This is a genomic window from Bacillota bacterium (assembly GCA_013178415.1).
Classification (GTDB): Bacteria; Bacillota; SHA-98; order Ch115; family Ch115; genus Ch115.
On sequence record JABLXA010000008.1, the window covers coordinates 1 to 115,343 of the forward strand.

General features: G+C 50.8%; 107 protein-coding genes and 2 tRNA genes (1 of these 109 running past the window's edge). 73 read left to right on the forward strand and 36 right to left on the reverse strand.

The annotated features are described in order from the left end of the window. The coding region (locus HPY52_08100; protein NPV80224.1) for an SIS domain-containing protein at positions 1–731 on the forward strand (731 nt) is incomplete at its 5' end. Positions 732–898: 167 nt separating this feature from the next. Here the strand turns inward: HPY52_08100 and HPY52_08105 are convergent. The 3 genes from HPY52_08105 to HPY52_08115 form a co-directional block, all read right to left on the reverse strand. After that, a complete protein-coding gene (locus HPY52_08105; GenBank protein ID NPV80225.1) occupies positions 899–2,836 on the reverse strand; it encodes an MBL fold metallo-hydrolase in 1,938 nt (645 codons plus the stop codon). Positions 2,837–2,857: 21 nt separating this feature from the next. Beyond that, complete coding sequence (locus tag HPY52_08110; GenBank protein ID NPV80226.1) at positions 2,858–4,483, reverse strand: dihydroxy-acid dehydratase; 1,626 nt, start codon at positions 4,481–4,483, stop codon at positions 2,858–2,860. A 146-nt stretch (positions 4,484–4,629) separates the two neighbouring features. Further along, positions 4,630–6,135: a gluconokinase gene (locus tag HPY52_08115; GenBank protein ID NPV80227.1), complete on the reverse strand. Its 1,506-nt coding sequence runs from the start codon at positions 6,133–6,135 to the stop codon at positions 4,630–4,632. 956 nt (positions 6,136–7,091) lie between these two features. Here HPY52_08115 and HPY52_08120 point away from each other — a divergent pair. The 8 genes from HPY52_08120 (at position 7,092) to HPY52_08155 (ending at position 13,709) form a co-directional block, all read left to right on the forward strand. After that, positions 7,092–8,015, forward strand: a complete 924-nt coding sequence (locus HPY52_08120; protein ID NPV80228.1) for a slipin family protein — start codon at positions 7,092–7,094, stop codon at positions 8,013–8,015. A gap of 356 nt (positions 8,016–8,371) precedes the next feature. After that, positions 8,372–9,145, forward strand: a complete 774-nt coding sequence (locus HPY52_08125) for a DeoR/GlpR transcriptional regulator (protein ID NPV80229.1) — start codon at positions 8,372–8,374, stop codon at positions 9,143–9,145. 23 nt (positions 9,146–9,168) lie between these two features. Next, complete coding sequence (locus tag HPY52_08130; protein NPV80230.1) at positions 9,169–10,197, forward strand: hypothetical protein; 1,029 nt, start codon at positions 9,169–9,171, stop codon at positions 10,195–10,197. Between the two features lie 4 nt (positions 10,198–10,201). Then, positions 10,202–10,885, forward strand: a complete 684-nt coding sequence (locus tag HPY52_08135) for an N-acetylmannosamine-6-phosphate 2-epimerase (GenBank protein ID NPV80231.1) — start codon at positions 10,202–10,204, stop codon at positions 10,883–10,885. 85 nt (positions 10,886–10,970) lie between these two features. After that, positions 10,971–11,702, forward strand: a complete 732-nt coding sequence (locus HPY52_08140; GenBank protein NPV80232.1) for a sugar isomerase domain-containing protein — start codon at positions 10,971–10,973, stop codon at positions 11,700–11,702. Between the two features lie 306 nt (positions 11,703–12,008). Next, on the forward strand, positions 12,009–13,118 hold the full coding sequence (locus tag HPY52_08145) for a DUF4855 domain-containing protein (protein ID NPV80233.1): 1,110 nt from the start codon (positions 12,009–12,011) through the stop codon (positions 13,116–13,118). 45 nt (positions 13,119–13,163) lie between these two features. Further along, positions 13,164–13,430, forward strand: coding sequence for a sugar ABC transporter permease (locus tag HPY52_08150; GenBank protein NPV80234.1), 267 nt, complete (start codon positions 13,164–13,166; stop codon positions 13,428–13,430). 81 nt (positions 13,431–13,511) lie between these two features. Continuing rightward, entirely contained in the window at positions 13,512–13,709 is a 198-nt protein-coding gene (locus tag HPY52_08155) for a hypothetical protein (protein NPV80235.1), read from the forward strand. A 47-nt stretch (positions 13,710–13,756) separates the two neighbouring features. Here the strand turns inward: HPY52_08155 and HPY52_08160 are convergent, their stop codons facing one another. From HPY52_08160 to HPY52_08170, 3 genes are read right to left on the reverse strand one after another with little or no spacing between them, the layout of a single operon-like run. Then, positions 13,757–14,677 carry a nucleoside hydrolase gene (locus HPY52_08160; protein NPV80236.1) on the reverse strand — a complete coding sequence of 307 codons (921 nt, stop codon included), beginning with the start codon at positions 14,675–14,677 and terminating at the stop codon, positions 13,757–13,759. Between the two features lie 24 nt (positions 14,678–14,701). After that, complete coding sequence (locus HPY52_08165; GenBank protein ID NPV80237.1) at positions 14,702–15,151, reverse strand: VOC family protein; 450 nt, start codon at positions 15,149–15,151, stop codon at positions 14,702–14,704. Between the two features lie 57 nt (positions 15,152–15,208). Further along, positions 15,209–15,397 carry a hypothetical protein gene (locus HPY52_08170; GenBank protein NPV80238.1) on the reverse strand — a complete coding sequence of 63 codons (189 nt, stop codon included), beginning with the start codon at positions 15,395–15,397 and terminating at the stop codon, positions 15,209–15,211. 360 nt (positions 15,398–15,757) lie between these two features. Between HPY52_08170 and sfsA the strand changes: the two genes are divergently transcribed. The 4 genes from sfsA (at position 15,758) to HPY52_08190 (ending at position 19,472) form a co-directional block, all read left to right on the forward strand. Continuing rightward, a complete protein-coding gene (sfsA, locus tag HPY52_08175) occupies positions 15,758–16,528 on the forward strand; it encodes a DNA/RNA nuclease SfsA (GenBank protein NPV80239.1) in 771 nt (256 codons plus the stop codon). Between the two features lie 64 nt (positions 16,529–16,592). Beyond that, positions 16,593–17,189: a hypothetical protein gene (locus tag HPY52_08180; protein ID NPV80240.1), complete on the forward strand. Its 597-nt coding sequence runs from the start codon at positions 16,593–16,595 to the stop codon at positions 17,187–17,189. Positions 17,190–17,388: 199 nt separating this feature from the next. Further along, entirely contained in the window at positions 17,389–18,405 is a 1,017-nt protein-coding gene (locus tag HPY52_08185; protein NPV80241.1) for an NAD(P)-dependent oxidoreductase, read from the forward strand. A 2-nt stretch (positions 18,406–18,407) separates the two neighbouring features. Continuing rightward, positions 18,408–19,472 (forward strand): dihydrodipicolinate synthase family protein, encoded by a 1,065-nt coding sequence (locus HPY52_08190; protein NPV80242.1) that lies wholly within the window; start codon positions 18,408–18,410, stop codon positions 19,470–19,472. A gap of 63 nt (positions 19,473–19,535) precedes the next feature. Here the strand turns inward: HPY52_08190 and HPY52_08195 are convergent, their stop codons facing one another. Continuing rightward, complete coding sequence (locus tag HPY52_08195) at positions 19,536–20,009, reverse strand: DUF134 domain-containing protein (protein NPV80243.1); 474 nt, start codon at positions 20,007–20,009, stop codon at positions 19,536–19,538. Positions 20,010–20,673: 664 nt separating this feature from the next. Between HPY52_08195 and HPY52_08200 the strand changes: the two genes are divergently transcribed. Both HPY52_08200 and HPY52_08205 read left to right on the forward strand, forming a co-directional pair. Then, positions 20,674–20,940 carry an extracellular solute-binding protein gene (locus HPY52_08200; protein ID NPV80244.1) on the forward strand — a complete coding sequence of 89 codons (267 nt, stop codon included), beginning with the start codon at positions 20,674–20,676 and terminating at the stop codon, positions 20,938–20,940. Positions 20,941–21,050: 110 nt separating this feature from the next. Next, positions 21,051–21,233 (forward strand): hypothetical protein, encoded by a 183-nt coding sequence (locus HPY52_08205; protein ID NPV80245.1) that lies wholly within the window; start codon positions 21,051–21,053, stop codon positions 21,231–21,233. A gap of 9 nt (positions 21,234–21,242) precedes the next feature. On the opposite strand, the gene HPY52_08210 is transcribed toward HPY52_08205, so the two are convergent. Beyond that, entirely contained in the window at positions 21,243–21,842 is a 600-nt protein-coding gene (locus tag HPY52_08210) for an isoprenylcysteine carboxylmethyltransferase family protein (GenBank protein NPV80246.1), read from the reverse strand. Between the two features lie 477 nt (positions 21,843–22,319). On the opposite strand from HPY52_08210, the gene HPY52_08215 reads away from it, so the two are divergent. Genes HPY52_08215 through HPY52_08225 form a run of 3 tightly spaced genes read left to right on the forward strand, consistent with a single transcriptional unit; the run spans position 22,320 to position 23,027 of the window. After that, positions 22,320–22,586, forward strand: coding sequence for a HEPN domain-containing protein (locus HPY52_08215; GenBank protein NPV80247.1), 267 nt, complete (start codon positions 22,320–22,322; stop codon positions 22,584–22,586). Beyond that, the gene (locus tag HPY52_08220) at positions 22,567–22,725 is read left to right on the forward strand and encodes a hypothetical protein (protein NPV80248.1); all 159 of its coding nucleotides are present in this window, start codon (positions 22,567–22,569) and stop codon (positions 22,723–22,725) included. The genes HPY52_08215 and HPY52_08220 overlap by 20 nt, the downstream gene beginning before the upstream one ends. Continuing rightward, a complete protein-coding gene (locus HPY52_08225; GenBank protein NPV80249.1) occupies positions 22,722–23,027 on the forward strand; it encodes a nucleotidyltransferase domain-containing protein in 306 nt (101 codons plus the stop codon). Before HPY52_08220 ends, HPY52_08225 begins: the two co-directional genes overlap by 4 nt. A gap of 94 nt (positions 23,028–23,121) precedes the next feature. On the opposite strand, the gene HPY52_08230 is transcribed toward HPY52_08225, so the two are convergent. Next, complete coding sequence (locus tag HPY52_08230; protein ID NPV80250.1) at positions 23,122–23,619, reverse strand: NUDIX domain-containing protein; 498 nt, start codon at positions 23,617–23,619, stop codon at positions 23,122–23,124. A gap of 557 nt (positions 23,620–24,176) precedes the next feature. Here HPY52_08230 and HPY52_08235 point away from each other — a divergent pair. The 10 genes from HPY52_08235 to HPY52_08280 all read left to right on the forward strand — a co-directional run bounded on the left by HPY52_08235 (position 24,177) and on the right by HPY52_08280 (position 34,540). After that, entirely contained in the window at positions 24,177–25,013 is an 837-nt protein-coding gene (locus HPY52_08235; protein NPV80251.1) for an IclR family transcriptional regulator, read from the forward strand. Further along, positions 25,010–26,680, forward strand: coding sequence for a biosynthetic-type acetolactate synthase large subunit (ilvB, locus tag HPY52_08240; GenBank protein ID NPV80252.1), 1,671 nt, complete (start codon positions 25,010–25,012; stop codon positions 26,678–26,680). Before HPY52_08235 ends, ilvB begins: the two co-directional genes overlap by 4 nt. A gap of 79 nt (positions 26,681–26,759) precedes the next feature. Further along, entirely contained in the window at positions 26,760–28,010 is a 1,251-nt protein-coding gene (locus HPY52_08245; protein ID NPV80253.1) for an FAD-dependent oxidoreductase, read from the forward strand. Positions 28,011–28,071: 61 nt separating this feature from the next. Continuing rightward, positions 28,072–29,355 (forward strand): extracellular solute-binding protein, encoded by a 1,284-nt coding sequence (locus HPY52_08250; GenBank protein ID NPV80254.1) that lies wholly within the window; start codon positions 28,072–28,074, stop codon positions 29,353–29,355. 252 nt (positions 29,356–29,607) lie between these two features. After that, positions 29,608–30,516, forward strand: coding sequence for a sugar ABC transporter permease (locus HPY52_08255; protein NPV80255.1), 909 nt, complete (start codon positions 29,608–29,610; stop codon positions 30,514–30,516). Between the two features lie 133 nt (positions 30,517–30,649). Further along, positions 30,650–31,417, forward strand: a complete 768-nt coding sequence (locus tag HPY52_08260; GenBank protein ID NPV80256.1) for a carbohydrate ABC transporter permease — start codon at positions 30,650–30,652, stop codon at positions 31,415–31,417. A gap of 102 nt (positions 31,418–31,519) precedes the next feature. Next, on the forward strand, positions 31,520–33,712 hold the full coding sequence (locus HPY52_08265; protein NPV80257.1) for a Tat pathway signal protein: 2,193 nt from the start codon (positions 31,520–31,522) through the stop codon (positions 33,710–33,712). A gap of 87 nt (positions 33,713–33,799) precedes the next feature. Beyond that, the gene (locus HPY52_08270; protein NPV80258.1) at positions 33,800–34,030 is read left to right on the forward strand and encodes a transposase; all 231 of its coding nucleotides are present in this window, start codon (positions 33,800–33,802) and stop codon (positions 34,028–34,030) included. Between the two features lie 44 nt (positions 34,031–34,074). Next, complete coding sequence (locus tag HPY52_08275) at positions 34,075–34,245, forward strand: hypothetical protein (GenBank protein ID NPV80259.1); 171 nt, start codon at positions 34,075–34,077, stop codon at positions 34,243–34,245. 151 nt (positions 34,246–34,396) lie between these two features. Beyond that, complete coding sequence (locus tag HPY52_08280; GenBank protein NPV80260.1) at positions 34,397–34,540, forward strand: hypothetical protein; 144 nt, start codon at positions 34,397–34,399, stop codon at positions 34,538–34,540. Between the two features lie 9 nt (positions 34,541–34,549). On the opposite strand, the gene HPY52_08285 is transcribed toward HPY52_08280, so the two are convergent. The 5 genes from HPY52_08285 to HPY52_08305 all read right to left on the reverse strand — a co-directional run bounded on the left by HPY52_08285 (position 34,550) and on the right by HPY52_08305 (position 38,855). Then, the gene (locus HPY52_08285; protein NPV80261.1) at positions 34,550–35,734 is read right to left on the reverse strand and encodes a DUF1343 domain-containing protein; all 1,185 of its coding nucleotides are present in this window, start codon (positions 35,732–35,734) and stop codon (positions 34,550–34,552) included. Positions 35,735–35,851: 117 nt separating this feature from the next. Then, positions 35,852–36,022 (reverse strand): hypothetical protein, encoded by a 171-nt coding sequence (locus HPY52_08290; GenBank protein ID NPV80262.1) that lies wholly within the window; start codon positions 36,020–36,022, stop codon positions 35,852–35,854. A 23-nt stretch (positions 36,023–36,045) separates the two neighbouring features. Further along, a complete protein-coding gene (locus tag HPY52_08295) occupies positions 36,046–37,035 on the reverse strand; it encodes a hypothetical protein (protein NPV80263.1) in 990 nt (329 codons plus the stop codon). Positions 37,036–37,059: 24 nt separating this feature from the next. Next, positions 37,060–37,776 carry an SIS domain-containing protein gene (locus tag HPY52_08300; GenBank protein NPV80264.1) on the reverse strand — a complete coding sequence of 239 codons (717 nt, stop codon included), beginning with the start codon at positions 37,774–37,776 and terminating at the stop codon, positions 37,060–37,062. Positions 37,777–37,955: 179 nt separating this feature from the next. Beyond that, positions 37,956–38,855: a MurR/RpiR family transcriptional regulator gene (locus HPY52_08305; GenBank protein NPV80265.1), complete on the reverse strand. Its 900-nt coding sequence runs from the start codon at positions 38,853–38,855 to the stop codon at positions 37,956–37,958. Positions 38,856–39,162: 307 nt separating this feature from the next. Between HPY52_08305 and HPY52_08310 the strand changes: the two genes are divergently transcribed. After that, positions 39,163–39,441: a tyrosine-type recombinase/integrase gene (locus HPY52_08310; GenBank protein ID NPV80266.1), complete on the forward strand. Its 279-nt coding sequence runs from the start codon at positions 39,163–39,165 to the stop codon at positions 39,439–39,441. 16 nt (positions 39,442–39,457) lie between these two features. Further along, positions 39,458–39,631: a helix-turn-helix domain-containing protein gene (locus tag HPY52_08315; GenBank protein NPV80267.1), complete on the forward strand. Its 174-nt coding sequence runs from the start codon at positions 39,458–39,460 to the stop codon at positions 39,629–39,631. On the opposite strand, the gene HPY52_08320 is transcribed toward HPY52_08315, so the two are convergent. From HPY52_08320 to HPY52_08330, 3 genes are read right to left on the reverse strand one after another with little or no spacing between them, the layout of a single operon-like run. After that, the gene (locus tag HPY52_08320; protein NPV80268.1) at positions 39,569–40,693 is read right to left on the reverse strand and encodes a glycosyltransferase; all 1,125 of its coding nucleotides are present in this window, start codon (positions 40,691–40,693) and stop codon (positions 39,569–39,571) included. The two genes, HPY52_08315 and HPY52_08320, sit on opposite strands and share 63 nt — an antisense overlap. Before the next feature lie 7 nt (positions 40,694–40,700). Then, on the reverse strand, positions 40,701–41,897 hold the full coding sequence (locus tag HPY52_08325) for a glycosyltransferase (protein ID NPV80269.1): 1,197 nt from the start codon (positions 41,895–41,897) through the stop codon (positions 40,701–40,703). A gap of 35 nt (positions 41,898–41,932) precedes the next feature. After that, on the reverse strand, positions 41,933–43,006 hold the full coding sequence (locus HPY52_08330) for an NDP-sugar synthase (GenBank protein ID NPV80270.1): 1,074 nt from the start codon (positions 43,004–43,006) through the stop codon (positions 41,933–41,935). 798 nt (positions 43,007–43,804) lie between these two features. Between HPY52_08330 and HPY52_08335 the strand changes: the two genes are divergently transcribed. From HPY52_08335 to HPY52_08350, 4 genes are read left to right on the forward strand one after another with little or no spacing between them, the layout of a single operon-like run. After that, positions 43,805–45,358, forward strand: a complete 1,554-nt coding sequence (locus HPY52_08335) for a spore germination protein (protein ID NPV80271.1) — start codon at positions 43,805–43,807, stop codon at positions 45,356–45,358. Next, positions 45,355–46,464, forward strand: a complete 1,110-nt coding sequence (locus HPY52_08340; protein NPV80272.1) for an endospore germination permease — start codon at positions 45,355–45,357, stop codon at positions 46,462–46,464. Before HPY52_08335 ends, HPY52_08340 begins: the two co-directional genes overlap by 4 nt. A 5-nt stretch (positions 46,465–46,469) precedes the next feature. Further along, a complete protein-coding gene (locus HPY52_08345; protein ID NPV80273.1) occupies positions 46,470–47,696 on the forward strand; it encodes a Ger(x)C family spore germination protein in 1,227 nt (408 codons plus the stop codon). Between the two features lie 17 nt (positions 47,697–47,713). Further along, positions 47,714–47,932 (forward strand): hypothetical protein, encoded by a 219-nt coding sequence (locus tag HPY52_08350; GenBank protein NPV80274.1) that lies wholly within the window; start codon positions 47,714–47,716, stop codon positions 47,930–47,932. Positions 47,933–48,068: 136 nt separating this feature from the next. Here the strand turns inward: HPY52_08350 and HPY52_08355 are convergent, their stop codons facing one another. Continuing rightward, positions 48,069–48,653, reverse strand: coding sequence for an HD-GYP domain-containing protein (locus tag HPY52_08355; protein ID NPV80275.1), 585 nt, complete (start codon positions 48,651–48,653; stop codon positions 48,069–48,071). A gap of 221 nt (positions 48,654–48,874) precedes the next feature. After that, complete coding sequence (locus HPY52_08360; protein NPV80276.1) at positions 48,875–50,737, reverse strand: methyl-accepting chemotaxis protein; 1,863 nt, start codon at positions 50,735–50,737, stop codon at positions 48,875–48,877. A gap of 1,015 nt (positions 50,738–51,752) precedes the next feature. Here HPY52_08360 and HPY52_08365 point away from each other — a divergent pair. From HPY52_08365 to HPY52_08380, 4 genes are all read left to right on the forward strand, one after another. Continuing rightward, on the forward strand, positions 51,753–53,678 hold the full coding sequence (locus HPY52_08365; protein NPV80277.1) for an ABC transporter substrate-binding protein: 1,926 nt from the start codon (positions 51,753–51,755) through the stop codon (positions 53,676–53,678). 319 nt (positions 53,679–53,997) lie between these two features. Continuing rightward, the gene (locus HPY52_08370) at positions 53,998–56,022 is read left to right on the forward strand and encodes a DUF3604 domain-containing protein (GenBank protein NPV80278.1); all 2,025 of its coding nucleotides are present in this window, start codon (positions 53,998–54,000) and stop codon (positions 56,020–56,022) included. Positions 56,023–56,108: 86 nt separating this feature from the next. After that, entirely contained in the window at positions 56,109–57,551 is a 1,443-nt protein-coding gene (locus tag HPY52_08375) for an arylsulfatase (GenBank protein NPV80279.1), read from the forward strand. Positions 57,552–57,871: 320 nt separating this feature from the next. Further along, positions 57,872–58,057, forward strand: a complete 186-nt coding sequence (locus HPY52_08380; protein ID NPV80280.1) for a metallophosphoesterase — start codon at positions 57,872–57,874, stop codon at positions 58,055–58,057. Positions 58,058–58,463: 406 nt separating this feature from the next. Here the strand turns inward: HPY52_08380 and HPY52_08385 are convergent, their stop codons facing one another. Both HPY52_08385 and HPY52_08390 read right to left on the reverse strand, forming a co-directional pair. After that, on the reverse strand, positions 58,464–58,982 hold the full coding sequence (locus HPY52_08385) for a hypothetical protein (GenBank protein NPV80281.1): 519 nt from the start codon (positions 58,980–58,982) through the stop codon (positions 58,464–58,466). A gap of 294 nt (positions 58,983–59,276) precedes the next feature. Further along, positions 59,277–59,672 (reverse strand): hypothetical protein, encoded by a 396-nt coding sequence (locus HPY52_08390; protein NPV80282.1) that lies wholly within the window; start codon positions 59,670–59,672, stop codon positions 59,277–59,279. Between the two features lie 212 nt (positions 59,673–59,884). On the opposite strand from HPY52_08390, the gene HPY52_08395 reads away from it, so the two are divergent. The 4 genes from HPY52_08395 to HPY52_08410 all read left to right on the forward strand — a co-directional run bounded on the left by HPY52_08395 (position 59,885) and on the right by HPY52_08410 (position 63,758). Next, positions 59,885–60,379: a hypothetical protein gene (locus HPY52_08395; protein NPV80283.1), complete on the forward strand. Its 495-nt coding sequence runs from the start codon at positions 59,885–59,887 to the stop codon at positions 60,377–60,379. Positions 60,380–60,417: 38 nt separating this feature from the next. Further along, positions 60,418–61,827 (forward strand): ABC transporter substrate-binding protein, encoded by a 1,410-nt coding sequence (locus tag HPY52_08400; protein ID NPV80284.1) that lies wholly within the window; start codon positions 60,418–60,420, stop codon positions 61,825–61,827. A 122-nt stretch (positions 61,828–61,949) separates the two neighbouring features. Next, entirely contained in the window at positions 61,950–62,858 is a 909-nt protein-coding gene (locus tag HPY52_08405) for a sugar ABC transporter permease (protein NPV80285.1), read from the forward strand. An 84-nt stretch (positions 62,859–62,942) separates the two neighbouring features. Next, the gene (locus HPY52_08410; protein NPV80286.1) at positions 62,943–63,758 is read left to right on the forward strand and encodes a carbohydrate ABC transporter permease; all 816 of its coding nucleotides are present in this window, start codon (positions 62,943–62,945) and stop codon (positions 63,756–63,758) included. A 121-nt stretch (positions 63,759–63,879) separates the two neighbouring features. Here HPY52_08410 and HPY52_08415 read toward each other — a convergent pair whose 3' ends face one another. Further along, the gene (locus HPY52_08415) at positions 63,880–64,044 is read right to left on the reverse strand and encodes a hypothetical protein (GenBank protein NPV80287.1); all 165 of its coding nucleotides are present in this window, start codon (positions 64,042–64,044) and stop codon (positions 63,880–63,882) included. Between the two features lie 183 nt (positions 64,045–64,227). Between HPY52_08415 and HPY52_08420 the strand changes: the two genes are divergently transcribed. Then, positions 64,228–64,719 (forward strand): helix-turn-helix transcriptional regulator, encoded by a 492-nt coding sequence (locus HPY52_08420; GenBank protein ID NPV80288.1) that lies wholly within the window; start codon positions 64,228–64,230, stop codon positions 64,717–64,719. Between the two features lie 357 nt (positions 64,720–65,076). Here HPY52_08420 and HPY52_08425 read toward each other — a convergent pair whose 3' ends face one another. After that, complete coding sequence (locus tag HPY52_08425; protein ID NPV80289.1) at positions 65,077–65,253, reverse strand: hypothetical protein; 177 nt, start codon at positions 65,251–65,253, stop codon at positions 65,077–65,079. A gap of 623 nt (positions 65,254–65,876) precedes the next feature. Between HPY52_08425 and HPY52_08430 the strand changes: the two genes are divergently transcribed. Next, positions 65,877–68,996: a DUF4981 domain-containing protein gene (locus HPY52_08430; GenBank protein NPV80290.1), complete on the forward strand. Its 3,120-nt coding sequence runs from the start codon at positions 65,877–65,879 to the stop codon at positions 68,994–68,996. 361 nt (positions 68,997–69,357) lie between these two features. Here the strand turns inward: HPY52_08430 and HPY52_08435 are convergent, their stop codons facing one another. The 6 genes from HPY52_08435 to HPY52_08460 form a co-directional block, all read right to left on the reverse strand. Continuing rightward, the gene (locus HPY52_08435; protein NPV80291.1) at positions 69,358–70,359 is read right to left on the reverse strand and encodes an L-glyceraldehyde 3-phosphate reductase; all 1,002 of its coding nucleotides are present in this window, start codon (positions 70,357–70,359) and stop codon (positions 69,358–69,360) included. A 169-nt stretch (positions 70,360–70,528) separates the two neighbouring features. Beyond that, positions 70,529–71,146 carry a hypothetical protein gene (locus HPY52_08440; protein ID NPV80292.1) on the reverse strand — a complete coding sequence of 206 codons (618 nt, stop codon included), beginning with the start codon at positions 71,144–71,146 and terminating at the stop codon, positions 70,529–70,531. 122 nt (positions 71,147–71,268) lie between these two features. Then, a complete protein-coding gene (locus HPY52_08445) occupies positions 71,269–72,135 on the reverse strand; it encodes a carbohydrate ABC transporter permease (protein NPV80293.1) in 867 nt (288 codons plus the stop codon). 20 nt (positions 72,136–72,155) lie between these two features. Further along, entirely contained in the window at positions 72,156–73,091 is a 936-nt protein-coding gene (locus tag HPY52_08450) for a sugar ABC transporter permease (protein ID NPV80294.1), read from the reverse strand. Between the two features lie 173 nt (positions 73,092–73,264). Then, positions 73,265–74,554, reverse strand: coding sequence for an ABC transporter substrate-binding protein (locus HPY52_08455; protein ID NPV80295.1), 1,290 nt, complete (start codon positions 74,552–74,554; stop codon positions 73,265–73,267). A 127-nt stretch (positions 74,555–74,681) separates the two neighbouring features. Continuing rightward, complete coding sequence (locus HPY52_08460) at positions 74,682–75,722, reverse strand: LacI family DNA-binding transcriptional regulator (GenBank protein NPV80296.1); 1,041 nt, start codon at positions 75,720–75,722, stop codon at positions 74,682–74,684. Between the two features lie 455 nt (positions 75,723–76,177). Here HPY52_08460 and HPY52_08465 point away from each other — a divergent pair, with 455 nt between their 5' ends. The 6 genes from HPY52_08465 (at position 76,178) to HPY52_08490 (ending at position 82,541) form a co-directional block, all read left to right on the forward strand. Further along, positions 76,178–76,825 carry a hypothetical protein gene (locus HPY52_08465; protein NPV80297.1) on the forward strand — a complete coding sequence of 216 codons (648 nt, stop codon included), beginning with the start codon at positions 76,178–76,180 and terminating at the stop codon, positions 76,823–76,825. A 538-nt stretch (positions 76,826–77,363) separates the two neighbouring features. Beyond that, complete coding sequence (locus HPY52_08470) at positions 77,364–78,347, forward strand: ABC transporter permease (protein NPV80298.1); 984 nt, start codon at positions 77,364–77,366, stop codon at positions 78,345–78,347. A gap of 10 nt (positions 78,348–78,357) precedes the next feature. Next, entirely contained in the window at positions 78,358–79,539 is a 1,182-nt protein-coding gene (locus HPY52_08475) for an ABC transporter permease (protein ID NPV80299.1), read from the forward strand. 108 nt (positions 79,540–79,647) lie between these two features. Then, positions 79,648–80,670: an ABC transporter ATP-binding protein gene (locus HPY52_08480; GenBank protein ID NPV80300.1), complete on the forward strand. Its 1,023-nt coding sequence runs from the start codon at positions 79,648–79,650 to the stop codon at positions 80,668–80,670. Continuing rightward, positions 80,663–81,697, forward strand: a complete 1,035-nt coding sequence (locus tag HPY52_08485) for a dipeptide ABC transporter ATP-binding protein (protein ID NPV80301.1) — start codon at positions 80,663–80,665, stop codon at positions 81,695–81,697. The genes HPY52_08480 and HPY52_08485 overlap by 8 nt, the downstream gene beginning before the upstream one ends. 97 nt (positions 81,698–81,794) lie before the next feature. Next, entirely contained in the window at positions 81,795–82,541 is a 747-nt protein-coding gene (locus HPY52_08490) for a PIG-L family deacetylase (protein NPV80302.1), read from the forward strand. Between the two features lie 134 nt (positions 82,542–82,675). Here HPY52_08490 and HPY52_08495 read toward each other — a convergent pair whose 3' ends face one another. Beyond that, complete coding sequence (locus HPY52_08495; GenBank protein NPV80303.1) at positions 82,676–83,713, reverse strand: galactitol-1-phosphate 5-dehydrogenase; 1,038 nt, start codon at positions 83,711–83,713, stop codon at positions 82,676–82,678. Between the two features lie 12 nt (positions 83,714–83,725). After that, positions 83,726–85,267, reverse strand: coding sequence for an FGGY-family carbohydrate kinase (locus HPY52_08500; protein ID NPV80304.1), 1,542 nt, complete (start codon positions 85,265–85,267; stop codon positions 83,726–83,728). Positions 85,268–86,015: 748 nt separating this feature from the next. Here HPY52_08500 and HPY52_08505 point away from each other — a divergent pair. The 7 genes from HPY52_08505 to HPY52_08535 all read left to right on the forward strand — a co-directional run bounded on the left by HPY52_08505 (position 86,016) and on the right by HPY52_08535 (position 94,072). Continuing rightward, entirely contained in the window at positions 86,016–87,083 is a 1,068-nt protein-coding gene (locus HPY52_08505) for a LacI family DNA-binding transcriptional regulator (protein NPV80305.1), read from the forward strand. A 135-nt stretch (positions 87,084–87,218) separates the two neighbouring features. Next, the gene (locus tag HPY52_08510) at positions 87,219–88,034 is read left to right on the forward strand and encodes a sugar phosphate isomerase/epimerase (protein NPV80306.1); all 816 of its coding nucleotides are present in this window, start codon (positions 87,219–87,221) and stop codon (positions 88,032–88,034) included. A gap of 210 nt (positions 88,035–88,244) precedes the next feature. Beyond that, positions 88,245–89,198, forward strand: coding sequence for a hypothetical protein (locus tag HPY52_08515; protein ID NPV80307.1), 954 nt, complete (start codon positions 88,245–88,247; stop codon positions 89,196–89,198). 80 nt (positions 89,199–89,278) lie between these two features. Beyond that, entirely contained in the window at positions 89,279–90,091 is an 813-nt protein-coding gene (locus HPY52_08520) for a sugar phosphate isomerase/epimerase (protein ID NPV80308.1), read from the forward strand. Then, entirely contained in the window at positions 90,092–90,883 is a 792-nt protein-coding gene (locus HPY52_08525) for a sugar phosphate isomerase/epimerase (GenBank protein ID NPV80309.1), read from the forward strand. A gap of 49 nt (positions 90,884–90,932) precedes the next feature. Then, positions 90,933–92,870, forward strand: coding sequence for an ABC transporter substrate-binding protein (locus HPY52_08530; protein ID NPV80310.1), 1,938 nt, complete (start codon positions 90,933–90,935; stop codon positions 92,868–92,870). Between the two features lie 170 nt (positions 92,871–93,040). Continuing rightward, on the forward strand, positions 93,041–94,072 hold the full coding sequence (locus tag HPY52_08535) for a Gfo/Idh/MocA family oxidoreductase (protein ID NPV80311.1): 1,032 nt from the start codon (positions 93,041–93,043) through the stop codon (positions 94,070–94,072). Between the two features lie 230 nt (positions 94,073–94,302). Here HPY52_08535 and HPY52_08540 read toward each other — a convergent pair whose 3' ends face one another. The 4 genes from HPY52_08540 to proB all read right to left on the reverse strand — a co-directional run bounded on the left by HPY52_08540 (position 94,303) and on the right by proB (position 99,352). Further along, positions 94,303–95,592 (reverse strand): DUF4910 domain-containing protein, encoded by a 1,290-nt coding sequence (locus tag HPY52_08540; protein ID NPV80312.1) that lies wholly within the window; start codon positions 95,590–95,592, stop codon positions 94,303–94,305. 130 nt (positions 95,593–95,722) lie between these two features. After that, positions 95,723–97,042, reverse strand: a complete 1,320-nt coding sequence (locus HPY52_08545; protein NPV80313.1) for a phosphatase PAP2 family protein — start codon at positions 97,040–97,042, stop codon at positions 95,723–95,725. A gap of 165 nt (positions 97,043–97,207) precedes the next feature. Then, positions 97,208–98,455, reverse strand: a complete 1,248-nt coding sequence (locus HPY52_08550; protein NPV80314.1) for a glutamate-5-semialdehyde dehydrogenase — start codon at positions 98,453–98,455, stop codon at positions 97,208–97,210. An 81-nt stretch (positions 98,456–98,536) separates the two neighbouring features. After that, positions 98,537–99,352 (reverse strand): glutamate 5-kinase, encoded by an 816-nt coding sequence (proB, locus tag HPY52_08555; GenBank protein ID NPV80315.1) that lies wholly within the window; start codon positions 99,350–99,352, stop codon positions 98,537–98,539. 444 nt (positions 99,353–99,796) lie between these two features. On the opposite strand from proB, the gene HPY52_08560 reads away from it, so the two are divergent. The 14 genes from HPY52_08560 (at position 99,797) to HPY52_08625 (ending at position 111,169) form a co-directional block, all read left to right on the forward strand. Further along, positions 99,797–101,434, forward strand: coding sequence for an FMN-binding glutamate synthase family protein (locus tag HPY52_08560; GenBank protein NPV80316.1), 1,638 nt, complete (start codon positions 99,797–99,799; stop codon positions 101,432–101,434). A gap of 153 nt (positions 101,435–101,587) precedes the next feature. Continuing rightward, on the forward strand, positions 101,588–102,916 hold the full coding sequence (gene glnA / locus HPY52_08565; GenBank protein ID NPV80317.1) for a type I glutamate--ammonia ligase: 1,329 nt from the start codon (positions 101,588–101,590) through the stop codon (positions 102,914–102,916). A 50-nt stretch (positions 102,917–102,966) separates the two neighbouring features. Continuing rightward, positions 102,967–103,551, forward strand: a complete 585-nt coding sequence (locus tag HPY52_08570; protein NPV80318.1) for an ANTAR domain-containing protein — start codon at positions 102,967–102,969, stop codon at positions 103,549–103,551. Between the two features lie 103 nt (positions 103,552–103,654). Next, on the forward strand, positions 103,655–103,954 hold the full coding sequence (locus tag HPY52_08575) for a hypothetical protein (GenBank protein ID NPV80319.1): 300 nt from the start codon (positions 103,655–103,657) through the stop codon (positions 103,952–103,954). Positions 103,955–103,978: 24 nt separating this feature from the next. Beyond that, positions 103,979–104,311 carry a hypothetical protein gene (locus HPY52_08580; protein ID NPV80320.1) on the forward strand — a complete coding sequence of 111 codons (333 nt, stop codon included), beginning with the start codon at positions 103,979–103,981 and terminating at the stop codon, positions 104,309–104,311. Further along, entirely contained in the window at positions 104,305–104,472 is a 168-nt protein-coding gene (locus HPY52_08585) for a hypothetical protein (protein ID NPV80321.1), read from the forward strand. Before HPY52_08580 ends, HPY52_08585 begins: the two co-directional genes overlap by 7 nt. A gap of 164 nt (positions 104,473–104,636) precedes the next feature. Beyond that, positions 104,637–104,712 (forward strand) — tRNA-Lys (locus HPY52_08590). 7 nt (positions 104,713–104,719) lie between these two features. Next, positions 104,720–104,795 (forward strand) — tRNA-Glu (locus HPY52_08595). A gap of 336 nt (positions 104,796–105,131) precedes the next feature. Beyond that, positions 105,132–105,590, forward strand: a complete 459-nt coding sequence (locus tag HPY52_08600) for a DUF1640 domain-containing protein (protein NPV80322.1) — start codon at positions 105,132–105,134, stop codon at positions 105,588–105,590. A 116-nt stretch (positions 105,591–105,706) separates the two neighbouring features. Continuing rightward, complete coding sequence (locus tag HPY52_08605) at positions 105,707–106,813, forward strand: Gfo/Idh/MocA family oxidoreductase (GenBank protein NPV80323.1); 1,107 nt, start codon at positions 105,707–105,709, stop codon at positions 106,811–106,813. Positions 106,814–106,978: 165 nt separating this feature from the next. Continuing rightward, positions 106,979–107,902 carry a hypothetical protein gene (locus tag HPY52_08610; GenBank protein NPV80324.1) on the forward strand — a complete coding sequence of 308 codons (924 nt, stop codon included), beginning with the start codon at positions 106,979–106,981 and terminating at the stop codon, positions 107,900–107,902. A 224-nt stretch (positions 107,903–108,126) separates the two neighbouring features. Then, on the forward strand, positions 108,127–108,834 hold the full coding sequence (locus tag HPY52_08615; protein NPV80325.1) for a response regulator transcription factor: 708 nt from the start codon (positions 108,127–108,129) through the stop codon (positions 108,832–108,834). Positions 108,835–109,205: 371 nt separating this feature from the next. Next, positions 109,206–110,093 (forward strand): hypothetical protein, encoded by an 888-nt coding sequence (locus tag HPY52_08620; GenBank protein ID NPV80326.1) that lies wholly within the window; start codon positions 109,206–109,208, stop codon positions 110,091–110,093. Continuing rightward, entirely contained in the window at positions 110,084–111,169 is a 1,086-nt protein-coding gene (locus HPY52_08625) for a nitrilase (GenBank protein ID NPV80327.1), read from the forward strand. Before HPY52_08620 ends, HPY52_08625 begins: the two co-directional genes overlap by 10 nt. A 47-nt stretch (positions 111,170–111,216) precedes the next feature. Here HPY52_08625 and HPY52_08630 read toward each other — a convergent pair whose 3' ends face one another. Further along, entirely contained in the window at positions 111,217–111,774 is a 558-nt protein-coding gene (locus HPY52_08630; GenBank protein ID NPV80328.1) for a flavodoxin family protein, read from the reverse strand. A gap of 280 nt (positions 111,775–112,054) precedes the next feature. Between HPY52_08630 and HPY52_08635 the strand changes: the two genes are divergently transcribed. Together HPY52_08635 and HPY52_08640 are read left to right on the forward strand one after the other, a co-directional pair. After that, positions 112,055–113,734: a ribulokinase gene (locus HPY52_08635; protein NPV80329.1), complete on the forward strand. Its 1,680-nt coding sequence runs from the start codon at positions 112,055–112,057 to the stop codon at positions 113,732–113,734. Between the two features lie 157 nt (positions 113,735–113,891). Then, a protein-coding gene (locus tag HPY52_08640; GenBank protein ID NPV80330.1) for a sn-glycerol-1-phosphate dehydrogenase crosses the window boundary here: on the forward strand, positions 113,892–115,343 show its 5' portion. The gene runs 186 nt beyond the window's last position; only the first 1,452 of its 1,638 coding nucleotides appear in the window; it begins with the start codon at positions 113,892–113,894; the stop codon falls past the right edge of the window.

The following is a 115,343-nucleotide window of genomic DNA, read 5'->3' on the forward strand; positions in this document are numbered from 1 at the left end:
CTGAGGTTATAAGACGTGCTCGCAGAGGCGGGGCGAGTACCGTAGCCATCACCAACAATATGGATTCGCTGTTGGCCCGCGAGGCGGAATTCACCATTGATTGTCACGCTGGCGTTGAGAAGAGTGTGGCCGCCACAAAGACATATCTGACCGAGCTTGCGGCCATCTATCTATTGTCCTTTTCCCTGGCAGGGAGAGACGACCTTCTTGGGGAACTAAGGTCTGCCATAGCCCAAAGCAAACAAGCTCTCGAGGTCGAACCTTATGTTGCATCTATTGCTCCACGCTACAGGTATATGGATCACTGTGTCATACTTGGCCGGGGATTCAACTACTGCACTGTGTTGGAGGCCAGTCTGAAACTCAAAGAAACCTGCTATGTGGTCGCTGAACCGTACTCTTCGGCGGATTTTCTCCACGGACCCATAGCCTTGATAGAGCCAGGCTTTCCCGCTTTTTTGATAGCGCCTCCCGGCAAGACATATCCGGGGATGGTTGGCTTGCACGAAAAGCTCATAGAACGCGGAGCGGAGACGGTTGTAATCAGTTCTGTTGATGACCTGGTGAAAAAGGCAACGATTCCTATAAGGCTGCCTGTTGAGGCGCCGGAGTACCTGACTCCTTTATTTTACATCGTGCCAATGCAGCTATTGAGCTATTACCTGGCAATCACGAAGGGTTTCGATCCGGACAAGCCGCGAGGGCTCAGGAAGGTCACGATGACCAGGTAGCGTAGCTGTGCGATGCCCGATGATCGGATTTTCAGTCAGATTTGAGCGCGGAGGCGGTGACAATCTCACCGGCCCTCGCGCAAAGATTGCAAAATCCCCCGACCCCTACCCCCGGTCGAGCGACCAACATCTTAGAAAATAGTCTAAAGTTATGCGAGATATACATCCTAATTGCAGTCGTCGTTGGAGTCCTCAAATCCGTGGGCTTCTTCCGTCCCCGGGGTGACTGCCGGATTGTCAGTCACAATTTCGGATACCTGAACACCTGGTGGATTGGCGGCAGCTTCGATCTTCAATTTGAGCGGAGACCGGCTGATGACCGTCCGCAGCGACTCTATGTCGGAGAACATCTCTGCTACCTTTGCTGGGTATATTATGGCTATGGAGCCATCCGGACGCCTTTCCACCGAGCCTGTTATCTTCTGCCTCTTGGTCCTTATTGGTTCGCGTCTCTCTGGAGGGCATTCCCCGTCCGGGGGAATTACGCCTTCCTTCTTTTCAAAATCGCTGTCTCCCTCGGGGATCTCATCGGATTTCTCCTGAGTGGTCATTGCCTTTGGCATTGATGTCAACCATGGAGGCAATGAAAGGGGATCGAAGATCTGAAGATTTAGGGGTTTCCATACTACCCGATCGCCCTTGATGGCCTCCATGAGGTTATCCCTGGCCTGTGGATCACCATGCACGAGCACTACGAAGGGGCTTGGAAACCGCGCGAGGAAATTCTGAAGGCCGCCATAGTCGGCATGCGCGCTCAGTTTATATTGCTCTACAGAGCATGCGATCCGGATTTCGCTTTCCCCAAGTTTCGTTGAATCTCCTGGTTTTAGGTCGAGGATATGCCCTCCGGGGCTTTCCTCATCCTGATACCCCACGAAAAAGATGGCCGAATCTTCCTCTTCAAGGATCCTCGCGGCATACATAGGAGACACGCCGCCGGTCAACATACCACTAGAGGCGATGATGATGGCCGGGCTTTTTTCCTCTATGATCTTCCTGCGTTCCTCGCTAGATGTGACCACCTTTACAGGGTCGCGAAAGAAAGGATTTTGCCGACTGTTTCGTATGAAATTTGAGAGTTTCGGCGGGAGGAATTCACTGAGCTGCATGAAAGCTTCGGTGACCGACCGGACGAGCCCATCAAGGTAAACTGGCACTGTGAGAGGGAGATCACCACTTACCATAGCTCCCAATATTATCAGAATTATCTCCTGGGCACGACCGAGGGCAAAAGATGGAATGAGAACTCTGCCTCCACGATTCAGCGCATCCTTTACCGCAAGGACGAATGCGCGTATTTCTTCCTTCCGTGATGGGAGAAGCACATTTCCGTAAGTGCTTTCTGTGATTACAAGGTCTACTGGGTGAGCGTCCGCGGGGAGCGCCGCGGGTCCGACTGTGTGCTGCGCGGTGATGGAAATATCACCGGTATAAAGGATGCTGTATGGCCCCAATTGAATCAAGTAATATGCGGCACCCAGAATATGCCCAGCAGGCTGAGCCGTGACCTTCGCAGGTCCCACTTCAATAGTTTCCCCGAAGCTCAGAGGCTCCACCATAGCAATGGATTCAATCGCGTCTAATACACTGAAAAGGGGAGCGCCTTGCTGTTCTGCCACCTTTGCCGCGTCCGCGAGCATCAGTTTAGACAATTCAATGGTGGGCCTATCAGCAAATATCCTAGCTCCAGGGAAGAGCTTCCGCGCAATGGGCAAGGCACCTACATGGTCGAGGTGGGCATGGGTGATGAGCACTAGATCTACCGGAGCATTGGCGGGCATCCCAAGAGCACCATTGGGCAGGGCATTTGAAATCTGCAATGCATCAGGTGGGGAATCGAGCCTGATGCTATCAGAACCCTGGGGAATGCTCCGATTTCCCGTTCCATCAGGCGACGGAGTTTCGGATATGAGCTCAGGAGATGGAGTCTCAGGCACGAGTAGTCTTCCGAAGCTCGGAAGGGAAGCTTCTCCGATCGCCTTTGTCCGGACACCGCAGTCAAGGAGTATGCCAAAACCTTTCTTGTCGTCCCGGAGCCCCAAGTAGTAGCACGAAGCGCCAACTTCAGACGCTCCGCCGAGCGCTTGAAATATGAGACCACTCAAGCCGTTCACCTCTTACGATTCTCAATACTTCCTTTCGGCGCGGTATTTCTCAAGGAAAGGTGGAAGACCTCGCCTTTCAAGGCGAACCCAATTTGACCTTCTTCTTTCAAGGATATCCGGCTGGACCTCCAGGTCAAGTCGCCGGTTTGGCATATCAATCAAGATAGTATCACCATCCTCCACCAGTGCTATTGGCCCTCCATCATACGCCTCAGGCCGAACATATCCGATTGAAAGGCCCGCAGTAGCCCCAGAGAACCTTCCATCAGTCACGACTGCCAGCCTGCTAAGCAGACTGGATTCCTCCGTGATGCGGTGCATCTCTCTCATGCCGGGCCCGCCTCTCATCCCCTCATAACGTATAACTAATACATCGCCCGGAGATACGATGTTTGATTCGACTGCCGCAGTACATTCTTCAAGAGAGTTGAAAACCCGCGCTTTCCCCGAGAAAGTCCTGAGTTCCTCAGGGGTGGCCGACACTTTAGCGAGGGCGCCGTCTGGAGCAAGACTTCCTTTGAGGACGGCAATTCCACCTTCAGAACTCACCGGCGATGAGGCAGGGTGTATGATGTTCTTACCCAGAATTCGAGCGTTGGAAACGGCCTGGCCCAAATGCCGCCCGTCAACAGTGGGCTGAGACAATTCGAGGAGGTCGCCGAGCTCAGCCATTATTGCAGGCACACCTCCCGCACGGTAAAGATCTGTCGCACTATATGGCCCATTGGGAGTGACCTCCGTGAGAAGAGGTGTATCCCGGCTTATTCTGTCGAAATCATCCCAGGTGATTTCGATCCCCGCCTCCTTTGCGACATCAGGAAGATGAAGGATCCAGTTTAGTGAACCACCGATGGCCATGAGCACCCTTATGGCATTATAGAATGCATTCTTGGTCAGGATCTTGGATGGCGTTAATCCTTCATTTATGATACCTATAATTCGCTTGCCCGCCTCTTCTGCTGCCTGAAAGCGCAGGTTCGTGCCATTAGGAATGAGAGATGTACCAATCGGCATGATCCCCAAGGCTTCGCATATTATAAGGCCAGTAATGGCAGTTCCAAGGAATGGACACACACCTGGGGTAAAATAGAAACCAAGGCTCTCCTGCACGAATGTCCTTTCATCCATTTGCCCTTGAAGGAATTGTTTTCTAATATTCTTGCGATGGGCCGCATCGGTGCTAGACTGCATCGGCCCCGAGGTCACGAAAATTGAAGGGAGATTGAGCCTTGCGGCAGCCATCAACATCCCTGGTATTATCTTATCACAAGCCGTAATGAAGACGAGCCCATCGAAGATCCTGTGAGAGTTCACCATAGCCTCTATGGAATCAGCAATGAGGTCACGGCTGGGAAGGGGATATCGCATGCCTGCGTGCCCCTGGGTTATTCCATCGCAGATTGCTATAGTATTGAATTCGAGCGGAACCCCACCTGCGAGTCGTACACCCGCCTTGACTCGATCCGCGACTTCCCTGAGCGGAAGATGTCCTGGAACGATCTCATTCCAGCTATTTACGATTCCCACCAGGGGTCGTGACATATCATCGTAAGGTATGCCCAGAGACGCCAGATGAACTTTGATCAGTGCCTTAGAATAGTCAGATGCCTCAGGAATGTCTCTCATTGCATTCGCAGCGGCCGCCAATTTGGAGCAGCGGCCTCCGCTGCAGTCTCCCTTCGCTCACCTTGCATTCAGAGCCATGTCATCATGCAATTACTGTTAGATGCGCCAAACATGGTTAGCCCATATTTTGATTTTTGGCTTGGCAATCTATAACGAACAATTAAACCTCAGCCGACGAATTCCGGTCCGAGATGTTCATATATCCTCTTATACTGATCATATATCTCCATATATAACTCATGGAATTCACGCCTTGGTTCGATTACAGACTTCACGGGTATCATTTCTTTCACCTGATCAATTGTCCGAATATGACCCGTAGAGATCATGCCAAGGATAGCTGCGCCTGCGGTTGTTGCTTCCGTCACGGACGGTAAAGAAAGAGGGCATCCAAAGATATCCGCGGCTATCTGGAGCCATTCACGCGACCTGGCAAACCCACCTGAAGCCCTTATTTCCCGGGGTGATCCGCAATGCTCTTGTAAGGCTTCAAATACGCCATATAACTGGAATATTACGCCTTCCATCGCAGCCCTGACCAAATGCCTATAAGTGTGAGTGAGATTTAGTCCGAAAAGGACCCCTTTAGATCGGGCATTCCAGTTGGGGCATCTTTCCCCAGCCAGAAAGGTCAGAAATATGAGGCCTTCACTTCCAGGGGGGACCTCGGATGCGCATCTCGAGAGAGCAGCATAAGGGTCCTCACCATTTCTTCTAGCATCCTCGACAATGGAAAGTCCAGCGTTATCGCGGATCCATCTCAGCACATTACCGGCATTGTTGGTGGCGCCTCCTGGTACCCATATATTGTCATGAAGATAGTAACACCATGTCCTGGCCTTTGGATCCAATTTCGGGGTTGTGGCGAAAGTCCTTATCGCCCCGCTGGTTCCTACAGATGCTGCGAACTGATCTGGTTTCACCGCCCCTGAGCCGAGGTTGGATAAGGTGCCGTCCGAAGCCCCGATAACGATGGGGGTGTCCTTTAAAAAATCCATTCCAGATGCCTTCTCTGGCTTCACCCCATGTACCTGATGGGTGGTAGGCGCAAGGATAGGGAGTCGATCTTCGTCGATTCCCGCAAGACTAAGCGCCTCTTGATCCCATGTGAGAGTATGGATATTCAGCAGCCCGCTGCCTGCGCCTATTGAAAGGTCGGAAATAAGATGTCCGGTCAGTCGGAAGATTATGTAATCCTTGAGCGAACATATCTTCCAGGCCGAATCAAAGATCTCACTCCGTGTTTCCTTGAGCCAAAGGATCTTGGCAGGCAGATAAAGGGCATGAATGGGGCACCCGGTACGTTTATATATTTCCATTGGATCGACTCTACGTCTGAGAGCGGCCGCTTGCTCCGCGCTCCTCAAATCCGCCCATGTTATAGCGTTCGTCAGAGCCTGTCCATCTCTATCAAGAGCCAAAAAGCCATGCATCACGCCTGCGAAGGAGATCGCCTCGATCTTTTCCCGGGAAATACCACTCTGATTCAAGCATTCTGCAAGGGTAGACGAAACTGCCTCTACGACAATTTCGGGGTCCTGTTCCGCTCCCCCGTCGGCAGATACCATGAGCGGATACTCCCTTGAATGGATCGTGATGAGGTGTAGATTTTCATCAAATACAGCTGCCCTGCAACTGGAAGTGCCAGCATCGATTCCGACAAAATAGCTCATCAATCGACCCTCCATGACCGCTTCTTATTGGCGCCGTCAGGATCAAAAGAGACGCTATCAACGAAGCCGATCTCTTCGTCATTACCGAGCCAGAACCCTGCAGCCCCTTGGGTAATGCCTGGCCGGCGCCCTTAAACTTATGGTTCATGGCCTCCTTATCTAAGTTAATTCCTTCGCTATCTCCCGGCAAGAGTCCTGCAAATCTCCTGGATAACGCCTTTCCAGGACCTTCACACTGCGGTCCATCATGGTGGCTACGCGACGAAATCTTGAAATTTGGGCACATAATGTCTAAATGAGTTTTGTGTGAAGATGGCGAGGGTTTCGGCAGCCCCCCCTCAGAAGTGGCGAAATGGTCGCCAGGCTGGGTCGATTTTGGGAGATCCTGGGTAGGTCTTACCTACAGGTGGCTGAAATCTCGTCAGGTTTCGTTGAGAGGTGGCGGCAATGCCGCCAGTCTTCGCCCCCGGGTGGTGAAATCCTCGCCATCTCGTATCCAGATTGGAAGATTTAAGGAGGTGATTATCCAGTATAATACAGTTTATGGTATATATTGGGTCAAGGTGGCGATATTTCGATCAGACTGGGGGCAAGGCTGACGATATTCTAGTCAAGATGATGGCGAGGCTGGCGATGATTTTGTCAGGCTGCGTTCAAGGGCGACGCAATATTCGTCACCCCCTGTGACAGTCTCGTTGTACCAAGGCATCAGCATGGTGTGGGGAAATATGTTACCAACAAATTCATCTTCTGGTTCAATAAGAAGTCATGTGTCCCCCAGATCAGATACTAAATTTGGCATTACACCATGATATTGATATGCTATACTCAAAAGGATCCTGATCCATAGACCAAATCAGAAAGGAGTGAAAGCCTGGCTATAGAGAGGCTGGAAGGTGCCAGCTGGCGCAGTTTGCCGGAAAACATCAGGCGTCTCTAACCAGGCGACAGACAAAATGCCAGCAGAACTATTCACGTTGTTTTCAGTAATCCGGTGGCTTGTGGTTGTATGGTGGGTATTATGGATCGGCCTCGCGTTCTATACTCGCGCCATGACGGTCTTTGCTTTTCTATTGGGCACGGGTCTCATTTGGACCTTCTTTAGCCTGCAGCTTGTTTATAGTCCTGCGTTTGTTTTATACATGCTGATTCCGCTCATATTCCTGCCAAGCATGGTCAGGATAATCACAGAGTATCAGAGAGGCGTGCTATTCAGGTTTGGACGGCAGGTCGGCGTATTAAAGCCTGGCGTGAATGTGATCTTTCCCTTCGGAATCGATCAGGTAAGGAAAATCGACCTTCGCACATTTACCATCGATGTACCCAAGCAAGAGATCATCACTAAAGATAATGTACCGGTCATGGTAGATGCAGTCGTGTATTTCAATGTTTTCGATCCAGTCCTGGCAGTTGTCAAGGTGGCGGAATATGTGAGCAGCACCACCTTGCTCGGCCAGACCATTCTACGTTCGGTTTTGGGGCAACATGAACTTGACGATATGCTGTCAAAGCGTGCTGAATTAAATGAGACGCTTCGGAAGCTCCTCGATGAAGCAACCGATCCATGGGGTGTCAAGGTATCCGCAGTTGAGATCAAGGCGGTCGAACTCCCCGAGACGATGAAACGCGCAATGGCCAAACAGGCTGAGGCGGAAAGGGAGCGCCGGGCTAAGATCATCGCGGCTGATGGCGAATATCAGGCATCAGAGAAATTGGCTGCAGCGGCACATATAATGTCAGCAGAACCATCGGCCTTGCAGCTCCGCTATTTGCAAACGTTGGCTGAGATCGCCGTCGAACGTAACTCAACCATTCTCTTCCCGCTGCCTATGGAAGTGCTCAGGATATTCGAACGCAATAAGGGTGATAAGGTGGAGTAATCGATGATGTCTCCATGGCGATACCATCTGATGAAGTCGGCGAGTAGGTGCAAGCATTTTGCATTTCTAGATGGACAGTCTCTCTGACAATTGATTGCCGGGGATCTTGAGGAAGTTCTGGGACCTCGGGGGGGAATTAGGGGAGCGGTTTAGTTGGGAGGGGTGTCAAAAGGCTCTTTTCCTCAGCCGACGCCCCCTCTTAACCCGATCAAGAGCTCTGTATTTCGAAGATCATCCCCCATTTAAATGAACTTCATAAGCAGGAAAAAGAAAAGTTTTGGTGTATATCGGTGTATAAATATATTTATAACGAAAACTGTATTCAATATCATATTTCGTTCGGGATGGTGTGGCCCTTGATCTCCACTGAAAGGCATCTCAAGATTCTCGAGATAATCTCAAAGAACGGGTTTGTGGAAGTGAGTTCACTTGCAGAGGCATTAGGAGTCTCTGCTCCTACAATCCGCAAGGATCTTACTCAACTCGAGGCAGAGGGAAAGCTCATTAGAATACACGGTGGAGCGAAGTTGCCAGATCGCCATACGAATTATGAGCTCTCATTTGGCACCAGGGAAGATCTATTGAGGGGCATCAAAGCAGAGATCGGCAAAAAGATTGCAGAGATCATTCAGGATGGCGATACTCTTTTTTTTGACGCCAGCACGACAGTATGGAGTGCTCTGCCATATCTAGAGAGAAAGAAAGATCTCACCATTGTGAGTAATGTAGCTGGCCAAATCTTGGTGGAGATAAGCCGGTATCAAGATATCTCCTTCATTTCAAGCGGGGGAGCGCTCAGACATTCAATTTCGACCTTTACAGGACCCATTGCGGAGGAGACCATTAGGAAATTGTATGTAGACAAGGCATTCATTTCGCCGCCAGGTTTGTCTCTTGCTAAGGGGTTGACTGACTCGCATTTGCTGGAGGCGCAGGTCAGAGCTGCAATGATCTCGTCCGCGCGCCGGGTTTATCTGTGCGTAGACCATAGCAAGTTCAATTTTGAGCGTTTTGTATCCATAGCGCCACTGCGCGAAATAGATTATGTGATAACGGATTCCCCAGTTTTGCCAGAATACGAGAGATTCTTCGATGAAAATGGCATCGAGGTCATCCTAGTAAATGCATGAAACCAAAGGATGAGTGAGGCAAAGTGGTACAATCATTTGTAATAGGAATGGATGGGGGGCAGACGTCAACCATTGCCGCTGTCGCCGATTTAGGTGGTAACATCCTTGGTGTTGGCCGGGGAGGTCCGGCAAATCATATCAAGGAACCGGGCGGGGTGGAGCGATTGAGGAGAACTCTAGAGAGTTGCCGGGTTCAGCTGGGACTGGGAGATTTCCCGGGAAATATCGAGCCCCTTGAGGCCGGGTATTTTGCCATGACTGGCGCCAGCGACGCTGTCGGAGCGCTGGTACGTGAGGTATTCAATGCGAAGCGTCTTGTTGTCGAGGGCGATATCTGGGCTGCCTGTACAGGCGCATCCCTCGATGATCCGTCTATTGTAGTGCTGGCCGGCACAGGCACTGTCGCCCGTGGGTTAGATAAAGATGGGCAGGAACTTATCATTGGCGGCTGGGGATATCTGGGGGATGAGGCAGGGGGTTACGATATCGGCCGGCGCGCGGCCATCGCCTGTTGCCGGGCCCGTGATGGGCGTGGCGAAAAGACTATCCTTGAGGAATTGATCCTCGAGGCGACAGGCACAAAAAGCATAAGAGATTTCCTATGGCGAATTTACTCCGGGGCTATCGCCCGCCATGAGCTTTCGCGGCTATCCAATTTGGTAGCCAGAGCCGCTCGGGAAGGTGATCTTGTAGCGCAAGAACTACTGATAGAAGCCGGTGAAGATCTGGCGGCCTATGCTCTGGCTGTCCAGCGTAAGTTGGGGATAGAAAGTTTTCAAAATGGCGCCGTCCTGCCCATTTTCTACACAGGAGGGGTCTTTAAGGCGGGCCCCTGGCTGGTGGACTCGTTTGTTAGGGCTATACGACATGAATTCCCGAAGGCGGAGATAAGCCCTGCCATTTTTCCACCTGTCATTGGGGCGGTCATACGGGCATTGAGATTGGCTGGAGTCGCCATTACATCAGATGTAATCGAAGCTTTGAGGCAGAGCGCTTCGATTATCAATATCGAGAAGATCCAGGAAGGAATGACGAAAAGTGAGCAGAGTTAAGGACATCGTTGAGAAAATCCGGGGTGGCCTGATCGTCTCATGTCAGGCTGGTCCTGATAGCCCTTTGCATGGCCCTACCTTTATGGCGGCTATGGCCCAATGCGCCAAGATTGGCGGCGCTGTTGGAATCCGGGCCAATGGCCCTGAGGATGTTGCTGCCATCAAAAGGGTGGTAGACCTACCACTCTTTGATTGTCATAAAAGGAAGTATGATGGGTCGGATGTCTATATCATGCCAACAAGACGCGAGGCTGAGGCTAGCGCAAATGCTGGGGCCGATGTCATCGTCATGGATGCGACACCGCGACAGAGGCCCAATGGAGAAACCCTTGAATCATTGATCAAATTCGTCCATGATGAATTAGGTTTGCCAGTCATGGCGGATATCTCTACCTGCGAGGAAGGAATCCGCGCATATGAGCTGGGCGTTGACTTTGTGGCCACCACTTTGAGCGGGTATACCAGCTATTCACGCCCCGCATCCGGACCCGACATAGACCTCGTCCAAGAGCTTGCGTCCAGCTTGCCAGTCCCAATCATAGCGGAGGGACGTTATGTTACCCCCGCCCTGGCAAGGAAGGCGATAGAAGCTGGGGCCATCGCTGTCGTAGTGGGAACAGCCATCACGGCGCCGACTGTTATCACAAAATGGTTTGTGGCGGAGATAAAGCAGGGGAGCGCACATTGAGGGGAAAGAGCGGGCTGATCTTAGCGGAACGCTGGTGATGGATGTTTTGACCCTCAGAATGACACGAATCGGAGGTTAGGAACTCATGAGTGTTGATAGATATTTTGATGCAATAAGCGAGTTGGTCAATAAGATCAGGCAATCACAGAAACAATCCATTGGAAATGTGGCCAAGAAACTCGCTAATATCGTTGAGCAGCGGCATGTGATTCATATTTATGATAGTGGTCACATGCTATCGAGTGAGCTCATCGGCCGGGCAGGAGGGTTGATGTTGCTCACTCCGCTGCGATTTCAATTCACCGTAGATAACCCGGCGGTTCAGAGAGAAAAGAATGTAACATCCTCGCAAAGGCTACTAGGGCTCGCCCCGCTTGTGCTGGACTATTCCTGCGTAAAGGAAGGCGACGCGCTGATCATCGGGTCTGTCTCCGGCAGGCAGATATTCCCCATAGAGCTCGCCATAGAGGCCAAAAGGCGGGGAATCTATACAGTAGGACTTACCTCGCTTTCCTATTCGAGCAGGCTTTCATCAAATCATCCCTCAGGGAAGAGGTTATTTGAGGCAGTAGATGATGTCCTTGACAATTGCGCCCCCTTCGGAGACGCTCTTCTCGCCATTGATGGGCTCAGTGGCCCGATGTGTCCAGCTTCTGGAATCGGAGCCGCCTGCGTGGCGTGGGCCTTGTGCGCCGCCCTGACCGAGGAGCTGATAAGCCGCGGGCTCACCCCGCATGTGTATAAAAGCATCAACATGGACGGCGGTGAGGAGGCAAACCAGAGAGAGCTCGAGGAATACAAAAAGCTTGGCTATTGATCCTCCGGCCAATTCTCTTTGCGTCAATAATTTCTCTAGTCACATGAGTATAGATAGCATTTCGGAAGCGAGCCCGAGGATCCACAGATCGAGGGCCGCCAACGCCGGCATTGAGAGAATGTCACTATTCTTGCCGGCGGATGGCGGCCTCCTTGTATTTTGCTGGTCTGAAAATATCTTCCAGATCATGCTATATTAATAGCGGGAAAATGAAAGATTTTGTCGTATAAATATAGTGATAGCGAAAAATATCCTTTACTTTAGTTTTCCATTTCATATATCCGGATTCCAATATTGAAAGGCTAGGTGGACCATATGGGATATTTCCCCCAGAACGCAGAGGGATTCAATGGAATGCGGCATGTGATGCTGACGGGCGGTAGCCGTAGCCAGCCGCTGACAGAGAGAGAGCTAATCTACCAACTCGCGCATCTTAATAGCTCAGATGAGCCCGACGATTGGTTCTTTGACACTTTGCAGATCGGTATACGGCCTTACTCCGGGAATTCTATCGGCGCAGACTGGAATAGAGGGACGACCATGTCAGGCGAAGGTGATTTCTACGCGATTCCTTGTCCGAACCCATCTACCAAGGCAGATTGGGATGAGATTCTCGAGACTCTGTTCCAGCCAGGCATTTTCCTTGATGCCATGGATAAGACAATTGAACGCCTCAAGTCCAAGCTTCCTGTGCGCCAGTATAAGCATAACGTCATCATAAGCATGCCCTATCCCGGAATCAACCAGGCTCGCTTCGGTCGCCTTGAACCAAATGGCAAGATTCTCAATTTCTCTGTGCTCGGCCAGAATCTCATGCGCGCCACATTGGACCGGCTTGAAGCCGCTGAGTGGTTCGTTGATGAAGCCATCAGGCGTTTTGAAGCAGCTGCTTATAAGAACATCCATCTCCTGGGATTCTACTGGGTCTTTGAGACCGTATATCGAGGCTGGGACGTGGACGATCACTATTTACTCAAGGAATTACACCGGCATGTCAATGGGAAAGGGTATAAGATGTTTTGGATCCCGTTCTGGGCAAGCTACAATGTCCACTTGCTGGATGATTATCAGAACTACTATTTTGACTGCGCCTGGCTCCAGCCGAATTATATGTTTTACAAGGCCATCAAAGGCGTAAGAGAGGGCGCTGAAGCGGCCAGAGCACGCAATGCAGGATTTGAGTTGGAATATTACTTTGAGCTGGACGAACCAATTGCCGTTGGCGCCGAAAGACACAAGAGGTTCCGTGATTATCTAAATGGCGGCGTTGACTATGGTTATATGCATGGATCGTGTGCCTATTTCATCGGGGGAGGTGGCATCCAGAGGCTCTATCATAATGATGATCCGGTGGAACGGGAGTTTTATGAGGACATTTATCATTTCGTGAAAGGTGATTATCAGAGAAAGGGCTAGTCGGAGGGTGCGACAATTCGGCCCAAAGGGAAAGGAGTTCTTACGATGCCCCTTTTAAAGCCTTCTATAGTCATCTGCTCAACGCTATCAGCTATGGGGGCATTACGCGTATTCGACGAGGTATTTGTCATGACGAAAGGCGGGCCCATGAATAAGACTCTTGTTGCAGGGCTTTATATCTACCAACAGGCCTTCGAGAATTATCGATTTGGGTACGCGGCGGCTATAAGCCTGATTCTGGGCGTGGTTGTCCTGATCTTTACAGTCGCCAACTTCCGCGTTATGTCGAAAGGAGGCTTGAGGTACTATTGAATCACTTAGCTGCGGGGCGTAGATCTCAATGGTATCCCATGCTAAGGCGGACGGTATGGTATATCCTCTTGGGGGACATTTTTGTGGCCTTTAGTAGTACTACAGGACCCGGACAAATATCCGATGGCCGCGGGGCTGCAATACCTGCAGGGGATGTTCTCGTTTAATTTCCGTTACATTGCGGCTGGTGGCGTCATTTCCATCATTCCTGTTATTGTCATGTTCCTTGCGCTTCAGAGATATTTTATAGGGGGGTTGCAGGGGGCGCTCAAAGGCTAAGAGACAGCATCGCTCGAGGCCCCCGAGACCGGTCAGCCAGGGCTGTCTCAGGTAGATGAGTCGCTGTTCTGGCATACCCGGCTCATGAGTATATTCAAAAATTCGTTGCTATTCACATCTGAGGCTACCCTGATCCTAGATTCTACATCGGGAATGGCCAGGGTCTGTCCGGTAGTATGCTTACCCTGAGTTTCCACGAGAACCTTGCAGCTCAATGTCTTGATCAGGTCTGGAGATATGCAGGTGGCAACTGCTAATGGGTCATGCATTGGGCTGCTATTTGTTCCGATAAATTCCCACCATTTTTCAATCATTCGCCCCAGGGCATCTGTCAAAGGTGTATTCGTTTCCTTTATACGCTGCAGATGTGTGCTGTTGATCTTTACTTTCACAGTCACATCAAGGCCAACCATGGTAATTGGAATTCCAGATTCAAACACAACAGCTGCGGCCTCAGGATCACATTTGATGTTATGCTCGATTGGCGGAAGGAGCGGGGCGTTATCAAAGATCCTGGCGACCCCTCCCATCATGACGATGCCAGCCGCGTTTTCGATAAGCCTGGGTTCTTTGATTATCGCCGCGGCGATATTGGTTAGAGGGCCGATGGGAACCAGTGTGATTTCCCCGGGATTAGCCATGATTTGCGAAATTATGAGATCAACAGCATGAATATCCGATGGCATCAGTGCCTGGTCTTCCTCTGTCAGGAGCCCAACCCCTTCATGACCTGCCCACCAAACCTCCCGGTTCCTCAACAAGGGACGGCTTATCCCGCTCGCGACAGGTATATTCTCTACACCCGCAAGGCGCATAAGTTTCAGCGCCATTCGTGAACGTAGATCCACATCCCCATAAACAGTGGTCACTGCCTCCAGCTTCAATTCCGGGGACCGTAGGGCCAGAGTCAGTGCCATAGCATCATCTACATCTGTCCCAATATCTGTATCAAGGATGATTCGTCTCATCTTTACCCTGGTTTTAGCCAGGTCTCACCCCCTCGCATATTTAGACTGGAGAGAATCAGGCATGATCTGCATGAGCTCGATCCGATTTCCATCCGGGTCGGTGATCCAAAACTGGAAGTTTCCATCCTTCCCATAGATTGGCTCTCCCTGGACAGGAAGGCCCTTTTGCTTGAGTTCGGCGATTGTCTTGTTGATATCATCTACATGTAGGCAAAGATGGACAAAGCCCTGAGTCTGGCCAGCGCTTGCATTGACATCATTGGCGTCGGGATGACCTGTCCCGCTATTTGCTTCTGCCGGCGGAAAGAGCTCGATGAAAGTGAAGTTGCCTGCAGAAAGATAAATGAGCATGAGTCTTCCGTCATCATGTGTAAGGCGGAAGGCCTCCTGGAGTCCCAGTATCCTTGTATAAAAATCTAGTGAACGTTCCAAGTTTCTCGTCCTGATGGCTATGTGGCCGACTGAATTTATCATGGCAGTCCCTGGCCGGGAATCGTGACCATCATCCATTAATTCCGTGCTGCTGCTACGTTACTGCGATTTTACTTTGTTGTCGTGCTGCTGCGCCGTGACAATCAACACATTCCCCGCCAAGCCTTCGCCTCCTTTCGGTATATTCTGTGAGTAGAGCTTTCGCCATATCTGAGGACGTTCCTTCCTGTCAACTAGATTTTCCGCGTCATGCCATGTATGAGACGTGGGACAGGCAGCTAGTTCCATATCTAGCAGCTGGCTCTATGTCTAGAATATGGCTGGATGGCCAGCTCGCTGGGGCCTATGATGGCAAAGGAGCTCTGATAAGACCCTGTGCCTCTCGATCTGCGGGATCTTCATTCTCGAGGAAGGAGGTGGTATACTCATCTTATAGATTGCCAATCTCTGATTCAAAAGGTGAACTGGCCATGGGCGGCATATTTTCCAGTCGCATTATGAGGTGGCGGCGTCATCTTTCACCCCTGGCTTTAGAGATCTGCGGTTGAGGTGAATTGAATGGATGGCAGGGGCATTGCCTCCTCTTTTTCAGATATAGCCTTTCAGCCTGGTTCCTGTTCCCGCGATGGGGATGGGATGCATCAATCTGTGAAAATTAAGACTGATTCGATGATGAAGGGGATCTTCATTCGCGAAGGCACTCTTCTCAAAGGAATTTTCATCTCACGTCCGAATCGCTTCCTGGCTACAGTGAGACTAGAACGTGAAATGTTGGGTGATAGGGTATCGGGCGATCTTGAAGTCAATGCCCATGTAGCCGACCCTGGCCGCTTGGAGGAGCTCCTCGTGCCAGGGCGGAGGGTGCATCTTGCTCCTTCGGATCCCTCCCATAGTTCTACCCGCCGTAAGACAGCATATGATCTCGTTCTTGTGGACTATGATGGTATTCTTGTTTCGGTTGATTCTCGCGTTCCGAATGAAATTGTATTTTCGGCTCTGCAGAAGAAGTCTCTAGATGGGCTTAGGGGCTACAGCAGCATAATTCGGGAGGCCAAATATGGCGAGAGTCGTCTGGATTTTCGGCTGTCTTGTCCTGGCCAGAAGGATTGTCTCATTGAAGTTAAATCTGTAACGCTCGTCCAGGACGGCCGGGCTCTTTTTCCTGATGCTCCTACAATCCGGGGCGCGCGTCATATGAAGGAATTAATGAAGGCAAGGGGCGAGGGCATAAGGGCCCTTGTGTTATTCATAATTCAGCGAAATGATGCCAGGGAGTTTTCTCCGAATGACGGAACCGACCCGGTGTTTGGAATGGTGTTGCGTGATGCCTTTAAGGCGGGCGTAGAGGTATGGGCATATACATGCGAAGTAACCCATCATGCTATTCAGCTTTATCGCAGGATCCCTGTCGTCCTCTGAGCACTAACATTTAAACCGGAAGGCAATTTTCTGGGCAGCTGCATCTCATGGGAGGGAAAGGGTCGTGCTACAGATGCTAATGGCGACGAGGAACCATGCGAAATATCTGCTCTTCGCCCCGATCTTCAGGCGTTACGGTTTCGAGGTCATAACGCTCCGAGATATAGGGAAGATCGGGGATGCCATCGAGGAGAGCGGAGCCACCCCTAGAGAAAACGCCCTCGCTAAGGCCAGGAGGTATCATTCAGCCCGTTACCCATGGGTATTTGCTGACGATGCAGGGTTAGAGATCGATGCTTTGGATGGCGAACCTGGCGTCGAGGCCCGGCGTTGGAACGGCAGGTTCACTGACGATGTTGATGATGAAACTTGGCTTAATTATCTAATGGGCAGGATGAAAGGAATACCGCTGGAGAGAAGGACAGCGCGATTTGTCGCGTCGTGGGTGATAATTGCGCCAGATGGCTCCGAGCATATACGGGATATCATCTACCCTTTCATTATCGCCACAGAGCGAATACGGCCTATCTCACCAGGTTCCCCGATTTCAGCAGTGAGACTGGGGCCTGAGGATGATATCGGGGCCAGAGGTCGGGACCTCCAACGCGAGTGGGAAGCATGGGGCATCCTCCCCAGGCTTCTGGAAAGGTTCTCTGGTTAGGGAGACTTAAGGTTCTCCAAATCTCAGCAGTATGATGAGCCGGACTTACAGGTGCTTACGTTGGGAGCAATTTCCGCTGGGGCTAGAGTGAAGCTTGGACTCAGCCCATTTGTAAAACAGGAGAAGCAGGGGGTCTCCCTAAGAGGATAGAGGCGGCGGCCAAAGGCTGAGATACAGAAAGGGGTAAAAGCAAATGGAGATCCGCAGCATTGAGGAACTTGACGCAAAACTTACCGAGCCTCCCGACGAACTCGTCTCTGATATCGCGGGGCTCGATGGAGACATTATAATACTGGGCGCCGGGGGGAAGATGGGGGTGACCCTGGCCCGTCTTGCTAGAAATGCCGTCGAAAGAGCAGGCGTCGGGAAGCGAATAATCGCAGTATCCCGTTTTTCGTCGGGGGAGGCGAGACAAGAGCTCGAGGCACATGGCGTAGAGACCATAGCGGCTGACCTGCTGGATGATAGCCAGCTGCACGGCCTTCCCGAGATCCGCAATGTGATCTATATGATCGGGCAGAAGTTCGGCACATCCGGCAGAGAGTATATGACCTGGGCGATGAATGCCTACCTGCCGGGCAGGGTTGCTGAGAAATATAGGCATTCGCGAATAGTTTCTTTTTCAACGGGAAATGTCTACCCCCTCACCCCTGTCAGACTAGGTGGGGCGTCGGAAGAACATCCCACAGGCCCTATCGGTGAATATGCGCAGTCCTGTCTTGGACGAGAACGTGTCTTTGAGTATTTCTCTCATAAATATGGAACCCCGATGCTTTTCTTTCGCCTGAATTACGCCATCGACCTTCGCTACGGGGTTTTGCTGGATATAGCTCGCGCAGTCAAGGAATGTCGGCCGGTGGACCTACGCATGGGGCATGTGAACGTGATATGGCAGGGCGATGCCAACACAATGGCTTTGCGATCGCTGAATCTATGCTCCTCGCCTCCCAGCGTGCTCAATATAACTGGCCCGGAGACCGTCTCCGTGCGCTGGGTGGCGGAGCAATTTGCCGAACGCTTCCGTGTTGAGCCACGCTTCGCAAATGAGGAGGCTGAGACGGCGCTTTTGAGCAATGCTTCACGAGCGCATCAGCTCTTCGGGTATCCGAAGGTTTCCTTGAGGCAAATGATTGAATGGATTGCGGCCTGGGTTGAGGCAGGAATGCCGACCTTCGATAAGCCGACTCATTTTCAAGAAAGGGGAGGGCGGTTTTAGCCATGGGTTATTTGCGCGAACTGTCTCCATCCATAAAGGAGCTATTGTACGAGGGTACCGTCATCGTAGCCCATCCGCTGGCGCTCGATGCGCAGCGGCAGCTGGATAGGCGCCGCCAAAGGGCGCTTACTCGTTATTACATGGACGCAGGCGCAGGAGGGATTGCGGTAGGGGTCCACACAACTCAATTTGCCATTCGGGAGAAGGGTCTCTATGAGCCAGTCCTTCGCCTAGCAGCTGAGGCAGCTGATGAATGGAATCCTGGTCGCCCGTTCATAAAGGTAGCCGGTGTGATAGGGCCTACAGATCAAGCCCTCGCCGAGGCAAAGTTGGCCGCGAGTCTGGGTTACGACCTTGCACTGGTGAGCAATGGCGGGCTCGGCAGCTGGAGTGATGAGGCGCTCGTGGAACGGATGGAACGAATCGCCCGGATCATACCCGTATTCGGGTTCTATTTACAGCCTGCGGTGGGCGGTAGGCAGCTTGGCTATAGCTTCTGGCGCAAAGTAGCGGATATCCCGGGAGTGGTGGCGATCAAAGTTGCGCCATTCAATCGCTATCAGACCCTAGATGTCGTGCGCGCCGTCTGTGCCTCTGAGCGCAGAGACGAGATCGCTCTCTATACGGGTAATGACGACAACCTACTGGTCGACCTCTTGACACCCTATCGTTTTACCGTTGGCGGGCGGGTTGTGGAAAAGCATTTCGTGGGGGGGTTGCTGGGACACTGGGCTTTCTGGACCCGCCAGGCGGTGGCTCTGCTCGAAGAAGTCAAGCGCGCGCGAAGGCAGGAGGGCTCAATACCAGCATATCTGTTAGCTCGCGCGGCAGAAATCACTGACGCCAACAGCGCAGTCTTCGATGCCGCTCACCAATTCAGGGGGTGCATCCCTGGTATCCACGAGGTATTGCGACGTCAGGGGCTTCTCGAAGGTCGCTGGTGCCTGGATCCAGACGAAGAGCTTTCCGAGGGGCAGGCCGCTGAGATTGATCGCGTGTGCCGCGCATATCCCCATTTGACTGATGATGAATTTGTGCGGTCACACCTTCGAGAATGGCTGAGCTGAAGAGGGTAGGGCCCGTCTGCGCCGAAAATGGGTTTGCACGTTCGTAGGCCAGGGATTGCGGGCCTAACGGCCCCCATGGCGCCCATGACGACCCCAGGGCATGTTCCCGAATCCGCGTCCGCCCTGGTCGATGCGATGGACATCCTGCGCATCGCATTTGGGGCATGTCATATCTATGCCGCGTTCCCCTGTTCCAAATGGTACTTGAAACTCGTGACCGCATGCCCTACATTTGAAGTGTCTCACAGCCAGACGGTAATTTCCGCCCTCCACCCGGAGCGCCTTGCCTTCGACCAGCGCTGTGGCGACCTTTTCCCTTGCGAGACTAAGGACGCGTTGAAATGTGGGCCTTGAAACCTGCATGCGCTCTGCACAGTCTTCCTGTTCAAGGCCCTCAAGATCCTTGAGTCTAATGGCTTCAAGTTCTTCAACAGATAGAATGATCTCCTCCAGATCCCTTGTAGGGACTCCGGCAGGCTTGAATACCGTCACTTCAGGGAGAAATTCGACGCGTCTGAATTTCGGCGGTCTGGGCATTCTATCAACTCCTATATATAGATAGCCAAATTAACACTCTGGCCAGGCAATATCCTGGGCGCCGGGAATGTCGGAGCAGTTCCCCATGCCGCTACGGAAGCATCAGCAGAAGGCTTAAAACCCCCGGGGCGGGCGCCGCTATTTTCAGGGTAGCCCCCCATGCCGCCGGGGCGGCACCAACGAAAAATGAAAATGGCGCTCCGCTATTTTCAAACTAGCGCATTAGCGCGATAACGACATCAGCCCGGCAGCACGCTGCCTGAACTCTGGACTCTAGATTCAATTATCTATAACCCTACTATATGATTTCCATGAACGAATGTCAAAATCTCCGGCCCTGGCGGGCGTATGATTTTTTTGAGATCCAGAAGACGGATTCACTGGTAACATATTCTTTCATGCTGTGCTGGTGACTTAGTGCGACCAAGACTGTCACAGGGGGTGACGAATATCGCGCCACCCTTGAACGCAGCCTGACGAAATCATCGCCAGCCTCGCCATCATCTTGATTAGAATATCGTCAGCCTTGCGCCCAGCCTGATCGAAATATCGTCACCTTGATCCAATATATACCAGTATTATGCTGGATAATTGTCTCTTTGAATCTTCCAATTTAGCCCTGAGGTGGCCATGATTTCGCCATTTCTGAGGGGATGCTGCCGAGATTTTCGCCATCTTCGGGTGGAGGCGTGATGGGAAGTTATATGCCATTCCATTGAATGTACAGCCTGTGGCAATGTACTATAATGCGACTGAATTGAAGAAATCCGGTCTTGAAAGGCCGAGGGCTGGATGGACATGGGACGATCTTAGACAGTATGCTCAGAAGCTGACCCGCCGTAATGACAGTACAATCACCACTTGGGGACTCACGGCAGAGGTGTGGGACGGCTTTTATATGCGTTCTTCTGGGAGAATAGTGGACATATAGCCAGCCTCAATCCCATTGTTTCTGGCGAGGTGGTCGATTGCGCCTCTGGTGAGGCATACAATCGTGCTCCCCATGGGCCAGGCTGTTTCGAGATAGGGTGTATGGGCGAAATGAATAACTCTGTTTGTCGGTCCGCCAGCGGCGCGTCTATCAGGGCGCGAGAGGTCTGGCCTGCGGAGGGGGAGATATCCGTAGTATCTGGCAAATCCGCATGGATTTCAGGCCAGCGGGACGTGCTTGAGCTGCAGCTTGATGCGGGTGATTTGAGGATCTTTGAGATCTTGAGAGGTTGAGAGGCTGATTTATTCCGAATAGCCTGTACCTTCGGATGAACCATTATTCCAATGGCGGGAGAGAATTTCCCATAGGATGTATATTCCCCCGGATATGGCGATCCCGAGCGGAGATGCATACCCCGCCCGCATGGCAAAATATGCCGCGGGGATAGCCAGGAGCAGGATCGTATGAAGCTCTGTCAGGATCGCGACCCTCCAAGAGAAGTTCCCCTTTGCAGGCAAGCGCGGGCGAATCCTCGGGAAATACCGTGGCACCTTGGCGCGATATTGCCGGTAATCATTCCCGAATTTCCTTTGCAAGAAGGATTCTTCTGAGGGGATGATGAATATCTCGTAAGTCAGGATGACTAGGATGGCCGCTATTATATAAGATGGCCACCAGCCTGACATTACGCAAAAGCCTAGAGCTATGAGGCTATTAGCCAGGTATAGCGGGTTACGCACATAAGCATAGGGGCCTCCGGTTACAAGCGTGGGAGTATTGGCTTTGCGGTCCACTCTATGATGCTTGATGTATCCCGCTGCCCAGAAGCGAATTGAGATGCCAAGCAGCACAATTACGATTCCAATGACAAATATGGATTTATTAGTTTTGGTGAAGATCATGGCAGCTATTAGCAGGGGAATGGGAATTGCGCCTCTCAGGTGAAATACGATGTTCCGGATCCTTTCTATCAGCAGGTTCACCCTTTCTCAACGATTTCTTTTAGTATTTGGAACATGAATGCCGTCTTATAGCATGGATCGAGAGAACTTATGTCTCTGGGCGGCAATACGTGATGGGATCCCTGCAGAACGTTGCGTGATGTCCATAAGAGGGGAACCTTGTATGCCACAATCGTTACAGACGCCCAAGCTCACCTTGCCTCTTGAAGCCTATATCAGTAAAATGTATAATTGGATTGTTATGGAACTCATATTTGCGGCGGTTTTTTCTTCTACGGGTTAGGGGGTCTGGCGTTTCAATTAGTTATCCTATGCATAGGCACGGAAGCTCATGATGCGCAAGTCGAAGGATGATTTGCCTCAATCAGGTTCAACCCTCGTCACTCCGAGGGGATACTATACCAGGAGGATTGCCAAATGAACACGGAGGAACAGGTTAACGAATGGCTTGAGATCTCCCAGGAGGATCTGGAGGTAGCGCAGCTTTGTTATAGCGGCAGGAAATTCCTTCATTGCGCATACATGTGCCAACAGGCGGTGGAAAAAGCATTAAAGGGTTTGATCGCCGCTCAGGGTGAAATTCCTTTGCCCATTCATAATTTAGGCAATGGAAGCCGATGTTTGGGAGTGCCTGAGCATGGAACAACGGATTTTTCTGCGCGCATTGACGACTTATGCCATTGAAGCACGCTATCCGGAGCGCAAAAGAAAATTGCACGAGATCTGCACCCAGAGCGAAGCCGGACGGGTCTTACATGATGCCGGGGAGATGATATCTTGGATAGGCGAATTAATAAACGAGCGGCTCTCCCAAGAGAAATAGTTATTTACAGGGTAAAGAAAGCCGCCTTAGAGATCTCAAAGCTGATTCCACTAGATTGTGTCTATCTTTATGGATCCTATGCCCATGGTAGGCCTAAGCCCTATAGCGATGTTGATGTGGCTGTGGTTTCTCCAGCTTTTGGGGGAGATATCATCAAGGATACAGTCTTTCTGATGGAGCATTTTGAAAAGACTGGCCTTATGGTAGAGCCGCGTGCTTACACGCGCGAAGAATTGCGCCAGGCTCAGGCTGGGACTTTCCTATATGATGAAGTCTTAAAGAAGGGATTCCGGATTTTGTAGATTCAGGAAGACAATGTCTTCCGAACTCCTAGTCCCGCGCATATAGCCCGTACAGGTCACTCGCGCAGCAGTCTAAGGCCGCTCCCATGGTAGTCTAATGGAGGGGGCCATTCTCAACGGTCTCTTTTAGTGTTTGGAACATGAACGCCGTCTTATAACATGGATCGAGAGAACTTATGTCTCTGGGCGGCAATGTGTGATGGGACCCCTGTAGAACGCTGCGGGCTATCCATTCACAAAGGGCCTCGAAGGGTTCATCGAATGCCTCCATGTCTTCCAGGGAGAAATATCGCGCCCGGTCATTTTCTTTTCCATCAGCCAGCGGCTCTCCATCTATATGATGGCACAGGAAGACAACATAGATCTGGGGTTCCCCTTCCCAATCCACATTGCAGATCCCAAGGAGGCCATCCATCCCCGCGATTATGCCAGCCTCTTCCCTAGTTTCACGCAGAGCAGCCATGTCAGGCGTCTCGCCAGGGTCCACAAATCCGGTGGGCAGGCTCCATTGCCCCTTCAATTTCCCATATGTTTGACGTACAAATAGAATCTTATTATCCCGTAACACGACAGCGCCTACTGACACAGACATTCTCGGAACTATCCCATGGAAATCAGGCTGCCGCTCACATGGTCGATCTACATACGAGCACTTGCATGATTGCCCCATGTGCAGGCGCTTTCGGGGGCGGCTGTCGTGAGGCGGCTTGCGCGGATTTGGAGTGCCATGATGGAATTGTGGCATGATTGAAACTCCCCCATTTCAGCCTTGTAGGCAATTCCTATTATATAGCATTATATTCCTCTTTTGAACTCCGTAGATAGAAAACTGAGCTCGGGCTTGAACTAGGGATAGCACATATTCGGAGCACCGGCAACGACCGGGCAGCACTGAGCGGCGCGTTTCTTGGGCCTTGGATCGCTGCCATCTCCGATCGGATTTTTCCCTCATTTCAACGTCGAATTAGACCGGCTCCCACACTTTGGTTTCATTCATGGAATTGCGGCATTATATTCCACCATGCGGAAAGTTTATTAATACGGAAGGAGATATGATATAGGCGACGAAATGTTTAAATGAGGAATTCAATTCCGCAATGCGGAAAGGCGAGAGAATGCCCATGATCTTGGAAAGGCAAGAGAGCGTTTATGTCGATATCGCAGCAGCAAAACAGGAACCTGGTCCGGTCTGTAGCCAAGTGTTTCGCGGTTCTTGAAAGCCTCGCAAATCATGAGGGTAGCATGAAGTTATCTGAGCTGAGCAAGGCCTTGGGGCTCCCGCCGAGCACCACCCATAGGCTGGTTTCATCCTTAATGGAGATCGGCTATGTCACCCAGGATCGGGAGACCGGGGAATACATGCTCGGCGTGAAGATACTCTTTCTTGCGGGTGTGGTATTAAAGAGGCTTGACCTCAGAAAGATCGCCTATCCTTTCCTTGAAAAGCTGCGTGACGAAACTGGCGAGACCGCAAATCTTGTGGTGTTGGATTCTGATGAGGTCCTTTATATAGAAAAGGTAGAGAGCCGGGCATCGATCAGGGCCTTTTCTCTCATCGGACGGCGGGCGCCGGTCCATGCGACTGGCGTTGGCAAAGTAATCCTGGCAGATATGGCCTGGCCGGAAGTGGTAGAGATTCTGGAAAAGAAAGGGATGCCAAGGTTGACTTCAAACACCATAACAGATCCCAAACAGTTCATGGAGGAGCTAAATCGCGTCAGGCTCCAGGGGTATGCCCTCGACCGTGAAGAGTGCGAAGAGGGGGCAATTTGTGTCGCAGCTCCGGTTAGGGACCACAACGGCAAGACTGTTGCTGGCATGAGCATATCAGGACCAATTGGCAGGCTGACAGAGGACCGTCTCCCATTGCTCATACAGATTGTCATGAAATATGCCGCGGGCCTTTCCAGGGCGCTGGGCTACGTGGATCGCCTGACGGTCGGTGATGATAACATTGCTAAGTCCAAGGAGGCGCCAACAATTTGAAGGTAAGTGAAGCAATAGTACGGATCCTTGAGGATGAAGGGATAGAAGTTGCATTTGGAATACCAGGTGCGTCGATCAACTCTCTCTACGAGCATTTGGGTAAGTCTGAGAAGATAAGACATTACACAGCCCGTCACGAGGAGGGAGCTGTGCATGCAGCAGATGGCTACTTCAGGGCAAACGGCAAGATGGCTCTAGCTATATGCACTTCAGGCCCTGCTGCTACCAATTTCGTGACAGGTCTTTATACCGCCCAAATAGATTCCATGCCCCTGATCGCCATCACGGGGCAGAACGTGAGGTCCCAGCTAGGCAAGGAGTCGTTTCAATGTGTCGATATAGCCAAGATAGCTGAGCCAGTGGCGAAGAAGACATGGTGTGTGACAGAGCCTGCCCAAGTACCGGGGATCATGAGGAAAGCCTTCCAGGTTGCAAGGGAGGGGAGGCCAGGACCTGTTCTGATTGATCTTCCTCTTGATGTGCAGGAGGCTGAGATCTCCTACGATCCAGAATATGACCATTCCCTGCCAGTGTATAAACCAGCTCCTGATCCGGTGGGGATTGAAAAGGCAGTAAGGATGCTTCTTTCTGCAAAGCGGCCAGTGATTCTCCTTGGAGGAGGAGTGATCCTGGCTGGAGCTACAGAAGAACTGAGGCAGTTCGCAGAGTATCTCCAGATCCCAGTTGTGACCACCTACATGGGTAAGGGTGGATTCCCGCCGAACCATCCTTTGTATGCTGGTCAGGTTGGAATTCAATGCAATACCCGGGCGGGCAACAAGGTATTCCTTGAATCTGATGTAGTGCTTGGCATAGGGTGCAGGTTCAGTGACAGGCACACAGGAGATCTCGGGACTTACACAAAGGGAAGGAAATTCATCCATGTAGACATAGAGCCTACCCAGATAGGACGTATAATCCCGACTGAGATAGGGATAGTTGGTGATGCAAAGCTCGCATCTCAAGCTCTTCTTGAGGCCGCCAGAGATGCCACGGCAAAGAGGAAGCCGTCAGAATGGGTTCTGGGGATTCCCAGGTTAAGGGAAGAACTCGCAAGGAGGCTCGATTTCGACAATGTGCCTATAAAGCCCCAGCGGGTATTCAAGGAGATGAACGAGTTTTTTGGGGAGGATGCCATATTCACCGCAGGGTGCGGGCTGGTGCAGATATGGTCGGGTCAATTCCAGGAGATATCGAAGCCAAGGCATTACCTTCCTTCAGGTGGGGCAGGGACGCTTGGATATGAGGTGCCTGCGGCAATAGGAGCCAAGATAGCGAAGCCAGACTCCACGGTGGTGGCAGTAGTAGGAGACGGCGGCTTGCTCTTCATGGGAGAGGAACTGGCTATGGCGTGCCAGCACAACGTGCCCATTATGGTAGTCGTGGTCAATAACGGTTACCTGAGTCTGATCCGCCAAAACCAGAAGTACGGGTATGGATACGAGTATGCTGTTGATCTCTGGTATGACGGGAGCAGGGTGGACTTTGTTAAGTATGCGGAAGCCTTTGGGGCATATGCAGAGAGGGTAGAGAAACCGGAGGAGATCCGGCCAGCATTTGAGAGGGCGATGAAGGCAGGAAGACCCGCGCTGGTGGATGTGATAGTGGAGAGGCAGACGGATTGCGCGATGGGGCCGGGGATTGATAGGGTGAGGGAGTTTGAATAAGAGAAGGCACCGCATTAGGGTGTGATCTAGGACGCTCATCTGAGTCGGGCCTTACTATAGTTTAAAGGGGATGCCATGCATGGAATTTGTCAAGGAATCTGAACGAAAAACGCCCATCATCGGTAAGTATGATGTGGTCGTAGTCGGGGGTGGTGTAGCAGGCATAGTTTCCTCGATTGCAGCCGCTAGGAATGGCGCTAAAGTTGCGCTTATCGAACAGTATGGATTTCTTGGTGGCACAGCTACAGCGGGTTTGATGGCATGTATTAATGGTTTTCGCAACCAGCGCAAGCCAAACCATGTTCAAACGGTGCGTGGTATAGCTCAGGAGTTCATCATGCGGATGCGCCAACTTGATGGAGTATATTTGGAGAATACCAGCTATGAGCAAGAGACCTATGATATTGATGCCGGGGAATTACCTTATTGTGTGGGGTTTGATCCGGAGGTTTTCAAGTATGTAGCTATTAAGATGGTTCTCGAAGCTGGCGCCGAGTTATATCTGCATACTTATGCGCTTGAGGCGATCGTCGACGGTGTCAGGATTGAGGGAGTGATCGTTCACAATAAGTCTGGCAGACAGGCTATCATGGCAAATGTGATTATAGACGCTTCGGGAGATGGAGATATAGCCGCATCTGCAGGGGCACCTTTTGTTATAGATGAAGAGAATGGCCATATGATGAAGATGACCCAGATGTTCAGGCTTGCTAATCTTGATCTCAGCAGACTTGATACTGGGCATGTTCATGGGATTCTTATCAAGAATACTTATGTTTCCTGGGGCGGGACTGTATCCGCAAATGGGATCGATGCAGATAGCTTGACTAGGGCCGAAGTCGACGTACGGGAGCAGACATGGGAGAAGGTAAGAGAGCTTAAGAAATTGCCTGGGTTTGAAGATGCCCTTTTGATTGAGACTGCCACCCATGTAGGGGTTCGAGAGACGCGACGGTTTGTCGGGGAGTACACTTTGACGGAAGCCGATGCCCGGGATGACGTTCGATTTGACGATGTAATCGCAATCAGTTCCAATCCGGTTCCAGCATATTATGGATATCGCTATTATTACGAGCATTTAGGATTTGATGTTCCCTATAGATGCGTCGTGCCAAAAAAGATAGATAATCTGCTTTTGGCAGGACGAAACATCTCCATGGAACAACCGCCGTTCCAGTCGGCACGGTCCATGGCCCCAAACATGGCTATTGCTCAGGCCGTAGGGACGGCTGCGGCACTATGTATAGGAAATGGGGTGAGGCCGAGGGATTTAGACGTGAAGGAGCTTCAAGCTAAGCTTTCAGAGCAAGGTGCGGTTATCAGCAGATAGTAGGTCAGTCATGTGGCAATTGAAATGAGAGGAGGAGAAATCATTAATGAGAAGATGCTTCATGAGGTCTAGTATACCCATCATCATTTTGTTGATACTGTTACTGGTAACTGCGGGGGTCTTCGCCAAAAAGGCAACGGTGACTTGGATGAATATGGAAGATCCAAAGCGTTTCGACCTCGATGGGCTGGTCCGGGAATTTAACAAGATTGAACCAGATATTGAGATAAAGTACATTTATACCCCAACAGCCTTTGATGAAAAGCTTAAGGCCATGATGGCTGCCGGCACTCCTCCAGATATAGCCCGCATAAATGATGATTACCTTGTAGGCTATGCTCTTCATGATTATCTTGAACCTCTTGACAAATACATAGAGAAGTACGGGCCGTCCAAGAAGGAAGACTATATCGACTTCTTCTGGGAATGGCCGATTGTCAATGGCCATCATTACATCTGGATAAATGGCGCGACCAGCCGTCTTTTCTATGTGAATGAAGATTTATTTAAGGCAGTCGGTTTGGCCTTGCCACCCAGAAAATGGGAGTCTCCTCAGTGGACGTGGGATCATATGCTACAGACGGCCCAAAAGCTTACTCAGGATAAAAACGGTGACAAGGTACCAGACATTTGGGGCGTTGCGATCTTCCATGATACTGGGTGTGAGCAGACCTGGTCGATGAATAACGGCGCTGATGGTATATATAGCAAGGATGGACGGAAATTTACCCTTGCCTCACCTAAGGGTATCGAGGCTATGCAATATCTAGCAGATCTGGCATATAAGTATAAGGTTCACCCGCCCAAGGCTTTATATGACCAGCAGAGCCCGCTAGATCTTTTTGCAGGCGGCAAGTTGGCTATGTTCTTCGCAGATACTCGGGTTATTCCTTATCTGCGCCAGAATGCCAAAGGGTTTGAATATGCAGTACGACCTGTCCCTATGAGGGTTCGTGGAAGGCAAGAGGGGAGTCTAGACACCCAGGGGATCATAAAGGGCGCTAAAAACCCCGAATCTGCGTATAAGTGGCTAAAATTTATCGCGTCCGAGAAGGGGCAAGCTATTATTGCCAAGAGTGGATATACAATGGGGCTTACGCCGAGGTGGATTGAGAAGTATTTCCTGCAGACCGATCTCCTTCCAAAGGACCAGGATGTTATCGTTGAATCCTTACATTACTATACGCCTGTCCCAAAGGCAACAGAGGTAGAGCGTGCGAGACAGATCTATCGCCCAAAGCTAGATAACCTGTGGAATGGCCGCCAGACAGCTGAACAAGTTCTCCTTTCTGTAAAGGCTGAGGTCGAGAAATTGATCGCTAACTTCCCAGACGCGAGATTCTAGTCTGGCTGCCAGGTTGTTGTTTCCCGAAGGACGGGGCAGCCTAGCGCTGCCCCCAGGAGACTGTTGAACTTCACCAGCAGCTGCCAGTCTAGCCGAACACGATGACCGTTTTGCGCGATTCAACCGGGCTGCGTTGACAAAATGTGGGAAACATCAACAGTCTCCTCTAGTACTACCTAGATTCAATGCCTTTTCGATTCGTTTCCATTAGGGCATCATTAATGCCCTGAGGAGCAAACTGGAGGAGTGTCAATGGTAGCGCAGTTATTAACACGGAAGAGACGATCGAGCCTCTTTCGTCGGCAGGCTATAGATGGCTGGGTGTTTGCCTCTGGGGTGGTGGGCGGTACCATAATCTTCAACATCATCCCGATGCTATTCTCTTTTCTGACAGGATTTACGGAATGGGACGGGGTTCATATCCCTCAATTCAATGGCATTAGCAATTATATAGATATGTTTCATGATAAATTCTTCTGGAGTTCATTAAGCAATACCATATATTTTACATTGGCCAATATACCTTTTAGCGTAGTTACCGGTCTTCTATTAGCAATCCTTATTAATCGTCAACTGCCCCTCGTCAACTGGTTTAGAGCAGCTTTCTTTTCTCCCGTGGTCACTTCAACTGTTGCGATTGCTATAGTCTGGCGGTGGATCTTCGCACCATATTACGGGATCTTCAACATGATTCTGGGTTGGTTTGGGATTCAAGGCCCCGAATGGCTTAATGATACCAGATGGGCTATGTTGGCGGTAATAATTGTCACTATATGGCAATCTTCCGGATATAATATGATTCTCTATTTGGCAGGTCTCCAAGGAATATCAAAAACACTATACGAGGCTGCGAAGATAGATGGTGCTGGGGAGTGGCAGCAGTTTCTTTATATTACTGTTCCACTTATTTCGCCCACCACATTCTTTATTCTCATTATGTCGTTTATTTCCTCATTTCAAGTCTTTGGATTGATCTATGTGATGACAAACGGAGGGCCCGCATATTCAACAATGGTCTATATCTATTATCTTTTCCAAAATGCCTTCAATTTCTTCAAGATGGGGTATGCATCCTCACTAGCATGGGTGCTTTTTCTGATCATTGGCTTAGTTACGCTGATCCAGTGGAAATTACAGAGCCGATGGGTGTTCTACAGATAATATAGGATTGTGCTGGTCAGGGGGGATAACGATGATGATAGAGAGATTCATTGCCATATTTCGGGTCGGCGTCAAGAGGGGAAAGATATTAAAGACTGCAGGAATTTACGTAATACTCATTCTCGTTACGCTTATGACTATCGGGCCTTTACTATGGATGGTCTCGACCTCCCTAAAGGGACCCGGTGAGATCTTTTCTCTTCCGCCTAAGTGGATTCCTAATCCACCTGTATGGGCGAATTATGTCGAGGCATGGAATGCTGCTCCTTTTGGGCTGTTTTTCTATAATACCTGCTTAATCACTTTTTCAGTCGTAGTGGGTAGGCTTTTTATCTGCTCACTCGGCGGGTATGCATTTGCCAGACTGCGTTTTCCTGGATCACAAGTCGCCTTCGCCTTATTGCTCGGGGCAATGCTCATCCCGGGAACCGTAACCTTAATTCCTCAGTATTATATGTTTCGGTTATTTGGATGGATCGATACCCCTTGGCCATTGATTATGCCAGGAGTTTTCGCAAACACCTTCGGCACCTTCCTTCTGAGGCAATTCTTTATGACTATTCCCGACGAACTGGAGGACGCCGCCAGGATAGATGGGGCAAGCTCGATGCAGATATACCATAGAATAATGCTTCCACAGGCAAAACCGGCACTTGCAGCATTAGGAATCTTTACCTTTATGGGAAGCTGGAATGATTTCATGGGGCCTCTCATTTATCTTAATACCTATGAGAAGATGACTTTGCAGGTAGGGTTGGCGCAATTCCAAGGTGAATTCTATACAGACTGGCAGTTGCTTATGGCAGCATCCGTAATCGTATTACTTCCTGTTTTGCTTGTATATCTTTTCTGCCAAAGATATTTCATAGAAGGAATCACATTAACAGGTTTGAAGGGATAGGCCTCTATCTGTTCTCTCCTCAGATCATCTGCTATCTCAATGTCTGGAGTGATATCGTTTTGCGAGGGTTGGATAATCTCCAAAAATCGGGGGTAAAAGGCCATGAATAATGAAAATCAATTGCCCTGGTATAAGCGCGTCTATCGATGGGGGCAAACCAATATAACTGAGCTAGATCCCATTCGATATGACATTGACTGGTGGCGCGAGCACTGGCGCCGTACACGGGTACAAGGTATTATCGTCAACGCAGGCGGAATTGTGGCATATTATCCCAGTAGATACCCTGAAGTCCATCGAGCACTATATCTCGGGGAGCGCGACCTGTATGGCGAGATCGTGTGTGCTGCCCATGAAGAGGGGCTGGCAGTTCTCGCCCGTATGGACTCCAACCGTGTCCATGAACGCTTCTACATTGAACACCCGGATTGGTGCGCAATTGACGCAGCTGGGAACCCGTATAAGGCAGGAGATCTTTACATTACCTGTATTAACAGTGGGTACTATCAGGAGTACCTTCCTGCAATCATTCGAGAGATTATCGAACGTAGCCATCCTGAAGGTATCGCTGATAACAGCTTTAGTGGGCTAGATCGAAATCACATCTGTTACTGTGACAACTGTGCTCGGAGCTTCCGGAAGGCAACTGGGATGGATTTGCCTAAAGTAAAGGATTGGGAGAGTCCTGTCTACCGAAAGTGGATTGAGTGGAACTACGCACGCCGGCTGGAAGTCTGGGACTTGAACAATCAAATAACAAAGGACGCTGGCGGGAAGGACTGTTTGTGGATCGGAATGGTCGGTGGAGACATGGTTTCGGAGAGCGTCCGTTTTCGGGACTATAAGGCCATCTGTGAGCGCGCTGAGGTAATACTCCTGGATTTCCAAGCGCGTAACAACGCTCATGGGTTCCAGAGCAATGGGGAAGCTGGGAAGCTAATACATGGATTGCTAGGCTGGGATAAGATTATACCAGAAAGTATGGCCATGTATCAGGCTGGACGCCCTGCATTTCGCGTGGCAAGTAAACCCGAACCCGAAGCGCGACTATGGGTGTTAGAAGGATTTGCCGGTACCATTCAACCATGGTGGCATCATATAGGTGCCTATCATGAGGATCGCCGCCAGTATCGTACAGCTGAGCCGTTATTCCGTTGGCATGAAGAAAACGAGCAGTATCTGGCAAATCGTCATCCTATTGCAACTGTCGGTGTGGTTTGGAGTCAGCGGAATGTGGACTATTATGGTCGCGATGATGCGGAGATTCGGATTTCTCTTCCCTGGCGGGGTATAAGGAATGCTCTTATCCGAGCGCGCATCCCATATCTTCCTGTACATATTGATCGTATCGAACAGGATTGTGAGAGTCTCTCTGTACTTATCCTACCCAACATTGGAGCGATGTCAGATGCCCAGTGCGCAAGCATCCGGCGATTTGTGGAACGAGGTGGCTCGCTCATTGCTACAGGCGAGACCAGTCTCTACGACGAATGGGGAGACCCGAGGGATGATTTCGCCTTAGCTGATTTATTTGGCGCGCACTCTCTCAGGACCCATCTTGGATCTCACTCATCAGAGGGAAATAGCTGGGACGATTGGAGTGGGCATACTTACCTCAGGCTCATCCCGGAATTACGAGGGAAGGTCTGCGGGCCGCGTATTGGTACAGAACCATCGATCACACAAGGACGACATCCAGTGTTAGAAGGGTTCGATGAAACAGACATCTTACCATTTGGAGGGCGCCTAGAAGTTGTATCTACCGATGCAAATTCCAAGGTTTTACTGACGTTTGTTCCAGCCTTTCCGATTTATCCACCTGAGACAGCTTGGATGCGGATTCCAAATACCACTCTTCCTGGGTTGATTATTAACGAATTAGGAAACGGTGGGCGGGTCGCATACTTACCTGCTGATATTGACCGTTGCTATGGCAGGGATAATTTACCTGATCATGGACACCTACTTGCTAACTTGATCCGTTGGGCCTCCAGGGACGACATACCTCTGAAGGTTGAGGGAAGAGGTTTGATTGATTGCCATTTATACCAGCAACCGGGGCGGCTAATCCTGCATTTAGTGAACCTCACCAATGCTGAAACCTGGCTTGCTCCTGTTCATGAGTTGATCTCAGTGGGCCCAATCCGCGTGAGTGTGCGACTTCCGCAAGATGTTGTTGGTGATAAAGTCTGTCTTCGGGTAATAGGTCTCGAAATGAAAGCAAAAATCGGCGATAGGTGGACTAGTTTTGATATCCCCTCAATTACAGACCATGAGCTGATAATAATCTCATAAGATGACCTTTCTCGTCGACAGACAATTTATATAAGGGGCCTTGCAGCTCCTTGATGTGAAGCAGGTCGGATCCTTTCTTGGTGATCATTGACGGTAGCTGTAGAAAGTCTGGATGGTGGATATTTGCTCAGGACAGATCGCAAGGACATAGACGCTGAAGAGATCTGGCGTGTGTATCCTCTTCTGACACGGGCAGAGTCAGCATTTCGGGCCATGAAGAGCCCCCTTGCTGAGAGACCGATCTTTCATCAGTTGAAAAACCGGGTAGAGACTCACATCTTCTTGTGCGTGCTTGCATATCACCTGCTCTTGCCATAGAGAAGACGCTACAAGACAGAGGGCATTACACGAGCTGGGCAACCGTGCGGGAATCGCTGACCAACCATCAGATTGTGACAATGGTATTGCCGACCTCAGATGGTCGCACGTTGCGGATTAGGAAGGCTGCCAAACCGGATCCTGAGCATCTTGCTATCTATGAGGCGCTAGGCATATCGCCCCGGATGATCAAGCCGGTAAAGACATGGTCGTAAGATAGTGACGTAATTTGACAAAGAACATAGGTACCGCAAGGGTTCCAGTGCTCTGAGTGCGGAAGTTGGGCTAAGGGAATGGCTCCCGATTCCATAAGAACTCCTGTTACAAATATATTACAGAAGGAATGAATCTCAAAGAAGTAATAACATGGACGAGACTGAAGAGATAATGGGCATCTACCCCAAAACTGTCATAGGCGTGACCGAGCATTTTGGCCCGAGGATGAGGCTCCCTGGCGATTCGGAAGCCTCTTTTGCCTGTCAGATGGCATCATTCGGCATACAATGGTAAGATCAAGGCTCAATGATAGATAAGATATTTCCTCCTTAACCCATCGAATCTCTGCAGGTCCTCTCCCCAGGTTGTCACGATTTCATATGCGGAGGCACCCTGCTCAAATTGGATCCTGATTTTATCAGTGCCGGCCAGGAGGTCGAAGGATTTCCTCCCATCCTGGGCCTGACGGTCAAATCTGAATTGATCTGGGTAGAGCTTTCTGATGGCCTCTATCATATGGAGGGCAGTGGCAACTGGCCGGAACGTATTCCGATCTCGTACATGCAACTGCACTCCACCACACAGTTCTCCCTGGTATTTCGAGAAGGTGGGGATAAAGTAGGCAGCCCTGAATCTCACACCTGGAAGATCCCGCGAATTGAGTTCATCGGCCAGCTTGCTTCCATTAATGTATGGCGCCCCTATAATCTCATATGGCCTTGTGGTGCCTCGACCTTCTGACACATTGGTACCTTCAAACAGACAGGTACCGGGATAGACTATCGCCGTATCAAGAGTTGGCATGTTGGGCGATGGCATTACCCACGTGCCCAGCCCAGTTTCATCAAACCACATCCACCGCTTCCATCCCTGCATAGGGATTACCGTGAGTTTACAATTGATGCCAAATTCTACATTATATAGCTGTGCCAACTCCCCTAGGGTCAATCCATGTCGTATCGGGACAGGATAAACACCCACAAATGACCTGAATGGTTCCTCAAGAATTGGCCCCTCGAGGATCTCGCCACCTATCGGATTAGGTCGGTCCATTAAAATGAATTCTATACCTTGCTGGGCCGCTGCCTCCATACAGTAAGCCATGGTAGATTCATAGGTATAGAAATGTACACCAACATCTTGGATGTCGAAGACTAACGCGTCTATGCCTTCCAACATCTCCGGGGTGGGTTTGTAGGTCTCCCCGTAAAGACTATATGCCGGAAGCCCTGTGGCCTCATCAATATAGGATTCGACTTTGCCTCGAGCCGCCCCCCTAAAGCCATGCTCAGGCCCGAACAGGGCGACCAGCTGTACCTCTGAAGACTCATAAAGCACGTCCGCGGTATGAGTCAGATCCTCGTCCACGGATGTCTGATTCCCAATGAATCCAACTTTTTTCCCTTTCAAGAGTTCAGACATTTCGTCGAACAACACGTCGACCCCGAGTTTGACGCGGTTTATGTGTCCCCTTTTCATATCTATCACTACGATCTCCTCCCAGGATTGTTTCCAGTGGTCTCCTCATTTTTCCTTCTTGTCAACGGGCGGATAAGAGAATAAGGAAGGGAGGGTAATAAGCCCCTCCCCGGTGCCTATGATCGTCTAAGCGGTAAGGTGTATATCTGGGCACTCATGTAAAAGCCTGATAATAGGACGTGCCCTCTCGTCGATGGCATTATAGTTGGCGACAAGACCAACTCTCGCCTTTCCGAGATACCGCAGAGGATTTTCAAGTAGTCTTGTAATCCCGAGTTTGATTGGGGAAGATGACAAATCAGATCCCTCCATTCCCGGTTTTAACGCTCATTCCCCTTAGTCTTGATGCTTACTTCAAGGTTGCAAAGCACCGTTTGCCATTCCGAAGCAGAGACGGTATTCCTCAAGGCGATAAGTCCAGCACCAATATCGGGAGTGAATCTGGGCAAAGACACTTGAGCTCCCGGCAAAAGACAGCCAAGAGCCCTAGAGAATTCGCTGACAAACCTCGGCTGGTTCGAGAAGACAGATCCAATGGGAAAAACCCTGATAGCGTCTAAATCTGGAAAAACGCTCTTCCAGACAGCATAGGTTGCCTCTGCAAGCTCACTGGCTGCCCGCTGAATAATGGATTTGGCCAAAGGGTCGCCCATCTCTTCCGCCTTGAACACAAGAACCGTAAGACGCGCCACGGTAGTAACCAAATCCCTTCTGGCGCGGAGAGTGCTTGCCGCCTTCCTGAGGTCATCTGTATTGAGCTCGTCCCTCACCATCTTTGCCAGCTGAGTCCATTGCCCTCTCCCATCCGAAGCCTTGAAGCACGCAACCAGTGCCATGCGACCGAGGTCATATGCACTCCCTTCATCCCCAAAGAGGTGCCCCCAGCCACCGGCAAGATGACTCATTCCATGTTCGTCTTCCCCATAAGCAAAGGATCCTGTGCCTGATCCCACCACAATCCCATTGCCAAAAGCGGTTGCGCCAGCCCAGGCGCATCGAATGTCGCCTTCTATCTGAATGTGGCAATTGTAACCCTGAGCTCTGAGGGCTTCTTCATATATATCCGTGCAGCCGCTACCGATAACCCCAGCTATCCCAAGGTAGACGTAATGGCAGCTACTGGGAATCAGGTGCGCAGCACTGATCAGATCACGTGACCCACCATTCAAGTGTTTTATGGCATCTTCTGGGGACCAGGTTCTGAGGTTTATCCCTTGCGCCATGCTCCTGCATAATAGTCTGCCATCCAGGCTGCACGCCACAAAGCGAGTCTTGCTCCCGCCCCCATCGACTCCCATTACCCACTCCATGTCAATTACCCCTTACAGCCTTGTCTATTCAAATCTGATGCGGCTCATGTACTTACGGCGCAGTTCGACATTTCTATTGTCAGATCCATCAAGGTTTGCGCTAATACTGATCGGAGGGGTTTCCCCGCGTTCGAGGTATATCTGCATAACGGTAAGCATCAACATGTTAATGGCGGCAACGCCTGCTATTGTCGAAAGGGGACCAGCTTTGAGCCGCGTACCGGGAAGCTCAATTCCTGCATCTCCATAGGGAGCGCAATTATCAATTACGATGTCTGCAATCTCAAAAAGTCTTCTGCCACTTGAATGACGCGAAGTAACCCTCGTTGTGTGGTCCATGTTGGTGAGAGCTATGACCGTGAGGCCATCCTTTTTGGCCTTAAGGGCCACTTCAATGGGGAGCGGGTTGCGCCCGGAATTCGATACAACTATTACGACTTCCCCCGGACGCCAGTCATAATAGCGAAGCAGCATCTCTGCATAACCCTCACACCTCTCAGCCTTTCCCGCTGAACCATCAACGATGGCGCTCACCGGGATTAATTGTCCGGCCCTCCCGAAGATCTCTCGAGATATCATATGGGAATGCCCACTACCAAAGATATGAAGTATCCCGCCATTTAGGAGAGAATCTGCAATCTTCTCTGCGGCCTTTTCGATGGCTGTTCCCTGGGTCTCATAAATCCTCCGAATGGTATTAATGGATAGCTCTGAATAGGCTTCTGCGAGGGTCAATTTCATTAGTGATACCTCCCTTAGGCTTTTCCGCGAAGTATGGATGTGATTTTCTTACAAAAGCTGCTATATAAGTGGGAATCCCTTCTGTAGATTTAGGTTCACAGAGCCTCCGCTCGAAATTCCGCGTAGGTCAGCCTTCATCTCCCATTCCTTTGCTGCGGATTTTTCCATCCAGACATCAGTTATTTCACCTTCTTGTCCGCTACTGCCTCAGCCATCCGTTCCAACATTCTCAGGACCTTCTCCTGCCTGAGGGTGGAAACCCCCAAAGTCAAAAGATCTATCATCGCAAGTTGGGAAAGCCAGGAGATCGTTTTGCCTGCCTTCAATAAAGTCTCACCTGATACTGCTACCAGGCAGATGTCCGCAACGTCTGTTATGGGTGATTTATGATCGCTCGTCAGACAAATAGTGGTGGCGCTAGCTTTTTTGGCAAGCGCGAGAGCTTCAATGGTATCTCTGGTCCGTCCCGAATGAGATATCCCAATGGCTACATCTTCTGGTGTCATCATGGCTGCTGACGATACCTGGGAATGTGAGTCCGTAAAAGCCCATGCAGGCACATCAATCCGAAGGAACTTATCTTGAGCTTCAATTGCTACATGTCCCGAGGCGCCAACTCCGTAACAGTAGACCCGCCGGGCCTTGTTTATTGCCTCAATAGCTCGTTTGAGCTCATCCACTTGCAAAAGACTAAAAGTATCGCTCAACGCACGGATAGTGGTTTGAAAGAACATGAAAGCTACATCTTCAAGCTTGTCGGCGGGGCGTATCTGCTCGTAGATATTCATCTCTGTATAGGGTGTCTCTTTCGCCAACGCTATCTTGAACTCATGGAACCCCTTATACCCCAAGAGTTTCATAAGGCGGATCACCGTGGTCTCACTAGTATTTCCCCTTTTTGCCACCTCGGTTATGGACAGGTTGACCGCTCCCTCGGGATTACCCAGGAGCTCATCAGCAACTCGCTTTTCGGCGGGCCGAAGGGATGGATATGCGCTTCTCAAACGAGCTATGCAATTCTGAATAGGGATCTTATCAAATGTCCTTTCGGACTTTCTAACAGAACTCAAATCTCTCACTCGCTTTCATTTGCGCGGCACCGAGGTTTTCAGACTTTGAATCAGGTTCATCCAGCACGGAGATGGTTCCTGTGCTTTTGAGGACCTGTATTTGTAGGTTTATTACTTATTCTTATTCCATATTGTATGTGATTTTCCTTCTCAGAAATTAATGATATCGATAATTCATCGGAATGACACTCCATGGCAAGGTGAATGATGTTATTGGGCACTGGACTTTCTATGTGAACAGCTTCCAACGCGGCAGAATCCACTGCCATCCCCCTGCCTTGTCGGCTAAGGTCATCGGCGGTTATCTAAGATTTCATTGGCGCGCATTACTGCTGATAGTCCAAATCTCTATGTTGAAATCACTGCTTTAAGGCTTTTCTGTGACCTTTGCAAACAGGCCGGCATATCAAAGCCAATATCTCCATACATGATACGGCATAGCGCGATAACGGAGGCCCTGGAGCTTACCAATGGCAGCGTAAGGCTTGCGCAGAAGTTTTCCCGGCACGCAAAGCTAGAGACCCTACAGGTCTATGATGATAACAGGCACAGAGGACAGGCTCAGGTTACAAACCTTCTGGCGGCGGTTATATGAGAGAGGGTGATGCAGAGTGGCAGAAGCAACAGAATGGGTGACCATACAGGAGGCAGCGGATCGGCTGAAAGTAAGCAAGGTGACCATATATCGCTGGGCACGGGAAGGCTTGCTGGCTATAACCTGTTCAGGCCGTTTTCTCTGCAATACGGGCTTCATCCAGGTTTTCATAGACAGTCACATAAGATAGCAGGTAACTCAGTAGAGACTCGGCGCCCTCATTGAGGTTGGGCCCACTGGGTGTCAACCCGTCATGGCACCCTCCGGTTTCTTCATCATATACCGGTACGCCAAGTATATTCTTACCAAGGAACCATTCAAATGCTTTGATCATCCGGGTCTGGTATTCCTCCTCCCCGGTGGCCCTGTATGCCGCGGCATAGGCCTCAACCATGTGGGCAGCGTCCACTGGCTGTTCGTCAAACTGCCCCATATTGCGACCTCTGAAATACCAGCCATGGTTACCGACAAGTTTCAGTTTCCCGTGCCTGAAGTTTATCCAGGTCAGGAATTCAAGACTTTCAGTAGCGATATCCAGGTAATCCTGGTTACCTGTATGCCGGTAGGCCCAGAAGAGGGCTTCCGGCATGATCCCATTTGAATAGGTGAGATAATCCTCAAACCACTGCCAGTCGCGAGCAGAAACGGCCCGGTATTGCCGTACCAGCCCATCCGCAAGCCCTGTAAGCGACTCTACCAGAGGTAGCGGTTGCTCCTGCTCCGACACCTCACTAGTGCGGCTGCGCTGAAAAGTGAGGAGTCGGGCGACAGCCAGTATGAGATGTGCCTTACCCCGGGGCGAGCAAACCTTACTTATCCAGCGCGCGGCACGGTCCCAGACTGCCTTTGAAGCCATAGATATTCCCTTATGATTATCTTGGGTCATCGCATAGGCACAGGCAAGCATCGCCCGTCCGAAAGCATCCTCAGAGCCTTCCTCATCGGCAAAATCCCTGGTATAATGGACGAAATTATGAAACTTGCCGTCAGGCCGCTGGACATAAACCAGGAAGCTCATATAGCGCTCAGCCAACTCCAGGACCTTCTCCATCTCAACTGGTGGAGCGCCTGGTTCAAGTAGCCTTAACGCCAGAACCAGCGCCCGCGCGTTATCATCAGTTGTGTAGCCTGTAGCAAAATCTGGTAATGTATATCGAGCATGCTGGATTATCCCTGTTGAATCCGTAAGCCTTATGAGATGGTCAAGCCTTAAGATTGGGAATTCCGTCCCCTTATTATTCTTATTATGCATTTGAGGTCTACTTCACCGTCCCCCGAACCCCCGCCATGGTCGCTGACCTGCGCCGGGTGCATATATTTTCAAAAAGCTTGACGTAGAGTTCGCCAACAATGGGCCATGACATGCTAGCCCCGAGTGCCGCTGCAGTCCTCTCCATGCTGGCCCTAAGATCTGGGGAGGAGAATACCCTTAATAGCGCTTCGGAGATACTTGTCGGGTTTCTAAACTCCACCAAAATGCCCCGGCCACCAGCCAACATTTCCTCGGCATAGTAGTAAGGTGTGGAGATTATGGCCTTACCGAGTCCTAGCGCATAGGCAAGCGTCCCGCTGGTGATTTGCTCGCGGCCCACATAAGGGGTGATATAGACATCGCAAGCAAGAAGATATTCCACCAACTCTCTTTCTGTCAGATAAGAATCAACAAACCTAACATTAGCTCCTACCCCAAGGTCGTGGGCTAGTTTGACCAGACCCTCGCGGTAGCTCTCCCCATACAGTTTCCTGACTTCAGGGTGAGTGGCACCAAGCACCAGGTAAAGGACTTCAGGGAACTGTTTTGCCACGTCTGGTAGGGCCATTATCACATACTCAATGCCTTTGCCCGGATTTATGAGCCCGAATGTACATATCACCTTGCGCTTCTCTAGTCCCAGGCTCCTCCGGATCTCGTCCCGGGACCTGGCACGTATGGCCGGGACCCCATGCGGGATGAAGACGACCTTACGCCTGGGTATGCCATACCGGTCCTCGAGTATATCAATGCCCTTTCTCAACATGGCCACCAGGGTGCTACTACGCCGGGCTATAGCCCTGACCACCTCGACCTTCTCGAGGTCAGGCTCGGCGAGGATGGTGTGAAGGGTCACCACTGCTGGCTTTCTAACCCTCCGAAGGAATTCAATGAGATAAGAACCATTCTCCCCGCCGAAGATCCCGAATTCATGCTGGATGCTTACCATATCGAATGGAAATTCATTCACAAAATCCGCTGCCCTCTCATAATCGCTAATGTCATCCCTGTTTATTTCAAGACTTACATGCGGACCATACTGGTAATGGCCAGGCACGTCACTTATGGCAATGACTCGAAAACAGGGACGACTCTGCCTCGTGCCGGTGCTCTGTATAAGATTTGCCGCAAAGGTAGCGATTCCGCACCGTCTGGGCGGGTACGTAGAAAGACATGCTATCATCAGACGAGAGTCGACACCCATGCTCGTGGTAAGCTCCCCCTTTCGAAACCAACCGGTTAAACCGTCACCAGTGTCGTGCTGTTCTCCCACAGTTTATGGCTACGTATTAGTTCAGCCCTTGCGGTGCGGCTGTCCTCTATTATGGTATTAAACCCCACGACACATTCCTCGATCAATGAATTGGCACCTATATGGGCACCAGACCAGATCACACTATCTCTGATGACAGCGCCGGTGTTAACCTTAACATGTGGGCCTAACACGGCGCGTGGGCCAACAGTCGCGCCCGACCGGATCATGCACCCCTCGCCAATGAAGATGGGCCCTACCAGCCGCGCCCCCGGCTCCACGTGGACTCCATGCGCGACCCAGATGTTCTGGCCCGGATCGCGCATATAGCTCGAATCGGGGAATCTGAGGGCCATTCTGCCATTTAAGATGTCCCAGTGTGTGCGAAGGTATCCACTGCGGGTACCGATGTCATTCCAGTAAGCGTCAGAAGCAAAGCCACATACCTTCAATCCATCTGAAATCAACTTTGGAAATACCTCACGTTCGATGGACACTGCACGGCCCGCGGGTATATAGTCCAGAACCTTGGGCTCCATGATATATATCCCCGCGTTCACCAGGTTACTGGATGTCTTCCCTGGCGCTGGTTTCTCTATGAACCGGAGGACTTGCGCTTGCTTGGATAGTTCTACTGCTCCGTAAGCGCTCGGGTCTTCTACCCTGGTCAGGGCAATAGTACACACCGCTCCACTATCTCTATGAAACCTCAAAAGATCTCTTAAATCTATACCTGGTACTATGTCAGCATTCAGGACCAGGAAGGTTTCATCTATACCCTGTGCGGCGTTTTTAATGGCACCTCCAGTTCCAAGAGCTTCGCGTTCGAGCACAAGCTCAATGGGCACTCCGCCTTTGACCCGCGACAGCAACACATCCCTGATGATCTCCCAGCGATAATGGACGGCACATCTTATGTTTGACGCTGATAAGACACTTACGATCTCCACAAGATGGTGGAGCCAGGGACGATTGACCACAGGTACCATAGGTTTTGGAATATCCTGTGTTAATGGGTGGAGTCTCGTCCCTTTTCCTCCTGCTAACAGTATTATGTTCATGTTAAGCGCCTCCCTCGTCAATCTGTAGACATCCCCTGGAGAACTGTCCGAGTCTCAGACCGGCCTTTCATAGATTATGACGGAATTATGGATAAGTTCTCCGAGAGAAGCGGACAAGATAGCCCTGGAGGGACGAGACGCCACATGCCGATATTATGATGGCAAAGTATGTTCATTCATACCTGTCCTGTGTGCACTAGAGTCCGCACGGAAAGGACGGGTGACTCTCTTACATATAATTTATCCAAAAACACACGCCACTCGTGATACGCTTGATTGTGCCGCTTGTCTGCGCTAGCTGTCAGATACGGTATGGCACTACGGCTTTGGGGCCTGTTCCCATACCCTCGCAGAATTGGGCCGCGGCGACCCGCGACTGCGTGGCATCTCGCCCTCGCTGGCAATAGCCACTAGACTGTGATGAGAATAGGAATTTTGATGTTGCTAATTTTTAATTATATATTTGAGAGGACAAGAATTCAAGGTAAATTCTGTAAACGGTAGTATCAAGACTGATAGGATGACACGCAGTATGTCGCAAAAGGCATCAATGTTCCGGCATTTCTGAGTCGTCGATACACTCGAAGACGTCCTTTACTGTAGAACATGGGTAATACACATAAAGTTAACCATTCCAGGGAAAATTGATCATTAATGACAATTTGGCTTTATGTGGGATGATTTTGAACATGGGTGCAGCAATTTCCTGAAGGCGGAGGTGGGCGGATCATGCTCAGGAGTCTGTGGCGGCTTCTCTTTCAACGCAGGCAGCGCAGGCAAGGTTTGGGTCAGGCTTCCATGGGCCCTGTTGAGGAGCAGATATCTTCCAGGCTACGGGTCAATCAGGAGAGGATCAAAGCTGCGTTCGGCAATAGCGCCGACCTTGTCTTACGGAAACTGGAGACCGGTGATCAAGGGAAAATCTCTGTACTTATCGTTCACATAGACGGCCTTTGTGACAAACTGCTGGCCTCGAAGACTATAATAGAGCAGATCACTGACATAAACCATGAATGGGGCAGCCCAGAACAAGCGTACGTGGATCTCAGGAACCGCATTCTTTCCGCCAGCGGCGTCAGGGAAGTCGATTCGCTCGATGAATTCATCAACCATGTCACCTGCGGGGATTGCGGAGTTTTGGTCGATGGCATCACAAGGGGATTGGTTTGCGATACACGCGCTTGGGAGCATAGGGGCGTAGAGGAGCCGACTACTGAGTCCACTATTAGAGGTTCGAAAGAAGGGTTTGTCGAGTCGCTGCGCACGAATACCAGCCTCTTACGCCGCAGGATCAAAGACCCGAGACTCTGGATCGAGGAATTGAAGATCGGGCGTATAAGTAAGACTGATGTTGCAATCGCATATATTTCTGGACTGGCTAACGACAGGATCGTGCAGGAAGTCAGGAATCGGCTCACCAGGATTGATGTCGACAGCATCCAGGAAAGCGGCCATCTCGAGGAATTCATTGAGGATGCACCGTTTTCTCCTTTCCCGACGCTCCTGCGAACTGAACGGCCGGATAGAGTGACAGGAGCCCTATTAGAAGGCAGGATCGCCCTGCTTACAGATGGCACGCCATTCGCCCTTATCATCCCGGCCACGTTCACTATGTTCCTCACCGCCCCTGAGGACTATTACGAGCGATATTTTATCGGGTCCGCAGTGAGGTTTCTCAGGATATCATCATTCTTCATCTCCTTGACCTTACCTTCATTGTATGTAGCTGTAACGACCTTCCACCAGGAGATGTTACCCACCCCCCTCATATTAAGTATTGCATCTCAAAGAGAAGGCATACCGTTTCCAGCTGCGATCGAGGCGTTGATAATGGAGTTGATCTTTGAGGTCTTGCGCGAAGCCGGGGTCCGTTTGCCGCGGTTAGTTGGCCCAGCCGTTAGCATAATAGGGGGCCTGGTGCTCGGGGAGGCGGCCATGCGTGCAGGCCTGGCATCCCCGGCGATGGTTATGGTTGTGGCCTTCACGGGGATTGCCTCATTTGCCACCCCGGTATTCAGCCTTGCAATCGGTGTACGCCTGCTGCGGTTCCCTCTGGTAGTCCTGGCAGGCGCATTCGGGCTGTTTGGCGTAGTGGCCGGGATGTTTGCCCTGTTAATCCACCTGGCTGCTCTACGGTCATTTGGAGTGCCGTTCCTCGAGCCGCTTGCACCGATAGTACTTTCCGACCTTAAAGATGCCCTGATTAGGGTCCCATGGTGGGCTCTCGGCACCAGGCCCAGATCGGTGGGGAATAAGGAGCCAGTTAGACAGGCCCCCGGCCTCAGGCCAAAGCCGCCTTCTCGCGAAGAAAAAGAGGTTCATCACCTGGAAGATAAGGAGGGCGGCAAATGAGCAAGGTCGAGGGTGGGAAGATATCAGGAAGGCAACTTGCGGCAATGCTGGTCTTAAGCCGGATAGTACCCATGACCATTACATTTCCTACGATAACAGGGATTCAAGTACCCCAGGACGCCTGGATTGCCAGCTTGCTCGCGATGGCATTGTCAATACCCTTCGTGCTGTTCGTCGTGTATCTGGGCTTGAGGTTCCCCGATAAGACGATTATAGAATACAGCGAAGCGCTTCTAGGTAAGTATCCCGGAAAGCTTGTAGGGCTCGTCCTGATACTATATTGGATCGGCACCGCTGCTGATGTGGCAAGGGCGTTCGGAGATGCCTACACTATAGCTATCATGCCAGAAACACCGATATTGGTCTTTATGATCGTGATGGTGTTCCTGGCAGCCAATGCGGCTCGAAATGGGCTCGAGGTGGTTGGCCGGATGGGCGAAAATGGCGTCTGGGTCGTCCTCTTCTTCCTGATACTCATGTTTATCCTCCCTTATGATGAAATGAATTTCAAGAACCTGGCCCCAGTTCTATCGCGGGGCTTTCGACCACTTCTGGAGCCAATAGGAACAGCCATCTCCTTTTTCATGCAGTTTATCGTCCTGGGCATGATCATACCATACCTGAATAAACCAAAGGACGCGGCGCGGTATTCCGTGTACGCGGTCCTCGTTAGCGGGCTACTGATAACATGGCTTGCAGCGGTCCTGGTGGCGGTTTTTGGGCCGACGGTATCGGGGCTGGCAATGCCGGCTTACAGCCTGGGTAGGATGATAAGCATCGCCGATTTCCTGGAGAGGATCGAGGCCATCACAATGGGGGCCTGGACCCTGAGTTCCGGGATTGAGCTTGCCCTGTTCTTGTGGGCAAGCGCCGTAGGGTTGGCGCAGCTATTTGGCATCTCCCGGTTTCAGCCGCTTGTATATCCCATCGGGGCGATGGCTACCGCGTTTGGCATCCTATTCTTTGAGAGCTATGTAGATATGCAGCGGTTCTTTGAGTTTAGAAATTGGGGAATCTACTCCCTCGTTATCACACTGGGCACAACGGCTGTTTTATACCTGGCCGCTCTTATGCGAGGCAAGCTCCCGCTCCATATGAGGAGGTGAACCCGATGCCAATAGGACGAGTGCTGAGAATAGGTGCCATTATGCTGCTCACAGCGATAATGACCACTATGACTGGGTGCTGGAGCCGCAAAGAGATCGAGACCTTGGGCTTTGTCATGGCAGTTGGTGTTGACCAGGCCAGGGAGGAAGGCAAGGTTCAGCTGACAGTTCATATAGCAAAACCCTTTGCTATGGGGAGCGGACAAGCAGGAGGGGGAGCCATGGAAGAGAAGCCATTCTGGGTCGTGAGCAGCACGGGATATACAGTATTTGAAGCCGTGCGAAATTTCCTCTCCCAGTCGCCACGGTGGCTGTTTTGGGCGCATAACCGGTTTATCCTGATAGGTGAGGAACTTGCACGGAAGGGTGTTCGAGATGTTATCGATTGGTTCGCCCGTGATGGCGGAACACGTGAACGGGCGTGGATAGTAGTAGCGAAGGGCGCCAAGGCATCGGATCTTTTGCAGACCGAGTTTGAGCTGGAAAGAATGCCCGCAAAGGCAGCCATGGGCATAGTTCAAAGTAGTCGGATGGGGCTATCCACAATTGGCGAAAGCATGTTGATAGATTTCCTTGAAAAGCTCGAGGGAGAGGGGATAGATCCAATTGCCATCCGGGCGGAGATCATACCCAGGCCACAAGAATTTGATATCAGAGGTGAGTTGAAGAGGGAGAAAATAGGAGCGTCAGCCAGAATAACCGGGGCTGCGGTCTTCAAAGACGACAAGCTGGTGGGCTGGCTCAACAAGCCGGAGACCAGGGGGTTCAACTGGGTCATGGGTAAAGTGAGGAGCGGTATCATTGTAATCAAAAAGCCCGGTGAAGAGGAAAGGTTCATAGGGCTTGAAATCCTGAGGGCAAAAGGCGGGTTCAAACCCGAAATCAAGGACGGCAGGGTTTCGGTCACCATAAAGGTTGAGGCTGAAGCTAATTTAGGCGATATACAGGGGTTCCTCGATCCTCTCAAATCCCCAGAAGTGTGGACCAGTATGGAACGAAGGATGGCTACTGTGATCAGGAATGAGATTATGGCTGCTGTGGCCAAAGCCCAAGAACTCGACTCCGATATATTCGGCTTCGGGGCCGAGCTGAACCGGAGGAATCCCAAAAAGTGGCTTGAGCTCAAGGACCGGTGGGATGAGGAGTTCCGCTGCATTAATATCCAGGTTGAAGTAAAGGCTAAACTGAGAAGGTCGGGCCTCATAATAAGGAGTACGAGGATCAAGAGGTAACTCGGGGGAGGACGCCTGTGTCTGTTGTATTGCTCGTTATCTCGTTTATCGCAATCGTTGCCTATGAGGCGCCTGATATTATTCGGGAGAGGCAATGGGGGGAACTGGCGTTGTTTATTGCTCTTGTGCTTCTCGGGTTCACGATCAGCCTCCTCCAGGCCATCGGGATGCCGGTTCCCAACCCGGTCAAGGGTATCGAATCTCTCACGGAAAGGATAGCAAGGCTCTTTCGGTAGCGTTTAGATTGCCAACCGGTGGGGTAGGCGCGGTCATACTTACCCAACAGGGTAATGACATGGCTCTTTGTGGATTTCTCCTTAGCAGGCCTTCATACAGCCTGCTCACCTGGACTGTTCCGCGAACTAAGATCTCTTACCCTCCTCTTGAGTTTGTCTTTTCGTGGTCATATGAGCCCATGTGCGGGAGACAGGCTGAAAGCGCCTTCTTTCTCAAATAGGAGCAAAATGCGAGCACTACCTCTGGGTCAAACTGTGTGCCCGCGCATTGTTCCAGTTCTGATATGGCCTCAGGAACGGGTATGGCATGCCTATACACCCTTTCGGAAACCATTGCATCAAAACTATCGGCTACGCAGAGGATCCTCGAGCCCAGAGGTATCTTCTCCCCCTTGATCCCATGAGGATATCCATGGCCATCGTAACGCTCGTGATGATACAGGACAATCTCCGCTATACCTTTGAAACCGGGGATTTCGGAAATAAGCTCGTAGCTCAGGATAGGGTGTTTATGAACCTCCTTTAGTTCTTCATCGGTGAGTTTGCTAGGTTTAGATAGGGAGGACCTTGGAACCCCGATCTTTCCTACGTCATGAAGGAGCCCCGCAAGATAGATAGCCTTCTGATCATCAATGGGGAGTCCCATCTCCCTGGCGATTATTTCGCTGTGATCAGCGACATTCTTGGAATGCCTGGCAGTATGAGTGTCACGAAGGTCCATAAGGGCGGTGAGAGTCAAAAGGAAGGCTTGTTCCAGCAACCCTTTACTATACTGCATGTTGGCCAGCTCTGAAAAGAGGTGTTCCAGCATTTAGAGCGTCCCTCCCTGACATGTTCTTAGTCTACGTTGCCGATAGCCGGAGACTGGCTCGAACCGAGAATAAGGGCCCCGGGTACCATGTGGGTGGGGCGGAAGAGTATACCCAGAGTCCCTAGGAGTTATCAAACCTTGAACCCTGCAACCAGCTCCTGGAGCTTCTGCGCCATGTCTGCAAGGGATTCCGCAGAGGCCGACATCTCCTGAATGGAGGCATTTACTTCTTCTGTGGAGGCCGAGACCTCCTCCGCTGCAGCGGCGCTTTCTTCGGATACCGCCGCGACGCTCGATACCGACTTCTTCACTTCTTCTGCACTCGTCGCCATCTCCTCAGCTGCTGCCGTGTTCTCCTCAGCTATGCTCACTATCTCACTTATGGCCTTACTTACATTGAGGGCTGCTTCTTTTAGTGAATTGGCGGAGGAGATAAGATCGCCGACGAGTTTTTCGGCTCCACTTGCGCCCTCATATATCTCATCTAAGGCACTGCCCGCCTCCTGGGCCACGGCGCTCCCTGTCTCAACTTCATTGATCCCGGCATCTATTGCCGCCACAGCCTTTTGTGTGGCCTGTTTTACTCTTTCTATGAGATCCGCAATAGCCCTGGTTTCCTTGGAGGAGCGTTCGGCGAGTTTCCGCACCTCATTCGCAACTACAGCAAAGCCCCTGCCATGCTCTCCTGCCCTCGCAGCCTCTATTGCAGCGTTGAGTGCGAGAAGATTCGTCTGCTCCGCTATGTCATCTATGACCTCGAGGATCCTGCCGATCTCACGGGAATGCGAGTCAAGCTCTCTTATCCTCTCTGCAATGTCGTTTGTGGTGCTCCTTATTCTCTCCATGCTCGCTATCACATTCCTGACGGAATCGCTGCCTTTAGCCGCTGACCTGGCATTCTTGCTTGATGCTGCCCCCACCTTTTCGAGCATGCCCAGGACTTCATTTAACGATTCATCTGTTTTCATCATGATATTGGATGCCGTCTGGATGCCATTCATTTGAGTCTCAGCGCCTTTAGCCACCTGAGCTATGGCTTGGGTGAGTTGTTCAACAGAGGACGCACTGTTTGCCACACTCTGGCTCTGCTCCTGAGCGCCTGATGCCACTTGTTGCACTGTTTCCGAGATCTGCTGGACCGCCTTTGCAGATTCCTCGGCACTGGCGGATAGCTGCTCGCTCATGGAGGCCACCTGTGCTGACGAATCGGTTACCTGCTTGATAAGATGACGAAGGCTGGATACCATCTCAGCAAAGGCACTGCTTAGTCTACCGATTTCGTCTGTAGAACCGGATTTGGTGCTTACGGTGAGATCCCCTTTGGCTATGAGTTCCACGGCCTGCATGAGCCGGATGATAGGTCGCGCCAGGCCGGTGGAGATCTGCAGGCCAATTAGAAGTGCAATTAGGATAGCTACGGCTATTATAATAAGGGCTATGGTTTGTGACCGTCTTGCTGCGGAAAGCACCGCTTGAGCATGGCCTGTCATCTCCGCGTTTTGACGCTCAACAAAAGCCTCGAGTTCCTTTGCAAATTGGTTACGTAAGGTAGTATACTGCCCCTTGTAAGTGTCCACAGCACCCTGGCGATTCGTCCCGGCTTCCTGCATCATAGTTGCCTCGAGGGCGACAAGCTGCTGATTGAGTTCCTCAAGGCGTCTGAAGCTATTGCGGTCATCCTGGGTCATGGCCATCGCTTCGGCATCTTTCAGGTTCTTATCGAGTTCCTCACCTACGCTATTATACCGGGCGCGTTCGTTTTGATCTTCAGGGTCGATCAAAACGCCGCGAACTGCGTGGGCCAGCGTAAGGTCTTGAAATTTTATGGTGTGAGCGAGCAGTAGGTGTTGGAGGCTCCCGCCCATGAGGCGATCGAGTTCTCTGTTCTGCCGGGAGAGTTGAACATAGAGTATCCCGCTTGAAATGCCCATTATGATTAGTACCCCAAGAAACCCTAGGATAAGCTTGCTCCTAATTCCGTTAAGTCTTATCACGAACAATTCCCCCCTTTTTATTGTTGTTGTCCGATGAGGTCTCAAGAATGGGCCAGTGCTTCCTAGGGTGGGTCTCGTCTGGGGGCCTTACTGGGCGCAAAAAGATAATGGTCATACCCAACACACCTGTAACATTCGTAATGGAAGTCATGCTTTGGGTATGACCATTTACTATGCGTCTCATGATGGGGGTACAGTCTATGGGTGTGCAGAATTGTTGAAAAGGGGCTATCGAGAGATGTTACCCCCCCCCCCCCCCGAGAGGGGGCTCTGCCACAGATTCTGTTGAAAAGTTGAAAAAACGCACCGCCGGTCCACCGCAAATCCATACCTTTCTTGTTTAGTAAGCCCTGTTCCCAACCCCAAACTCGCCCCTGCATAGTCAGGGCAGTCATATCTCATCACGTCATAAATCGTTGCAACTCCGTCATGGCGCGTAAAAACACCGTGAAGGGAGTCATTGGATAAACTACCCAATATATTTCGATAACATCTGACAAAATCCTCCCAGTTTCGGCAAAATACCATGTTTCACCAACATCCCGAAAACTCTCCCGTGGCCCCGCTTCGCTGTCTCATTCTGCTCGAGACCCCTCCGCTTGCAAGTCCCCTGGACAGTGAGGTGCCAGGTGCATAAACAGAGGAATGTCCTCAAAAATCAAGATAGGGCCCGCTACCGAAATTCCACGAATAGGACAACCTCTATAGAACAGCGGAAACCTACGAGCTTTGACTCAGGGGAGGAGTTTCCAAAGATACAGAGAATAAACCATGAATAAACCATCTTAAAAAGATCAGAAAGGATTGGTGCGCAGACCAGCCGGGAGCGGCGTAGTGAGGTCGCGTGCTGATGGGAGGGAGTGGTGGTAGGAACCTATTGGATGCGGTTTACCATATGGCAGAGCAGTCTTGGGGCAGTGAATTGAACCATGGGTGAGTGGATTCACATTTCTGCGTATCGTCATTTTAGGCTTACTTTGATATGTTTCATGTATGAATTAGGGGGGTATGCACCGTGAGGCGTTTGGTGATGGTATTCTCAGCCATAGTGGTTGTTGCTATATTGTTTAGTGCGACCGGGATTGGCTCTGCTCAAACCAATTACAATGAGGCGCCGATGCTGGCAGATTTGGTGCGGGCTGGTAAGCTTCCTCAGGTAGCCAGGAGGTTGCCTGAGAAGCCATTGGTTATCAAGCCAATTGAGAGAGTTGGAGAATATGGCGGCACTATCAAAGTTCTTTGTACTAACCTTATGACACTTGAGGATGGCTGGAATGCAATGAAGGCCGAAAGTATTCTGAGCCTGGACCGGGATGATGGATCCACTGTCCGGCCCAATATCGCGGAGAGTTGGGATGTTTCGAAAGACGGTAAAGTGATAACCCTTCATTTGAGAAAGGGGATAAAATGGTCTGATGGCCAACCTTTTACTGCTGACGATATTCTTTTTTGGTATGAGGATATATTCTTGAATAACGAGCTCACGCAGGTTAAACCCTACCAGTGGTGTCCGGGCGGGAAGCCCATGGAGGTAACGAAAAAGAATGATTACATGGTTCAGGTGAAGTTTGCAGTTCCCTATCCTATGGCACTCTTGCACCTGGCCTGGGGAGCAGCTCAGGGGGGTTTTTATCAGCCTAAACATTATCTAAAGAAATTCCATCCCAAGTACACCCCCATGGAGCAATTGAAGAAAATGGCCAAAGAAGCCGGCTTTGACCAATGGTACCAGCTGTTCCAGGCGAAGGCTGCGGTTGACGTACCAACTATGGAACCCGGTACACCTGTTTTAACATCCTTCAGGCCCGTCCGTAAAACCCCGGAGATGATTGTCTTTGAACGAAACCCGTATTATTGGAAGGTAGATATTGAGGGAAACCAACTTCCTTATATTGACAGGATGCAGCTTACGTTGGTCCAAAACGCGGAAATGTACAACATGCGCGTTATCTCGGGAGAGGTTGATCTTGCCCAGTGGAACACGGCTCTCGAAAACTACCCCCTTTACAAAGAAAATGCGGAGAAGGGCGGATACCAGGTATTGATGTGGAATGTAGCTTGGCCGTCCGTGGTTGAGCTGCAACCCAATATGAATCATAAGGACCCCGTAATGCGCAAGTTGATTCAAGATCGAAACTTCAGGATAGCGCTATCTCTTGCCATTAACCGGAATGAGATCAATGAGATGGTCTTTCTGGGTATGGGAGAACCTATGCAGGTTGTGATTCTCCCAGAGGGGGGTAGATTCTGGGACGAAAAGCTAGCGAAGATGTACACCGAATATGATCCGGCGAAGGCAAATGCTATATTGGATGAGATAGGTCTAAATAAGCGAGATAGAAACGGGTACAGGTTGAGGCCGGATGGGAAGACCTTGGGACTTACTATAGAATACTGGCCAGGAGAGGCAGGACCGGCAAAGACATCTGTGGTGGAGCTGGTACAGAGGTACTGGGATGCAATAGGGATCAAGACTGCCATAAAATCTGAGGAGAGGACGTTAAGGCAAGTGCGCGTCGAGGCTGCTGACCACGATTTTACGCTGTGGCATACAGGGGTGTGTACCGACCCGATGTGGATGACGCAGCCGTGGCATTTCATCCCTATATTCAGATTCAATTCCTATGCACCCAACTGGGCACTTTGGTACAGCTCGGGTGGAAAGGCTGGGGAGGAGCCCCCTGCCGATGTAAAGGAGCTTTATGGGCTATGGAATATCATGCAGACCAGTACCAATGAGCAGGAGCGTATTAAGGCTGGTAAGGAAATAATCCGTGATCATGTGATAAACCTTAGGACGATAGGTACCGTCGGGCTTGTGCCCCAGCCTGTGATTATAAACAAGAACTTGCGAAATGTCCCCAAAAAGGGTTTACTCTCAGCTGAATGGGGTTACCTTAGACGATACAACCCCGAGCAGTTCTTCTTTGCTACTAAATAGGCGAGAGTAATAGCGATATGCCAGTAAGAGAAATAAGCATTGCTGTTCATCCCCCCGCTGGGGGTGGACAGCTTATATAAAGCTTGGTCACCTGGAGGGAGAGGGACGCTACGTGAGATACGACCGAATATTTCAGCTCAAATACACCGCATCTTATCCTCGATCAGATATACAGGATATGGTTTTCTTCCTACCTGAAACTGGAGGAATCCCGCTGCACTTCTGGCTTATGAGTGATGCGGAAGCCCCCATATTGCAGATCGATGATATCTATTTAAAACCTCGGAGGATTACCAACAGCTCCCCCCGGTGGCTTGATATGGGGATAACTACGGAAGTTAAAGGAGGCTTTGGGCAGCTTCGTATTATGGGAATGAGCCCGGCCCAGGCCGCTCGGTCTTTTCTTGTAGTTACTCCTCGAACCGATCTTGAAATTGGTGGTAAAATCGAGGATGTAGAACGTACCTTGTGGGGGATATCCCGTCAAGATGCCGGGAGTACCGTAATATCTCCATCACATGTCACCGTCGGACAGCCTGTATCCTTTACGATCCGCTATTTCGCAGGGCCGAAAGGGTTACCTCCAGGAAGCAGGATTCGATTCGCGGTACCACTGGCATTTTCAGAGCCTCAAAATGAGGCCCCGGAGAGGGAAGGCTTCGTCTCATGCAAGTCCCCTGGGGGATTCCCTATTTCTATTGAATCTATCGGGAGATCCGAGGAAACACATGAAGCTATTGATATTATATGTTATCTCTCCAAAGGGCTTCCTCCAGGAGAGGGCATCGAGCTCAACTACCGAACAGAAAGGACATATTTATTTCCCTGTCGTTTTCACGAGGTTGATCGACGGTACTGGTATTCTAAACTTCCACCCCTCAGCGCGGCGGTTGCGGTAGACGAACGGCGCCTCTTTGTCAGCCTTGCTGAAGGATCTGGGCATATGGTCGAATTTGTTCCGGGCCCTGCGGAACGTCTTCATCTCTTCCTGCCGGGCAGGCGAAAATATGGGAAAGGGCTCAAGTTGAGAGGTGTGTTTACAGATAAATACAGGAATGTACCGCCTTCAGGTAAGGTGGCCGCTAATATCGAGCTGTTCCTAGTGCAGGGTGATGAAAAAATCGCATTGGGCACACCTGCCGGACATTTCCTTGAGCGGCACCGGTTTGAAATTAGTCTGCCTAACCTAAAGCCCGGAGTATACAGGGCAATAGCCTTGGATGCTGTAACCCTGGAAACCCTGGCAATAAGCAACCCTTTGGAGATTCTCCCTCGAGGTAGTGAAGAGCCGGAGATCTACTGGGGCGAGATCCACGGTCATACTGAGATGAGCGATGGGTGCGGGGGTTTTGTGGAATTATATCGACATGCCCGACATGAAGGGTGTTTGGATTTCGCGGCAGCTGCAGATCATGCATGCTATTTCTCTGATAACGAGTGGCAATGGATGCAGGATATAACTAATAGCTGGAATAGGCCAGGGGAGTTTGTCACACTTGTCGGTTATGAATGGGCCGGGACACAGGTTCACAGGAACATCTATACATCAAGGGATCGTCTGGACCTTTTTAGAGGCATGTACCCGCCAACAAGTTCAATTCAGACTGTATGGGAACATTTTAAGGATGATGAGACGATTGTAGCAGGCCCCCATGCTTCTCTTGCTCATGGGTTAATCTGGGAGTTTCATGAACCATCGATAGAGCGCTTTGTTGAGGTTTACTCTATGTGGGGAGCGAGTGATTCGCGGGATAATCCGCTGGCTCCTGTAGCGATCAGTCCAAAGGCCATATCTGTAGATGAATTGCTCAAGGGCGGTGCTCACCTCGGGTTCACCGGGGGCGGGGACTGTCATGAGGGCCATTGCGGCTTTTCATGCGAAGACCCCGAGCGTCAAGGCAAGGTCCCACATACCTTCGCCCTCCGGCTTGCATATCGCTGCGGGATGACAGCGGCTCTTCTCGAACGGCTGGACAGGGACTCTCTCATCATGGCCCTCCGGCAAAGGAAGACTTATGCCACAACCGGGGCGAGGATTCTTCTTTCGTTCTCAGTTTCTGGAATAGCAATGGGGGGACTGGGCCGGACAGATAGTGCAATTGTAAGAGCCTCTGCCCATGGTTGCGCTCCCATTAAGAGAATGGAAATCATCAAGGATGGTGAAGTGGCTTTTCGCAAAGATGGGGAAGGCCTGGATATCTCTATTGAATGGAGAGACCCTGAGCCGCCTTCGCGGGAGCACTTCTATTATGTCCGGCTGATTCAGCAGGACAGCCAGATGGCCTGGTCAAGCCCGGTTTGGGTTATGCCTTGTTGCACTGGTCAAACTGGGTCACAGATATGAGGCCATGCCATGTTTAATATTGTATCCACCAGTTTGTATACAAGAGCCAAGATACTGCGGGTTATGAAATAAGGAGAGATAGCGAAATGGAGCGCCCGAATCTAGTGCTGATTACTGTAGATCAGATGCGCGCCGACTGTCTGGGAATAGACGGGCACCCGGTGGTGGAGACGCCCAACCTTGATTATATGGCCAGGGAGGGCGTCAGGTTTTCAGCCGCTTACAGCGCTGTCCCTAGTTGTATTGCCGCCAGGGCTGCTATTCTTACCGGGTTACTGCAAAGGAACCATGGGCGGACAGGGTACCAAGATGGGGTGCCATGGAACTATGAATGTACTTTACCTGGAGAACTGGCCAGGAGCGGGTACCACACTCAAGGAATAGGAAAAATGCACTTTTACCCGCCCCGGAATCTGTGTGGATTTCATAATGTAGTACTTCATGATGGATATCTTGGATATGTAAGACGCCTCCCTGGGGACTATTCATACTATGATGATTATACTCCATGGTTAAAAAGGCATTTAAACGCTGATGTTGATTTTGATGACCACGGCCTTGACTGTAATTCCTGGGTCGCGCGACCCTGGCATTTGCCTGAATACCTGCATCCAACCAACTGGGTGGTAACTCAGTCCATTGATTTTCTTCGAAGACGGGACCCCACCAAACCTTTCTTTATGTGGGTATCTTTTGTCCGTCCCCATGCACCCCTCGACTCACCTCAGGTGTACTTTGATCAGTATATTGACCAGGAAATACCATTGCCGCCTGTAGGGGATTGGGCCGACAAAGAGGACAGGGAGAGATATGGCCTTATTCCGCATACGTTGCGGGGCATAATCGGGGAGAAGGCTCTTCACCGGGCACTGGCCGCATATTATGCCTTGATCACGCACATAGACCACCAATTGGGGCGCCTTTTTGCGGCTCTGGCAGAACATGGTGTCCTAGATAACACATTCTTCCTCTTCACCTCAGATCATGGTGAACTTCTCGGAGATCATAATCTATTCCGCAAGGCTTTGCCCTATGAAGGTTCAGCGCGGGTGCCGTTCATTATGAAGTTTCCAAGCAATTGGAATGTCCCACGAGGAATCCTGATCGATAAGCCAGTAGAGTTGCGCGATATAATGCCCACAATGCTTGATGTGGCCGGTGTAGAGCCATCGAGGCAGGTTGATGGGAGGAGTCTGATACCGCTGGTGACAGGCACCAGTAACTCCTGGCGCGAATATATTCATGGGGAACATGCATATGGCCCGGCTTCTAACCATTTCATGACAAATGGCAAGGAGAAATATATCTGGTTTTCACAGACGGGCCGCGAACAGTATTTCGATCTGGAACGCGACCCTCAAGAGAGACATGATTTGATAGGAGATGAATCTCTAAAAGATAGGATTTCATACTGGCGGTCAATCTTAGTCCGCGAACTGGCTGACAGGGAAGAGGGTTATAGCGACGGGTTCCAACTCATCCCAGGAAAGACGCCTAGGGCTATCCTCAGTTCTCTTTGCCCTGCGTAGCATAAAATGTCTTTATGGCACCCAGGTTAGATGTCATGGATCTTCACCCCTTCTTAAGCAGAAAAGGGGTGATGAGGGCGTTGACTTCTCCCAATTGAATGGGAGCAAAGACTGCACCTTGATGAGCGAGATAATGCCATAATCTCCATATAGTCTCCCAATATGGGGGACTGTATGGAGTTGGGGTGACGTTATCATCATCGCTCCTGGCAATCGACTCGGGTATCTCAATGAGAGGTGCCTGCGCGCGCCCATAGCTCTCTTACCCTCTCCACCAGGGAAGGGGCGCTCTTCTCGATGGACCTTAGGAGGCCCCTTTGATGTACACGGAGCCTTATCTATGGACGCCTGTGAAATTCATTCTCCTCTCAGACCTCCAGCTTAAAGCCCAGGCGCCCACTACGGTAAAGCTCGCAGGGCAACAGGAGGCTGATTTCATCATTTACACTGGCGACCTTGTGAATACGCCCGGACGTGTTTTTGATGGATTTACTGTAGCCCAATAGTCTAACTACTCTATGTGGGCCGGGGAGGCTTCGATGAGGCTGTTCATTTGATGAACAGCCTCTCGCTTCATCTCATCGCGCTTTTCTATTGCGGGCTGCGTGCGGATGATTCGCCGCGGCACGCGATATCAAGACTTCCTCGTTTGTGGTTCCTTCCGCACATCAATAACCTCGCCTTTTGTAATGCGAACCAGCTCCGCCGGAGTTGTTCTGAAGACTGAGTGCGATGTGCCGGCGGCTTCAGCAGACGTGCGAGTGCTTGCGGCCAGTTCTATTACCTGCGCGCTGGAGCCTGAGGATGTCAGCGCGTCTAAAACTCATTCAGCATTGGGGTGCATCGGGCGTACTCCTTTCTATAAAAGAGCTACGTGAAAGGAACACGTGCAACGGGCATGACAGCAATTCCTCATCTATCAAAAAACGGGTTCTTGCCGGTCGCTGAAAGGGGGATCCCTACTGCAACATCCGCATCGATTAGACCCATCTTGCGCGCCAGAACTCCTATACGGTACATGATTCGATTATCCACATTATGTATGGATGCAGTCTTAGCTGCAGAACCCATAGCTATTCCCAGGTCCATGAGCCGCCAGGCACAAAATGGTCCAGAGAATTCCGGGCCGTTGTGAGCTGTCGGCAGGTCGGCGCAACTATCAAAACCACATGCCCCACAGTTGAGGCCTGCGGTCTTGGCCCCTTTCAACCCAATCAAAAGCACCGCACCACTGTCTGATGTATTTCTCCCGTCACGGTCGAAATTTCGTTTGCCAGTTTCGGCTCCGTAGCGTGCCATCTCTTCGCCGAGCGCCTTGAGCTTTTCCCCTGTAATTACAGCGGTGACTATGAAGTCCTTCCCCGCCGCTTTGGGAGCGGTCCTTGCTGATAAAGCCATAAGATCTGCAACAAGTTTGATGACATCGTCCATCATTGACACCTCCCTCATGTGTATTCCCTGCGGAGTTGCTTTGTGTTCCGGAGCTGCAGATAGCCAAGTTCGGACTTAAACCAGGTATAGAACATACACGGAACGCAGGCAACAGCGGAGGAGCGCGTTCCTTGAATTCAGGGCTTGGCCATCCACATTTCTGTTTATTTGATTCGCTTCAAATGGCGTGTCACCTTCCATGGGAGCCACGCATTTTTGGGGATGTCGAGTTGTCCGATATCCTTCCCTCGAGCAATAGCACAGAAATTCCTCCTGGTTCTTCTATGGGTTTGATCACCACGGGATCCTTTTGAGGGCAAAGGCCGCATTTCCCCAGGCTTTACCATGGGATAATCCGACAACGCGCTCGCCAGCTGCAAGTAGGACCTGGCGGCCTCCTATTTCTTTGGAAAGATCGAGGCATGCTTTGACATAATCCATGCATTCAGCCAATTCTTGCTTATCTCCTGAGGCGATGTTGCCGGGCAAAATCATCACCATATTGGAGACAACATTGGAGACAACGAGTCCTAGATTCTCTGCAGTGCGCGCCAGGGATCTCCGATCGTCTCCTGTTAGCGTCCAGGGATCCCCCTGCTTTGCTGCAAAGTAGTCTACATGTTTTGCTCCGAGCTTTGCAATGGAATGCATTGCTTCCACGTCACTTCCCAATATTCTGCGGCTTAGCAATACAACGGGCCTTGACCTTCCCTCGAGGGTTTCCGAATAATATCGGCAATTGAGAATAATCTATTAATTAAAAGGAATCTGGGTTCCCTCTTGCAATAACTAGATTAGATGCCTGTGACCGTTGTTATATTCTGCCTGTAGCTATTCAAGGGAGGTGATCAATACTCGCAGATCAAGGTGGCCAGGTTTTGCAGAAAGGAGGTTGTCTAATAGTGGGGAATCCCTTGAGGCATCTTCTAGCCATATTGCTCATAGTGATTCTGAGCATTTGTTTCGCTGGCCTTGCCCTGTCGCAAGGGTCGGAAGATGAGGATGTGATTTCGGATTTAAAGGCTCAAATCGAAGACCTCAATATTCGTCTTGAGGCCGCAATAGCTCTCGCAGAAAGTCTTCAGGAGCAGCGACTCAAGGATATTAAGAAGTATGAGGAGCAGATCAATAGTCTAAAGGCTGAACTGGAAGATATGGGCGTTCGGCTGGAAGCAGCCGCAGCTTTGGCCGATTCGTATGCAGAACAACTGCAAAAGGTGACGGAAAAGTATGAAAGTCAGATCGCCGAATTCAAACAGACAGTAGAGGACCTGGAGGTACGTCTTGGGGCTGCCACCGAACTCAGCATAAGCCTTCAAGAGATGATTGATAAACTTAAGGCTCAATATGAGGCAAAGATTGCTGAGCTACAGGGACAGCCAAAATCGGAAAGGTGATTTCATTCCAAATTGAAATACGGGGAGGAGATGAGTTTATGTTGGTGAGGCGCGGTAAGTTGTCCAGGATTCTGGCCTTCGTGTTTATCTTTGCTTTGCTCCTTTCCATTGGTGTAGCCGGGTTTGCTGCTACAAAGAAGACAAAGGTTATCATCTGGGGGCTTAACACAACAGTCCCGGGCGGGGCTCAAGAACTGGCAAAGCAGATAAAGGAAAAGTTTTCAGACATCGATCTAGTTCCTCAGGTCCAGGTGGCAGGAGCAGGTCAGACCCTTGAGAGCATGCAAAAACTTCTTACGGCCATAGCGGCGGGCAATCCACCGGAAATCACGACAATTGACCGGTTCGTTGTCGGTGGATGGGCGGCTCGTGGTGCTCTCAGACCGTTGGATGATCTTATCGAAAGAGACAAGGTAGACCTTTCCCAGTGGTACCCGGTTTGTCTGGATGAAGCCAAATTCAATGGCAAGGTCTACGCAATGTCTTCAGGAACTGATGACCGGGCAATGTATTACAATCGGGAACTCATGAGAGAGGCTGGCATGAATCCAGATGCGCCGCCAAAAACATGGGATGAATTGATGGAAGCGGCTAAGAAATTGACGGTAACAGACTCGCGAGGTAATCTCAAGCAAATCGGGTTTATCCCCATGTTTGGCAACAGCTGGCTGTATCTCTATGGGTGGCAAAATGGCGGCGAATTTTTGTCTGAGGATGGTAAGACTGCGACTCTCAATGATCCTAAGATCGTTGAGGCTATCGAGTGGATTGTTTCTGTGTATGATGCTCTAGGTGGCGCGGAGAAGATTCAAGGATTCCAGGCATCTTTCCAGCCTGGCGCCCAGGATCCATTTCTTACTGGGAAGGTTGCTCTGATGATAAATGGCAACTGGGTACTTAATACCATAGCCCGCTATAGGCCCGACATCGATTTTGCCGTCGCCCCGGCCCCTGTGCCAAAGAAACGTTACCTACAGGAGGGAGAATTCAAGGGTAAGCCTCAATTCATCACCTGGTCTGGGGGGTGGGCGTGGGCAATTCCCAGGGGGGTTAAGAATGTAGATGCGGCCTGGAAAGTTATTAAGTTCATGACAGGGGTCGAAGGCCATCTGGCAATCGCTAAGGGTGACTATGAGTATAATAAATCACTTGGGAATCCATATGTGCCTGGGATGACTTCACTCAAACCTGCTGACAAAGCTCTAGCAGAAAAATATCTTCCGCTTCTTCAGAGGGAAAGCTTGAGGAAAGCCTATCAAGTATTTAGTGATCTGATGAAGGTAAGCCGATATCGGCCGGTGACTCCAGTGGCTTCGGAGCTTTGGACTGAACACGTAAGAGTTGTAGACCTCGCCATATTCCATAAGATGACTCCAAAAGAGGCGGCTGACTTCTGTAATGCCAACGTTCAGAAGGCGCTTGATACTTTCTGGAAGAGCAGAAAATAGGTGACTAGTTCGATGTGGTGGCACGGACGATTCACCACAGGTCCGTGCCCCATTTGGATGGCCTTGGTGAGAGATGCCTATCGAGATCTTCACTAGAGGTGATGAGGATGACCAATAGGCCTATGCTGGCACATAGTTCTGGCCGCCTCAGGAGGGCCGAGATTAGGGCCGGGGTGCTTTTTGCATCGCCATGGATGGCAGGGTTTCTCTTATTTACCCTCGGTCCGCTGGTGGCGTCCATATGGCTGAGCATGACACAGTATGATGTTTTAACACCCCCAAGGTTTGTTGGTCTTGACAACTATAGGAACATCATATTAGCAGATCGTCTATTCTATAAGTCACTTTACAATACGTTGTATATCACAGTCTTTGGGGTCCCAGCCAACATTTTGATGGGGCTCGGCATAGCCATGCTTCTCAATCTTAAGGTGAAAGGCATGCATTTCTATAGAACCATATACTATCTGCCTTCCATTGTACCCACGGTGGCTAGCGCGATACTGTGGATGTGGTTGTTGAACCCCCAATTCGGTCTAATAAACGCGGCGCTTTCTCTTCTAGGAATAAGCGGGCCAGCCTGGTTATCAAGTGAGGCATGGTCGAAGCCATCCATAATCCTCATGGGCTTGTGGGGCGCCGGAGGAAGTATGGTCATATACCTGGCAGGATTGAAGGGGATTCCTGAACAGCTTTACGAGGCTGCAGAGATTGATGGCGCAGGGATCTGGGCCAAGTTCTTCAAGATCACTCTCCCTATGCTGACACCTACCCTTTTCTTCAACCTTATAATGGGCATCATTGGACACCTTCAGATTTTCGCTCAAGCCTATATCATGACAGGCGGGGGGCCGGTGGATTCCACGCTTTTCTATGTGTATTACCTTTTCAATAACGCCTTCGCATATTTCAAAATGGGCTATGCCTCGGCCCTGGCCTGGATACTCTTTCTAATAATCTTGGTCATCACCCTAATTCAATTCCATTTTGCCAACAGGTGGGTCTACTACGAAGGCGCGGAAAGGGGTTGATCCTTTTTGAATACTACTCCTGCCATTGGCACGGGATCTATACAGATTGACACCCGGTGGAGAATTAGAAAACGCAGAAGAGAAATGGTGGTGCAAATCGTCTCCCATACCGTGCTCATTATTGGAGCCGTGCTGTTTGTTTTTCCATTCCTATGGCTTGTGTCTACCTCATTGAAACCAGATACCCAGATATTTCTCTTCCCACCGACACTGATCCCGAGGCCTTTCAACTGGCGGAACTACTCCAGGATGTTTACATATTTGCCATTTACCCTGTTTTACTGGAATACCATATATATTACTGCTCTTACAGTCTTTGGAACCTTCATATCTTGTTCATTGGTGGCCTACTCCTTTGCGCGCCTCAGATGGCCCGGGAGGGATCTTTGTTTCATTATAATGCTGAGCACCATGATGCTGCCGCCTCAGGTTACCATGATACCGATCTATCTGGTCTTCAAGTATATGGGTTGGATAGACACATTCAAACCTCTTACTGTGCCCGCATTCTTCGGAAATGCATTCTCAATCTTCCTTTTGAGGCAGTTTTACATGACCATACCATGGGAATTGGATGATGCAGCAAAGATCGACGGGTGTAGTTTCTTCCAAATCTACTGGCGAATAATGCTTCCCCTTGTAAAGCCTGCTCTGGCGACGATAACCATATTTACATTTCAGGGACAGTGGAATAACTTTTTAGGGCCTCTCATCTATATCAATTCCACTGAAAAGATGCCTCTTGCGCTCGCCCTTCGACTCTTTCAGACTATGTACGGATCAGAGTGGGGACTCCTGATGGCGGCATCCACCGCTATGACATTGCCTTTGGTTATCACCTTTTTCTTCTGTCAGAAGTACTTCATTCAGGGCATAACTCTAACAGGACTCAAAGGGTAGGATCTGCAATACGAGACTTCCCGCTGGGGATATCTGACCCAGCGGGGAGCCTCCTTGTCACTGAATATGGGGTGACTATGACACTGAAGCAGGACCGGGGAGGGGACCTGGAGTCTAATCGCTACCAGGTCCTCTCCAGTTCCATCAAGAGCATTCCAGGAAGCGGCGGGTTGATCTTGCTGACGCCAATGCCCATTCGTGTGAGGATAGTGAGCACTATATCTCTTTGATCGCTTTCGTGTTTTATCTCGGCATCATTCGCGGCGAGGAAGGCATATGGAGCCATCGAATGACTGAAACAAGCCTATCACTGCTTTATGCTCAGACGTTCCCACTGCATGAGACGAAGTACCCCCTTCTTTTGTTCCCAATGGTAGGGTGAGCATTGTCTGCTTGCAGATTGAGAATATATGGGCTCATCATTGTCTATTTGAGAATTATTGCCTCAATTTCCTTTTTCCCTTGTATTATGGGAATGGTGATCATGATGGATTTTGAACGCAGGTTGAGGGGTCTACTTGAGGAACGGGGCATGTCTCAGCAGGAATTTGCGCGTCAGATCCATGTGGCAGAATCTACTTTGTCTCAATATCTGACAGGCAGACGCAAACCGGCTATAGAGATAATCACGCAAATCGCTGATTTTTTCGAGGTATCTATAGATTATCTTGTTGGCAGGACAAGCCTTAGGAATTATTCAATATGGAAGACGCAACAAAAATGGGGGAAGTCCCTGGCCAAGGCCATGGAGGAGGCCAGCCCTGAATACCGCGAAAAAGTTCCGGATTATTTTCCTGTCATTGAGGATGCATTGAATAACGAGATAGATCCTGATATACTCCAAATTCTTCTTAATGCTTATATCGATGCCAGAGAGCTTGATACAGCCCATTTCAGCGCGGCTAGTTCTGACAAATGCAAGGATGACGAGTATATCGGTGATGAATATGTAGACGACTAGTAATCCGTTTCATGACATCGTGTAGAGCATCCTATCGGCGATAGACCTGCCATAAAATCGAAGTCGGTCGGGCGCACAGGCGCCGAGACTTACATGAGCTTGCGAAACGCAATACAGGGTGCCTTGAGATTTCCATTACTCGGCGGCGCACAAAGAATGGGCATATATACGTAACAAGGGCCTTGAAAAGACCCTCTCTGGCAGAGTAGCATCAGTCATCATAAACGGGCATTGGGCTCCCGGGTCCCAGCCGCGTTCAATGCCTCCCTGTCCATGTATGTGAGAGTATACTCGATGACCTGCTTTAGCCACGGTAGAGGTGAGATTGGCCCTGGCGGACCAGCCACCGGAGAATAATCATAACCCATCAATAGCGGCCTTTCTCCTTGTCTCGTCGGTCATAAGTATTGCGTGGGCAACCTCTGGATCGAATCTCCTATTTACGATAAGGGGAACGAGAGTTGTGCCATTCGCTCGAGCGAACTCAATCACATCCTTCTCATGTTGACCCGCGATGCTACAATCTGAGTCCATGCCATATCAGCAGGGACTGATGTCTGTTATGACATCGGGGTGATCGAAGTAAGACTTTCTGCATATCTATCCAACTGGCTGTGCGCAATTCTAAATATCTCTCATATCTCATGGGCAAATAACTTCTTTGTAATCCATAATAGGAAGTTACTGGCAATATAGGAGCCATGCTCTTAATGTTATGATGACCTAGAGAACACTAGTGGCAGAACCGGATAGTTTAAACCATCAATACTATCCCGACCGGATAGTGCTAACTATTTAGGGTAACCCCTAGCTTGACTGGCGTATGATCTCATGGTAAGATTTAGTTAATTGATGTAACTGAGGATGCTTTTCCAGTTTCCAGGGTAGGCCCTCATGCCGCCTTTCGGGCATCACCATCGAAGGATGAAAGCGGCAATCGGATATTTTCAAAGTGGTGCGAAGGTAACGGAGACTTGGGTATTTCATTTTCCTAAATTCTGTTCAGGAGGGATGGAACCATACAAGCTCCTTACAGGGATGGCCCCAGGGGGAGCCTGGCCGCAAGGCGAATCCCCCTTATTTACGAAAGGAGGGAATAGGAAGGGCGCTTTCGTATACTGCCGCTAAAACGGCGTAGCTTCCGGCGCCATCTTTCTGTGAGCAACATACAGCTTGTCCAAAATGATTGGGAGAACCCACAGGTGCTTTCGCGTAATCGCGAACCTGCCCATGCGACGTCGATCCCATATGCGGATGCGGCGACCGCCTTGGCTGGCGAAAGGAGCGCTTCTCCATATTTCAAGCTTCTGAATGGTGAATGGCAGTTTTATTATGCGAATTCCCCTGATGCGGTTCCCGGAGGATTTCAAGAAGAGACATATGACGCAAGTTCATGGGTGAGTCTTCCGGTCCCTAGCAACTGGCAGATGCACGGTTACGGGCGGCCGAATTACACCAACGTGGCTTACCCTTATCCAGTGGATCCGCCTTATGTCCCGGACGAAAACCCAGTTGGCTTATACCGGCGAAGTTTCGCCATTCCTGCCGCCTGGAAAGATCGCCAGGTGTTTCTTGTCTTTGAGGGAGTAGACTCGGCTTTCTATGTTTGGGTGAACGGTCACATGGTGGGATACAGCCAGGGAAGCCATCTTCCATCAGAGTTCAACATCACGCCATATATTCGCCAGGGTGAGAACCTCCTGGTAGTCCAGGTCTACCAGTGGTCAGATGGGAGTTACCTGGAGGATCAGGATATGTGGCGACTTAGCGGCATTTTCCGGGACGTGTATCTTTTTTCGACCCCCGGTGTGCATGTGCGCGACATCAGAGTCCGCACGACCTTCGATACCCAGTATCGAGATGCGACTCTATGTTTAAATATGACGTTTAGGAATTATACACAGGCTGATGCCGCGGGTCATAAGGTTGAGGCCCGTCTCGTTGATGCCACAGGCCGGGTTGTTTTCACTAGATCCATGGAATTACCTCCCCTGGCTGCGGGAGCAGAGATCACACTAGAATCGGATGAGGCGGTCGCCCAACCTCGAAAGTGGTCGGCAGAGGATCCTGCACTTTATACTTTGCTTCTCATTCTGCAGGATAGAGACGGCAAGGTCCTGGAAGTGCAAAGATCCCGCGTTGGTTTCCGCCAGGTGGAGATCAAGAGTGGCAGGCTTCTTCTGAATGGCACGCCGATCACCATCAAGGGCGTAAACCGGCATGAATTCCATCCGGATCTCGGTCATGTGGTCCCTCTTGACTGGATGCATAAGGATATCGTTCTCATGAAACAGCACAACATCAATGCTGTAAGAACATCCCATTATACAGATGACCCCAGATGGTTGGATCTTTGTGATGAGTATGGTCTTTATGTGATCGACGAGGCGGATCTTGAGGCACATGGCTTTGCCAAGGTGGGCAATTTGAGCCAGCTTGCATGTGATCCTGCATGGAAAGATGCCTTTGTAGACCGCGCAGAGCGAATGGTGGAACGCGATAAGAATCACCCCTCAGTTATCATCTGGTCCCTAGGGAATGAGTCAGGCTATGGGCCAAATCATGACGCCATGGCTTCCTGGATCCGTGAGGCTGACCCAACCCGTCCGATTCATTATGAACAGGCCGGGGAGGCAGAGGTAGTTGATATCGTCAGTGTCATGTACCCTACAGTATCTTCGCTCACCATCCAGGGTGAGAGGACAGATGATCCTCGCCCATTCTTCATGTGTGAATATGCTCATGCCATGGGCAATGGACCGGGCAACTTGAAGGAATACTGGGAGACCATCTATAAATACCCGCGCCTTTTGGGTGGATGTGTATGGGAGTGGGCAGACCACGGCATTCGGCAGAGGACTCCGTCTGGGGAAGAATGGTTTGCCTATGGAGGAGATTTCGGGGATGAGCCCAATGACGGCAATTTCTGCATCGATGGCCTCGTCTTTCCCGATCGCGTTCCACACCCTGGCCTATTGGAATACAAAAAGGTGATAGAACCTGTTCAGGCGGAACCTGTGGATTTACAGTCAGGGACGATTAGGCTTCGAAATCGCTACGATTTTCTGACCCTTTCCCACCTGGAGTGTAGCTGGACGCTTTCGCAGGATGGGCGGATCTTGGAGGAGGGCAGGCTTCCCCTTCCGGAGGTCAAGCCGGGTGGCGAGAGTATAGTAAGGATTCCTTATGTGCTGCCGGCAGGGCAGTCGGGAAGCGAGTACTGGCTCAATATCAGCTTCACTCTAGCCCATGGGACACGATGGGCTCCGCGGGGCCATGAGGTGGCCTGGGCGCAGTTCCAGCTCCCGGTGGCAACTCCGCCGCGGCCGCGGGCGCAGGTGGCCGATATGCCGTCACTCTTCGTGCAGGAAACAGCAGATGAGATCATCCTGCGGGGAGAGGAATTCCGTATCCATTTTGATAAACACCGGGGTGATATGACCACTTGGGAATATCAAGGGTTATCACTTCTTGGTCGAGGCCCCAGGGTCAACATTTGGCGGGCGCCCACCGACAATGACGTGCATATGGCCCGGGAATGGCGCAAGGCGGGTCTCGACAAGCTCGTCCCTCGCGTGCATAACATTGAATTCCGGGCTCCTCAGCCTAAGGTAGCCCAGGTCCGGGTAGATATGGCGCTGGCTGCTTACAGCATAGCGCCCGGTTTCCAGGCGACTCTAATCTATACGGTCTATGGTTCGGGTGATGTTGTGATTGAATCACATATCGTCCCCCGGGAAGGTCTTCCACCATTGCCAAGGCTCGGTCTCCAGATGATATTGCCCGGGAAATATGATCGTTTTGCCTGGTATGGCAGGGGCCCTCACGATAGTTATATCGATCGTAAGGAAAGCGCTCGGGTCGGGGTTTACGCGGGCTCGGTGCAGGATCAATATGTGCCATACATCAAGCCACAGGAAAACGGGAATAAATCGGATGTTCGCTGGGCAGCTGTGACTGATATTCTGGGGATGGGCCTTTTGGTGGTAGGAATGCCGCTCATTAATGTGAGCGTTCATCATTACACTCCTGAGGATTTCACTAAAGCCAAGCATACCTATGAGCTTGCGCGACGAAATGAGACGATCCTCAACCTCGATTATCAGCAAGGAGGGCTCGGCAGCAATAGCTGCGGTCCCGGGCCGCTCCCCCAGTATCTCCTGGATGCTAAAGAGACTAGGTTTGCCGTGCGGCTTTGTCCTTGTACCGAGGCGGTCCAGGCAGCTGACCGGCTGAGCAGGTTGGAGTTGGAATCCATCAGCTGGGATAAGCCGTAGCCTGCGCCGGTGAGAACTCAATAGGGCGAATTGGATGGGGAAACGGGGCATGGATACTCCTCTCGGCGGACGCAGCGTAGCCGGGGATGGTAGCACATATAGGTATTAATGTCAATTCAAATTACCTCTATATGAGCCAAAATGTCACTTATATATGACACCATATGTAAATATGTTCAAAGTTCCGGAATGATGTGGATAAATAAGACGCGCCGGGCCATGAATCCCTTTTTCATGTTCCGGCGCCCAATTCAATGGATTACTGACCTTTGAGTCTTCCAGGTTAGTCTTTATATCAGCCTGACCGGCACACCATTTAGGTATGAAAATGTCAACGGTCTATTCTCCAATAATTAGATTATTAGTTCGATGAGCCCGGGCAAAGCGTGATCTTATCGATCTCATCGAGTTCTTCTTGGGTGAAGCTGGGGTTTGAGAGCGCAGCGACATTTTCCTCAATTTGCGAGACTCTTGATGCTCCCACGAGCACACTTGTGATCTGGGGAAGCCGCAGGGCCCACGCAAGAGCCATTTGCGCGAGGGTCTGGCCACGTCTCTTGGCGATCTCATTTAGTGCCCTTACCTTTGCGAGATTTTCCTCGGTAACGATCGCCTTCGCGCGTTTTTCTCCCCACACAGCCGCGGCCCTTGAATCGGCAGGTATGGTTCCGTTTAGATACTTATTGGTCAGAAGTCCCGCAGCAAGAGGGACAAATACTATAACCCCGGTACCTCTGCGTTCCGTGTGATCCAGGAGATCCCATTCGATCTTTCGATTGAGAAGGTTGTAGGCTGGCTGGTGAATGGTGATTCTGGTAAGGCCTTCCCGATCAACAACCTCACATGCATGTTCGAAATGGGCCCCGGAGAAGCTGCTTACGCCTATATACAGCGCCTTTCCCTGACGGACAATCAAATCTAGGGCCTCCATAGTCTCCTCGAGCGGAGTCACAGGGTCGGGCCTATGGGCATAGTATATGTCCACATAATCAAGGCCCAGCCTTTTTAGAGATTGGTCAAGGCTCGCGACCAGATATTTCTTTGAGAGCCATTCCCCATATGGACCTGGCCACATCCGCCAACCAGCCTTTGTGGAGATGATCAGCTCATCCCTGGGCATGGTCTTAAGGATCTTTCCGACTATGAGTTCCGCATTTCCTGGGGGAACGCCATAATTGTTGGCCAGGTCGAAGTGGGTGATGCCCAGGTCAAATGCCCTGTAAAGACATTCCCTCGCCACATCTTCTCCTTTATAACTTCCGAAAGTCTCATATGCCCCCAGCGAGATAGCCGGAAGCATGAGCCCGGATCGGCCACACCGTCGATATTGCATCGAATCATATCGGGCTGGTGAAAATTCCATCCTATGTCCACCTCTATTTACTATGCAAATCCATGAATCCTAATAACTCCCAGGCCAAACGCCGGAGGAATCGGAAAGAGCCGGCAGGCGCATTGCTGCGTCCGATGAGAGGATCATCCGTCCCCATCTCTGCCCCCGGCGAGACAGACCGCGTCCAATTGTCGCCAATCTAGAGTTTCTTGTAATATCCATGCACCGCCGCCACCCAGCGTCGAGCAAATTCCATTGATACTTCCGTATGGATATTCGTAGGAATGAATTTGCCCTGTGATCTCGCCTGGATCATTATTTGAACAAATTCGCCATCATCTGGTTGGGATAGGGGTACCGGGCGGATCCAAAGAGGCATTGGGACCTGCGTATTCAAATATATGTGGGCTTGCCCATAGGTTTTGGTCACATAATACAGGGCTCCCAGCACTTCTCGGGCGGGATATTCCACCTCATCAACAGTAGCCCACCATCCCTCTTCCATGTACTGGAGCCATTCCGCGCGGAATTGGCAGTTCCTGAGTTCCTCCGCTTCGAGATAGATAGCCTCCTGGCCCTCCGCATTCTCGTTAGTATGGGGCCGAAGATATCCCAGGCTTATTTCCTTGAAGCCAGCAAGTTGCTCTCTCACTTTTCGTGGGACCACATCCAGATAGAGCCCTACTGTATGGTCTTCGCTCAGTGCTTCTATAGGGGACTTGACCCCTGGTTCTATTTCATCTATCACTGAAAACTTGTGAGCCATGAGTGGCTCGAGCGCATTGCCCGCTTCCTGCAGTCTCATCTCTTTATTCAACTTATCTCATCCTTTCCCTTCTTGATCTTCGGTTATTTCGATTATATAGACATTGGTCCAAGAGAAAATCCATTGAGTTCTGGGCGCTCCTCGCATCGGCATTGGTCTGAGGCCGCGGCCTTTTATCCCTTGATCCCCGTGAGCGTGATACCCTGGATAAATGTCCGCTGCACCAGGAAGAAAAGCAAGATCACGGGCGCTACCACCACCGTAGACGCCGCCATGAGCATCTGCCATTCAGCGCCGAACTGTGTGCGAAACTCCTGGAGCCCCAGGGATATGGTATATTGCGCTGGCTCACTCAGATATATCAATGGCGCAAGGAAGTCCTGGTATGCTGCAAGGAATGTAAAAAGCGTCACAGTAGCCAGCGCCGGTTTGGCAAGCGGGAGTATGATTCTCGCGTATATGTCAAACTCGGTACATCCGTCAATCCACGCCGAATCTGATAGTTCCTGGGGTATAGATAGGAAGAATTGACGGAGCAAGAACACATAGAATGCATTCCCGAAAAACGCAGGCACTATCAGCGGCAGATTCGTCCCCACCCAGTCGAGCCGTTTGAATACTACAAATAAGGGGATCATTGTTACTTGATAGGGAAGCATCATGGTGCTGAGGTATGCATAGAATAGCAGGTCCCGGCCTTTCCATTTGATTCTCGAAAAACTGTAGGCCCCCAGCGAACATGAGAATAGAGTCCCGATTACCGTCAAGGCGCAGATGACAAGGGTATTCTTATAGTAGTGGAAGAATGGGATGTAATTAAGGGCCCCCGGATAGTTTGTCCACTGCGGAGGTTTGGGAATCCACTGCGGCGGCCAGACGAATACCTGGGTATCAGGTTTTAGTGATGTAGACACCATCCATAGGAATGGGAGTATGAAAGAGATTCCGCCCAGAATGCAGATTATATGCGCTAAGCTGGTAGATATGGCCCGAAGTCGCCGTTTTGAAACTAGGAATGAGGTTCGTTTTGATGTTGCCATTTCTCTCCTATGCCTCCCTGTTACATGCCTCTGTAATACACCCAGCTGGAGGTCCTGAACAGTAAAACTGTGCAAAGCAGAATGAGTATATAAAGAATCCAGGCTTGAGCGCTCGCATATCCCATCTTAAAAAACATGAAAGCGTTCTGATATAGATAGGTAGCATAGAACATCGTGGATTCAGCTGGGCCTCCCAGCTGTCCGGCGCCTGCATATGTCATAATATAGGCTTCAGTAAAATATTGGAAATAACCAATCAGCCCCATGATCAGGTTAAAGAATATTACCGGACTCACCATAGGTAGGGTTATGTGTACTGTCCTGGCCAGTGATTTTGCCCCATCAATTTCAGCTGCCTCATAGAGTTCTTTAGGAACGTCCTGAAGACCAGCGAGATAAATCAGGATGGCGTTCCCGCCTCTCCATAGCCCCATAAGTATCAGAGAAGGTTTGCTCCAGGCGGGGTCAGAAAGCCATCCAGGCCCGATGATTCCAAGTTTATATAGGATTGAATTCAAAAGCCCATACTGAGGATTCAATATCCAGAGCCAGAGCATGGCAGTTGCCACGGCGGGCGTGATCGACGGCAGATAAAACAGGGTCCGGTATACAGCAAGGAATTTGATCTTGGTATTGAGAAGCAAAGCGATGGCGAAATTTATGATCATTCCAAGTGGTAGAGCGATAAGCACCATATATAGGGTATTTTGAATAGACCGCGCGAATATCGCATCCTTGGTCAATAGAGTTGCATAATTACGCATCCCTATAAAAGCAGGATGCCGGATCGCGTCATAATTCGTTAGACTGTAATAGAGAGACATGGCCACTGGGTATATAACGAATAACGCCAACCCTATGATTATTGGGAAGGCGAACAGGACCCCATTGCGGAAATTGCGTTTCTCTGATGCGGTCAAATATGAGAGTCTCATTGGAGAAGCCACCCCGTCCATATCAAGTGTTAGGGGGCATCGCTGCCCCCACTCTATCGCTGCTGAACGAGAGGAGCGCCACCATATCTCTTCCATAGGGAGGAGGGATATTGTATTCCCTTCTCTGGAATGGTAGAGATCTCCGTCAAGATGGTGGAGATCTTCGCTCCTCCGCTCGATAAATAGCACAGAGTTTATTTCTTTGAAGCGTAGAATTGGTCAAGTTCCCCCTGGACAAGTTTCGTCAGGTCATCTAATGCCTGCTTAGCTGTTTTCTGTCCCTGACGCACATAATCTACAGCTTTTGCCATCTCTGCATAGTAAGTGTCTGCGACAGGAATCCTGATGGGACCATAGGCATTTTCTCCTGCCAACAGGTCGATTCCCATCTTGAACCGAGGATCTTTAGTGAATTTGTCCATGTATGCCACTTTCTTTCGTGGCGAGATGTTCTGAAGCGCATAGCAGAACCGTTCTGACGCCTCCGGGCCTGTTATATATTTGATAAATTCCCATGCCTCATCAGGATATTTCGAGCCTTTGGGTATCACAAACATACTTCCTTCGAAGATAGTGACGTTCTTGCGGCCTCCAGCTGGCGGTGGCGCCGGGAAGAAAGCGAAGTCCAGTTTCGGAGCGTAGCGCCTTGCTTCACTGATCTGCCATTCGCCTGCATCTACCATTACCTGCTTGCCGACAAAGAATGGGTTGTTAGGACTTTGCCTCGCGCCAAAGCCCGCCTGGAACGCCTGGAGCTTGCGGATATCATATCTCTTGGCGAAGCTTCCGAGCCATTCTAGTGCAGAAACGATATGAGGATCATTTGCCGTTACACGGTGCTTGGCCTCGTCATAGAAGTTCCCACCAAACACGAGTCCCCAGTGGTATAGCGAGGAAGGTAGATAACCGATGCGTTCTATGTAGCCTCGCTTGTCGATCTTTGTGGTCTTATCTATAGCCTTATTTAATTCATCCAGCGTACGTGGAGGTTCGTTAGGATCCAGACCCACTTCTCGGAATATCCCCTTGTTATATGCAATCATCGTAGAGTTAGTGGTCGCAGCCATACCATAGATGTGCCCCTCAAAATCAAAGGAACGCCACAGTCCGGGCATGAAGTCGTTGGGATCTATTTTATCCCGCTTGATATATTGATCGAGCGGTAGAAGGGCGTCTCTAGCTGCAAAGGGAGCTATCTGGCTGGTCCAAACGCAAGAAGCCACTTCGGGTGGGTCGCCACCAGCGACAGCGGTGAGGAATTTGTCGTATTGCCCCCACACATTGGTCATGCGTACTTCAATGTTCGGATGGGTGGCATTGAAATCGTCGATTATCTTTTGTAGTTCTTTCGCCTCAAATCCTGTCCAGCCGGTCCAATAGCGTACGATTCTTTTCTCTGCGGCCGATGTTCCAAGAGTCGCAACCAGCAGAAACGCGGCGATTATGAGGACGACCATACCACACCGATTAATACGTTTCATCATTGATCAATTCCCTCTCTTTCCAACACAATCTACAGTCGGTTGTGTAACTGGGGTAAGTGTGTCGCACAAAAAGAACTGATAGAGAACGACATTTTATCACGAATTCCGGCTTGATCTGGGACTTCCCTCATCTCCTTTCAGACGCTTTTTGATCTATAACCGGCGCACATGACTCGCGCAAGGCCAACCCGCATGTGAGTAGCTTGCTTTTTACCTGTTTTCCTTCTATTCGGTTGATGAGCATATTTACCGCAAGCTCCCCTTGCATTCCCTTGGGCTGGGACACTGCGCTAAGTTTGGGGCGCAGGTATTCCGCGTAGGGCATATCATCAAAGCCCATGATGCTGACATCCCTCGGACAGTTAAATCCCGCGTCCTGTACAGCCTGCATGGCCCCCCAGGCCACACTGTCACAGTAAAAGAGAGCTGCAAAGGGCAGTTCTACAAGCTGTTTTTTGAGTATGAATGTCATTGTGTCATAGCCTGATTCCCATCCATGACATGGCTGGAATACGTATTTTTCGTTGTACCCGATGCCGAGCTGCTCCAAGGCATCCCTGTAACCCATTAGTCTAAGTTCAGAGTCAACTGCGCCCTTGGGGCCAGCTAGGTGCACAATGCGGGTGAATCCGAGATCAGCGAAATAGCGGACAGCGGTCGCGGCAGCCTGTCTGGAATCAACCATCACGTAGGGAATTTCGTCGATCTCCAGGCGGTTTGTTACGAAAACTACAGGAATTCCGGACTTTTCTAATCGTATGTACGGTTCGGGGTCGGATCTCCAGCCTGGGACAGCGATGACTCCTGTGACGCGCAATTCCGCCATTTTCCCCAGGCATTCGCGTTCACGTTCAGGATCACCATTCGTTGTGTAGGTGACTATTCCATGGCCATATTCCCCCGCAGTATCCTCAATGGCCTGAATGATATCTCCAAAGAAAGATTGATTGAGTGATAACGCTACAATGCCTATCAATCTGGGGCTGGTCTTTTCCTGAGAACTCTGGAGAGGATCTAGGGTATAACCGAGGGTTTTCATGGCGCGCATTACCTTGGCCCGTGTTACGTCAGAGACAGGATAATTGCTATTATTGAGTACTCTCGAAACAGTGCTCCTGGATACACCGGCGAGTTCGGCTATGGCGCTTACTGTCACTTTGCTCGACACATTCAATTGCCCCTTTTTTCTTGCTTGAGGACTCTATAGTATGGACTTGATGGTATAATATGCTCTTTTTCTTTAAAAGCGTATAGAAAAGTTTTCTACACAGAAGTCTTAGATTATACAATACACTGACCGCATAATGCTTTTGTCGAGTTGATACTATCATGGATGTGTGATGATGTCAATATAGTAAGGAGCGGAATTAGAACAATCACTGAACTGAAGTGATTTAAAATGTGGTCGGTATTAGAATCATTGTAGGCACAGATGTATAGAAATTACGTTCTTACACGCAGTGATAATTGGAATCGAATTATTAAAGCCTCCGCGGAAGGGATTTCTGAGTCCATATGGTAATCTCATATGAAGGGTACACACGCCGATGCTACCGCAGCAATATCATCGGAAGGCAGGTAGCGGGCCATTCATTTTCGGAGAGAGGCTGGTGTATATAGACAATGCTTGAGGAATTTGCAAATAAGTACCGGATGGTCGACCTTTCTGTCTTATTGGTCCCTGGCCATGAGGAGAGGCGTCTTGAAATCAGGAAGGGATTGATTCCCCATGACAGGACTGTGATGCATGAAATAGACACTATGAGCCATATCGGGACTCATATCGAGGCGCCGCTTCATTTCTATGAAGACGGGAAAGATGTAACCGAGCTACCTCTTTGGGCATATATGGGGAATGCAGTGCTTCTAGATGTTAGATTTGACGGGCCTGGCGGCAAAATCGATCCCCCTCTTCTTGAACGCGAGGTAGGGCCGCTTCTGCGGCCAGGATATATTGTGATCATCAGAAACACAGGGAAGGGATTCAAGGATGGAGATGAGAAACCGTCGCTCACCATCGAAGCTGCAAGTTGGCTGGCTGATAGGAAAATCAAGATGCTGGGTTTTGATCCCGCTATCACCATCGGGACCACTGTGGACGAAATCCGGACCATCCATGATATTCTCATGAAACATGATATTACATTCCTGGAGGTGCTTGCTAATCTTCATGAACTGAAGAAGCGAGAGTTCTATCTATTGGCGCTTCCCTGGAATGTCAAGGGGCTCGACAGCTCTCCTGTTAGGGCCATTGCCCTTGAGCTCATTTAAGCTTTTCTTTAATGAGACCCCCTGTAGAGACTGGTTTTGAGGAGTTTTCTGCTTTCAGGAAGGCTCGTTAAGAGAAAGGGGGCCTCTGCTCCCCCTTTCATGAACTATGGCGGGCTAAACCAGAACGTAAGCCATTAGCTGAGTATGTGTGGTATGGGCGCGCTCATCTTCTATCCATAGGTATTCATCATAATTTATAGCTACAGCCTGCAAAAAGGAGGAATCCTTGTATTTGATGTCGAATCTTTTTTATCAAAATAAAGTCTATTGGATCCCTATCTATTTGAAATTAGCGCCCTGCCGTGCGGTGATCCTTTGTGGAGATCCTCGGAGTAATGGCTGATTTTGGCATATTATGGAATTAATAATCTGATTTCGGCATAGGAGGGAAAAAGGATTCTATGATGAAAAAATAAGTATGGGAGGCTTTAGAAACTCTTTTGTGACTGGCTTTTGGCCAATAAGGAGGAGGCCAAATCTATCCTTTGGCTAGGCACGATAAGAGATAACAAAATATCCGCACAAGGAGGGTGATATCTTGCTAGGGTATATTGCTAGACGTATTCTCTATGCTATTCCTACCATCATACTTGTATCAATAGTCTCCTTCATAATTATCCAGCTGCCTCCTGGCGACTACCTCACGTCATATATAGCTCAGCTGAGCCAGTCAGGCGTGACGGTAGACGAGGCTACGATAGCGTCCCTCACGAAGCGCTATGGCCTCGACCAACCCATATACGTCCAGTATTTCAAATGGGTATGGGGGATGCTGCATGGAGACTTTGGCCAGTCTTTTGAATGGAATAGGCCAGTGAGTTCCCTCATTTGGGAGAGACTTGCCCTCACCTTCGTCGTGTCTCTTTTCACCATGTTGTTCACCTGGGTTGTATCGTTCCCGGTGGGCGTCTATTCGGCGACTCACCAATATTCAATAGGCGACTACATTGTAACCTTCCTTGGATTCATCGGAATTGCCACCCCAAACTTCATGTTAGCCCTCGTCCTCATGTGGATAGCCTATGCTTATTTCGGCCAGAGTGTAGGCGGGCTTTTCTCTCCTGCGTTTGTGGAGGCGCCGTGGAGTATGGCGAAGTTCGTGGACATGCTGAGGCACTTATGGATACCGGTGATTGTCATCGGTTTGGGTGGCACAGCTGGGCTCATAAGGACTTTGAGGGCCAACCTGCTCGATGAGCTCAGCAGGCCTTACGTGGTCACGGCCAGAGCAAAAGGAGTGCCAGAGGGGAGGCTTCTTTACAAGTATCCTGTCAGAATCGCCCTGATACCCTTTATCAGCACTGTTGGCTGGTCGCTTCCCGGGCTCATATCAGGTGAAACCATAACTGCAGTGGTGCTCAGCTTGCCTACCACAGGACCTTTGCTTTTGAGAGCCCTTCAAAGCCAGGATATGTATCTGGCCGGCAGCTTCATCATGTTGCTCAGCATTCTGACGATCATAGGCACTCTCGTGTCTGATATATTGCTTGCCTGGCTGGATCCTAGAATAAGGTACGAGTAGGGGGATGGCTATGTCATCAGAGGATAAGCGGGAAAACAACAATAAACCGGTCGCGAACAATAATGGCGTAATTCCTGAGATAACGGAAGAGGAAGCCCCAGCTGGTGATGAAAGGATATACGTTGCTTCCCAATGGCAGCTCACATGGTGGAAGTTCAGGCGACATCGTTTAGCTATTGTAAGTGGGATTGTGCTCATCATAATATATCTCCTTGCGGCTTTTTGTGAATTCCTCTCTCCCTATGACCCAAACGTCTATGACGTCAAGTACACCTATGCCCCGCCTCAGAGGATCCGCTTCATCGATAAAGACGGCAGGTTCCATATGAGGCCCTTCGTCTACGGGTATAAGCGGGAAATCGATTTGGAGACCCTGAGACGAAAGTATGTTCCTGATCCTGATAAGGTATATCCCATATACTTCTTTGTCAAAGGGGCACCATATAAGTTTTGGGGGATTTGGGAGAGCGACCTTCATCTCTTTGGAGTCAAGGAAGGCACCATCTTCCTTTTGGGCGCTGATCGAATGGGGCGGGATATGTTCTCTCGGATTCTTTATGGGGCGAGGATCTCTACCACGATCGGGCTTGTGGGGGTGCTGATGAGCTTTGTGCTGGGGATCATAATCGGGGGATTCTCAGGCTACTATGGTGGAACCTTTGATGTTATAACCCAGCGTGTCATCGAGTTTCTCAGGAGTATACCAACTATTCCTCTATGGATGGCATTGAGCGCAGCGCTTCCTCCTCACTGGCCTCCACTTCGAGTGTATTTCGGTATCACCGTCATTCTTTCCCTTATTGGATGGACTCACCTTGCAAGAGTAGTGAGGAGCCGGTTCCTCTCACTGAGGGAGGAAGACTTCGTAATGGCGGCCAGGCTCGTCGGAGCCAGTGAATTCAGGATAATAACCAGGCATATGGTCCCGTCATTCATGAGCTACATCATAGCATCGATCACTCTTTCCATCCCGGGAATGATCCTGGGTGAGACAAGTCTAAGCTTCCTGGGGCTCGGACTCCGCCCGCCAACGATAAGTTGGGGCGTTCTCCTGCAGGAGGCCCAGAACGTGAGAACAGTCGCTTTGACCCCGTGGCTTCTGCTCCCAGGCCTGATGGTGGTAATCACGGTGCTGGCATTCAATTTCCTAGGCGATGGGCTCCGGGATGCGGCAGATCCTTATGCCAGGTAGTCCTCCATGCCGACTCGACCGGCGCCATCGGGGATCGAGACATGAAGATGGCAACCGGCTACTTTTAGAGAGGAAGACTGACTGCTATATGAGGTGGCGGTGGATATTATGGGTAATAATGATATTCTGCTAGAGGTGAACGGCCTCAAGACATATTTCTTCTATGATGAGGGCACGGTAAGAGCCCTGGATGGTGTTAGCTTTGAACTCGGGAAGAACAAGACCCTGGGAGTGGTTGGGGAGAGCGGGTGCGGCAAGAGTGTCACCGCCCAGTCTATCCTGAGGATCTTAGGGCCAAGAGGGAAGATCGTGGAGGGGAATATCATCCTGCACAGAGGCGAGGAAGAGGGCGGGGATTTGGACCTCACCACACTGGATCCAACAGGTCCTGAGATAAGGCGGATCCGGGGCAAGGAGATAGCTATGATCTTCCAGGAGCCGATGACCTCCCTTAGCCCTGTTTACACTATAGGGAATCAGATAATAGAGGCTATACTTCTCCACCAGGATGTGGATCAAAAGCAGGCACGCAAGCAGGCCATAGAGATGCTGGCTCGTGTTGGGATACCGAGGCCTGAGCAGAGGATAGATGAGTATCCCTATCAGTTGAGTGGTGGGATGAGGCAGAGGGCGATGATAGCCATGGCCTTGTCATGCCACCCCAAGCTTTTGATAGCTGATGAGCCCACAACGGCCCTGGATGTCACGATCCAGGCGCAGATACTGGATCTGATGCGGGACCTGCAGAGAGAGTTTGGGATGTCCATAATGATGATCACCCATAACCTCGGGGTTATAGCCGAGATGGCAGAAGATGTGGTGGTCATGTATCTTGGAAGGATAGTTGAGAGCACATCAGTTGATGATCTATTCCATAACCCGATGCATCCATACACAAAGGCTCTGTTGAAGTCAATCCCCAAGGTGGGGAGAAAGAGCAGGGAGAGGCTGGAGTCCATAAAGGGAGTAGTCCCTGATGCCTATAACATACCCCCGGGATGCTCGTTCCATCCGAGGTGCCCTCAGTTTAAGAGGGGAGTATGTGACAAAGAGATCCCGAAGCTGGTGGAGGTTGCCCCCGGGCACCGGGTAAGCTGCCTTTTATATGGCGAGGTGGAGAAAGATGCGTAAGAATATACTCCTGGAAGTGAAGGATCTGAAGAAGCATTTCCCCATACGTAAGGGGATATGGAGGCATGTGGTGGGGTATGTGAAGGCAGTAGATGATGTGAGCTTCAGGATCCCGGAAGGGGAGACACTGGGGCTCGTGGGAGAGAGCGGGTGTGGCAAGACCACCACAGGGAGATGCATCCTCCGGGCCATAGATCCAACCAGCGGGCAGATCCTGTTCAGGAAGAACGGGGAAATGGTGGATGTGGCGAGTCTGGACCATAAGGAACTCAGGAGCCTACGCAAGGATATGCAGCTCATATTCCAGGACCCATACTCCTCTCTAAATCCAAGGATGACTGTAAAGGATATCATTGGTGAACCTTTGCTGGTGAACAACGTGGCAAAGGGCAAGGAGCTGGAGGACAGGGTTGCGCAGCTCATGAGGCAGGTAGGGCTCAGGCCTGAGTATATGAGGAGATACCCGCATGCCTTCAGCGGAGGGCAGAGGCAGAGGATAGGTATAGCGAGGGCACTTGCGTTAAACCCGAGGCTTGTAGTCTGTGATGAGTCAGTGTCAGCCCTCGATGTATCTATCCAGGCTCAGATATTGAACCTTCTCCAGGACCTGCAGGCAGAGATGCACCTCACCTATCTCTTCATAGCCCATGACCTGAGCGTAGTGGAACACATAAGCGACAGGGTGGCAGTGATGTATGTGGGGAAGGTAGTAGAGGTGGCGGATACAGAAGAGCTCTTTGCGAACCCGAAGCATCCATATACTGAGGCTCTGCTTTCAGCGGTGCCGAAGCCAGATCCGAGGTTCAAGACAGAGAGGATCCTGTTGAGGGGAGAGGTAGCTGATCCAGCGAATCCTCCAAGCGGGTGCTATTTCCATCCCAGGTGCAACTATGCCCAAGAGATATGCAGCAAGGAGGCGCCAAAGCTGAGGAACATCTACGGCGAGGATGACAAAGAGCATATCGTGGCCTGTCATTTCGCAGAGAAACTTGAACTCAGGGGAATTGCGGTGGCGCAAGGAGCGTGAAGAGGATAGACGTGTCGGGGAGTGGTTGCTCCTCTCGGCGGACGCAGCGTAGTCGGGGACGGTGAGTATGTCATCCAAATCTGAAATCTTCCGGCCAATGGTTCAGATACCGAAGATCGAGGAATGCCAGCGGATCTTATGTGTCCAGCCGCATCCGGATGATACCGACATCGGCGCGGGCGCCACCATTGCAAAGCTGGTTCGCCTGGGAGCCGAGGTCATATATCTGACGGTGACGGACGATTCCGCCGGAACTCAGGACCCTGCCCTTGGGCTGGATAAGCTCGCCGCGATCAGAAGGCAGGAACAGGAAGCGGCCGCCCGCGAGCTGGGGGTCAAGGAAGTGCGGTGGCTTGGATATCCAGATGCCGGTGATTATTCATCTTATTCGGTTCGCCTCGACATTATCCGCGCCATACGAGAGCTTCGTCCCGACCTTCTGATGACAGTAGATCCGTATCTTCCATACGAATCTCATCCTGATCACCTGATTTGCGGACAAGCTGCTGCAGCTGCCGTGCTGCTCTACAATTTCGTCAATATCAAGAGCGACCCGGCTATCGACGTCTCATTCAGACCCTATCCAATTCGCGGCATAGCATACTATCATACGGCCTACCCCAACACATACGTTGAAGTGAGTCAGAGGGACTGGGATAGGAAGTTTGCGGCTATTGCCTGTCACAAGAGCCAGGTAGATGAGGCGACCATGGAGAGATTCAGCATATATTTTGATCTGAAGGCCAGAGAATATGGCGCCAAGGCTGGCTGTGAGAGGGCAGAAGCATTTAAGGTACTTGCTCCGATTATGCTACACTGTGTGGTTGATGCGATCCATATTTGAGCCTGGCGTTCAAGGACTGATGAACGCCAGGCCGACGTCCATGGGATCGGCGCTCGCGGAGTTGACGCCCGTAGAAGAGCGCTCCAAAATCCCTGCTAAAGGGGATACGATGGCGGCACTTGTTCTTGGCATTTTCACGGTTTCAGCAGAATCTTCCCCTTTACTTTCCCCGACATCAGATCCTCAAAGGCTTTGGAGATTTGCCCAAGGGGGACGATTCTATCTATTAACCTATCGCAACCGAGGCGTCCTTTCTGAAAATAATAGACCGCTAATTCCCATTCCTTACCCGGGAAGGGGGCCGAGTATGACATCCAGGAGCCGCGAATAGTGAGTTCTTTTCTGTTTATATTCTCAAATTCCCTGAGGGTGAACGAGATATTTCCTGAGGGCGTCCCGATGAACATTACCTTACCCTTGTTGGAGGCAATCTCGATGCTGAATTTCTCCGTGGATGCTACCCCCGCCGCCTCTACCACAAGCTCAAAGCCCCGGCCATTGGTCTCTTGCTTGACGATTTCTTGAAATCCCTCATCTCGCGTGTTCAGGCATACATCCGCTCCATATTCCTCCGCCATTTTCAACCTGGTATCATCGATATCAAAGGCGAAAATGCGTTTAGCTCCCAAGATTCTCGCGCATTGGAGGACGAGCAACCCGATCGTTCCCATTCCCATGATCGCTACGTCTGAGCCACCACGGAAGTCAATGCCAAATAGGCCATGAAACGCTACAGTGGCAGGCTCAAAGAACGCGCCCTGTTCATATGATACTCCCTCGGGAAGTTTGACTGCATTGATACCTGGGAGTTTCACATATTCAGCCCAGCTCCCAAAAACCCTGGAGCCTATAAATGTATAGTGCTTGCATTGGGCGTAATTTCCCTGCACGCAGTCCACGCACCTGTGACAGGGAATGAGAGGAGCGCCGGCGACACGATCCCCCACTGATATACCCCTTACCTGTTTCCCCACCTCCGCAACCTCTCCCGAGAATTCATGACCCAGCACGATTGGGTAATAGTGGGCCGCATTCCCCAATACGCGCGGTACATCGGATCCGCAGATTCCGGTAGCTTTCACATTCACCAGGATCTCATCGTCATTGATTTGGGGCACCTCTATCTCTTCGTAGCGAATATCTCTTTGACCATGCAATACTGCAGCTTTCATCATCAATCCCCTTCAGCGTTCGACTTGCATACTTAATTCGTGGAGAAGGTCGAAACAATCTCGCAGCCTATTGTATAGTTCGATGTATAGTTCATAATACCTCTGGTAGATGCGGTGATTCGACTCATCAGGAATATGGGTCCGCTGGATATGCACTGTTCGATTCACAGCTTCCTCGAAATTCTTATAAACCCCCACACCTATCCCGGCTAACATGGCAGCCCCAAGGGTGGTGGCATGATCAGAAGAGGGTACGTGAGTAGGTCTTCCAGTGATATCGGCTTTGATCTGAGTCCATACCCGGCTGTTGGAAGCCCCTCCTACGCTAACGAGTTCGCTGGCATGAGCCTTTACCTCTTCCGCAGTGTCGAGGTTATGGAGGAGTGAATAGCCCACTCCCTCCATGATGGAGCGGATGATGTGAGCCTCTGTCTTATCGTAGGAAAGCCCAAAGAAGACCCCTCGGGCTTTGTTATTCCATATTGGGGATCGTTCTCCGGCCATGTAGGGGAGAAAGATGAGTCCATCGCTCCCTGGTCTGATTTGGCTCGCCTCCTCGCTCATGACCTCAAATGGGCTGATCCCGCGCTCTTTGGCCACCTGCCGGGCCCCGGCCCCCAGGTGTTCATCGAACCACTTGAGCGTTCCCGCGCCCCCCACCGTGCCTCCTTGGAGAAGCCATTGACCCGGGAGCACATGATAGCCTAGGATGAGTTTATGGTGGATCAGGGGCTGGTCAACCTGGATGCTCATGCCGCCAGCCTGGCCTCCCTGCTCTTGAGTCTGACCGGGTCTGATAACTCCTGCGCCCAAGGTGCAACAAGCCGCGTCGAGTCCCCCTGCCACTACCGGCGTTCCCTCACATAGGCCCGTTTCTCCTGCGGCCTGGCGGGTGACGCCTCCTACCACCTCGTGGCAATGATAAATTGGCGCGACCTTCTCCAGGGAAAGGTCCAATTCATCAGCCATCTCTTCATCCCAGGCACCTTTCGAGATATTGAAGAAATGAAACCCATATCCCTGTGAGTAGTCTTGAGAATACATCCCTGTAAGTTTGAAAACTATAAAGGCGTTGCTCTGCAGGAATTTATGAGCCCTGTTATATACCTCAGGCTCATTTTCCTTGAGCCACAGCATCTTGGGAACAATATATGCAGGGTCCACCGGGTTACCGTTTAGGTTGATAAGCCTGTCTTCCCCTGATTTGTCTTTCATCCACTGAGCTTGCTCGGTCGCCCTCCTGTCGAGCCAGATCATGACATTATGAAGAGGGGTTCCCCTCTCATCGACGGGGAGGCAGGACCAGCTCTGGCCCGCCACCCCAACAGCGGCGATCTCGTCAGGGCGGATTGCATGGTCCCGCATCATCGCTTGGATAGCATCACAGGCAGCATGCCACCATTCCCCGGCATCTTGCTCCACATAGCCAAAGTGGGGATAATATGTCTTGTAATTCATTGTAACTGTGCCAGCAATCTGACCCTCAAGGCCAAACGCGGCTACCTTGCAACCTGAGGTCCCAATATCTATCCCCAAGAGTAGTCTCCTGCTCATGACCTTCCCCTTCTTGTGTCCAGTCATCATTGACTCACATGCACTTTTCTACGATCTCCATAAGGTCCTTTTTGGAAGCTAATTTGGGATGCCCTTTTAGATCTGGCTGGAAGCTATTATATACCAGATCACAGAAATTTTCGATCTGTCCCCGCTTCAAGCCATAACCACCGAAGCCGGCATCGACTCCTATACGGTTGAAAAGGCCGGTAAGGATAGATGGGAGCCTAGAGGCCTTTTCCGCAAACTCGTCGCCATCGGTCTAGGGCGACCGAAAACTCATCACCAGCAGTTTGAAGTAGCCAAGGGCTCGCCACCCATTTTAGAGATCTGGCTAAAAGTTTTTACCCGCGCTTTGGGGCGGCGAGGAAATATCCACCCGCTCCGGAGACCTGGTCAAGATACCGCCAGGTACTCGAGGGCCCGCTCCCTTTGAGAAATCACGCATGCCTATATGATAGACTCATCTTCAGAATTAGGCATGGCACGAGATGTCTACAGAAAAATCTTTCTCGCTAAGCAGGAATTTATGAGTATGGGTTGAAGTATATAGATAACGTCCGGAACCGGTTTCGAATAAACCTTAATCCGAGTCCAAGTCTGAATCCAAATTTGATCCTGATCCTGATCCTGATCCTGATCCTGATCCTGACTCTGACTCTGACTCTGGTTCTGATGTTAATCTCGATTTTAATTCTGACGTGGTGTGATAGGGTCTGATCCGGTCCGGTGGTGGATCGATGAGGGTATGAATATAAACGATATCGCGAGGCTTGCCAACGTCTCAAAAGCTACAGTATCGCGCGCTTTAAATCATAGGAAAGATGTGAGTGAGGAGACCAGGGAGCGTATCCTCCGGATTGTCAACGAAGTGGGGTATAGCCGGAACTTCGTGGCGAGGGGGCTCGCGACCAAGAGGCTTCAAAGCATAGGGCTTGTGATTCCCAGGTCCGCGAGATTCATTTTCGGAAACCCTTATTTCAGTGAGCTTATTCAGGGAATAGGGGAGGTTGTTGATGTCCGGGGGTATCACCTGGTGCTGAGCACTTCTCCTGATAAGTCAGTCTATCTCCGACTTTTCAGCGAGAAGCGGGTAGATGGCTTAATACTCCTGGGCAGCGGGATCAGGGAGTCTGATTTTGAGAAGATAAACTCGATGCTTGGGCATGATTTCCCTGTGGTTTTGATAAATAGGAGAAGTCGGAAGTTCAGGTGTCCTGCTGTGACAGTAGATGATACTGATGGCGTCTTCCAGGCGATTGGGCATCTGTATGAACTTGGTCACAGGAGTATCGCCACCATCGCAGGTCCTCCGGAATCGATTCATGGTGGCGAGAGACTGGAGGCCTACCGTCGGGCGCTTGAAGATTATGGACTAGCAGTTGATGAACGCCTCGTGGTTCTGAGTGATGATACGGAGAACGGCGGATATAAGGCCGCAAAGGAACTCTCTTCTCGCGGGGTGGAGTTTACCGCCATTTTCGCGGCAAACGATCTAATGGCCCTTGGAGCCATGGGGTATTTTCAGGATTCAGGTATGAGGATCCCTGATGATGTGTCTATCGTAGGATTTGACGACATACACCTTGCCTCGCTTGTGAGGCCCTCCCTTACGACGATAAAGCAATCCATCAGGGAGGTGGGCGAGACAGCCGCCCGTCTTCTCCTGGATATTCTTGAAAGAAAAGATGGGACGTTGCGAGCGGGTGAGGTTAAGCTTCCTACAGAACTCAAGGTGAGACAGAGTTCTGGGCCTCCACGCAAAGTAGTAGCAGTAAAAGATATGCAGGGCGGCCTAGGCGTCTGGATGGAATGAGAGTGAGATTTGGCCGATGGTGAGAGTATCGCATAGCATCTTATACTAAAAATGGAACGTCGCTGCAAGTTACGGAACCGGTTACGGGGATCTATGCTCATTATCTATGGACATCATGGTAAGGGAGGGATTTTTGTGAGGCTTGGGCTATTGACAAATTGCTTCAGAGGGAGGAGCCTCCTTGAAATCGCGGACTGGGCGCACGCCAATGGCTTCTCCGCATTGGAGGTAGGCCCCCATATCCAATTGGATGCGGATGTTTTCCGTAAGGCGCAGGAGAAGATTGAAATATGCGCTTTAATCTATTGCAGGAATTTCTTTGATTCAGACCCGGCGGTAGCTGAAGGACATGTCAAAAACCTCAAGGCGCGGATAGAATTTGCCATTAAGCTCAATATACCGTTAATTGTGACTTCGACGGGCATAGTTGAGGGCGCGGGATATGAGGGAAGCATTGATAGGGTAGTCGGGTTCTTTGAGGAGATGGTTGAGCTGATAGGTGACAGCCCTCTCCGCATTGCATTCGAAAATTGCCCTGCGATGGGGAATATAGCCATATCCCCATATATGTGGTCGAAGCTTTTCGAGAAACTACCCCCTGAGAAGTTCGGTCTTGCATATGATCCTTCACATCTGGTATGGCAGCTCATAGATCCATACAGGCATATAGAGGAGGTTAAAGATAGGATTTTCCATGTGCATGCCAAGGATACACAGGTCCGGCGGAATATTCTTGAGAATGCCGGTATTCTCATGCATCGTCTATGGTGGAAACATAGGCTCCCCGGCCTTGGGGATATAGACTGGGATCGGATGATAGAGACGCTCAGAAGGGCTGGATATGATGGGATTGTAAGCGTAGAACACGAGGATCCTGAATGGGAAGGTAGTTATGAGAAGGTGGAAAGGGGGCTTTTGATGACTCATGAGCATCTGGCCAGACTTGTCTGAGTATTGGCCTCTGCATATTCATGATGAATGGACAAATTCCGATCCCCATAATTTGGTATATTGTCGTTTAGGAGAATTGAGAGATAAGAGGAGCATGGATTTTGAGATGCCCTCAGTTTCGCTACACGTGACAGGAGGTAGATCTCATTGAAGAGTTGCTGCAATCATAAAGTCAATAATATCGGGTCTTGTCCCCTGGCGAGGAAGTGGATGGGGATCGCTCCTCTATTTGATCCGGAGAAGGGCGTAACTGTGCTAGAGCCGCTTGGGACCGGGAGCGGTTACTGGGTTGGGGCTCCGGGCGTGATCTATGATGACGAGAAGAACAGGTTCTATCTGTATTACAGGTTGAGGATACCAAAACCAGGCCGGGGTATCGAATGCCGAGTCGCTGAAAGTGAAGATGGGCTGCACTTCACGGACATCTGGAGCGCAAAAAAAGAGCAATTCCCCACAAGTTCCATGGAAAGGGCAAGCCTAACCAAGTGTCTCGATGGCCTTTACAGATTATATGTGAGCTATGTAGATCCTATCGATAACAAGTGGCGGACTGACATGATGGAAGCGAAATCTCCTTCAGAGTTTGATATTTCGTCCCGGAAGAAAGTCTTCACCGCCTCTGATGTGGGGGCCGAAGGCGTCAAAGATCCATATGTGGTCATAATCGGAAGGTTATACTACATGTTCCTCAGTTATGCCCCGACGCCTACGGGGATAGACGAGAATCTGCGGCAGGAGATGCACGCAACGGCTGATGTTTACAACACAGGCCTTACAAGATCGCACTCCGCGCTTGCAATAAGCTCCGACGGTGTCAACTTCAAATGGCTGGGGGATGTCATGTCTCCGGGTTCCTCAGGATGGGATAGCTATGCAACGAGAATATGTTCCGTGGTCTACATCCCCCCTGTTTTCACGGTCTTTTACGATGGCAGCGCTGATGTCTCGGAAAACTATGAGGAGCGCACCGGCCTTGCGATTTCATGGGATCTCAGGCGCTTCGAGAAGATCACAGGCAATGGCCCAATCCTGGTGTCCCCCCACGCACGCGGCACTTTGAGATATATGGATGTGATCCAGTTCGAAGATGAGATCTTCTACTATTACGAATATGCAAGGGGGGATGGGTCGCACGAGCTGAGATTGAATAGGGTAAGCGTTTAGGTAGCCTGAATGTAGGTTCGAGATTGTGGGTCCATAGGAGTCAGGTCAAAATCTCAATACTCGAGGGGTGATACATTCGCATGCATTTGGGTTGTCAAACTATCGCATTCGGTCCGGAGAGGCTCCAAAATGACCTTGTAGGCGTGCTGGATAAGATAGCGGCTATAGGGTACGAGGGTATCGAGATAGGTGCGCGCTTTCTTGACCTGGATTCACCCGGGGCTTTCGCGAAACTGTTGCAAGAACGTAGTCTTGCCTTGGCTGGCCTGCATCACGGTGCCAATCTTTATGCCCCCCAAAACCTCCAAGATCTTGTGGCACACTTCGGGCGTATAGCAAGTTTTGGGAAGAGTATAGGGTGCAGGAATGTGATTGTAAGCGGGGCTAGCAAGGAAGGCGGTTTAGGCCCGGAGGAAATCGCCTCGCAGGCCCGGAGTCTAAATATCATAGGACGTGCTTGCGCAGAATCCGGCGCCATGGCTCTTTATCACAATCATGCCTGGGAATTCATGAATGACGGTGCAGTTATAAAAGAAATCTGTAGACTTACCGATCCGGAGTTTGTCGGGTTTGCGGTAGATCTCGGGTGGGCGAACTATGCGGGAAGCGACCCCAGCAAGGTCTTGCTGGATCATAGGGATCGCGTAAAGCATGTACATGTCAGAGACCAGAAAGGTAAGTATTTTGTTGAGCTGGGACATGGTGATATCGACAATGAACACATCGTGGAGACTCTAAGGGAAATAGGATTTGATGGCTGGGTTGTGGTAGAGATGGAACTCCACGCCCCCCATTATGGTGGACGGCTTGAACCCGCCGAGAGTGTGGCGATTGGTTTTGGTTATATGAGGGCGCTCTTTGCTGTAGCTGGTCCAGGAAGGGGAGTGGCTTAAATAATACTCATAGGATGCGCGGAACAGATTCTACCCGGGGATAATCTGGAGGCCAAATTTGAGGCCGCGAGCCGGCTTGGGTTCGACGCTATAGACCTTGTAGGGAAAGGTTTGAAAGCCAACGCAGAGATCGTAAAGCGTTTTGCCCGAGAAACGGGGTTGAAAGTAGGAGCCATCTACAGCCGGCTATCAGGTTGCCTCTTGGATCCTGACCCAAAGGTGCGAGAGCTTGCTATAACGGAGTTGAAAGATCGATTGGAAAGCGCCGCAGAGATAGGCGCGATTGGGGTGATATTTGTTCCCATCTTCGGCGCGGCCCGACTCCCCGACCTACGACCATTGTTTGCATCAGTGTCTGAATTGGAAGGAGAGCTTCTTGTTGGCCTCTTGAAGGAGATTGCTAAGGAAGCTGAATCGCTTAGAACCACCCTAATCCTTGAGCCGTTGAACAAACAAGAGACCCATTTTATCAATACCCTGCCACAGGCAGTGAGAATATGTGATCGAGTCGGGAGCGGTGCCCTCAAGATCGTTGCTGATGTTTATCATATGAATCTGGAGGGGGAGGATCTTGTAAGGGCGATAACGGAAGCAGCGCCATATATCGCCCATGTGCATCTTTCGAATTCGGACCGTACAATCCCTACGCCGGAGGATATAGATTTTGGTTCAATCCTGACAGCGCTCGATTCCATTCATTACAAGGGTTGTGCAGCTCTTGAGTGTAAAGCTCCAGAGAATAGCGAAGCATTAGGTCATTCGGCGAAGTTTCTAAAGGGGTTCCTCAAATAGACAAGATCTTAAGGCTCAAGATGGTATCTATGCAAGGAGGGATAGAACCATGAAGCGATGTTCCGCATCAGCAATCCGGATTTCCTTTACCTTTGTGTTCATCATGATTCTGGGCCTGGCCTGCCAATTCGCCATGGCAGCGCAATACGGAGAGGCTCCCATGCTTGTTCCTCTGGTTAAGGCCGGCAAGCTTCCCCCTGTCAACGAGAGATTGCCGGAGGAACCAGCGGTGGTTAAACCTGTAGAGGAGACTGGGCAGTACGGTGGTACTGCCAGAGTTGTTACGGTGCGTCCTCAAATCCTGGAGGATGGCGGGCTTATGATGAGCCAGGAACCCATATTGCGCATTGACTCTGACGGGAAGACCGTGGTACCCAATATAGCTAAGAAGTGGGAGTTCACCTCAGATGGAAAGACCTTGACCCTCTACCTGCGAAAGGGAATGAAATGGTCTGATGGGCAGCCCTTTACAGCTGATGACATCCTCTTCTGGTGGGAAGACGTAGTTCTTAACGATGAGCTCACTCCGGTGAAACCAAAGGCTTGGTCTCCGGGTGGTAAACTTATGAAAGTCGAAAAGCTCAATGAATATGCAATTCGGCTGCATTTTGCGGTGCCATATCCGATGGCGTTATTCCGGCTCGCTCATTCGGATGGATTTGAAGGGTCCTTCTTCCTCCCAAAACATTATCTCAAACAGTTTCATCCTAAGTATACTTCAAAGGGTGATCTTGAAAAGCTCGCAAAATCTCAAGGCTTTGACACATGGTCGAGGCTATTCCTGGCGAAAGCACAGATAAACGCTGGCAGCGGCCGTGCAGTTGATCCTGGAACTCCGACGCTGAAGGCCTACAGGATCGTTCATAAAGGTCTTGATACGGTCACCGCGGAGCGGAACCCCTATTATTGGAAGGTTGACCCAAAAGGGAACCAGCTTCCGTATATCGACAGGATATTTGTCATGGTAGTAAAAGACTTCGAAATGGTAAATATGAAGATAACTTCGGGTGAGGTAGATTTCGCTGGTTTCAACACCTTGCTGGAGAATTACCCTCTTTACAGACAAGTCGCAAAAAGGAACAACTACCGTGTGTTGATGTGGCAGGATGTCTTCGGCGGGGAACTCATCCTCATGCCCAACCAGACTCATAGCGATCCTGTGATGCGGAAGATCTTCCAGGATAGGCGTTTTAGGATAGCCCTGTCTTTGGGGATCAATCGTGAAGAGATGAATCAGCTGTTTTACCTGGAATTGGCGGAGCCGAGGCAGACTACTGTTATACCACAATCTAGTTACTATGAGCCTGAATTTGCAAAAGCGTATATTGAGTATAATCCCGAAAAGGCAAATCGGCTTCTGGATGAGATGGGGCTAAAGAGGGGAGCCGATGGTTATCGTCTAAGGCCGGACGGGAAGCGGCTTGAGATATTGATAGAGTATACCCGGGTTGACACTCCTCGTGGCCCATTATGCGAATTTGTCCAACAAGGGTGGGAAAAGCTTGGGCTAAAGGTCGCTGTAAAAGAGATTACAGGCGAACTGCAGGATGTACGCGCCCGTGGGAACCTGATGGATATGACGGTGTGGAACGCTGATAAAAACACGGATGTCCTATTTCCGATAACCCCAATGTGGTATGTGCCTATGAGCTGGGGGTGGGAAAATAGCTGGTGTCCGCTCTGGGCTCAATGGTATGTATCTGGTGGAAAAGCGGGGGAAGAGCCACCTCAGGAGATGAAGCGGCTCATTTCCCTATGGGAGAAGATGCAGAGCGTAATGGATGACCAAGAAAGGATCAAGCTCGGTAAGGAGATCTTACGCTCCCAGGCAGAGAACCTCTGGACCATAGGGACCGTGGGACTTGCTCCGCACCCCGTCATAGTACGAGATAATTTGAGGAATGTGCCTGAAAAAGGCTTGTGGGGTTGGGATACAATCTGGACATATATTTATCACCCGGAGCAGTTTTTCTTTAAGCAGAAGTAAGGTGATTTTGGGACCATATGATCTCTCTGAATAGTAGATAAATACATGTTAATCCTTCTTTGCGCTCTGTGATTGGGTCCCTAATATTCTCCACCGCAGAGCGCAAAGAAGCAGTATGGTCTCTTCTCTTTCATGGTGACCTTTTACTGGACAGAAAGGAGTCATAGAATATGAAATTGCGCATCGGAATCATCGGCACCGGACGCCGGGGCAAGGATCATATAAGACAGCTTGTCAAACGTGATGATGTGGTCGTCACCGCTGTATGTGATATAGTCCGTGAGGTGGCGGATGAGGCGGCCAGGATCGCGGGGGCTCCCCGGATTTATGTCGATTACAGGGAAATGCTTGATAAGGAAACGCTCGATGCAGTTATCGTTGCGACCCCGGCGCCTGTGCATGCCGGTCCGGCAGTCTTGGCTCTACAGAAAGGTCTCAACGTCATGTGTGAAAAGCCTCTTGCCTGGTCCTTGAGGGATGCGCTGCGTATCGTAGATGCGGCTCAGGGGTCAAGGGGCCTTTGTGAGGTGGGTTATCAGTATCGACATAATCCAGCTGTTGGCCTTGCGCTCGAACGACTAGGAGGCTCGGGAATAGCGCTTGTGCGCGGTTTCTATTATCACACCGTTCCGCTGGTCGAATCCATTAAAGATGTAAGAACTGGAGGGGGCCAGATCTTTGACCAGGTGACCCATCTTATCGATCTTTCTCGGGTCTTTGCAGGTGATGTGGTCAAGGTGTATTCCCGCTACACCCGCAACGCCCGGGGTCCCGAAGAATTCAACAATTGGGATGGATATGCTGTGACCTATGAATATAAATCCGGCGCTGTCGGGAATTTCTCCAGTACATATGCCTTGTTTCTGGGTCATGGCGAACCGCCCACTTTGGATATCATTGGTCGAGAGGTGCTGGTGAGGTTTGCTGGAAGCAAACTCATAGTGGTGACCCCGAAGGGGAGGGAGGAATTCGGTCCTGAGACTGAGGGCTTTACCGTCACCACAGATATAATTGGGGATTTCGTGACCGCGGTGGCCACCGGAGATCGAAGTTTGATCAAATCGCCCCCAGGAGATGCGATTAACAGTCTCGCGGCCACGATCGCGGCCAATATGTCGGCACAGACAGGACAGATAATCTGTACCGATGAGCTTATTGAACGCGCCCGCAGCGGCGAAGAGGTCCCAGCGCTCCTAGAGTAGGTCTCTGTGCCGCGGCAGTACCATTTCAGTCTGGGTCTGATATTTCCGGCCCATCCCACACTCAAAAGCGCGGAATAGGGCCGGACCTTTCGCTTATTCTATGAGCAGCGGAACAAGATGATCACAGAATTACTACAGTCTCATTGCGTTGGCGCCAGGTATATGACAAATACCACAAGAATATCTGCTATGGCCCAGCACCCGTGGGTCCGGGACTAGCGGCCCTGGATTCATTCGGTCGAAAGCAAGTCAGCCAAACCCAAGCTCGCCAGATCGTCGAGGAACCTGGAGGCGTCGTCTTCTTTGAATTCGCCAAATTCGGCTGCCACGCGCCGTATTATTTCTGATAGCGTCCTTCGAGAATCCATCAGATTGACGAATTCAAAGAGTTTTGACAAAAAGAGAGAATCCTCCCTATCCCTCCTTTTGTAGAAGTCGGTCCTTTCAGGACTGATCTGCCGCCAGAAACAGCTCATGTCAAGGGGAGCGCGAAAATGTCTCACAGGGATCACAGAGGCCGTCAATGTCACTGGGGGCTGTTGCCCCACCATGCGCATAGATACGTCTCCAGTACCGCCGGTATCTCTCTTGCCCATTGAGCATGATAGCCGTCCGATCTTTTCCTTCACATATTCGGCCTCGCGGCGAAGACTCTCGCAAGCCTGGTTCAAATCAGATTCCAAGTCAGAGGGGATTTCCGCGCTGGAAACTAGGTCCAAAATTGATCGTAAGGCTGCTTCCTCGCGTTCCACGAGAAAACCGATCCATCCGTTGTCATTTGCGCCGATATGTTCCGCTATCATCTGCGCGGCTGACCAGAGCCTTGCCCTTGCACCTGACTCTACGAGGGATAGCACAAACCTTGCCCGCTCTTTGTCAAAACTTGCTATATCGAGAACATATGAAGCCGCCACCAGGCCCACCAGTCTAAATTCCTCTGGGTCTGTTTTATCTATGCTGTCCATGTTGGAATGATAGAACCTATCCGGCCAGTGCCCGAGGAAAACCGTTGGAATCCCTACTGTCGGGTCGACAAGTATGTAGTGGTCTGATCCCCCGGCGTAGCCAGAGATGCGGTAACGTCGTATAGGTACGGGAGATGCGGGGTCAAACCCGATCTTTTTGTCAAAAAACCTGCGTGTATAGTATTCCGCTATATCATTTACAGCCGAAGGGCAACTCCACGGCGTCGAAGTTACTATGAAGCACGACCCAGTGGAGGCCTGGTCTTCCCCCACCATATCCAGGTTGATCCCTGCAACGACTGATTTGGGCCACTCGGGGTGAGCATCAATATACGAGACGGTGCCGTACATTTCCGGAACAAAGAGAAATCTTATAGATCTCCTGGGTCTCGAAAGGACCCTACTTCCCACAAGAGTGGAAATAGCTCTAGCGATTTCCATGCCGAGGCCACAGCCGCTGGCATTATCGTTTGTTCCTGGCCTTGGGTGACAAAGGTGCGCTACAACAAGAACTTCCTGATCTGAGAGATCGGATCCAGGTAAAACCCCCGTCACAACCTCCATATCCCCACGACCTAGTTTGACGGCGACCTCGGCCTTAACTCGGACCCTCTCCTTCGCAAGTATATGCCGCAGGCGATCGGCCTTTCTTGCAGATAAAGAAAATGCGAATTCTCGCGATCCCTCAATTTCCTAATCTCCTCTTAGACATCTCAGAGGCTATGATGCAGCATATCGCCCAAAATCCTCCTATGGCAAATCCGGCCAACACGTCGCTTGGATAATGGACGCCCAGGTAAATCCTGCTTACGCCGATCATCAAGATTAGAATGAGAGTGAGCAGGAGAATAAGCAGTCTAGCGCTGCCCCTTTTCATTATCGTGAATATCTCATAGGCCAGGACCCCGAGAACAGCCGTAGAGATCGTGGCATGGCCACTCGGGAAGCTGAACCCGGCAGCTTCAACCAGCCGGGGATATTCAGGCCTCGGACGTTCAAAGATTACTTTGAGAATGCTTTCAAGTATCCCGCCACCCGTGACAGCCATTAGAGGAGTGATGGCGGCTAAGATGCGATTTGATGAAGGCAATTGTCCTGTCCGGTGACCATAATGCCGGTATAAAGAATACGTGGCGACAACGGATAACCCCAGGAGAGCGATGGGCGATCCGATTATGGAAAGAAAGCGCATAATATTCATCGCGCCGGGTCCGAATATGCCCCTTACATACATCGTCAGAGTGTTGTCCATCATGCTGAGCTCATTTTCATAGAGATCCTCAGCGATCTCTGCAAAAATGAATAGAAAGGTCGCTCCAAGAGCGAGGCCCATGACCATGAAGATTGCAAGCTCCAGCTCAGGAGCGGTGAGCCTCCTGAGTCTATTTTCGATGAGAATTCTCGCCTTATGAAGTGATCTCTGCATTGAGAGTAAGACTTTAACATATCTAGCCAGAAGATATCCGATGATCAGGAGTCCGGCGATTCCGAAAGTCAGGGGCCCAGAATATCTGGCCAAGAACTGAGTCGCTGCCTGGCCCATGAACATTATAAGTAGAGCCTCCAGGAAGAATCGTATACCCCGGCCGATGATGGAAGCCCATAAGAACGTCATCTTGTCTATGCGGAAGACGCCGGCAGCAATGGTAAACACCTTATATGGTATTGGGGTGAGCGCTGCGATGAGAACCGCCCAACCGCCGTATTTGCCGAAAAGGGTCTCTGTCTGTCGGGTCCGTTCTTTTCCTGCGAATTTCTCCAGTAACGGTCGTCCCGCCCGGGCTCCGATCAGATATCCGAAAAAACCGCCCAGCGTGGAAGACACTGTACACAGGAAAGCATACCAGAGCGAAAGGCGGGTCGATGTAAGACACAAAGGAATTAAGATAATATCCGGGGGTATCGGAAAAAAAGACGCCTCAGCAAAGGCGACAACGGATAATCCCAATGCCCCGTATTGCTGAAAAAGCAGGGCTGAATGAGAAATGAGCTCACTGAGCGTCACAAAGTGTCACTTCCAGTTTTTAATATTCGCCTCGAAAACAGTCGATGGCCATTTTCATTCTTCGGTGGCGCCGGCCGGGCCGGTATGGCCGATTATTCCAAAATAGGCTTGCCTGCCGGAGGTATTTTCATTTTTGGTAGCGCGGTCCCGTCGGCATGGCCGCCCCTATCCCCTTACTTGCCCCTGGCCATAAATCTTATATTTTATAGTGGTAAGCTCGGGGAGGCCTAAAGGTCCCCGCGCGTGGAGCTTCTGAGTGCTTATTCCCATCTCTGCCCCGAACCCAAATTCGCCGCCATCGGTGAAACGGGTGGAGGCATTCACATACACGGCTGCCGCATCAACTTCATTCAAGAATTTCTGCGCAGCTTTTTCATCTTTTGTGACGATGGCTTCAGAGTGCTTTGTGCCATAGCGACGAATATGTTCTATAGCCTCATCCACATCCCGGACGATCTTGACCGCCAATATAAGATCCAGAAATTCCGTCTCCCAATCAGATTCTGCGGCATCCAATGCGCCTGGCAGGTATTGTTTCGCCTTGGGGCAGGCCCTGAGCTCAACGCCTAATTCATGCAGCTTTGCTCCGAGCCCCGGGAGGAGCCTTGGGGCTATAGCCTCATGCACCAGGAGTGTTTCCATAGCATTGCATACAGCCGGACGTTGACACTTGGCATTTATGACAATATTCTCGGCCATATCTATATCCGCTGATGTATCTACAAAGACATGGCAATTGCCGACCCCGGTTTCAATGACTGGTATGCGACTGTTTTCAATGACTGCGTTGATGAGTCCGGCGCCGCCCCTGGGTATCACCACATCTATCCGGTCGCGTCTCTTGAGAAGTTCAGAGACAGCGTCATGGCCGGGTGATTCTACCAATTGAATGGCTTCCTTGGGGACCTCGCTGCCTTTCAGCGCGGTAGTCAACACCTTGACGATTTCCCTGTTTGAGGAAAGCGTTGAGGAGCTTCCTCTGAGGATCACAGCGTTACCTGATTTAAGCGCAAGGCCGGCCGCGTCTGCCGTGACATTCGGCCTCGCTTCATAGATGATTGCAATAACTCCAAAGGGTACCCTCACCTTTTCTATGCGGAGCCCATTGGGCCTTGTCCAGGAGGAAACGACTTCCCCTACTGGATCAGGAAGGGCCGCCACATCCCGAAGTCCTTTCGACATATCTTCGATACGCTTCTGGGTGAGAAGGAGGCGGTCAAGGAAAGCCTTAGACGCTCCAGAAGCCCTGGCTTTTTCCATATCTTCGCCATTCGCTGCAAGGATGGCCGCGCTATTATCTATAAGGGCATCGGCCATACTGTTGAGGGCGCGGTTTTTCGCTTCTGTTGACGCGGTTGCAAGCGCCCAAGAGGCTTCTTGCGCCAACCGCGTCTTCTGTGAGATCTCATTCATCCATGGAGAATTCTCTTCTCCTTTAAGCTTGGTGTTTATAGCCATCTTTCTTCACCAGCCTCTTCCAACATTAGTAAAACATCAATGAGTGGCCCTGGCGGGCGGTTTCGCGATAAATAGCGTGCCGCATTGTTTTCCATCGAGTATTTCTAACACTACGGAATCGGCCGAACTATTGGCGATCACCACGTTCACGCCGCAGGATGTAGCTATGCGGGCTGCCTCGATCTTCGTCTTCATTCCCCCGACACCTAAGTCTGAGCCAGATCCCCCCGTAGTGCCCGGGATATTCTCTGAGATCTCCGTCACCATAGAAATAAGCTTGGCATTCTGATCGATTCGGGGGTCGGCGGTATAGAGCCCATTTACATCCGAAAGCAGGATAAGCATTTCCGCTCCAATCAGAGTCGCCACAAGGGCAGATAATGTGTCATTATCTCCGAATTTGATTTCCTCAACCGCGACCGTGTCATTTTCATTCACTATGGGTATTGCGCCGAAGTTCAGCAGTGAATCGAAAGTGTTCTTTATATTTATCCGGCGCTCATCTGACGAAATATCTTCCCGGGTCAGGAGCACCTGGCCGACCATGTAGCCATATTCACTGAAGAGCTTTTCATACATCTGCATCAGGAGCCCCTGCCCTATGGCCGCCAGTGCCTGTTTATCAGCGAGACAGGATGGCCGCTTACTGAGGCCGACCCTTCCCATCCCGGTGGCAATAGCCCCCGAAGTCACAAGAACGACCTGGATTCCTCGATTTCGTACATCCGCCAGCTGCCTGACAAGGTGATCCATTCGTGAGAAATTGATCTTGCCATTACCATATGTAAGTGAACTGCTGCCAACCTTCACCACGAGTCTCTTGACATTGCTTACGAATGCTGTGCGGTCCACCGTGTCATGTTGATGGGTATCTATTGCTTGCCTGCCGCTAGTCTCGTCCTGGTCTTGACCTTCATCATGGTCATGAGCAATATTAGAAGAAAGAGAATCAGAATGCTGTGATAGAATAGACGGGCAGATCGTGGATGTCCCCCTCTCCGCTGCTGGGCAGGCGATCGAGAGATCTACTGCGCCGCCCTAGCAAGTGTTTCTGGTGCAATTATACACTTGCCGACAAGGTAGGCGCAAGCGAATGCTCATAGCTGACATGTCCTTGTGGTTCTGACATCACGGAATATATTGACTCATGTCAGATTTATGTTATAATCTATATTAAATCAAGATTTCCTAGGCACGATGAAGTGTCTCATGAGTGCTGGGTGATGGCGCCCACACGACGGGCCTTTTCAGAAAGGCCCCAAGTGTGGGCGTTTTGTATTTCAAGGAGGGGGCAAAATGAGTTATAGTAAGGGTATCAATTCCAGTGCGGCGACCCTCACTAAGAATCGTGTACCTGGTAGTGTATGCCCTGCTACAGGGCTTTGCGTGACTTGTGTCGATGGGTGTACTGGGCTTTGTGAGGTAGGAAAGTCAGCCATCAGGGGCAGAGAGGTAATCTATCCTAAGCCTTTTGGCACCATGACAACGGGGTCTGAGAAAGATTATCCAGTAGATTTATCTCATTTTACCATTATGGGCACGGCTGCAGGGGCGTGGGGAATCGAGGCCGATAGCGACAAAGCCCTGTTTCCGGCAGTAAATGTGGAGACTCAGGTTGGCGGTTATGGCGAACCAGGTTTGAGCGCCAGGCCGATAAAGCTGAGGATTCCATTTTTCGTTGCTGCTCTCGGATCGACGCGTGTCGCGAAGGATAATTGGGATGGCCTCGCCATCGGCTCTGCTATATCCGGCACCATACTAACCATCGGGGAGAATGTGGCGGCGATGGATCCTGATGCAGAGATCAAGGGCGGTCGTGTGGTAAACGCTCCGGATCTCGCCCGTAGGGTCAAGCTTTTCAAGGACTGGCAGGATGGATATGGAACCATAGTGGTGCAGGCCAATGTGGAGGATACCCGACTCGGGGTCCAGGAATATGCCATTGAAAAACTTGGGGTTGAGGCTGTTGAGATCAAATGGGGGCAGGGCGCCAAAGATATAGGTGGCGAGGTCAAGCTGCCCACCCTCGAGCGTGCTTTGCAATTGAAGTCGCGGGGATATGTGGTATTGCCGGACCCAGAGGATGAGGAAGTCCAAGCTGCTTTCAAGAGGCAGGCCTTTAAGGAATTTGAACGTCACTCACGGATTGGAATGGTTGATCATGAATCTTTCATATCTAGGGTCAACGAGCTCCGCAGGGCTGGCGCCAAATATGTTTTCCTCAAGACCGGCGCCTATAGACCCGTAGATCTGGCGAGGGCACTTGCTTTCGCTTCAGAGGCGCGAATCGATCTTGTCACTGTTGACGGAGCCGGCGGCGGCACCGGGATGAGCCCTTGGAGAATGATGAATGAGTGGGGCATCCCGACGGTTTATCTTGAAAGCCTTGTATACCAGTATTTAAGCTACCTTGATTCCCGTGGCGCATTCGTGCCTGATGTGGCAATCGCCGGCGGATTTGTGCTGGAAGATCAAGTGTTCAAGGGGATAGCCCTTGGTGCTCCTTACATCAAGGCTGTCGCCATGGCGCGAGCTCCTCTGACAGCTGTAATGGTCGGTAAGACTATCGGAGGCCTTGCTGCTAAGGGCAAATTGCCAGGAGACCTCAAGGATTACGGGGAAACCGTTGAGGATATCTTCATGAGTGCCTTTGAACTCAGGAAGAAATATGGCAAAGATTTTGCGCGGATTCCTGAGGCTGCCATCGGGTTATATAGCTACTTTGATAGAGTTGCCTATGGTTTGAAACAATTCATGTGCGGCGCGAGGAAGTTTGCGATAAACTATATCTCGCGTGATGACATAGCGGCGCTCACAGAAGAAGCGGCGTCCCTGACAGGAATTCCATATGTTACGGAGCTGGACCGGGAGGATGCGTACGCGATCTTGGATCAAGCGCCTACCGCAACGAGCGCGGCGGTGGCAGGTTCATAGAATCTTGATGGTTCAAGCGCAGGTCGACATGGGTAGCCATTTGAAACTCGACCTCCTCCTATATAAAAGCAAAGATCCGTCCCTTCGCGGGCGGATCTTGTATTCTTGGGCCAGGAGACATATCATAAAAATGCGAAGGAGGGGTCTGATATGATGGTACATACCGCCGAAGACGTAATTGCAATGGCAAAAGAGCTGGATGTCAAGTTTGTTAGACTTCAGTTTACTGATATTTTGGGCATTCTCAAGAACGTCGCTATAACGGTTGAACGCCTCGAGAACGCTCTGAGGGACGGAGTCACATTTGATGGCTCTTCCATCGAGGGCTTTGTCCGCGTGGAAGAATCAGATATGCTGCTAAAGCCGGATCCTACCACGTTTACCGTATTCCCATGGCGCCCTCGTGAAGGCGCGGTGGCGCGGCTAATTTGCGATATATGTTATCCAGATGGAACAGCATTTGAAGGTTGTCCGAGGCAGACCCTGAGACGCGTGCTAAGTGAGGCCGCTGCAATGGGGTATCAAGTCAATATCGGGGTTGAGGGTGAATTCTTCCTGTTCCATACAGATGAAAATGGCCGGCCAACCACTGTAACTCATGACAGGGGAGGCTATTTTGACCTCAGCCCAGTTGATTTGGGTGAGAATGCCAGGCGGGACATGGTCCTGGTGATGGATGAAATGGGGATGGATGTTGCAGCTTCACATCATGAGGCATCCCCCGGACAGCATGAAATCGCCTTCGGACATACCGAGGCCTTGCGGGCATCAGACAATATTGTCACCATGAGATTCGTGGTACGTTCGATAGCGCAGCGGCATGGGCTATATGCAAGTTTTATGGCCAAGCCTCTTTTTGGCACAAACGGATCAGGCCTACATTTGAGCCACTCGCTGTTTTCAAATGGCCGAAATGTCTTTTTCGATCCTATTAAGCCGTATCAGCTAAGTGAGACGGCTCTTTACTTCATTGGCGGTTTATTGGAGCATAGCAGAGCTATTACAGCCATCACAAATCCGACGGTGAATTCATATAAAAGACTCGTCCCGGGCTTTGAAGCCCCTACACACACAGCATGGGCTTTTCGCAATAGGAGTCCTCTGATCCGCATCCCGGTTCAACGTGGCGACGCCACCAGGATCGAGCTCAGGGGCCCGGACCCTACATGCAACCCATATTTGGCTCTTGCGTGTTCCATTAAGGCTGGGCTGGATGGCATATCGAGGAAGATTATGCCCCCTGAACCGGTCAACGAGAATATATTCGACAGTGATCCCCAGGAGCTGGAGAAAAGGGGCATTAAGCGTCTTCCCACTTCACTTGGGGCGGCGCTGGAGGCTTTGTCTCAAGATGAACTCCTAAAGGCCACGCTCGGGCGTCACATCTATGAGAAGTTCATCCAGGCCAAGCAGCTCGAGTGGGAAGCATTCTCGCGCTTTGTTCACAAGTGGGAGCTAGACGAGTACCTGGCGAAATTCTAATTCTAGGGCTGGATCGAACATAGTTGAACTCCATCGAAGTGGGGGCCACCATGCCTAAAAGGAATGTTTTCATCGCTGACGCTGACAGTCAAGCGAGGCGAAGATTGAAGAGATTGCTTATCGACGCTGGATATGCTGTCTCTGGTGAAGCCCAAGATGGTCACGGGGCTTTGAGGGCTATTCGCGCCGCAACGCCCGATGTGGCCATGGTAGATGTCGACCTGCCCGGTCTAGGCGGCCTGGAGGTTGCCAGGATTCTAGAGGAGGACCGTTTATGCCCGGCGGTTATAATTGCATCTCAGATGACATGGGAGATGGTTGAAAAGGCCAGAGAATCAATGGTCCTTGCCTGCATAATGAAACCCATCGCTATGCAGGATCTAGTTCCTACCATAGAGTTCGCCATTGCCAACTACGAGAGAACCATATCCCTGCAAGACAAGATCCGGCAGCTCGAAGAACGCCTCGATACGCGTAAGGTGGTGGAGCGCGCCAAAGGCTATCTCATGAGGAGCCTTGGGATCTCTGAAGCCGAGGCCTACCGGCTTATTCAGAAGAGAAGCATGGACAAAGGGGTATCCATGCGCAAGATCGCTGAGGCTATCTTACTTATGGAGGATCTAAAAGGGGGATGATGATTCTCCTTTTATGGCAAGCGGTCTGATAGGTATGCTCGTCGTACGATGAATGCATACTATAGGTGATCAAATTGGTCGAAGGCGAGGAGGTATGCGCGAGATGCCTGATCATGAACGCGAGCCGCATGAGCCTCGGGAAGAGGCCTTTTACGATAATGATGTAAATATTGGCGATAAGGGCAAGGTAAGGGCGATCTTGCCAGTCGAGCCCCAAAACTATACTGGGGAAACAGTAGACGTGCTGGTTGAGGTGGTAACTGGCGATAAAAAGAAGGGAATAGGCAGGGTAGCAAGCCCTCCGGGCGATGGGAGTTGGGTCGAGGAGGGGGAACTCGTTTATTATACCACACTCAATGATGGTCCCGTGCCTTATATTATCCACTCTACAAGGCCGAAATGACGGGGGAGGGAACCAAAGCGATAAATGATACATCCCATGGAGGTTATTTTCAGGACCATTGCGGCATTTGCGGGAATTCTCGTCGCGACGAGAATCATAGGGGAGGTGGTCTCGCCACTATCTCATATTGATCTTGCGGCAAGGATAACTCTGGGTTCCATGGCAGCGGATATGGCCTACAATTTGAGGCTTAGTGCCCTCGATACCATGCTTGCCATCTTTGTTTTCAGTCTTTTGTCTTTGTTGACTTCATGGGCGGCTCTTTTTGCCAGGCCACTCCGGAAATTGTTGGTTGGCATTCTTATAACATTAAGCTGCCGACTCAATATGAAGGGCTTCATTCTATACTGGTGCTAGAAGGTCAGGTTATCAAATCAAATCTTGAGCGCAACAATCTTTCCGTAGAGTGGCTCACCCAACAGTTTCAAAATCGCGGAACCACGGCTGACCGGGTGGTCTTGGCCGCCCTTGACACAAAGGGAAGTCTCTATGTAGACAAATACAAGGATAATCAATAAACCTTGAGTAACCGCTAAATGACCTTCTGCAGGAGACCACACTCATCCCCTTGGCTTCAAAGGCGCTATCAACATCCTATGTTTGAGGTATTTTGTGGCGATTCGCGGCGTTTTACGTTACTTGACAAAACTCGCTCCACCAGGTAGTATATAGGATGGTATCCGGGCCATTAGCTCAGTCGGTAGAGCACCGGACTTTTAATCCGGGTGTCCGGGGTTCGATTCCCCGATGGCTCACCATTCATTCGCTCCCATCGTCTAGAGGCCTAGGACACCGCCCTTTCAAGGCGGCGACGCGGATTCGAATTCCGCTGGGAGCGCCACTCCTTATTTCTATGTTACCTTCATGCGCTCGCTTTTGAAGATCGTAGAAATATCTCAACCCAGTTCCCCCATGCGATTTTCGCCGGTGCCATCAATCATCTATGGGCATATAGTCACGATTCCGGCTATTTTTGGGGCCGGGCGGACGGCAATCTCGCGTCATGATGTGGCGACGCTGTTGCAATTTGGAAAAATACATGGTATGATTTGGATATGGGAGAGATCAACTTTTGATTGCTGCCGGGGAGAACGAGATATAGGGGGCAGAGTTTACTATGGCGCTACCTCATATCCATGAGCCATATCAAAGATCCGGAATAAAGGAGGAAAATGATATGGCGCCCTTATCAGGCTTGAAGGAACAGGCTGCATCTCATGAAACTTCAGACGAAGGAGAGGGGGAGAGGCAAGGGGTGGATTGGCAAGAGAAGTATCTCGACAAGCTTGACCGCGATATGTCCGAAATGAGAGATTCGCTTCGTCATATGGCGGAGCATGTCGAACAGGTGGTAGATAGCCTAAGGGGTGAGATAGCCAGTCTCCGGTCTGAGGTCAAGAGCGAGATCAACGCTTTTCGGTCCGACGTCAACAACGAGATCAACGCTTTTCGGTCTGAGGTAAAAACTGAGATCAGCGCTCTGAAGTCCGAGCTTAAGGGCGAGGTTGGAGACCTGCATAGGGAAGTCCGCGGAATTAATAAATGGGTAATCGGGCTTGTCATAAGCGCAATCGCAGGTATCACCGTCATCACGGTGAGTGCCGTCGCTTTAGTTGCAGCGGCCATGAAGGGATAAGCTCGGTTTGCGTGGAATATAGTATAAAGACCCATAGGGGATGCGCCATGGCTCACTAACGGCATAGCGACATCCATTGGTCCTGTGGGTGGAATTTCCGCGGAGGAGGAAGAGGAATGGCCGGAGCTAACAAGATCTATCGACTTGGCGTCATCGGCTTCGCTCACATGCATGTCAATAGTCTCATTGACTCTTTTGCAGAACTGCCTGATGTTCAATGGATAGCATGCGCAGATACGGTGCCGGAAGTGCCCTCTATTTCCACAGAACCTGCGACTCGCAAGGCGAACCTCAGGCGGGCCTTGGAGGTAACTGGTATTCCAAAGGCCTACGATGATTACAGAGAAATGCTTGACAAGGAAGAATTCGATATTCTCATCTTTTGTCCCGAAAATGCCCGGCATGGTGAGGTAGCTGAGGCCATCGCGGCCAAAGGAGCCCATATGCTCACCGAAAAACCCATGGCCGCAAGTCTCTCTGAAGCGCTTCGTATGGCGCGTGCCGCCAGGGCTGCGGGCGTCACTTTGATGGTCAACTGGCCTACTACCTGGTCTCCTGCTATTAGAAAGGCCAAGGATTTGATAGATGCGGGTGAAATCGGCGATATATGGGAAGTCAAATGGCGTAATGGCGCTTCGATGGGACCTCTTGCGTATGGTCAGAAGATCTCCCCTGCCGAAAAGGGGGCAGAATGGTGGCACCAGGCGAAGCCCGGCGGTGGAGCTCTTCTAGATTATTGTTGCTATGGAGCATGCCTTTCCAGGTGGTATCTTGGCAAGCCGGCGGTTGCGGCTTACGGACTCAAGGCTAATCTTCTCAGCCACTACGGGGACGCTGAGGACAATGCCGTGATTGCCGTTCGATTCCCTAGTGCAGTCGCCATTTTGGAGGGAACATGGACCACCTTCCACACGGGGATCCCCACTGGCCCGATCATATATGGATCCAACGGGACCATAGTAGTAGATCATTCGAGAGTCTTGGTATATAAGGAACGTGGCTCTAGTTCGCCAACGAATGTCTTTGAGAATCTCGCGCTGCCGGAAGGACGCGACAATCCCGCGAAGGAATTGATTCACCACCTAGAGACAGGAGAACCTCTTCACCCGACATTGGACCTTCCCGTGAATCTGGACGCTATGGCTATTCTTGACGCGGGGATTCGATCCGCTGTCAGCGGCAAGCTGGAATTAGCAAATGACATCAATTGGTGCATAGGGTAACGATGCAATGGGATGGGGCAGGTGTGAGCTCCCCTTGAGGAAAGCCTCAGAAGGGCTGAGAAATACCCCTAAAAAATCCCATAATACGCCGAATACTTTTAGTAAAATGGATGATTCCCGGGATGATGGGCCTGGGAATCACTTCTATCTCATGGGGGGAGAGAAATGTCGAAAAGGTGGACCTATCGTTTAAGGTTGGGGCTCCTCGCCATCCTTCTTTTAGCCCTCGCAGGCGTCTCTTCTGCACAGGAACCTTCAACTGCTGATGGCGCATATGACGAGGTTTTCGCGTCGAACATCGTGGCTGCATATCCTGAGCTCAATCTTTCTATTGAGGCCATTCTTGAGCTCCGGGCAGGAGGCATGGGATGGGGAGAGATCGCAATCGCTGCAAGCCTTGCATATTCCTCTGGCAAGACTCTGGATGAAGTAGTGGCAATGGCCGAGTCGGGTCAGGGCTGGGGCGAGATAGCAAAGAACCTGGATATCGAACCCGCGAAATTGGGTCACGCCGCAAGTCAGGTGATTGGGAAAGCAAGGCATGGGCAAATTATTGATGGAGGCGAGTTGGAAGAAGCTACTGCTTCTGAGCTCATCGCCGCCAATTTCGATCTTGAAGATTCAGAGCTTGTGGCGCTTTTGCAATCTGGCGCGAAAAAGCAGGATATCCTTGTGGCTCTCTCTGTTGCAGTGGCCGCGGAGGACCCAAACGCCTTCAATAGGGCCCTTGAATTACGCCAGGAAAATCGCAACTGGCAGGACGTCTTTGCGCTCCTTGGCATAGATCCTAAGGGCGTGAGGGAAATGAAAACCATCATGCAGAGGAGCGAACTCAGAGAGCGGCTGCGGGACGCGGCGAAGGAAGTGAAGCAACAAGGCAAACAGGATGATAAGATGACAAATGGCGCAGGTGGTTCATCCGATGACGGTACGAAGAGCGGCGGAGATGGTTCATCCAGCGGCAAAAAGAATAACGGCAAAGGAAATAGTAACATGGACGGCAATACCAGCGGCGGTCAAGGTAATAGCGGTAATGGGGGTGGCCCGCAGGGTAACAAGGGAAATGGGGGCCGAGGCAAGAAGTCATAGGCCGATTCGACATAAATGCATAACCTCAGCTAGCGGCATGGGACTGCAGGACATGAGGTCCCGCGCCGCTTTTTTCTTTGACCTTTGCTTCGCTATGGCTGATAGATGGTAAACTTCACTTCCCTGTAAAAAATTATTAACCTATCCGTAATTCCGCTGTAATACCGCTATTCAATACTGATGGTCGAGGGGCGCGATCAAATCCGCCTGAGGTGGTCGGCTAAATGAGCAAGAAAGTCCTAATCGTGGATGATGAAGCTTCTATAGTTGAGCTTATAGATTTCGCTCTGCGTAAGGAAGGATTTGAGACCCTGGCCGCCTATGATGGCAGGTCGGCGATAAATAAGGCTTTGTCCGAAAAGCCCGATCTGATACTACTTGATTTGATGCTGCCGGAAATCAGCGGATATGATGTATTTAGGAGCATCAGAAAAGAGATGGTTGTCCCGATTGTCATGGTGACAGCTAAAGTAGAGATCGTTGATAGAGTTGTGGGACTTGAGCTTGGCGCTGACGATTATATTACGAAACCATTCAGTCCCCGCGAGCTTGTCGCCAGGGTCAAGGCGGTCCTGAGGCGATGTAGTGGTAGCAATCCGGATCCGAAAGGAAATGAGATTTGTATTGGTGACCTCAGATTGGATTTGAGACGTCGCACTGTCTGGCGGAAGGATCATCCGTTAGATTTCACCCGCAAAGAATATGAACTACTATTGATGTTCATGTCCAATCCCGGCATTGTGCTTACGCGTGAGGTGCTGTTGGAAAAAGTGTGGGGTTATGATTATGTTGGCGATACAAGGACAGTGGATGTGCATGTTGCCAGGTTGAGGCAGAGAATCGGAGATGATCCGGTCGAGCCTAAATATATAGTCACAGTGCGGGGCATTGGATATAAAATGAAAGAACCCGACATGGCAGGGACTGCATAACAGTCTGAAGCTGCATCAGTCGAAGCTGCATATATTTCTTCCTCATCCTCCTACTCAGGTTGGGGAAACCATCCCCCGAGTGGTTTCCCCAACAGCCTCCCTATGATTTCAGCTGAATATCGGTCTATGGACGATGCTCTCTATGGTTCGCGTAAAATCTAATGGGGCGGGAAACCGGGCCGCTCTTGCATATTAGGCAATCCCATGGTACAGTACTAGGCGAAAGGCAAACGCATCTTTTCCGCCAACGCTCTGGCATGTAAGTCCATGATAAGTTGCCGCGAGAATACACTTTGGCCCAACCTTAATCCGATTATGAGTATAGGTGTCCATCATCGAGAGGCCTGACCTTTTTGGAGGGAAGTGGGAGCATGGATAGGGCAATAATGGCTGCATGCATTCAACTCTCGGCCGGCCCGTATTCCTCGCCCTTAGAATTTATGGAACACCTAGATGAGCTTTTCCGGCAGGCGTGCCATCAGGGCGCTGAGCTTATAGCTTTGCCCTCCTATAGAGGCCTTGCGGTGGAGCAATGGTTGGATATTCTTCGAGACCTGGCAGGAAAGCATAAGGTATTCATCGCCGGGGCAAGTGTCACCGTTCCCACTCCGCATGGTCCCCTGAATACAGCGTATCTCCTTTCGCCCGATGGCGCCCTCATCGGCTGGCAAGGCCAGACCCATCGAAATGTAGCGGAGCGGGCATTGGGCTATGCAAGGGATAATGATCTGAGGGTATTTACCACCCCGCTTGGGCGGATAGGTTTCGTTGTCGGCTCAGATGCATGGTATCCTGAGGTCTCGAGGATTCTCGCCCTTAAGGGGGCCGAGATTTTGGTGGCGCCCATGGCGGTAGAGAAGCCATACTTGGAATGGGACCAAGTTCGTGGGATGTGGCAGGAAGTGCAGCAGAATCAAGTTTTCGCGTTGGAGAGCTGTCTTGTAGGAAGGATAGGCTCTATCGAATTTGAGGGGCGATCCACGATTTATGCCACGTGTGAGATGACTCTGGATGAAAGTGGAATTTTGAGCCGGGTTTCCGATACATTTTCCGAATCTATCTTAGTGGCTGAGCTGTCTCCCGAGGCCCTTAAGAAAACGATACAGAAATTCAATATCTTCGACCAGATGAATCTAGACCTCTATAAACGCTATTTCCCCGGGATCTACCATCGCTCGGCCTGGCCAGATCCGCAGGCTTTCGTCCAGGACAGGTCTGACTCTAGGTCAACAGGAGGGGATGGGGCGAAATGGGGATGAAAGACTGGTGCAAAGAAAAGCTCTTCAATTCCTTCCTTATGATCAAGTCTCGCCCTTCCCTGGTATCAAGAATCATCGGAGAAAAACGCATAACAAGGAGCGACAATTGCGATAGGTTGCCTTCGCCTCGCATCAGAGTCGCGGCCGTTCAGATGAAGCTTCACCTGGTAAAAGGGGCAAGAGAATACGTTGAGAAATTGTATGAGCTGACTAGACGTTCCGTTGAAGAAGGCGCGCAGCTGGTGGTCTTCCCGGAGTATTCAGGAACCCACCTCTTATCTCTTATTCCTGGTATCGAGAAAATGGCCAGCGGCACCATAGAAGAAGCCATAAGTCAGATGGTTGGAGAGGAAGTCAGAGTTTCTGAGGTGTTCAGGTCCATTTCGCCTGCGGTGAAACGAATCTATGAGACCGCTTTTTCTACGTTAGCCAGAAGATTTGGGGTGTATATCATCACAGGAAGCGCTATCCTCGAAGATGACGATAAGCGAATGTATAATATGCTCTATTTCTACGGGCCTGATGGAAGATTGATTTCCAGGCAGAAAAAGGTCCATTTGGTGCAGCTGGAATCCAAATGGGGGTTTGCAACCGGAAATGATATTCAGGTTGTGGACACTCCACTGGGCCGGCTGGCATTTCCCATCTGTATGGATGCCACATATTTCGAGACGTTTCGTATAGCCCTCCTGAAAGGGGCAGATCTCGTGATCATCCCATCGGCAAATAGCGAAGAGTATTATTTCTGGCGCACCATGCGCGGGATCTGGCCAAGGGTGCAAGAAAGCCAGGTCTATGGGGTCGGGGCCAATATGGTTGGTCATTTCATGGGAATCACCTTCACGGGAAGGAGCTGTCTGCTCGCTCCATTAGAACTCACTCCCAACCAGGATGGTTTTATCGCCAGAGCAAAGACATTCGATTCAGAGGAAATCGTGGTCGGGGAGTTTGACTATGAGAGGCTTCATGCATTTAGACGAAAGAATCCTCTGGAATTCAATGAGGATCTCTATGCGAAGTATCTACCCTCATTGTATGAGGAGGCGCAGGCAAGGAGGAATGCCGGGGAGATCTGACAAGCCGGCAGAGAGCCTTGTACCTGCGCCAGGAATTAGATCTCTGATTAATTAATCATGCTTGCCAGCCATTTGCCAGTAGCCTTGAGGATGGGTAGCTTCATTTCGAGATTTTGGCGGCGTGCCAGGACCATGTCCACCAGGTCGAAATCGCATGTTCGGACTATCTTTTCCATGCTGGCAGAGCAAGATGGCGCCCCGCCGCCTCTGCCGCCCGCGACACAGATTCCGATGGCAGGTTTATTGGCGATTCTATCCTTGCCAGTCTCGTGACTGCAAATTCGGCGCAAGCGATCAAGGAAGGCGCGCATGCTTTCGCTCAGATCACCAAAATATACCGGTGTGGCAAAGACGACCGCGTCAGCCTGCCTGATCCTGTCAACCAAGTGGGAAAAATCATCCTCGACCTTGCATTTGCCATCTGTCCGGCAGGTGCCCCAGCCATTATCCTCACACTGATGGCACCTTTCAATATTCATTTGTGGCAAAAACGCCTTTTCGGCCTGGCCTCCTTCACTAGCTATGCCCTCGAGAAATGCTTCCGCCGCTCTTGCTGTCTGCCCGTTGGGGTTACGACTTCCAAGTATCATCAGGACTTTCATCATGCTTCACCTTCCATCTGGGTTTTCTTGCATATTTCAATATGAGACAATTGCGGATTATATCTGGCAAAACAATAACGGACTATGCCCGGCAAATCAGATATTTTGCCATGGTATGATGAAATCCTGCTTTGGGACGGCCATCCTCCTGGAGAGCATGGGAGGGACTGGCGTCGGGAGAAGAGGATTTTGACCTCCTGGGCCGTATTTCATATAAGAGGTGAATGAAAAGGAGGGGGAAGGCGCATTCCTCTTTTCGGGAGGTGAACTGCGCCGGTCGCTTGTGAGTAGCTCAATAAAGTATTCAATTGGCGTGGATTTTGGGACGGAATCGGGCCGGGCGGTGCTCGTGGATGTTGCTACTGGCAAAGAGATAGCGACGGCTGTCTACAAATATTCAAATGGCGTGATCGATGAGGTCTTGCCAGATGGGAATACCAAGCTGCCACCAGATTTCGCCCTTCAGGATCCGGCGGATTACCTCAGGACATTTGAATTTACGATTCCGGCGGTTCTCAAAGAGTCAGGAGTGGACCCCCATGATGTGATAGGGATTGGGATTGATTTCACGGCCTGCACAATTCTCCCCACCTATGCAGATGGAACTCCATTATGCTTTGATGAAAGATTCAGGAGCAATCCTCATGCATGGGTGAAGCTTTGGAAACACCATGCAGCCCAGCCTGAGGCCAATAAGCTGAATGCCATAGCCCGCGAGCGGGGTGAGGGATTTCTTCCTCGCTATGGCGGCAAGATATCATCTGAATGGTTCTTCCCGAAGGTATGGCAAGTGCTAGATGAGGCGCCGGAGATCTATCAGGCCGCGGATCGTTTCATCGAAGGGGCGGACTGGGTGGTCTGGCAGCTCACTGGGGTTGAGACTCGCAATTCCTGCACCGCGGGGTATAAGGCAATATGGAGTAAAAGAGAGGGATTTCCAAGTAACGAGTTCTTCAAGGCTCTGGACCCGAGGCTTGAGCATGTTGTGGATGAAAAGATGTCGCGCGTCATCACGCCGCTGGGAACAAGAGCCGGAGGAATAACCCCAGAGATGGCCCGGAAGATTGGTCTCATCCCTGGGACAGCTGTCGCTGTGGGGAATGTTGACGCGCATGTTGCAGTTCCGGCGACAACAGTTGTTGAGCCCAACAAGATGGTTATGGTCATGGGAACCTCCATTTGCCACATGGTAGTCAGCGATGAACTCAGGCTCGTGGAAGGCATGTGCGGAGTGGTCGAAGATGGTATTCTGCCTGGTTTCTATGGGTATGAAGCTGGCCAGTCGGCGGTTGGAGATATTTTCGCCTGGTTTGTGGAAAATTGTGTCCCGGGACGATATGAACAAGAAGCCTGCGAGCGCGGCATGAATATACACGAATTGCTCGAGGGGAAAGCGAAAGCCCTTCAGCCGGGCGAAAGTGGAGTTCTTGCCCTTGATTGGTGGAATGGAAACAGGTCCATACTTGTTGATGCGGATCTCACAGGACTCCTTATTGGGTGCACGCTCGCCACGAAGCCTGAAGAGATATATCGGGCTCTCATCGAAGCAACTGCGTTTGGCACATATACGATAATCCTCGCTTTTGAAGAGAAGGGCATTCCGATAAAGGAGCTATATGCATGCGGGGGATTGCCGGAGAGGAATAAGCTCCTCATGCATATTTATGCAGATGTCACGGGCAGGGAAATCAGGGTATCAGCCTCATCTCAGACTCCAGCTCTCGGTTCAGCCATGTTCGGAGCTGTGGCGGCAGGCAAGGCGGCGGGGGGCTATGATAATATTGTGGATGCCGCAAAACACATGGCACACCTGAAGGATGAAGTTTTCAGGCCCGATATGGAAAATCATAGAATATACCAGAAGCTTTTCCGCGAATATCGCAAGCTACATGATTATCTCGGCCGCGGGGCGAACGATGTGATGAAGGTTTTGAAGGCGATAAAGGCTGAAGTTAGGGGGTAAGGCCTGTCCGGGGGGAAAGATCAACCTGAGAGGGTGAGGTTCATCTAACAGATACGATCTGCCTGAGAGATTGAGGCCCGCCCGAGAGGGAGGGCCCATCGGAGGCGCAATATCCGCCTGAGGAGGCAGGTCCGCTTGTGATCACCGGGGGCGAAGCATGAAAAATAGCATGAGACATATAGAGGAATTGTTGGGCAGGTCATTTAATTGCGAATGCGGCAGGAAACATCATGTGCCCATTCAACAGGTTGTTATAGCGGATGACGCGATGGAGCGCATGAGCGAGTTTGTCACTGCACGCATGGGTGAATTTATCGCCGCGCGCATGGGTGGGTTTGTCGGGCGGCCCAAATTCCCGGCTGGAGATTCGGGTTTAAAGGCACTTCTCGTCGCGGACCGGAATACCTATGCAGTGGCCGGAGAAGCCGCGAGGGAAGCTCTCGAGCGCGCTGGTTGCGATGTCGATGTTTTGATCCTGGGGAAAACTGACGGTAGTGTAGGGAGCGATCAGAGTGTAAGGGGCAACCAGGGAGCAGGGTGCAGCGGAAATGTCGGGGGAAATCCCGATGGCGAGGGCGATCAGCGCGCAGGGTGTAATGACGATGCTGGAGATAATCAAAATACCGCGGGCGATCATAACGTGCTCGAGGCGGATGAAGAAGCCATAAGAAAAGTCCTTGCACGGCTTTCGGATATGCCAGCGCTGGCCTATGATTCACGGGCGAGAATAGACTTCAACGATGCGGCCAAGGTCGGATCATCCAGAGCGCGTTATGGCTTTGCCATTGCCGTAGGTTCCGGGACCATCAATGATATCACGAAGTATGCCAGTTTCAAGGCAAGCGTGCCATATATCGGCGTTCCCACAGCTCCATCAATGGATGGCTATACATCTTCGGTGGCAGCGCTCTTGCTTGGCGGTTTCAAGAAAACGCTGCCAGCGGCTCCTCCCCTGGCCGTGTTCGCTGACCTATCTGTACTGGCACGGGCCCCTTCTGATATGATAGCCGCCGGATATGGCGATCTTCTTGGAAAGCTTACCGCAGGAAGCGATTGGGTGCTTTCAAAGCTCGTAAATAGTGAATATTACTGTGAATTCGCCGCCAACATCGCAAGATCCATCGCATTTGAATGTCTCGAGAAGAGTGCGGAGATCAAGGCGCGCACAAAGGCTGCCATCAAGAGTCTGACAGAAGGGCTGGTCTGGTCTGGGATAGCCATGTTGATGGTAGGCAATTCACGTCCCGCTTCAGGCGCGGAGCATCATATTTCACACTATTGGGAAATGAAATCTCTTCGTGAAGGACGGCCGCAGCCTTTTCATGGCGTCAAGGTGGGCGTTGCCGCAGTCCTTGTCGCGAAACTATATCGTGAAGTGTTAAAGCTCGATCCTGGCTCATTCGATCTCTCCAAGCTGAAGGAAAGGCACCCCTCGCGAGAAGAACGGGAGGTCAGAATACGGCGGTTTTACGGCCCCCTGGCTGAGGATGCCATCGCTGAGACCGCTGGCAAATACCTTTCCTGGGAGGAACGGGAGGCGAAGCTACGAGAGGTTTTTGGCCGCTGGGATGAGATCGTTGCTATGCTGCGGAAGATCGCGCCTGATCCA

What these genes read in the sequence shown, in the direction of transcription:
- HPY52_08115 (NPV80227.1), bottom strand. Translation starts at nt 6,135, where the DNA reads ATGAGCTATTTTGTCGGAATCGATGCTGGCACTTCCAGTTGCAGGGCA.
- HPY52_08120 (NPV80228.1), top strand. Translation starts at nt 7,092, where the DNA reads ATGCCAGCAGAACTATTCACGTTGTTTTCAGTAATCCGGTGGCTTGTG.
- HPY52_08140 (NPV80232.1), top strand. Translation starts at nt 10,971, where the DNA reads ATGAGTGTTGATAGATATTTTGATGCAATAAGCGAGTTGGTCAATAAG.
- HPY52_08150 (NPV80234.1), top strand. Translation starts at nt 13,164, where the DNA reads ATGCCCCTTTTAAAGCCTTCTATAGTCATCTGCTCAACGCTATCAGCT.
- HPY52_08160 (NPV80236.1), bottom strand. Translation starts at nt 14,677, where the DNA reads ATGAGACGAATCATCCTTGATACAGATATTGGGACAGATGTAGATGAT.
- HPY52_08165 (NPV80237.1), bottom strand. Translation starts at nt 15,151, where the DNA reads ATGATAAATTCAGTCGGCCACATAGCCATCAGGACGAGAAACTTGGAA.
- HPY52_08170 (NPV80238.1), bottom strand. Translation starts at nt 15,397, where the DNA reads ATGGAACTAGCTGCCTGTCCCACGTCTCATACATGGCATGACGCGGAA.
- HPY52_08190 (NPV80242.1), top strand. Translation starts at nt 18,408, where the DNA reads ATGGGTTATTTGCGCGAACTGTCTCCATCCATAAAGGAGCTATTGTAC.
- HPY52_08195 (NPV80243.1), bottom strand. Translation starts at nt 20,009, where the DNA reads ATGCCCAGACCGCCGAAATTCAGACGCGTCGAATTTCTCCCTGAAGTG.
- HPY52_08205 (NPV80245.1), top strand. Translation starts at nt 21,051, where the DNA reads ATGAATAACTCTGTTTGTCGGTCCGCCAGCGGCGCGTCTATCAGGGCG.
- HPY52_08210 (NPV80246.1), bottom strand. Translation starts at nt 21,842, where the DNA reads ATGATCTTCACCAAAACTAATAAATCCATATTTGTCATTGGAATCGTA.
- HPY52_08215 (NPV80247.1), top strand. Translation starts at nt 22,320, where the DNA reads ATGAACACGGAGGAACAGGTTAACGAATGGCTTGAGATCTCCCAGGAG.
- HPY52_08230 (NPV80250.1), bottom strand. Translation starts at nt 23,619, where the DNA reads ATGTCTGTGTCAGTAGGCGCTGTCGTGTTACGGGATAATAAGATTCTA.
- HPY52_08235 (NPV80251.1), top strand. Translation starts at nt 24,177, where the DNA reads ATGTCGATATCGCAGCAGCAAAACAGGAACCTGGTCCGGTCTGTAGCC.
- HPY52_08245 (NPV80253.1), top strand. Translation starts at nt 26,760, where the DNA reads ATGGAATTTGTCAAGGAATCTGAACGAAAAACGCCCATCATCGGTAAG.
- HPY52_08250 (NPV80254.1), top strand. Translation starts at nt 28,072, where the DNA reads ATGAGGTCTAGTATACCCATCATCATTTTGTTGATACTGTTACTGGTA.
- HPY52_08255 (NPV80255.1), top strand. Translation starts at nt 29,608, where the DNA reads ATGGTAGCGCAGTTATTAACACGGAAGAGACGATCGAGCCTCTTTCGT.
- HPY52_08260 (NPV80256.1), top strand. Translation starts at nt 30,650, where the DNA reads ATGACTATCGGGCCTTTACTATGGATGGTCTCGACCTCCCTAAAGGGA.
- HPY52_08265 (NPV80257.1), top strand. Translation starts at nt 31,520, where the DNA reads ATGAATAATGAAAATCAATTGCCCTGGTATAAGCGCGTCTATCGATGG.
- HPY52_08280 (NPV80260.1), top strand. Translation starts at nt 34,397, where the DNA reads ATGGACGAGACTGAAGAGATAATGGGCATCTACCCCAAAACTGTCATA.
- HPY52_08295 (NPV80263.1), bottom strand. Translation starts at nt 37,035, where the DNA reads ATGGAGTGGGTAATGGGAGTCGATGGGGGCGGGAGCAAGACTCGCTTT.
- HPY52_08300 (NPV80264.1), bottom strand. Translation starts at nt 37,776, where the DNA reads ATGAAATTGACCCTCGCAGAAGCCTATTCAGAGCTATCCATTAATACC.
- HPY52_08320 (NPV80268.1), bottom strand. Translation starts at nt 40,693, where the DNA reads ATGCATAATAAGAATAATAAGGGGACGGAATTCCCAATCTTAAGGCTT.
- HPY52_08325 (NPV80269.1), bottom strand. Translation starts at nt 41,897, where the DNA reads ATGGGTGTCGACTCTCGTCTGATGATAGCATGTCTTTCTACGTACCCG.
- HPY52_08330 (NPV80270.1), bottom strand. Translation starts at nt 43,006, where the DNA reads ATGAACATAATACTGTTAGCAGGAGGAAAAGGGACGAGACTCCACCCA.
- HPY52_08335 (NPV80271.1), top strand. Translation starts at nt 43,805, where the DNA reads ATGGGCCCTGTTGAGGAGCAGATATCTTCCAGGCTACGGGTCAATCAG.
- HPY52_08340 (NPV80272.1), top strand. Translation starts at nt 45,355, where the DNA reads ATGAGCAAGGTCGAGGGTGGGAAGATATCAGGAAGGCAACTTGCGGCA.
- HPY52_08345 (NPV80273.1), top strand. Translation starts at nt 46,470, where the DNA reads ATGCCAATAGGACGAGTGCTGAGAATAGGTGCCATTATGCTGCTCACA.
- HPY52_08355 (NPV80275.1), bottom strand. Translation starts at nt 48,653, where the DNA reads ATGGACCTTCGTGACACTCATACTGCCAGGCATTCCAAGAATGTCGCT.
- HPY52_08370 (NPV80278.1), top strand. Translation starts at nt 53,998, where the DNA reads ATGGGGATAACTACGGAAGTTAAAGGAGGCTTTGGGCAGCTTCGTATT.
- HPY52_08375 (NPV80279.1), top strand. Translation starts at nt 56,109, where the DNA reads ATGGAGCGCCCGAATCTAGTGCTGATTACTGTAGATCAGATGCGCGCC.
- HPY52_08380 (NPV80280.1), top strand. Translation starts at nt 57,872, where the DNA reads ATGTACACGGAGCCTTATCTATGGACGCCTGTGAAATTCATTCTCCTC.
- HPY52_08385 (NPV80281.1), bottom strand. Translation starts at nt 58,982, where the DNA reads ATGGACGATGTCATCAAACTTGTTGCAGATCTTATGGCTTTATCAGCA.
- HPY52_08400 (NPV80284.1), top strand. Translation starts at nt 60,418, where the DNA reads ATGTTGGTGAGGCGCGGTAAGTTGTCCAGGATTCTGGCCTTCGTGTTT.
- HPY52_08405 (NPV80285.1), top strand. Translation starts at nt 61,950, where the DNA reads ATGCTGGCACATAGTTCTGGCCGCCTCAGGAGGGCCGAGATTAGGGCC.
- HPY52_08410 (NPV80286.1), top strand. Translation starts at nt 62,943, where the DNA reads ATGGTGGTGCAAATCGTCTCCCATACCGTGCTCATTATTGGAGCCGTG.
- HPY52_08415 (NPV80287.1), bottom strand. Translation starts at nt 64,044, where the DNA reads ATGGCTCCATATGCCTTCCTCGCCGCGAATGATGCCGAGATAAAACAC.
- HPY52_08420 (NPV80288.1), top strand. Translation starts at nt 64,228, where the DNA reads ATGGGAATGGTGATCATGATGGATTTTGAACGCAGGTTGAGGGGTCTA.
- HPY52_08425 (NPV80289.1), bottom strand. Translation starts at nt 65,253, where the DNA reads ATGGACTCAGATTGTAGCATCGCGGGTCAACATGAGAAGGATGTGATT.
- HPY52_08435 (NPV80291.1), bottom strand. Translation starts at nt 70,359, where the DNA reads ATGGAATTTTCACCAGCCCGATATGATTCGATGCAATATCGACGGTGT.
- HPY52_08445 (NPV80293.1), bottom strand. Translation starts at nt 72,135, where the DNA reads ATGGCAACATCAAAACGAACCTCATTCCTAGTTTCAAAACGGCGACTT.
- HPY52_08450 (NPV80294.1), bottom strand. Translation starts at nt 73,091, where the DNA reads ATGGACGGGGTGGCTTCTCCAATGAGACTCTCATATTTGACCGCATCA.
- HPY52_08455 (NPV80295.1), bottom strand. Translation starts at nt 74,554, where the DNA reads ATGATGAAACGTATTAATCGGTGTGGTATGGTCGTCCTCATAATCGCC.
- HPY52_08465 (NPV80297.1), top strand. Translation starts at nt 76,178, where the DNA reads ATGCTTGAGGAATTTGCAAATAAGTACCGGATGGTCGACCTTTCTGTC.
- HPY52_08475 (NPV80299.1), top strand. Translation starts at nt 78,358, where the DNA reads ATGTCATCAGAGGATAAGCGGGAAAACAACAATAAACCGGTCGCGAAC.
- HPY52_08480 (NPV80300.1), top strand. Translation starts at nt 79,648, where the DNA reads ATGGGTAATAATGATATTCTGCTAGAGGTGAACGGCCTCAAGACATAT.
- HPY52_08485 (NPV80301.1), top strand. Translation starts at nt 80,663, where the DNA reads ATGCGTAAGAATATACTCCTGGAAGTGAAGGATCTGAAGAAGCATTTC.
- HPY52_08490 (NPV80302.1), top strand. Translation starts at nt 81,795, where the DNA reads ATGGTTCAGATACCGAAGATCGAGGAATGCCAGCGGATCTTATGTGTC.
- HPY52_08495 (NPV80303.1), bottom strand. Translation starts at nt 83,713, where the DNA reads ATGAAAGCTGCAGTATTGCATGGTCAAAGAGATATTCGCTACGAAGAG.
- HPY52_08500 (NPV80304.1), bottom strand. Translation starts at nt 85,267, where the DNA reads ATGAGCAGGAGACTACTCTTGGGGATAGATATTGGGACCTCAGGTTGC.
- HPY52_08505 (NPV80305.1), top strand. Translation starts at nt 86,016, where the DNA reads ATGAATATAAACGATATCGCGAGGCTTGCCAACGTCTCAAAAGCTACA.
- HPY52_08515 (NPV80307.1), top strand. Translation starts at nt 88,245, where the DNA reads ATGGGGATCGCTCCTCTATTTGATCCGGAGAAGGGCGTAACTGTGCTA.
- HPY52_08520 (NPV80308.1), top strand. Translation starts at nt 89,279, where the DNA reads ATGCATTTGGGTTGTCAAACTATCGCATTCGGTCCGGAGAGGCTCCAA.
- HPY52_08530 (NPV80310.1), top strand. Translation starts at nt 90,933, where the DNA reads ATGAAGCGATGTTCCGCATCAGCAATCCGGATTTCCTTTACCTTTGTG.
- HPY52_08535 (NPV80311.1), top strand. Translation starts at nt 93,041, where the DNA reads ATGAAATTGCGCATCGGAATCATCGGCACCGGACGCCGGGGCAAGGAT.
- HPY52_08550 (NPV80314.1), bottom strand. Translation starts at nt 98,455, where the DNA reads ATGAATGAGATCTCACAGAAGACGCGGTTGGCGCAAGAAGCCTCTTGG.
- HPY52_08560 (NPV80316.1), top strand. Translation starts at nt 99,797, where the DNA reads ATGAGTTATAGTAAGGGTATCAATTCCAGTGCGGCGACCCTCACTAAG.
- glnA (NPV80317.1), top strand. Translation starts at nt 101,588, where the DNA reads ATGGTACATACCGCCGAAGACGTAATTGCAATGGCAAAAGAGCTGGAT.
- HPY52_08570 (NPV80318.1), top strand. Translation starts at nt 102,967, where the DNA reads ATGCCTAAAAGGAATGTTTTCATCGCTGACGCTGACAGTCAAGCGAGG.
- HPY52_08575 (NPV80319.1), top strand. Translation starts at nt 103,655, where the DNA reads ATGCCTGATCATGAACGCGAGCCGCATGAGCCTCGGGAAGAGGCCTTT.
- HPY52_08580 (NPV80320.1), top strand. Translation starts at nt 103,979, where the DNA reads ATGATACATCCCATGGAGGTTATTTTCAGGACCATTGCGGCATTTGCG.
- HPY52_08600 (NPV80322.1), top strand. Translation starts at nt 105,132, where the DNA reads ATGGCGCCCTTATCAGGCTTGAAGGAACAGGCTGCATCTCATGAAACT.
- HPY52_08605 (NPV80323.1), top strand. Translation starts at nt 105,707, where the DNA reads ATGGCCGGAGCTAACAAGATCTATCGACTTGGCGTCATCGGCTTCGCT.
- HPY52_08610 (NPV80324.1), top strand. Translation starts at nt 106,979, where the DNA reads ATGTCGAAAAGGTGGACCTATCGTTTAAGGTTGGGGCTCCTCGCCATC.
- HPY52_08615 (NPV80325.1), top strand. Translation starts at nt 108,127, where the DNA reads ATGAGCAAGAAAGTCCTAATCGTGGATGATGAAGCTTCTATAGTTGAG.
- HPY52_08620 (NPV80326.1), top strand. Translation starts at nt 109,206, where the DNA reads ATGGATAGGGCAATAATGGCTGCATGCATTCAACTCTCGGCCGGCCCG.
- HPY52_08625 (NPV80327.1), top strand. Translation starts at nt 110,084, where the DNA reads ATGGGGATGAAAGACTGGTGCAAAGAAAAGCTCTTCAATTCCTTCCTT.
- HPY52_08630 (NPV80328.1), bottom strand. Translation starts at nt 111,774, where the DNA reads ATGATGAAAGTCCTGATGATACTTGGAAGTCGTAACCCCAACGGGCAG.